Raw genomic sequence first — 111,202 nt, 5'->3', positions numbered from 1 at the left:
CGGTCGCCGTGGTGGGCATTGACCTCGCCGGGGGCGCGGACGGTCAGGGTGCCGATCCCCTCGACCGCGACCTTGAGGAAGCTGTCGGACCCGAGATGTTCGGACAGGCCGACCACCCCCTCCCAGGGACCGTCGCCCACCGCGATGTGCTCGGGGCGGACGCCGATGGTATGGGCGTCGTGCTTCGCAGCCTCCGCGCCCTCGATGAAGTTCATCTTCGGGCTGCCGATGAAACCCGCGACGAACAGGTTGCGGGGATAGTTGTAAAGCTCCAGCGGCGCGCCGACCTGCTCGATCCGGCCGGCGTTCAGGACGACGATCTTGTCGGCCATGGTCATCGCCTCGACCTGGTCGTGGGTGACGTAGATCATCGTGGTCTTGAGGCTTTGGTGCAGTTCGCTGATCTCCTGCCGCATGCCCACGCGCAGGGCGGCGTCGAGGTTCGACAGGGGTTCGTCGAACAGGAAGGCCGCCGGTTCGCGCACGATGGCGCGGCCGATGGCGACGCGCTGGCGCTGGCCGCCCGACAACTGGCCCGGACGGCGGTCGAGGTAGTTGGACAGGTTCAGCACCTTGGCCGCGCGTTCCACCCGGCGGTCCTGCTCGGCCTGGTCCATCCCGGCCATCTTCAGCGGGAAGGCGATGTTCTTCCGCACCGTCATGTGCGGATACAGCGCGTAGGACTGGAAGACCATCGCCAGGCCGCGTTTCGCCGGCGGCAGGTTGGTGGCGTCCTTGCCGTCGATCTCGATGGTGCCTGAGGTCGTATCCTCCAGCCCCGCGATCAGGCGCAGCAGCGTGGACTTCCCGCACCCGGACGGCCCGACGAAGACGACGAACTCGCCATCCTCGATGGTCAGGTCGATGCCGGGGATGACATCCACCTCGCCGAACGCCTTGCGGACCTTGGTCAGTTGGATCTTGCCCATGTTGTCCTCACTTCACCGCGCCAAAGGTCAGGCCGCGCACGAGTTGCTTCTGGCTGAACCAGCCAAGGATCAGGATCGGCAGGATCGCCATCGCGCTGGCTGCCGAGAGTTTCGCGTAGAACAGGCCCTGCGGCGCCGAGAAACTGGCGATGAAGGCCGAGAGCGGCGCCGCCCTGGTGGTGGTCAGGACGATGGTCCAGAACGCCTCGTTCCAGGCGAGGATGATGTTGAGAAGCATCGTCGAGGCGATCCCTGGCAGCGCCATGGGCGTCAGGACATGGGCGATCTCGTTCCAGAGATTGGCCCCGTCCATGCGGGCGGCTTCCAGGATCTCGCCGGGGATTTCCTTGAAGTAGGTGTAGAGCATCCAGACGATGATCGGCAGGTTCATCAGCATCAGGACAAGGACGAGGCCGATCCTGGTGTCCATCAGCCCCAGCCGCTGGAAGATCAGGTACAGCGGGATCATCACCGCGACGGCGGGCATCATCTTGGTGGAGAGCATCCACATCAGAAGGTCCTTGGTCTTCCTGCCCGGCACGAAGGCCATCGCCCAGGCAGCCGGAATGGCGATCACCAGGCCAAGCAGCGTCGAGCCGACCGCGATGACGACCGAGTTCCAGAAGAAACGGGGGTAATCCGACCGGGCCCAGACCTCGGCATAGTTCTCCAGCGTCCAGTCGGCCGACAGGAACTGCGGCGGCATGGCGACGGCCGAGGGCTCGGTCTTGAAGCTGGTCAGGATCATCCACAGGACCGGGAAGAAGATCAGCAGGGCGACGGCCCAGGCAGCGGCGGTGGTGATCCACATGCGGCGGTGGGAAAGCGCGCGGGCCATGTCAGTTCTCCAGGTTCCGGCCAAGGCCGCGCATCAGGAAATAGGCCACGATGTTCGCCAGGATCACCGCGATGATTCCGCCCGCCGCCGCCCGCCCGATGTCCTTGGCCGCAATGGCCTGCTTGAAGATCATGTAGGGGAGCGTCGTGGACGCCGATCCGGGACCGCCCTGCGTCGTGGTGAAGATCTCGCCGAAGATGCCCAGCAGGAAGATGGTCTGGATCAGGATGACCACGGTGATCGCCCGCGTCATGTGCGGCAGGATGATGTAGCGGAAGCGCGCGAAGGCCGAGGCCCCGTCCATCTCGGCGGCCTCGAGCTGTTCCGACGACAGCGATTGCAGCGCGGTCAGGAGGATCAGCGTGGCGAAGGGCAGCCATTCCCAGCTGACGATGCCGATGACCGACAGCATCGGATACTGCTCCAGGAACAGGATCGGCTGCGCGCCGAACCCCCGGGCGATGGCCGAGAACAGCCCGTTCTGCGGGTGCATGAACAGGTTTTCCCAGATCGAGGCGGCGACCGGGGGCATGACGAAGAAGGGCGCGATGACCAGGATCCGCAGGAAGCCCTGCCCCTTCACGGGCTGGTCGATCAGAAGCGCGATCAGGATGCCGAGGACCACGGTGATGACGAGGACCCCGCCCACCAGCGCCAGGGTGTTGAACAGCGCCAGCCAGAAGTCGGGCGAGTTGAAGAACCAGAGATAGTTGTTGAACCCGACCCATCCGGTCCGGTCCGGCGACAGAAGCCGGTAGAGCCGGAACGAATAGTAGAGCGTCATCGCCAGCGGCACGATCATCCAGATCAGCAGCAGGACGACCGATGGCGCAACCATCATCCGGGCGGCGAGGCGGCTGGAGTGGGTGGACATGGGGCTCTCTCCCGAAGCAGATGACGAAAGGGTGCGGCCACCACGGGGGCCACGCAACCGGCTCGTGCGCCTATCGAGGGGAAGGTCGGCTTGCGGACATCGCGGCCCGCAAGCCGAAGGTGATCCCGGGGGAAATGGGAGGCATTCCCCGGGGTCGGTGTTACTGGATGTAGCCTGCGGCCTTCATCTCTTCGGTGACGGCGGCCTGTGCCTCGGCCAGCGCCTCGTCAGCCGTCTTGGACCCGGCCAGCGCGGCCGAGAAGATCTCGCCCACCGTGGTGCCCAGGCCCTGGAACTCCGGGATGGCGACGAACTGGACGCCGACATAGGGCACCGGCTTGACCGTCGGGCTGTTCGGATCGGCCGAATTGATGCTGTCGATCGTCATCTTGGCGAAGGGCACCTTGGCGTATTCCGGGTTCTCGTACAGCGAGGTCCGCGTGCCAGGGGGAACGTTCGCCCAGCCTTCCTTCGACGCGACCAGCGCCAGATAGTCCTTGTTGGTCGCCCAGTTGATGAAGGTCTTGGCCGCGTCCTTGGCATCCGACGACGCCGGGATCGCAAGGCTCCAGGCCCAGAGCCAGTTGCCGCGCTTGCCAAGCCCGTTGTCCGGCGCCAGCGCAAAGCCGACCTTGTCGGCCACGGTCGAATCCTTGCCGGTCACGAACGAAGCCGCGACGGTGGCATCGATCCACATGCCGCACTTGCCCTGGTTGAACAGGGTCAGGTTCTCGTTGAACCCGTTGTTCGAGGCGCCAGCGGGCCCGTAGTTGTTCATCAGGTTCAGGTAGAAGTCGAGCGTCGCCTTCCACTCCGGCTGGTCGAACTGCGGCACCCAGTTCTCGTCGAACCAGCGCGCGCCGAACGAGTTCGACATGGCGGTCAGGAAGGCCATGTTCTCGCCCCAGCCGGCCTTGCCGCGCAGGCAGATGCCGTTGATGTCGGCGTCGCGGTTGGTCATCGCCTTGGCCGCGGCCTCGATGTCGGCCCAGGTCGGCGCCTCGGGCATGGTCAACCCGGCGGCTTCCATCAGGTCCTTGCGATACATCACCATCGAGCTTTCGCCATAGAAGGGCGAGGCATAGAGGGTGCCGTCAACGGTCAGGCCGCCGCGGATCGCGGGCAGCAGGTCGTCCACGTCATAATCTGCGGGCAGGTCGTTCAGGCTTTCGAGCCACCCCTGCTTGCCCCAGATCGGAACCTCGTAGGTGCCGATGGTGATGACGTCATACTGGCCGCCACCGGTGGCGATGTCGGTCGTGACGTTCTGGCGCAGGACGTTCTCTTCCAGCGTCACCCATTCGACCTTGATGTCGGGGTGCTTGGCATAGAAGTCGTCCATCAGGCCCTGCATGCGGACCATGTCGCCATTGTTCACGGTGGCAACGGTAATGGTGGTCTCGGCACTGGCCACAGCTGCAAGCGTGGCAAGGGCCGTTGCCCCCATGAGGGCGCGAAGGGTCTTGGTCATGATATCCTCCCTGGATCAGCGAATGAGCAAATCATCGCTTATTGGGTAAATGCTCACATGTGACCCAGAGTCGTCAAGCCCCTACTTCCGCTGCATCTGCGAAGATCAGGCGCGCGCCAGAAGCGCCCGAGCCGTTGGCTCGTCAGTTACCAGGCCATTGATAATGCGTGATTTCAATGCACCATGGATTGCCGGCACTTTTGATGCACCAGCAGCAATTCCGATTGATGGGCGCGACAGGCCCGGCGCCACGCGCACGCCGCCTGTCCTGCGGTTAGTGCCAAGGTCTAGGTAGCGCCCCTCCGAATCGAAGACCCAACCCGCGACCTCGCCCGCCGCACCCGCAGCCTGCATCTCGTACAGTTCGTCTCGGCTCACGAAGCCATCGGCCAGCAGCGGCGCGTCATTCGACATCTGGCCGACGCCGACGAAGATGACGTCGGCCTTCTGCGCCAGTTCGACCACCTTCCGCACCGGACCAAGCTGGTGGAAGGCTGCGTTCTCTTCGGGTGTCGGGCTGATCACCGGCACAGGCATAGGGTAATGCGGCGCCCGGACCTTGTCGGCGATCCGCATCACCACGTCGAAGAAGCTGGCCGAGCCGTCGGGCGCGATGTTGCCGATCAGTGAAACCAGACGATGCTGCGGTGCCTCCATCTCGACCATCGCGTCCACCATGCCCCGCATGGCCCGGCCCGTCCCCAGTGCGATCACCAGCGGCTGCGGCATCCGCAGGAACCGCTCCAATTCAGCCGCAGCCGCCGGGGCAAGCGCACGCACGGGGTCGGCGCCATTGCCGAGGCCAGGGGCGACGCGCACCCGGTCCAGCCCGAAGCGGTCGCGCAGGGCGGCCTCGAGATCTAGACAGGCACCGATGCGGTGATTCAGGCGCACATGGATCAGCCCCTCTGCCATCGCCCGGCTGACCAGACGCTGCGCCCGCTGCCGGCTGATTCCCAGCTCGAAGGCGATCTGGTCCTGGGTCATCCCTGCAACGTAGTAAAGCCAGCCGGCGCGGGCCGCTTCGTCCTGAAGGGAGGGTTCGCTGCTCATGCGGCCCTCCTGAGCAAACCGGGCGCAATCTGGAAGAACCCGGCGAAGCTGGCAAACCTGCGGTGGGGCCGGGCATCCTCCGGCTCTTCCGGCGCCTCGGGGCCAAGGTGACTGCCGCCGACGAAACGCCAGACGGTCATTCCAGCCGCGAGGCCCGCGCGGATGCCGGTAAGGCTGTCCTCGATCACCAGCGTACGGGCCGGTTCGGCCCCCATCCTTTCCGCCGCATGCAGGAAAAGGTCCGGCGCGGGCTTGCCCCGGGGAACCAGGGAAGAGGTGAACACCCGGTCGCCCACCAGTGTGCTCAGGCCCGCCAGCTTCAGCGACATTTCCACCCTCCGGGGCGATGACGAGGTGGCGACGCAGAATGGCACGCCGATGGCCGACAGCACGTCGTGGACATGCGGAACAACCTTCAATTCGGTCTGGAAGGCAGCCAGAAGCGCTTCCCGGTACTGCGCCTCGAAGTCGGGCGGAAGGTCCAGACCGAACTCGCGGCGGATCGTCTCCATCACCACGGGGTAGCTGCGGCCGAGGAAATGGCGCTCGACGTAAGGCAGGTCTATGGTCAGGCCCAGCCGCGACAACTCGGCCACAAGCATCCGTGCGCTGATGATCTCGCTGTCGATCAGCACGCCGTCGCAGTCGAAGATGACAAGGTCGAACTCGGTCATGTGCTCATGCCTAGCGCAAGGCACAAGCTAAAGGTAGCCCTGCGAGCGGAAGCTCAGTTCGCGGCTCTTGCCGATGATCAGGTGATCGTGCAGCACAAGACCGAGGGCATCGCAGGCGTCCTTGACCTGGTGGGTCATCGTGAGGTCGGCATCCGAGGGCGTCGGGTCGCCTGACGGGTGGTTGTGGACCAGGATCAGGGCCGAGGCGTTCAGTTCCAGCGCCCGCTTGACGATTTCGCGCGGGTAGACGGGGACGTGGTCGACCGTGCCCTTCGCCTGCTCCTCGTCGGCAATCAGCACGTTCTTGCGGTCGAGGTACAGGACGCGGAACTGTTCTGTTTCCCGGTGCGACATGGTGGTGTGGCAGTAGTCCAGAAGCGCATCCCAGCTGGACAGAAGCGGCTTCTGGATCACCCGCGCCCGCATCATGCGCTGGGCGGCGGCCTCGATCAGCTTGAGCTCGAGCACTACGGCGGGGCCGGCGCCCTTGACCATCTGGAGACGCGCCGGAGATGCGCTGACGACCCGATTGAAATCGCCGAATGTGTCGAGCAGAAGCCGGGCCAGGGGTTTCACGTCCTGCCGCGGGATGGCGCGGAAAAGGACGAGCTCCAGCAGTTCGTAGTCCGGCAGCGCCGCGCCGCCCGCCTGCATGAACCGATCCCGCAACCGCTGCCGGTGGTCGGCAATGTAAGAGGGCAGCCGCCCGGTCAGCGCCTGCGGTTCCGCCTCATCGGCATCCCCCGCAGGCGCGACCAACGGCAGAAGGGGCTCGTTGAAGGACCTGACCATGTCGGCAGGAATCGCACGGCATGGTTGAGGAAGCGTTAATGCCCGCCTCCCCGCACGCCTCCCCGCGCGACTTCGTCGTCTCGTCGGGGGCCCCCGAGCGAGGAGTGCATGAAATGCTCGACGAGCGGCCCGGTCAGCCCTTCATGCCGTCCCAGAAGCCCTTTACCTTGGAAAAGAAGCTGGAGCTTTCAGGATTGTTTTCCTCGCTCAGCTTCTCGAACTCGCGCAGGAGTTCGCGTTGCCGCGCCGTCAGGTTCACCGGCGTTTCCACAGCAAGCTCGATCACCATGTCTCCCGTGTTCGACGACCGCAGCGCCGGCATGCCCTTGCCGCGCAGCCGCATCTGCTTGCCCGACTGCGCCCCGGCCGGAATCTTTACCCGTGCCTTGCCGCCGTCGATCGTGGGCACCTCGATCTCGCCGCCCAGGGCCGCTGTCGGCATCGAGACCGGCACCCGGCAGAACAGATGGATACCGTCGCGCTGGAAGAGCGCGTGCTCCTTCACCTCGATGAAGATATAGAGGTCGCCATTCGGCCCGCCGCGCAGCCCCGCTTCGCCCTCGCCGGCCAGCCGGATGCGCGTGCCGGTTTCCACCCCTTGCGGAATGTTCACCGACAGCTGGCGTTCGCGATGGACCCGGCCCTGGCCACCGCAGGTCCGGCAGGGGTTCTTGATGATCTGGCCCATGCCGTTGCACTGGTGGCAGGTGCGTTCGATAGTGAAGAAGCCCTGTTGCGCCCTGACCTTGCCCATACCGTTGCAGGTCGGGCAGGTGACGGGCTCGGCCCCGCCTTCAGCGCCGGTCCCGTGGCAGGTGTCGCAGGTCACCGAGGTGGGCACCTGGATGGTCTTCTGGATCCCCGAATAGGCCTCCTCCAGCGAAACCCGCAGGTTGTAACGCAGGTCCGACCCGCGCTGAGCCCGGCTGCGACCGCCACCGCCGCCGCCACCACGACCCATGAAATCGCCGAACAGGTCCTCGAACACGTCCGAGAAGGCGGATGCGAAGTCGCCCTGCTGGCCATAGCCGCCGGGACGCGGGCCGCCGCCCATGCCGCCTTCGAAGGCCGCATGGCCGAAACGGTCATAGGCCGCCTTCTTCTGTTCGTCCTTCAGGACATCGTAGGCCTCGTTCACTTCCTTGAACTGGGCCTCGGCCTGCGGATTGTCGGCGTTGCGGTCGGGGTGCAGTTCTTTCGCCTTCTGGCGATAGGCCTTCTTCAGCTCTTCGGCCGAAGCGCCCTTCCTGACCCCGAGCACTTCGTAATAGTCGCGCTTTGCCACGGCAAAATCCCCATCTGGAACCGAGGAGGGGCGGCCCGTTGCCAGACCGCCCCCTTCCCGTGTTCCCGCGGCTTACTTCCGCTTGTTGTTGCCCAGGTCCTCGAAGTCGGCGTCGACGATATCGTCGTCGTCCACCGGACGCGGCTCGTCGTCACCCGAACCGCCTTCGGCCTGGCTGGCCTTGTAGATCGCCTCGCCCAGCTTCATCGCGGCCTCGGTCAGGTTCTGGATCGCCGACTTGATCTTGCCGGCATCCTCGCCCTTAAGCGCCTCTTCCAGCGGGCTCATCGCCAGCTCGATCGCCTCGACGGTGGACGGGTCGACCTTGTCGGAATGTTCCGCCAGGGACTTCCGGGTCGAGTGCAGCAGGCTTTCGCCCTGGTTCCTCGTCTCGACCAGTTCCTTGCGGGCCTTGTCGGCTTCGGCATTCGCCTCGGCGTCCTTGATCATCTTCTCGATGTCAGCCTCCGACAGACCGCCAGACGCCTGGATCGTGATCTGCTGCGCCTTGCCGGTGGCCTTGTCCTTGGCCGAGACCGAGACGATGCCGTTCGCGTCGATGTCGAAGGTCACCTCGATCTGCGGCACACCGCGCGGGGCGGGCGGGATGCCTTCCAGATTGAACTGGCCGAGCAGCTTGTTGTCGGCCGCCATTTCCCGCTCGCCCTGGAACACGCGGATCGTCACCGCGTTCTGGTTGTCCTCGGCGGTCGAGAAGACCTGGCTCTTCTTGGTCGGGATTGTCGTGTTGCGGTCGATCAGGCGGGTGAACACGCCGCCCAGCGTCTCGATGCCCAGCGACAGCGGGGTCACGTCCAGCAGCACCACGTCCTTGACGTCGCCTTGCAGGACGCCCGCCTGGATCGCCGCGCCCAGCGCCACGACCTCATCGGGGTTCACGCCCTTGTGGGGTTCCTTGCCGAAGAACTTGGTCACTTCCTCCACGACGCGCGGCATGCGGGTCATGCCGCCGACCAGCACCACCTCGTCGATGTCCTCCTTGCTGACGCCGGCATCTTTCAGCGCGGCCTGGCAGGGTTTCAGCGACTTCTTGATCAGATCCTCGACCAGGCTTTCCAGCTTGGCGCGGGTCAGCTTCATCACCAGGTGCAGCGGCTGCCCGGTATTGCGGTCCATGCTGATGAAGGGCTGGTTGATCTCGGTCTGCTGGCTGGAGCTGAGCTCGATCTTGGCCTTCTCGGCGGCTTCCTTCAGCCGCTGCAGCGCCATCTTGTCCAGCGTCAGGTCAACGCCATGCTCTTTCTTGAACTCCTCGGCGAGGTAGTTCACGATCCGCATGTCGAAGTCCTCGCCACCCAGGAAGGTGTCACCGTTGGTGGACTTCACCTCGAACAGGCCGTCGTCGATTTCCAGGATGGTGATGTCGAAAGTGCCGCCGCCAAGGTCATAGACGGCGATCGTCTTGGATTCCTTCTTGTCCAGGCCATAGGCCAGCGCGGCCGCAGTCGGTTCGTTGATGATGCGCAGGACTTCCAGACCCGCGATCTTGCCCGCGTCCTTGGTCGCCTGGCGCTGGGCATCGTTGAAGTAGGCCGGAACCGTGATGACGGCCTGGGTGACGGGTTCGCCCAAATACGACTCGGCGGTTTCCTTCATCTTCTGCAGGATGAAGGCCGAGACCTGGCTGGGGCTGTATTTCTCACCGCGCACCTCGACCCAGGCGTCGCCGTTGCCGCCGTCCACGATCTTGTAGGGGACAAGCTTCTTGTCCTTCTCGACTTCCGGGTCACCCAGGCGGCGGCCGATCAGCCGCTTGACGGCGAAGATGGTGTTTGCGGGGTTGGTCACGGCCTGGCGCTTGGCAGGCTGGCCGACCAGGCGTTCGCTTTCCGTGAAGCCGACGATGGAGGGCGTCGTGCGCGCGCCTTCCGAATTCTCGATGACGCGGGGCTGCGAACCATCCATGATGGCAACGCAGGAGTTCGTCGTCCCGAGGTCAATACCGATGACTTTGGCCATGTGTGTATCCCTTTGGTTCAGGCGATGTTCCGGCAAGGACCCTGGATCAGAAGGCATCCCCACCTTGAGAGAAGACGTCAGGTCTGGCGGCCCGGCGCCCGTGTGAGGCGTATATAGGCAGGCGTTTTCCGCCCTGCAACGGTTGCATGACGGGCATTGCGGCAAATCTTCCGCATCGGTGCGGACCTGTGGCGGAATTGGCTGGGGCGCCCGCATGCGATGATGCTCTGCATCTGGTGCAGGGGGCCTTGCGCGCTCTCCGGCTGGGCCCTGGGCAGAAACCGGCATCGACCGTCCCGACGGCCGCGTCCGGCTGGGTCGCGCAAGGCACAGGGAAGAAATTTGTTGCATATAGTAATACTTTTGATAACGTCGCCTGAGCCACCCGAGGAGAGTGGCCAAGTTTTCCATTGGGAGGAAATCATGAACGTTTTCAAGGCTCTCGCGCTTTGCGCGGGACTGGGTGGCCTTTTGCTTTCAGCCGCCTATGCGGAAGGTCTTCAGGGCAAGGTCATCGGCTTTTCGCAGATCGGGTCCGAGTCGGGCTGGCGCGCGGCGGAGACCTCGGTGACCAAGCAGGTGGCGGCCGAACTGGGCATCGACCTGAAGTTCGCGGACGCGCAACAGAAGCAGGAAAACCAGATCAAGGCGATCCGCGGCTTCATCGCGCAGGGCGTCGATGCGATCCTGGTCGCTCCGGTCGTGGCCACCGGCTGGGAGGAAGTGCTGACCGAGGCAAAGGAAGCGGGCATCCCCGTCGTCCTTCTGGACCGCGGCATCGAGGGACCGGAAGACCTCTACCTGACCTCGGTCGCCTCCGACCAGGTGAAGGAAGGCCGCGTGGCCGGCGAATGGCTGGTCGGCGCCGTCGGCGACAAGCAGTGCAATGTCGTCGAACTGCAGGGCACCGTGGGCTCTTCGCCCGCGATCAACCGCAAGCAGGGCTTCGAGGAAGCCATCGCGGGCAAGGCCAACCTGACCATCATCCGCAGCCAGACCGGCGACTTCACCCGGTCCAAGGGCAAGGAAGTCATGGAAGGCTTCATCAAGGCCGAGGACGGGGGCAAGAACATCTGCGCCGTCTATGCCCACAACGACGACATGGCGGTGGGCGCGATCCAGGCGATCAAGGATGCGGGCCTGAAGCCGGGCTCGGACATCCTGGTCGTGTCGATCGACGCGGTCCCGGACATCTTCGCTGCGATGGTCGCCGGTGAAGCCAACGCCACGGTCGAGCTGACCCCGAACATGGCCGGCCCCGCCTTCGAGGCGCTGGATGCCTATCTGAACAACGGCACCGTGCCACCGAAGTTCATCATCACCGAGTCGAAGCTCTACACCCCGGCTGACGACCCGCAGGGCGAATACGAGCGGCGCAAAGGCCTCGGATACTAGGTTTCCTCTCCGAGGCGCCGCCGGGCGGGGCGAGGGGCCCTGCCCGGCGGAATTGCTTTATCCGCGGGATAAGCGGACAGTTGGCGGACGGAACGGGAGGCAGTGATGACCGATGCAGCCGCAAGGCCGGTGCTCGAGGCGCGGGGGATCGTCAAGGTCTTCGGCCAGCACCGCGCGCTGGACAATGTGGATTTCGCGGCCAATGCCGGCGAGGTGCACGCGCTTCTGGGCGAGAACGGCGCCGGCAAGTCCACGCTGATCAAGATCCTGACCGGCGCCTACCACCCCGACGCGGGAGAGCTGCTGCTCGACGGCCAGCCGATCCACCTGCGCGATCCGCTGCACGGGCAGGGCTACGGGATCGGCACGGTATATCAGGAGGTCAACCTGCTGCCGAACCGTTCCGTCTCTGAAAACCTCTTTCTCGGCCGCCAGCCCACCCGCTTTGGCCTTGTAGATCGCCGGCGGATCGATGCCCAGGCGCGCGACCTTCTGTCCCGCTACGGGCTTGATATCGACGTGCGGGCCGAGCTTTCCGAATATTCCGTGGCGGTGCAACAGATCGTCGCCATCGCCCGCGCGGTCGAACTGTCGGGAAAGGTGCTGGTGCTGGACGAACCGACCGCCAGCCTTGACCGCAACGAGGTGCAGCGCCTGTTCGAGGTGGTGCGCGGGCTGAAGGCCAAGGGCCTGGCCATCATCTTCATCACCCATTTCCTGGACCAGGTCTTCGACCTGGCCGACCGCGTGACGATCCTGCGCAATGGCCGCAAGGTCGCGACCCAGCGGCTCGACACGCTGAACACCACCGATGTCGTGCGCATGATGCTGGGCAAGGACGTGGCCTTCGAACACCACCCGACCGCGCTGACCGGATCGACGCGCGGCCAGGTCCGCGTCGCCTTCAAGGGGCTGAACCGCAAGGGCCTGGCCCCCTTCGACCTCGCGGTCCACGAAGGCGAGGTCGTCGGGGTGGCGGGGCTTCTCGGCTCGGGCCGGACCGAGGTGGCGCGGCTGATGTTCGGCGTCGACGGCGCCGAGGGCGGCGAGATCCTGGTGGACGGCCGGCCCGTCACCATCCGCAACCCCGCGCAGGCGGTGGCGGCGGGCTTCGGCTTCTGCCCCGAGGACCGCAAGCTGGACGGCATCTTCGGCGACCTCTCGGTGCGGGAAAACATCATCATCGCGCTGCAGGCCAAGCTGGGCTGGTTCCGCGCCCTGAACCGCGAGGACCAGGTCGAACTCGCCGGCCGCTATGCCGAGGCGCTGGACATCCGCGCGGCCAACCATGACATGCCGGTCAAGCTTCTGTCCGGGGGCAACCAGCAGAAGGTGATCCTCGCCCGCTGGCTGGCCATCGACCCGACCTTCCTGATCCTCGACGAGCCCACCCGCGGCATCGACGTCGGCGCCCATGCCGAGATCGTCCGCACCATCAACCGCCTGCGCGAGGAGGGGCTGGCGCTCTTCGTCATCTCGTCGGAGCTGGACGAGGTGGTGGCCTATTCCAACCGCATCGTCGTCATGCGCGACCGCGAGATGGTGGCGGAACTCGCCGGCCCCGACATCGCCTCGGACGCCATCGTCCAGGCCATCGCCGGAACCCCGCAAGAGGTGCGCCCGTGACCCGTCAGACCGTCGATCTTCGCCCCTCGACCGAGCCTCCCCTGCCGCGCCCGCGCCCGCTGGCGAGCCTTGTCACCAGGCCGCAGGTCATCGCCCTTGCCGCCGTCCTCTTCGTCAACTGGCTTCTGTTCCCCGGCTTCTTCACCGTCACCTGGCAGGATGGCCGCCTGTTCGGCAGTCTGATCGACGTGCTGAACCGGGGCGCGCCGGTCGCGATCCTGGCCATCGGGATGACCATGGTCATCGCCACCAAGGGCGTGGACCTGTCGGTCGGCGCGGTCATGGCGATCAGCGGGGCCGTCGCGGCGGTCATGGTCACCTCGGGCTATCCCGCCTGGCTTGCAGTGCTGGCCGCCCTTGGCGCGGGGCTGGTCTGCGGGCTGTGGAACGGGATCCTCGTCACCCTGCTGGAAATCCAGCCGATCATCGCGACCCTGGTCCTGATGGTCGCGGGCCGCGGGCTCGCCCAGCTGATCACGGAAGGCTACATCGTCACCTTCTCGGACCCCGTGCTGATCTTCATCGGCACCGGGTCGTTCCTGGGCTTTCCGATGCCCGTGGTCATCGCCTTCACGCTGATGCTTCTGGCCACGCTGATCGTCCGTCGCACCGCGCTTGGCCTTCTGATCGAGGCGGTGGGCATCAACCGCTCGGCCGCGCGCTTTGCCGGTCTGTCCTCGGGTGCGCTGCTTCTGATCGTCTATACCTTCGCGGGCTTCTGCGCCGCGGTGTCCGGCCTGATCGTCGCCGGGGACATCCGCGGCGCGGACGCCAACAACGCCGGCCTCTGGCTGGAGCTGGACGCGATCCTTGCCGTGGTCATCGGCGGCACCTCGCTGATGGGCGGGCGCTTCTCGATCCCGATGGCGGTCCTGGGCGCGATGATCATCCAGGCGATGAACACCGGCATCCTGATCTCGGGCTTCTCGCCCGAGTTCAACCTGGTCGTGAAGTCCGCCGTCATCATCGTGATCCTCGTCCTGCAATCCCCCCTGTCGGCGCGCCTGTTCCGCCGCCTGCCCGGAAAATCGCAATGACCCGCAGCCTGCGCCCGCTTCTGGCCACCACGCTCATCTTCCTGTTCGCCTACCTTCTGGCGGTGACGCAGCATCCGGCGATGTTCTCGACCCGGGTCCTGGGCAACTTCCTGACCGACAACGCCTTCCTCGGGATTGCCGCCGTCGGCATGACCTTCGTGATCCTGTCGGGCGGGATCGACCTGTCGGTGGGCGCTGTGATCGGCTTCACCACCGTTCTGATTGCCGTCCTCATCATGTGGCTGAGCCTGCACCCGCTGGTGGCCTTCGCCATCGCCCTGACCGTCGCCGCCTGTTTCGGAGCGGTCATGGGCGCGGCGATCCATTACCTGAAGGTGCCAAGCTTCATCGTGACCCTCGCCGGCATGTTCCTCGCGCGCGGTGGCGCCTCGGTCCTGTCGCCGGATTCCATCGGCATCCAGCACGCCTTCTATTCAGGGGTGTCGAAAAGCTACATCCTGATGCCGGGCGGAGGCCGCCTGACCGTGGTCGGGATCATCATGCTGGCGGTCTTTGCAGTGGCAATCCTCTTGGCGCACCGCACGCGGTTCGGGTCCAACGTCTATGCGCTGGGCGGATCCGAAACCTCGGCCGCGCTGATGGGTGTGCCGGTCGCCCGCACCACCATCGCGATCTATGCGCTGTCCTCGTTCCTCGCCGGCCTCGCCGGGGTGGTCTTCTCGCTTTACACCTCGGCCGGCTACAGCCTGAACGCGCTGGGGGTGGAACTGGACGCCATCGCCGCCGTGGTGATCGGCGGCACGCTCTTGACCGGCGGCTACGGCTTTGTCGCCGGCACCTTCATCGGGGTCATGCTGCAGGGCCTGGTGCAGACCTACATCGTCTTCGACGGCACGCTCAGCAGCTGGTGGACCAAGATTGTCGTCGGCGTGCTTTTGTTTATGTTCATCGTGCTGCAACGCCTGGTGTTCCGGGCCGGGCCGCGCCGAACGTAACCTCTTGGACCAAGTGAGATGAGCGAACCCGGGAGCCTGATCCGAACGCTCTCCGGGCGGCCGACGGCGCGGAACTTCCATTCCTACGTCATAAACGAGGTCGGCCGCGCCATCGTGTCCGGCGAGATGCCCGTGGGCTCAAGCCTGCCGGGCGATGCCGAGATGATGGACCGTTTCGGCGTCTCGCGCACCGTGCTGCGCGAGGCGCTGAAGACGCTGGAGGCCAAGGGCCTGGTCGAGGCGCGCGCCAAGGTCGGTACCCGCGTGCTGCCGCAGTCGCGCTGGAACCTCTTCGACCGCCAGATCCTGACCTGGAAGCTGGAAAGCGGCCCCTCGCCCGCCTTCCTGGCCGATTTCCGGCTGGTGCGTCGCGGGCTGGAGCTTCAGGCCGCCCGCCAGGCTGCGGCAAGCCGCGAGGCGGAACATGTGCGGCTGCTCTACTACTGGCTGAACCAGCGCAGCGTCATGACCCATCAGCCGGAACCCTTCGCCCTCGCCGAGTTCGAGGTCCATCGCGTGATCGCCGAGGCCTCGGGCAATCCCTTCCTGCGCGCCGCGACCGCGCTTCTGGAGTTCGGCATCGCGCATGCGGTGCAAGGTCGCCTGACCTCGGATCTCCTCGCCCCACCCGAAGGACTGGCAGCCGCGCGGACCCCGCACTACGAAGCCCTTGTCGCCGCCATCGAGAAGGGTGACCCGGACCATGCCGCCGCCGCCATGGACCGGCTGCTGGAGGACTGAGCTTCGAGGGCAAGCCCCACGACCTGCCCCGGTCAGTGCCGCTTGTTCCAGCTTGCCGAGGCGTGCTGGCGCGTGAAGAACTCGGCCATCAGGCCGATCAGGATGCAGGCCAGCGCGAACCAGATGGCATAGTCATAGCTGGTGTATCGCGGCGTGTAGTTCAGGAACACGAAGCCGCGCGCCTGGTCGATGGTGTGGAACAGCGGGTTCCAGTCGAACCAGTCCCTGCGATTTGGCGGCAGGTTGTTGGCCAGCACCATCTTGCCCGAGGCAAGGACATTGATCCGCTGATAGAGCGTCTTGATGATGCTGACGGCCTCGGGCTGCCAGGGCATGGCCGACAGGAAGATCATGCCGATGCCGATCCCGCTGAACCACGACAACAGGAACATGCCCATCATGCCGACCGGGTCATCGATCGTCACCGGGGTAATGGCGGCGTGATAGACGAACAGGATGACCGCAGCGGCCAGGGTCTGCTGGTAGAGCGACCCCAGCGCTGCCCCCATGATCGAGATGATCGGATTCATCGGCGCATGCATCATCATGCTCGAGGTCGGCCCGTCGGCCGAGGCGACCGCGCCGATCGCCTTGATATGGGTCATGAACATGAAGACGCCCGACATGACATACAGCATGAAGTCGCCGCGCACCGCGATCCTGCGCATGCCGAACAGGCTCATCATGAAATACATCACCAGCAGCATCAGCAGCGACTGGATGATCGCCATCACAAGGCCGAGGACCGCATTGTGATGGGTCTTGCGCATGTTGCGCACCGCGACATGGTAGATCAGTTCCAGGGTCTCGAACCCCAGACTGAACCACGATCGGTCGTATTGCCGGTGCCGGAACATGCCGCAAACCCTGTCTCGTCCGGCATGTTTCCACGGGAAACCTTGCCGTTCCGTTGACGAGGCAGGATAAGGGCGCGCGTCAGGTTCTTCAATCGCCACGGGAGCGGTCATGGATCTTCAGCAACTCGTGCCGCTTTTCCGCCGACTGGCGTTGCAGGCCGGCGACCGGATCATGCAGGTCTATGCGGGCCCCGATTTCGAGGTCCGCGCCAAGGGCGATGCCTCGCCCGTGACCGAGGCGGACATGGCAGCCGATGCGGTGATCTCGGCCGGTCTGCGCGCGGCCTTTCCCGATGTGCCGCTCATCACCGAGGAACAGGCCGCAAGCCACGCCCTGACCGCGCGAACCTTCTTCATCGTGGATCCGCTGGACGGCACCAAGGAATTCGTCCAGCGCCGCGGCGATTTCACCGTGAACATCGCCTATGTCGAGGACGGCGTGCCGGTCTGCGGCATCGTCTATGCGCCCGCGAAGGGACGGCTGTTCTACACCCGGCCCGACGGCACGGCGGTCGAGGAGACCGGCCCCTTCGGCCCCGAACCCGGACCGGTGCGGCAACTGCACGTCTCCACCCCCGACAACGCCGCGCTGATGGTGGTGGCCTCGAAATCGCACCGCGACCAGGCCACCGACGACTACATCGGCCGCTACGCCGTGCGCGACATGACCAGCGCAGGCTCCAGCCTGAAGTTCTGCCTGGTGGCAAGCGGCGAGGCCGACCTCTACCCCCGCCTCGGCCGGACGATGGAATGGGACACGGCGGCGGGCGACGCCGTCCTGCGCGCCGCGGGCGGGCGGGTCGTGCGCTTCGACGACCATGCTGCGCTGGGCTATGGCAAGCCTGGCTGGGACAACCCGTTCTTCATCGCCTTCGCCCCGGGAGTCGTGCTGAAATGAAGACCCTGATCGCCATTCCCGCCCGCTATGCCTCGACCCGCTATCCCGGCAAGCCGCTGGTCGCGCTGCGCGGCCCGGACGGCGAAAAGACCCTGATCCGCCGCAGCTGGGAAGCGGCAATGGCGGTGAAGGGCATCGACCGGGTGGTGGTGGCCACCGACGACGACCGCATCGCCGACCATGCAAGCGGCTTCGGGGCCGAGGTGGTGATGACCTCATCCGCCGCAAGAAACGGCACCGAACGTTGTGCCGAGGTAGCCGCGAAGCTGCCGGGTTTCGACGTGGTGGTGAACCTCCAGGGCGATGCGCCGCTGACGCCGGCCTGGTTCGTCGAGGATCTGGTGGCCGGGCTTGCCAGGGATCCGCAGGCCGACATCGCGACCCCCGTCCTGCGCTGTGACGGCCGGGCGGTCGCGGGCTTTCTGGCCGACCGCCGCGCCGGCCGGGTGGGCGGAACGACCGCCGTCTTCGGCGCCGGGGGCCGCGCGCTCTACTTCTCGAAGGAGGTCATCCCCTATACCGGGTCCGACTATGCCCCGGACGAACCCACTCCGGTCTATCACCATGTCGGGGTCTATGCCTACCGCCCCGCCGCGCTGGCTGCCTATCCGACCTGGCCCATGGGCCCGCTGGAACAGCTGGAAGGGCTGGAACAGCTGCGCTTCCTTGAACAGGGCCGCCCGGTGTTGTGTGTCGAGGTGCAATCGCGCGGCCGCCAGTTCTGGGAGTTGAACAACCCGTCCGACGTGCCGGTCATCGAGACGATGCTTGCCGAAAATTCCCCGTGATTCCGCCGACGGCGGTATGGATTGTCGTCCTGCTGTCTTTTTTTGATGCGAAGGCCGGGGGACTGATGCAGGTTACGAATATTGCCGCGGCGCTGCCCGTTTAAGGTCAGATTCGGCTGCGATCACCATTGAGCCAGAAACATTGCGCAAGACCGGATGAAGTTGGGACGAGTCAGATGAAACCGAGAAAGATCACCAAGGCGGTATTCCCGGTGGCGGGGCTTGGCACGCGATTCCTCCCCGCGACCAAGTCGATCCCGAAAGAGATCATGACGCTCGTGGATCGTCCGCTGATCCAGTACGCCATCGACGAGGCGCGCGCCGCCGGGATCAAGGAATTCATCTTCGTCACCTCGCGCGGAAAGTCCGCGCTGGAGGACTATTTCGACCACGCGCCGGAACTTGAGGCCGAGCTGCGGCGCAAGAACAAGACCGACCTGCTGGAGATCCTCAAGGACACCAACATGGATTCCGGCGCCATCGCCTATGTCCGGCAGAACCGGCCGATGGGCCTTGGCCATGCCGTCTGGTGCGCCCGTCGCCTGATCGGGAACGAACCCTTCGCCGTGCTTCTGCCCGACGACGTGATCGCGGCCGAGAAGCCCTGCCTGCAACAGATGGTCGAGGCCCATGCCGAAACCGGCGGCTGCATGGTCGCGGCAATGGAAGTCGCGCCGAAGAAGACCTCCAGCTATGGGGTTCTCGACATCGACAGGGACGATGGCGAGATCGTCAGCGTCAAGGGCATGGTGGAAAAGCCGCGCCCCGAGGATGCGCCCTCGAACCTGGCGGTGATCGGACGCTACATCCTGACGCCGAAGGTGCTGACCAATCTGAACAAGATCAAGCAGGGCGCCGGCGGCGAGATCCAGTTGACCGACGCCATCGCGCAGGAAGCGAAGAAGCCCAACTCGGTCTTCGGCCTGCGCTTCCGCGGCCAGCGCTATGACTGCGGCTCGAAGATCGGGTTCCTGCAGGCCACCGTCGCCTTCGGCCTGGCCCGGCCCGAGTTCGGGCAGGAATTCGCCAGCTTCCTCAACGACCTGACCGCGATGCAGAAGGCGGCGCAATAGGCTTGGGATCGGCACTCTCGCCCCTTCGGCGGCTGCCACATGCCTGCCCGATCGGCACCCTGGACGACCCTCCACGCGGGCTGACAGGCGCGCTGCTTGCGCTCAGGCTGCGCCGGAACCGGCAGCGTCTGTTGCTGCGGGCCTTTCGTCGCAGAGGACAGCTGTCTGCTCTGGCCGACCGGACGGCGCAGATCGCCGCCGGCGATATCCTCGGCTTTTCCTGCGTCCGCAACGAGGCCCACCGACTGCCGCATTTCCTGCGTCACCACCGCGCGCTGGGGGTGCGGCATTTCCTTTTCGTGGACAATGCCAGCACGGATGGCACGGCCGGGCTGCTGGCCGATCAGCCCGATGTCTCGCTCTGGCACACGCAGGGCAGCTACAAGGCCTCGCGCTTCGGGATGGACTGGCTGACCTGGCTCCTGATGCGCCATGGCCACGGCCACTGGTGCCTGACGCTGGATGCCGACGAACTGCTGATCTACCCCTACTGGCAGACCCGCCCCCTGCCTGCCCTGACCGACTGGCTGGAGCAGCAGGGCCGGACGAGCTTTGGCGCGCTGATCGTGGACATGTATCCCGAAGGCCCGGTCTCGCAGGGCCAGGTCGCGCCGGAGGACGACCCCTTGGCGCACCTCGGCTGGTTCGACGCCGGCAACTACCAGGTCCAGGTCCAGCCGCGGATGCGCAACCTCTGGATCCAGGGCGGCGCCCGGGCGCGGGCCTTCTTCGCGGCGGAACCCCGCAAGGCACCCACGCTGAACAAGATCCCGCTGGTCCGCTGGCACTGGCGGCAGGCCTATGTCAACTCGACCCACGCCCTTCTGCCCGCACGGCTGAACGAGGTCTATGCCACCGATGGTGGAGAGCTGACCTCGGGTGTCCTTCTGCACACCAAGTTCCTGCCCGGCATCACCGAACGGTCGGCCGAGGAGAAGGCCCGCGGCGAACATTTCGGCGATGCCGCCCAGTATGCCGCCTACTACGACCGGCTGACCGCCGACCCGGTCTTGCACTGTGGCGCGTCCACCCGCTACACCGGCTGGCGGCAGATGGAGGCTCTGGGTCTGATGTCGCGGGGCGGCTGGATATGACGGGGCGGGGCGCGGAGGCAGGGGGCGGTCCATGGGCCTGAGGACGCTGATCCGGCTGCGCACACATCGTCGCTATCTCCTCGCCCGCGCCTGGCGCCGGGGCCGCCAGCTGAGGTCGGTCGCCGACCGCACCGCCGGCCTGCCGGCCCAGCCGATCCTGCTGTTCTCGACCATGCGCAACGAACGCATCCGGCTGCCCTATTTCCTGACCTATTACCGCAGGCTCGGGATCGACCATTTCCTGATCGTGGACAACGGGTCCGACGACGGCACGCGCGAATACCTGGCCGATCAGCCCGATGTCTCGCTCTGGTCCACCACGCACAGCTACAGGCAGTCGCGCTTCGGCATGGACTGGCTGATGCACCTTCTGCGCCGGCACGGTCACGGGCGCTGGTGCCTGACCGTCGATGTGGACGAATTCCTGGTCTATCCCTTCTGCGAGACCCGCCCGCTGCGTGCGCTGACCGACTGGCTCGACAGCGCCGAGACGCCCAGCTTCTCGGCCATGATGCTGGACATGTATCCCAAGGGCGCGATGCACGAACAACCCTACCGCGAGGGGCAGAACCCCTTCGAGATCGCGCAGTATTTCGACAGCGGCAACTACGTCATCAGCCGCAACCCCCTGTATCGCAACCTCTGGATCCAGGGCGGCCCCCGGGCGCGTCTGTTCTTCACCGACCGGCCGAAACATGCCCCGGCGATGAACAAGACGCCGCTGGTGAAATGGCACCGCAGCTATGCCTATGTCTCCTCGACCCACATGCTGCTGCCGCGCGCGCTGAACCTGACCTACGACGACCAGGGCGGAGAGCGGCCCTCGGGCGTTCTCCTGCATGCCAAATTCCTCGACACCTTCGCCGCCAGGGCGGCCGAGGAGCTGGCCCGTGGCCAGCATTACGCCGAAAGCCAGGAATACCGCGCCTACCGCGAGGGGATCGCCCGCGAACGCGATCTCTGGTGCAATTGGAGCGAGAAATATGTCAACTGGCGTCAGCTGGAGGTTCTGGGCCTGATGTCGAAGGGAAACTGGGCGTGACCGGGGACAGCACGCTGGGCATCGTCATGCTGTGTCACGCGGACCTCGACCGCGCGGCGCAGCTGGCGCGGCACTGGGCCCTGCATGACTGCCCGGTGGTGATCCATGTCGATGCCCGCACGCCGCAAGATCAGGCCGACGGCCTGTCCGCTGCGCTGGCCGATCTGCCCGACATCCGGTTTTCCCGCCGGTCCCCCTGCGAATGGGGCACCTTCGGCATCGTTCAGGCCACCCTCGACGCCGCGACCCTGATGCTGGCCGAGTTTCCGGCGGTCTCCCATGTGATGCTCGCTTCGGGCTCCTGCCTGCCGATCCGGCCCGTTCACGCGCTGAAGGCGCATCTTGCTGCGCATCCGCACACCGATTTCATCGAAAGCGTGACCACCGCCGATGTCGGCTGGACGGTCGGCGGGCTGAACGAGGAACGCTTCACCCTGCGCTTTCCCTTCGCCTGGAAACGGCAGCGCCGGCTGTTCGACGGCTATGTCGCCCTGCAACGCGCCCTGCGCTTTCGCCGCCGCTTGCCCCCGGGCCTCGTCCCGCATCTGGGCAGCCAATGGTGGTGCCTGACCCGGCCCACGCTCCAGGCCGTTCTCTCCTATCCCGACCGTCCCGCGATCGACCGATACTTCCGCAGGGTCTGGATCCCGGATGAAAGCTATTTTCAAAGCCTGGTCCGGCAGGTCTCTAACCGCATCGAAAGCCGGTCGCTGACCCTGTCCAAGTTCGACTACCAGGGCCGCCCGCATGTGTTCTACGACGATCACCTGCACCTTCTTCGCCAGGCCGATGCCTTCCTCGCCCGCAAGATCTGGCCACGGGCCGATCTGCTCTACCGCACCTTCCTCGGCCCCGACGGCGACCGGGCGCTGGCGCCGGAACCCAACCCCGGCAAGATCAACCGCCTGTTCGCCAAGGCGGTCGAGCGGCGGCTGAAGGGTCGCCCCGGCCTCTACATGCAAAGCCGCTTTCCGACCCGCGCCCACGGCAGCACAAGGTCGGCCGCGCCCTATGGCGTCTTTTCCGGATTCGCCGAGCTGTTCGACGATTTCCAGCCCTGGCTTGCCCGCGCGCTGGATGCCCGCGTGCATGGCCATCTCTTCGACTTCGACCGGGTCCAGTTCGCGGGCGGCGAAAGCGTGTTCAAGGGCGGCCTGTCGGACAGCCCCACGCTTCGCGACTACAACCCGCGCAGCTTCCTGACCAACCTGATCTGGAACACCCGGGGCGAGACCCAGTGCTTCCAGTTCGGCCCCGCCGACGAACAGGCCATCGCCCCGTTCCTGGCAAGCGATCCGAACGCCACGATCTTTGCCATCACCGGGGCCTTCGCCATCCCGCTCTGGCGCTCGGGTCGCAGCGCCGCCGAGGTGCGGGCCGAGGCGGCGCGCCTGCAAAAGGTGGAAAGCGAGTTCATTGCCCAGCTGAATGGTCCGGAAGCGCGCGCCTCCATCCGGATCTGGTCGCTGGCCGAGTTCGTCGAGAACCCGGCCGAGCCGCTGGAGCAACTGGTCGACGCCCTCAATCCGCGCGCCGCGCACCGCGTCAGCGACCTGCCGTCGCTGATCCCTCTGCAAGGGTTCGGGGCCTTCCTCCAGGACCTGCGCAACCAGGGCATGGCACCCGTCCTGATGGGAGACTTCCCTGCCGACGCCGAGCTTGCCCAGCCCCACCAGAGCCTTCCGCGCCCCCGGATCGTCCGCTGATGCCGCGCTTTCACTCCTTCGTGGTCTTTGCCGAGATGCGCACCGGGTCGAACCTGCTCGAGGCGAACCTGAACGCGCTGCCGGGCGTGGTCAGCCACGGCGAGGTGTTCAACCGCTACATCCTTGGCCGCAAGGACCGGACCGAGCTGTTCGGGATCACGATGGAAGAGCGCGACCGCGACCCCGGCCGCCTGCTGCGCAAGCTGCGCGAGGAAACCGATGGGCTGCCCGGGTTCCGCTTCTTCCACGACCACGACCTGCGCATCCTGGACGAGGTGCTGCCCGACCCCGGTTGCGCCAAGATCGTGCTGACCCGCAACCCGCTGGAAAGCTATGTCAGCTGGAAGATCGCCCAGGCGACCGACCAGTGGAAGCTGACCCATCCCAAGCGGCTCAAGACCGCGAAGGTCCGCTTCGACGTGCCGGAGTTCCTGGCCCATCTGCGCGACATCCAGGCCTTCCAGCTTCTGATCCTAAACGCGCTGCAGACCACCGGGCAGACCGCCTTCTACCTCGATTACGAGGATCTCGGCTCGCTCGATGTGCTGAACGGGCTCGCGGCCTTCCTGGGCGTCGAGGCGCGGCTGAAGACGCTGGACGACACGCTGAAGAAGCAGAACCCCGGGCCTATCGAGGACAAGCTGGAAAACCCCGAGGCGCTGGCCGAGGCGGCGGCTGCCGTCGATGTGTTCAACCTGGGCCGCACCCCCAGTTTCGAGCCGCGGCGGGCGGCGGGCGTGCCGACGGCGCTTGCCTCGGAGGCGGGCCTTCTGTTCCTGCCGATCCGCTCCGGCCCCGAAACCCCGATCCGCGACTGGTTCGCAAGCCTCGGTGCCGTGACCGAAGGCTTCGAGCAGAAATCCTTGCGCCAATGGAAGCGCCGGCATCCCGGCCACCGCAGCTTCACGGTGCTCCGCCACCCGCTCCTGCGCGCCCATGCCGCCTTTCGCCGCAAGATCGTGATGGGCGAGGCGCAGGACCTGCGCCGCATCCTGATCAACGGCTTCCTCGCCGAACTTCAGCCCCCGGGCGCGCCCTTCCCGACGCCGGAGGCCGAACGCGCGGCCTTCCTGATCTTCCTGAACTACTGCCGCCTCGCGGTTGCCGGCCAGACCGGGGCCCGCGTGGACCCCAGCCTGTGCAGCCAGACCGCGCTGGTCCAGGGCTTTGCCGGCTTCCACCCGCTCGACCACCTCCTGCGCGAGGATCGCCTGAGCGAGGGCCTTGCCCGCCTGGCCGCCGAAGTCGGGGTGGCCGCGCCCAGACTGGGTCCCGACCCTGCCGCGGCAGAGCTCGAGTCGATCTGGGACGAAAGCCTGGAAACCGCCGCCGCCGAGGCCTATGCGCGCGATTACATGGGATTCGGCTTCGCCCGCTGGCGCGGCTGAATGCTCCTCGTGCGGCTCCGCCGCCTCGTCGCAGCCTCGCGAGGAGGGACGAAGTCCACGACGAGCCCGTCTCTCAGGCGGCCTGCGGCGCCCGGGCTTCGGTCAGGATCGCATAGAGCTTGGCGGGATCGGAATTCGCGCGCAGCTTGGCCACCACGCCCTGATCCCGCATCGTCCGGCTGACCAGCGCCAGCGCCTTCAGATGATCGACGCCCGAATCCTTCGGTGCGAACAGACCGAAGATCAGATCGACCGGCTGACGGTCCACGCTGTCATAGTCCAGCGGCTTTTCCAGCCGGACGAAGACGCCGACGATCGACTTCAGGTCCTCCAGCCGGGCATGCGGCAGGGCGATCCCGTGCCCCACGCCCGTCGGCCCCAGCGTTTCCCGCTCTTGCAGACCCTCGATGGCCGCCGCCCCGTTCAGCCCGTAGGCCTGGGCGGCGATCTCGCCAAGTTCCTGGAACAGGCGCTTCTTCGACGTGAACTGTCCGACCACGCGGACGGCGCCCGGGACAAGCAGCTTGGAAAGTTCCATGGATCGGCGTTGTTCCTGCGTCACGGGGACGCTTCATTTGCTGTTGCGGGGATCGATCCAGCCGATGTTGCCATCGTCCCGACGGTACACGACATTCACGCCCCCATGGCCCTCGTTGCGGAACACCAGCATCTTCTGCCCGGCCAGCTCCATCTGCATCACGGCCTCGCCGACGGTGATCGAAGGAATCTTCGTCTCCATCTCGGCGATCACCACGGGCTGAAGGCTTTCGGGCTCGGCGTCTTCGGCGTCCTCGTTTGCGGCGAGGATATACGAGGCCGCCCCGGCGAATTCAACGGGGGCCGAGCGGTTCGAGTGGTGGTTGCGGATCCGCCGCTTGTAGCGACGCAGCTGCTTGTCCATCTTTTCGCGGCAGGACTCGAAGGCCGCGTAGATTTCCGACGCATGTCCCCGGGCCTGCGCCGTCAGGCCGGTGGACAGATGAATCGTCGCCTCGCAGACGAACTCATGCGCCATGCGCGAGAAGACCACCACGCACTCGGTCGGGCGTTGGGCATATTTTTCAACGACTTCACCCAATTCAGCCTTGACATGGGTCTGAAGAGCCTCACCGACGTCGATCTGTTTCCCACTGATCTGATAGCGCATGATCTCTCCTTTTCGCATGCTGACAGACCGGAACGGAGCGTCAGCCCCTTCCGGTCCGTCCGTCCGACAATGAACCGAAGAAACGTCGCGTCACGCCAGTTTCGCCGGGCGGAGACACCGCTGGATGCAGGCCGGAGACATGGGCATGTAACGCGCTCATTACAGGTATTTGGCGCCAGCCGAACCCGGCTTGTCAACCGAATCGATGGTCACATTCCGCAGGGTCGCCTAGACGATGCGGAAGTTCTCGCCCAGATAGACCCGGCGCACGGTCTCGTCGCGCACGACCTCGTCCGTGGTGCCCGACATCAGCACCTTTCCATCATGCAGGATGTAGGCCCGGTCCACGATTTCCAGCGTCTCGCGGACGTTGTGGTCGGTGATCAGCACCCCGATCCCGCGCGCCTTCAGGTCGTGGACCAGGTGGCGGATCTCCCCCACCGCGATCGGATCGACCCCGGCAAAGGGCTCGTCCAGAAGCAGGTATTTCGGATCCGCCGCCAGGCAGCGGGCGATTTCCACCCGCCGACGTTCGCCGCCCGAGAGCGCCAGCGCCGGCGTGCGCCGCAGATGGGTGATCGAGAACTCGGACAACAGCTCTTCCAGCCGCTCGCGCCGCTTGTGGCGGTCGGGCTGGACGATCTCCAGCACGGCCAGGATGTTGTCCTCGGCCGAAAGCCCGCGGAAGATCGAGACTTCCTGCGGCAGATAGCCGATCCCCAGCCGGGCGCGGCGATACATCGGCAGGGCCGTCACATCCTTGCCGTCGATCAGCACCTGTCCGCCCTCGGGCATCACCAGCCCGGCAATGGCATAGAAACAGGTCGTCTTGCCCGAGCCATTCGGGCCAAGAAGCGCCACCACCTCGCCGCGGCGCAGGTCCATGCTGACATCGCGGATCACCGGCCGTTTCCTGTAGCTTTTCCGCAAGCTGCGGATCTGCAAACCGGCCTGGCCGTCGGTCACCGTCAGATCCGGCCTCTGGCCCGGGGTCCCCGCCATCAGTTGTCCCCCGGCCGGAAGGTGGTGGTGACACGACCTTCCATCACACCCGTCCCGTCCTTCAGGTTGATCGTCAGCTTCTGCCCCGCCATCGCCGAGGGGCCTTGCGTCAGCAGCACATCGCCGGTCAGCACGATGACCCCGCTGTCTATGGTGTAGGTCGCCTCGCGCGCCTCGGCCGCATCGCCGAGATTGGTCACCGTCACCCCGCCCGAGGCGACAAGGCTTTCAATGCTCTTGCGGTCGGCGCCGTAGGTCACCCGCACCTCGGCCGCGGCCAGCTTCATCTCGCCCTGGGTGACGACCACGTTGCCGCTGAACACGGCGCTTCCGTCGGCGTTGTTCACCGTCAGCTGGTCGGCCTGCACCTCGACCGGCAGGGTCGTGTCCTGGTTCAGGTCACCGAAGGCGATCTTCTGCTGGGCTGCCGCCACCGAGGCGGCAAGGGACAGGCCCAGCGCCAGAAGGAACGTGCGAAACGGAAATGCCATGCGAAAACCTCTGCAGCGCCTCTAGCCGCCCGGCCGGTATACCAGCCGGACACCCCCGTTGAAAACCAGAACATAGGCACCCGGGGTCTGGATGTCCTGACGCAGCACCATGCGGTCGGCACGGATCTCGCCCGCCGGGCCGGTCGCTGTCACCGGGGTACGGCTTTCCAGCCCGGTCCGGTCCAGCCGGGCCAGGATCTCCTCTGTCTCCAGCCGGTAGCCGGACGATGTAGCGACGGTCACGCCGCCCGACAGGACAACCTGTTGCGCGCCCCTGTCCATCTGCGCCTTGGCTGCTGCAAGCTCGGTCCGCGCACCGTCGGGCGTGGCCAGCTCAAGCCGAAGTTCTATCGCCGCCGCTTCGGTCGCTTCGGCGGCAGGTCGGGCCTCGTCCGCATGCAGGGTCAGGGCAGCCCCGTCCGAAGTAGTGCCCGCATAGGTCGGCGCCGTCATCCGAGGCTCACGGGCCAGGTCGCGGACATCCACCTCGGCATAGGGCAGCGCGTCCTCGGGATCGATCCGCCGCGCGACAAGGAACAGAGTGGACAGGATCGCCAGCGCCGCCAGCGGCAGCACGACCTTGAGCCAGCTCACCACCCGGGTATGCGTGTCAGCCCGCGCCACCGTCAGGCGACCCCGGCGCGCAGGCAGTCATGCACATGCAGGATGCCGATTGCCCGGCGGCTGCCGGGTTCGGTCACCAGAAGGCAGGTGATCTTGCGGTCGTTCATCAGGGCCAGCGCCTCGCCGGCCAGGGCATCCGGGCCGATGGTCCGCGGATCACGGGTCATCACCTCGCCCGCGCGGTGCAGCATCAGCCCCTCCAGGTGCCGGCGCAGGTCGCCGTCGGTGATGATGCCGGCCAGATCGCCCGCCGCATCCGTGACCCCCACGACCCCGAAGCCGCGGCGCGTGATCTCGACCAGAACCTCGCCCATCGCCAGGGTCTCGGGCACCAGCGGCGGGTCGGCGTGCATCAGGTCGCGCACCTTCAACAGCCGCGCGCCCAGCTTGCCGCCGGGGTGGAACATGCGGAAATGTTCGGGCGTGAAGGCGCGATGCTCCATCAGCGCGATGGCCAGCGCGTCGCCCAGCGCCAGCGTCATCGTGGTCGAGGTGGTGGGCACGATGCCCTTCTCGCAGGCCTCGGGCACCTCGGGCAGAAGCAGGCCCACCGTGGCCTGCCGCATCACCGTCGATCCCGGACGCGACGAGATCGCGATCATCGGGATGGAAAAGCGCTTGGCATGGGCGAGGAGATCGGCCAGTTCCGGCGTCTCGCCCGAATTCGACAGGACCAGCAGCACGTCACCCTGCGCCACCATGCCCAGATCGCCGTGGCTTGCCTCGGCCGGATGGACGAAATGCGCCGGCGTGCCGGTCGAGGCGAAGGTGGCCGCGATCTTGCGCGCGACATGGCCCGACTTGCCCATGCCCGAGACGATGACCCGCCCCTCGGCCTGCATCAAGAGCGCGACGGCGCGGCCGAAACTGTCGTCCAGCGACCCGGCCAACCGCTCCAGCGCCTCCGCCTCGCGGCGGACGACCCGGCGGCCGGTGGCAAGGGGGTCAGTGGAGGAAGATGTCATTGGCGTCTTCCCAGCCCAGAAGGTCCAGCTCGGCCCGGGTCGGCAGGAAGGCGAACAGCCGCTCGGCCAGCTCCAGCCGGCCCTCACGGATCAGTCGCACCTCGAGCTCGGCCTTCAACTGGTGCAGGTAGAGCACGTCCGAGGCGGCATAGTCCTTCTGCGCCTCGGTCAGCACCTCGGCGCCCCAGTCGCTGGTCTGCTGCTGCTTCGAGACATCGACGCCGACCAGATCGGCCAGCAGGTATTTCAGCCCGTGCCGGTCGGTGAAGGTGCGCACCAGCTTCGAGGCGATCTTGGTGCACCAGACCGGCGCCGTGGTCACCCCGAAGGCGCGCTTCATCACCGCGATGTCGAACCGGCCGTAGTGGAAGAGCTTCAGCACCGCCGGATCGGTCAGAAGCCGTTCCAGGTTCGGCGCCCGGGTCTGGCCCCGGGCGATCTGCACCAGATGCGCATCGCCGTTGCCGTCCGACAGTTGCACCACGCAAAGCCGGTCGCGGCGCGGGTCAAGGCCCATGGTCTCGGTGTCGATGGCGACGACCGGGCCAAGGGCCAGCCCGTCGGGAAGGTCGTTCTGGTGCAGGTGAATGGCCAAGGGAATGCTCGTGTCTGGCTTTGCTCCGGGGTTGCCATCCCGCTTACGCCCGCTCCCCCGCAGGGTCAACTCCGGCCGTCCCGACGCGCGGCCCGGCGCCGGGAGGCTCGTCGATGCCTTTCAGGCACTCCTCGCTGACATCCAGGGTCAATGCCGGCGCTGACCGGAGATCCCCGCGGGATCAGCGGTCCCGCCGCTCGGTTCAAACGGATCAGTTCACCACGAACTCGGCATGCAGCGCGCCGGCGGCATTGATGCTCTTCAGGATGTCGATCATGTCGTGCGGCGCCACGCCCAGCGCGTTCAGCCCGGCCACGACCTCGGCCAGATCGGTTCCGCCACTGATCTCGGCAAGCCCGGTCCCGGTCTTGCCGATCGAGGCATTGGACCGCGGCACCACGACCGTTTCGCCCTCGGCAAAGGGATTGGGCTGGACGACCAGCGGGCTTTCCTCGACGCGCAGCGTCAGGTTGCCCTGCGCCACCGCGACGCGACTGATCCGCACGTCCGCCCCCATCACGATCGTCCCGGACCGCTGGTCCACCACCACGCGCGCCCGCGTCTCGGGCTCGACCGGGATCCGTTCGATCCGCGCCAACACATGCGCGGGCGACTCCATGCCGGTCGCGCCGATATCCACCGCCACCGTGCCCGAATCCTGCATCTGCGCGACGCGACGACCGAACTCGGCATTGACCGCACGTTCGATCCGTTCCGCCGTGGTGAAATCGGCCGCCTTCAACGCCAGCCGCAGCACCGACAGGCCGGTGAAGTCGAAGTCCACCTCCCGCTCCACCCGCGCGCCGGATGGGATCACCCCTGCGGTGGGCACCCCCTGGGTCACGCTGGCCGCCTGGCCCGTCGCCGACACGCCGCCCGCGATGATCGTGCCTTGCGCTACCGCGTAGATCTGCCCGTCCGCCCCGTTCAGCGGCGTCATCACCAGCGTCCCGCCCAAGAGGCTCTTCGCGTCGCCGATGGCCGAGACCGTCACGTCGATCCGCGATCCCGACCGGGCAAAGGGAGGCAGTTGCGCGGTCACGAAGACCGCGGCCACGTTCTTCGGCCGGAACTCCTCTCCCGTGACATTGGCGCCCAGCCGTTCCAGCAGGTTGGCCATGATCTCCTCGGTGAAGGGCGCGTTTCGAAGCCCGTCGCCGGTGCCGTTCAGGCCGACCACCAGGCCATAGCCCACCAGGTCGTTGCCGCGCACGCCGTCGAACTCGACCAGGTCCTTGATCCGTATCGGTTCGGCCAGGGCCGAGGTCGCCAGAAGGCATATGGCCAGGAAGAAGCGTATCATCTCAGATACTCCGTAAGGCTGAGGCGCGAGACGCGGGCGGTGACAAGGTAGAGCGACTCCAGCTGCGTCCGGATCGTCTCCAGCCGGGTCGCCGCCTCGTAGGGATCGACCGAGCCGGTCTCGGATCGCAGGATGCCAAGCGCGGTCTCCTCGGCCCCGTTGCGGGTGCGGGCGCTTTCGATCTGCGCCTCGACCGCGCCGATCCGGGCCTGAAGCGTGATCCGCGCGTCCTCGCCGCGCAGCAGCTCCTGGCCGGCGGTCGCGGCCAGCCGGGCACGTTCGCCTGGGTCTCCGGCCAGCACACCCCGGTCGAGAAGGGCCGCCATCGCAAGGCCGGAGAGGGTATCCCGGATCGCCGGATCCATGGCGGTGGTCGAGACCTCGGCCGTCTCGTCGGGCGCCACAGGCACGGGCGTCAGTGCCGGGCCGCCCTGGTAGAAGGCGCCGAAACCCAGCGGATTCGCGAACCAGGTCGTGACCGCAGCTGCGACCTGTCCCGCGGTCGTCGCACCGGCGGCCGCCGTCTCGAGCTCGGCCAGCAGGTCCTCGACCGGACCCAGCGGCGGGGTTCCGGTTGCCTGGCCGGAAAATACCGCGCGCCCCGATGCCTGGGCGTTCAACAACCCGACCGCCGAGGCGAGGCGTCCGCGCGCATCGGCTGCAAGCGTGTCGATCTGTGCCGGGGTCGCCACATCGCGCGCGCCCATCAGCGCGCTTGAGATTCCGCTGGCCAGTTGCGACAGGCCCTGGATCGACGCCTGTTGCGCCGCCACCTGAAAGGCCGCATCGGCCGCCGTGGACTTGAAGGCCGCAAGCCGCGCCAGGCTCGCATCGACGGCGAGGAGCGGCGAGAAATCCCCGCGCAGGGCCTGGCCTATGTCGGCATGCCGCCCGGTCGCCACCTCCTGCGCGGCGCGCTGGACCTGGGCGCGCAGCTCCGCCCCCTGGCGGGCCAGGATGTTCGTCAGGCTTGCGTCGCCAACCGAGACCCGCATCACGCCCCCAGCCTGATCAGGGTGTCGATCATCTCGGCCACCGCCTGGATGACCTTGGCGTTCGCGGCATAATTCTTCTCGATCACCAGAAGCTCCTGCATCTCGCGGTCGGTATCGATGCCGTTCTGGGCTTCGAGATCGGTCAGGGCGGTCAGCTTGGCCGCCGCGAAACTCTGCTCCGACTGCGCCGAAAGCCGGCCGGCAGAGATGTCGGACATAAGGTCTCCGGCCAGAGCAGCAAAGCTGCGCGACCCCGCCGTGAAACCCGAAGATGACAGCGGCTGCGCATCGGTGAGGGCAGCATGCAGCGCGGCAAGCAGCGTTCCGTTGCCGGGCGGCCCTTCGGCAACAGCGCCCAGACCGTCGCGCAACCGGTAAAGCGCGCCGCCCTGCGCGGGATCGGCCTGCCCGTTCAGCCGCAACCGGCCGGCCAGGCCGACCTCGTTCAAGGGGTTGAAGGCCAGGCCGGCGTCGGTGAAGAGGCCGGGATCGCCCGGGGCGCGTGTCGGATCCAGCCCGGCGGCGGCAAAGCGCTCGACAAGGTCGCGCGCCACGGCGTCGAGCTTGCCCTGCGCCTCCACGGCCAGAGTGTCCCGGACTGCGAACAGCGCCCCCAGCGTGCCCCCGAGGATCGGACTTGCCGAACCTTCGGTGTCATAGGGCCGACCGTTGATCGTGATGCCCGACAGCCCGCCCGCGGTCTGCGTCATCTCGGGCGTTATGGTGTGGGTCGGCGAAAAGCCGATGACCGCGGGCGACCCGTCCAGGAGGGGGGCTCCGCCGACGGTGAAGAGCGCGATCTGGTTCAGGTCGCGCGGAACCTCGCGCAAGGGAACGATCGCCGAAACCTGGTCGATCAGCCGCTGCCTCTCGTCCAGAAGCGCCGACACATCGCGCCCCGCGCCGGTGAAGGACCGCAGGTTGACGTTGATCTCGTGCAACTGGGTGAGGGCATGGTTGAGCTTGCCGACCTCCTCGCCGATCTGGCGGTCGGCGGTCGCGCGGGCCGCCTGGATGTCGCGCGTGGCCGATGCCAGGCCGTCGGCCAGAGACCTTGCCGTGGTCGCGATCGCGCCAAGCCGCGTCTGCGACTCCGGGCGTCCGGCGGCCTCGATCAGGGCCTGATCGAAGGCCGCCAGCCTGGCCGCCAGCGAGCCCGCGCTGTCCGGCGTGCCGACCGCCTTTTCCAGCCGCGAGAAGAAGGCAGCCCGGATGTCCCGATCGCCGCCACCGGCCTGGGCAAGCCGCCGTTCGCCCAGCAGATGCCGGTCGACATCGCGGATCACGCCCGTCACCTGCACGCCCTGCCCGGTCCCGGCCAGCACCGCCGCCGACAGGCCGACCTGGCGGCGGGCATAGCCGGGCGTGGTGGCATTGGCCACGTTGGACGACAGGATCTCGGCCTGGCGCGAGGTGGCCGAGAGGCCCGACAGGGCTCCGGCAAGGGCGGAGGTGACGCTCATCGCCTATCACCGCTTGATGTTGGTGGTTTCCTGCAGCATCTCGTCCACCGTCTGGATCACCTTGGCGTTCGAGGAATAGGCGCGCTGGGTCTGGATCAGACTGGTCAGTTCCGCCGCCACATCGGTTTTCGACCCCTCGCGCGAATAGCCCTGGATCGACCCGGTCGGCCCGGAGCCCGCGTCCCACAGGAAGAACGACCCCGACTCGGGCGAGACCTGGTAGGTCTGGTTCGACAGCGACAGAAGCCCGTTGGGGTTCGGCACGTCGACCAGCGGGATCTGGTAGAGCCTGCGGGTGAAGCCGGTGTCGTAGGTGGCATTGACATAGCCCTTCTCGTCCACCTCGACCGTGGTCAGGTTGCCGACCGGCGAGCCGTTCTTGGTGATCGAGACCGGAGCGAAGTTGTCCGACAGCTGGGTCAACCCGTTCGGGTCGCCCAGGCGGCCGATGCCCACGGTCATCGGCCCGCCCGCCACGGTCAACGCAAGCGTGCCGTCGGCCGGGTTGTAGGCCCCGCCCGACACCACCGTCACCGAGGCCAGCGTGCCGCCTGCCCCCCGCGAATCGTCGAAGGTCAGGTTGTACTCTCCGATCAGGTTGCCGCCGCCCGCACTGTCGCGGATCTGCATCGTCCACTGGTTCGAGGATCCGGTGGCCGGAACGATCGGGACAAAGGTGATTTCCAGCGCCTCGGAGGTGCCGAGGTTGCCGAAATATTCCACCGAAAGGGGCGGCGGCACCGCGGTCGAGCCAGCGACGGTATAGGTCGCCGGCAAGTTCACCCCGAGGTTCATCGTCGTGGTCGGATCGCCAGCCGTCTGGTTGGTATTGATCACGATCGGCACCAGGCCTGAAATGGTGTCGCGCGGGTTGGACGGGATGGTGCCATCGGCATTGGCCGGCCAGCCCAGCAGCACCAGGCCGGAATCGGTCTTCAACACGCCGTCCGCATCGGTTCGGAAGCTGCCGGTGCGGGTCATCAGGAGCGGAGTGTCCGACAGCGCGTTGCCCAGCGACACCTCGTTGATGACCGGCAACATGCCCCGCCCGGCGATGGCAAGATCAAGCGGGTTGCCGGTTCCGACAAGATCGCCGCGTTCGTCGATCAGCCGCACCGTCGAGGCCCGGACACCGCCCGCGGAATAGGTGCCCGCGCCCCGTGACGAGGTGATCACCATGCTGGTGAAATCGGTCGAGGCGCGCTTGTAGCCGTAGGTGCCCGAGTTCGCGATGTTGTCCGAGATCGACGCCAGCCGCGTCGCGTTCGCGTTGAGCCCGGCCACGCCCGCGCTGAGCGAAGAGGAAATCGTCATGGAAAGCGCCTTTCTGCTGCTTCGACTCCTGTGCCGGTCAAGGCTGCATCCAGGCGGCTTAACATCGGCCTAACGGTTAAAATTCGACGGATTATCGGTCGCGGCGCAGCAGGATGACCTCCACCCGGTTGTTGCGGACTGCAGTCGGGTCCGACACCGCCGGCTTGCGGTCGGCATGGCCCGAGACGCGCTGCATCCGTTCCGGGTCAAGCCCCGCCGTCTCCAGCATCCGCCGCGTCTCCTGGGCCCGCAAGGCCGACAGGGTCCAGACCGGATTGTCGATCAGGGTGACCGGATGCGCGCGCAGGTGCCCGCTGACCGCAATCTCGTTGGTGGTCAGGTTCAGGACATCGGCCAAAAGCTCGGCCAGAGCCCTGGCCACCGGGGAGGGTTCAGCCGTTTCGCCCACGAAAAGCGGCGCGTCAGGCAGATCGTAGAGTTCGATCACCAGGCCCTCATCGGTGATGCGCGTCACCACATGGCGCAAGAGCCGCTCCATCGTGTTGCTTTCGCCACCGCGGGCAAGCAGGGCCTGTTCCACATCCTGCAACTCGGACATGGCGCGGCCATCGCCGGCTGCGCCTTTTCCGGTATCCTCGCCGGCCTCGGTCGCAGAGGCCGCAGCGCTCTTGCGGTCCACTGCGCCCGTGCCGGTATGGGCCATCGTCTCTTCGGCGAAGACGCTGTTGCCACCGAAGGCTCCGTCTCCGCCACCCGAAATCCGGTTCACCGGGATCGTCGGATTGAAGTAGTCCGAGATTCCCTTGCGTTGCTTTTCCGTTGTCGCGTTCAGCAGCCACATCAAGAGAAAGAATGCCATCATGGCAGTCACGAAGTCGGCGTAGGCCACTTTCCAGGCCCCGCCGTGGTGGCCCCCGCCACCCGCAACCTTCTTCCGCTTGATGATGACCGGCGCCGCATTGCCTTGCGCTGCCATCCCACATCACCCAAGTCGTTCACCCGGGACCGGTGATAGCATGGCCAAGCCTTACACGACCTTAACCGGTTGGCTTTTAGGGAATTTCCACAATCCCGCCGCAGCGGCGGCTCAGGCCATGAGGCTGCGCCAGGCCGTCAGCACCGTCTGCGTGCCGTCCCCCGCGACCACGCCCAGCAGCAGGCTGTCCTCCAGCCGGGCACACAGGATGCCGTGACCGTCGATCAGGGTCACCCCCAGCATCAGGCAGGCCGGGTCACCCGGAGCGGCAGACACCAGATCCAGCTGCCGCACAACCGCTTCGCTTTCGTCTTCCAGGAAGGCTTGCAGATGCGAGACCATGTCCTCGGGCCCGTCGCTCGTGGCCTCTCCGTCGCTGCGGCGGACCAGCCAGGCGATCAGCGGCGAGCCGATCGCAGCGGCGAAGTCCTCGATCCCGGCGCCGGACAGACGCACCGCAGGCGTCTCCTTGGGCTCGAAGTACTCTTCCGCCTCTTCCGGCACGTTGTCCGGCCCGGTCACGTTCAGGTCGATCAGCATGAGATCCGCCAGCAACGCGACCGGCAGGCCGACGCTGACCTCGGACCCCTCCCGGCTGACCGGCCCCGTGACGACACGAAGCTCCTGCCTTGGGGCCGCAACGGCCTGCAGCAGCTTGATCAGGTCATCCTTGTGCTCGTCCTCGAGGACCTCGACGCCGAGGCAGGCTTCCGCCCCCGGCAGGCCATGGCAGGCGGTCAGGCGCAAAACCCGGCGACCGGCCACGTCCAGCGTCAACGAGGGACCGGCAGAGGAACGGAACTCCAGCGACCGGGCCAGCATCGTCTCGTTCGCCTCGCGCAGCAGATGTGCGACCGGGTTGCGATCGCCGGCCTCGGCGATCACGCGCGCGCCGCCCGACATCACGCGAACCGGCGCCTGCAGGCTGTGCAGACGTGCGATGATCGGAACTGTGCCCTTGTTCAAGGTTATCCGCGGCCCCAGTCACCCGCCCGGTCACCCGTCATGGGTGATGCTTTCAAGCGTTTCGCGAATTTTCGTCACAAAAGCGGCAAGGTCAATGCCGGGATCGCAGATGCAGCACAGGGCGTCGGCCGGCTCCACCTCGGATCGCAGGAACAGACGCAGGTTTGCCGGCCCCAGCAGCATCGCGGCGTTGGGTTCCCCGAAAGCCCCGACGCACAGCGAGAACATCGGGTCGTCAAAGCTGCTGCGGGCCTGGTCGCACAGCCGATCCAGGTGCTCCTGCGTCATCATCATCGGGCCGGCGCTGGTCAGGATCATGCGCGCGGACAGGTCGGCGAAGGCCACAAGCTTGGCCTGCGGAAAGGCTTTCACCACCGCCCCGAGACTTTCCGCAACGCTCACCCGGTCAGCCCCTTCCTATCATGAACTCTTGGCGCGCCCCACCGGCAGGTCTTCTGTGCCGACGATGTGGTCAGCAAAGGTGACCAGGGTCGGGCCATGTTCCGGCGCGGGACGTTCGGTGCGCAAGAGACGCTCCTCGTCCTTGACGGCGACGCGGCGCGGCATGACGCGCACCACCGGTGTGTTGCGGATCGCTGTCAGCCGTTCGAAGGTCTGCGCGATCAGGCTCTGGCCCACTTCGTCCTCGTCCGCGGGATCCGCCTTGATCGCCGGCTTGCCTTCGTCGCCCGGTTCGGGATGACCCTCGTCGATGATGCGGTGGACGATCTCGAACAGCGCCTTGGTGAAGGCGTCGGCGCCGCTCTCGATCCACAGGCCCTCGTCCTCACCCGCCCGCATCGCCTGCAACAGCGACACCGGGAAGACGTCGGCGAACAGGCCCTCGGTTTCCTGGCGGACCCGCTTGATGACCTTGGCGCGGTCCTTGTCGCCGAGGATCTTGTCGAAGCGCGTCACCAGAAGCAGGCTGTTGGCGCGCATTTCCTTCGGGAAGGTGGACCAGACGCCGGATTCCGACTGCCGCCAGGCCTGGGTTGCATGGGTGCACCACAAGACGCCATCGGCCAGATGCGCCATCCGCTCCCACACTTCCGACGACATCGACGGGTCCGAGATCCCGGGCATGTCGATCAGGTCGCAATAGCGCAGGATATCGCTCTTCATGAAGATGCGGACATGCTCGGTCGTCTCGAGGCTGACATCTTCCAGCTCGGCCAGGTCCAGGTCGTAGGCGTGGCCATCCAGACCCATCGTGTAGGCATCGTCGGGACCGTAGGACAGCCAGACCGGCGGCAGTTGCGTCGCCGTCACCTTTTCCAAGAGCGGCCTTGCCCCCATCAGCACGTTGCAGAGCGTGCTCTTGCCCGAACTGAACTCGCCCATGATGGCGATGCGGGGTTTGCGGGTCAGCGGCATTGCTCAGGTCCTTTCGTACCCTTTACGCGACTCAGTCAGCGTAGATCGCCAGTTCGTCCATGATCGAGGCCAGACATTCCTGCCGGTCTTCCCAGGCGTTCACCCCGAACAGCTCCTTCATCTCTTCCATCGAGATTTCCGAACTGGCCAGCGCGCTCATCAGAAGCTCGCGCTGCTCCTGCAGGAAGTCACGCAGGGTGGACTGCGTGCGTTCGCGGAACAGGCCGATCTGGATGGTCTTGAGGTCGTTGATGATCGGGTCGGTCTCGGCCCGGATCAGCTTGTTGAAATCCTGCGCAAAGGCCTTGTAGCCGCGGCGGCGCTGCCACCAGCCCTTCCACCAGCTGACCTGCAGGTCCAGCGCGATCGTCTGGCCCAGGTTGATCGGCGGCGGGATGTAGGACACCACCGGTGTCTCGATCTTGAAGCCCTCGACCACGATCGAGAAGGTCTTGCCGTAAAGATCGGCGATCTGCGCTGCGGTCTCGTTGTTCACCTCGGCCGCGATGGCGTGCATCTTCTTCAGCACAACCTGGTAGCTGGAGGACAGAAGCATCCGCAGCCCCAGCGGGCTGTAATGCCAGGTCGCATCCTCGCCATGGGTCTGCAGATGCTCGATCAGGCTGTTCGTCGCCCGGTCGAGGAAGCGTTCATAGCTCTGGTCGATGCGGTTGGTGAAATCCTTGCAGACGTTGTTCGTCAGATGCGTCAGCTTCTCCACCGCCGCCTGCTCGATCTTGCGCAGTTCCGCATCCAGCTGCTGCGGCGTCATCGTCCGGTTCAGCTGGCCCTCCGACTCGAGGATCCGCACCTGATCGACGACATCCAGGCTCTGCGCCAGGTTCAGCGCCTGACGCGCCGATTTCTGCAGCGCCTCGCGCACCGGGCCTTCGTACATCCGCTGCCCCAGCGCATCCAGAAGCGCCGGCACGCCCGAGGCATGCCAGACCAGCTGCTCGGCTGTCCATTCCGACATCTTGTCGGCAAAGGCGGCGCGGGTCCAGTTGATCGCCGACTCGGTCGAGTCGTCGGTCATCTCGTCGATCTTGCCTTCCAGCACCGCGTTGGCCCAATGCGCCGACCCGTAGATGATGTCGATGTCCGGCGGCGCATTGTTCTTTTCCAGCGTCTCGAGGATCGAGCGGTGGATCTCGGGCACCTGGTTGGCCGGATCGGGCAGTTCGTCGATCCGGTTGACGAAGATGATGATCTCGCGGCTCTGCCGATGGGCGATCAGGCGGATCAGCGCCATGTCCATCGTGGTCAGCGCCTGGTGCGCCGACAGCACCACGATACAGGACCGGCTGTCGCGGACCGCGTTGATCGTGATCTGCTCGCGCATCATGAACGTGTCGTTCACGCCGGGCGTGTCGCGCACGCACATCTGGATCGGGAAATCCTCGCGCTCGATATACAGGTCGGCCGACTTGGTGATGTCGGTGAACCGGCCGGCCTCGGGCCCGCCCGTTTCCTCGTCGCCCACGCAGACATAGCGGCGCAAGAGCGCGTCATCCACCGTGCCGTAACGGTGCTCGGTGCCCAGCAGCATCTCGAACTTGCGGCCCAGGCGCGCCTGCGCCTTCTCGCGCATCTGCACGACCTGAAGGCGCAGCTTCTCCAGCTCGTCGTCCGCGCCCGCCCGTGCCGCCAGCTGGCCGATCCGGCCGCCGTTCGACACCAGCTTTTCCCATTCGGCGTTGTCGAAGAACTTGAACTTCGCCTTCACGTTCAGCTCGGGGCTGGGCGTGTTGATGTGCAGCGAGGTGACGACCGAGGTCCAGGGGTTCACATCCGTGGGCAGAAGCCCCGGCGCGCCGATCATCGCGTTCAGAAGCGAGGTCTTGCCAGCCTTGATCTGGCCGATAACGGTGACCGAGGGCTCGACCTCGCGCACCTGGCTCATGATCCGGGTGACCTTCTTGGCCGTGTCCGGGTCGGCCATGGTCACGAAATCGCGCAGCACGTCCTCGAACTGCCTGATGGAGTCGGCGATGCGCGTCAGTCCCGGGAAATTGCGTTTCAGCGCAACCTCGGGCTCCTGGACGGCGATGCCGTCAAGTTCGTCCGCGTTCTCTGCAACCGCACCCAGTGCCATGATCACCTCATACCTGCGGGCCTGAATCACCTAGTTCGAGCACCATTCGACACAAGTCCCCGCAATCATGTCATAAGTTTGGAAAGTGGTCCCAATTGGGCACATTCTTGACGATTCTACGCTCACAATGCCGTCACACGGCGCGCAATGTTTCCAGTTCGCGTCTAAGTTGCAAGAGGAGGGTCAGCGCATCGTCGGCAGGTGCGTGACCTTTCTCCAACTGCATCAACATGATGAGGTCAAGCACCTCGCCGATCTCGGCGTTGATTCGACGCATCGCCCCGGACCGCCCCTGCGACACCAGGGTCATCAACTGCTCGCTCGTCTCGCGGGTGTGGTCGAGAATCAGATCCACCGGCACCTTGGCCTCGGGATCGACCTCCTGCGCAAGCTCTGCGGTGCGCGACACGATCAGGGCAACGGCCTGATCCGCTAGCGCCGCATCGGCGCCCGTGTCCGGCGCCGGGGCGGAGGGCGCCGCGCCGACCGGGACGGCCAGAGGGGCGATCCGCGGGCGCTCGCGGCGCGGGGGGGGCTGTTCGGCCCCGGACGGCCGGTCGCGCATCATGATCGCCCGCGGAGTCAGCAGCGCCGCGTCGCCCGGCTCGGGCGGGGCAGGCTGCGGTGTGGCAGCCGCCGGGCGGGCCCGGGCCGAAGCGGGCAGGCGCGTGACCGGAGCCGTGCGCGGGGACGGCGGCACGGGGGCGGGCGGCACGGGGGCGGATGGCGGCCCCGGATCGGAGGGGCGCGGGCGCGCCTCCCGTCCGAACAGCCGCGGCCGCTCGACCGCCCGGGCCGGGGCGGGTTCCGGTTCCGGCGACGGAGACGCCGCGACCTCTGGAACATCCACTTCGGCCGACGGGGCAACGTCCTCGTCGTGTTCGCGTTCCGGCATCTCCGGTGCGGCCTCGTCCGCTTCGGGATCGAGTGCCTCTTCGCCCTCCGGCTCATCGGCTTCGGCCAGTTCTTCCGGTCGCGCCCGCAGCGAGGACAGGTCAGGCAGCGGGGCGCCGCGGACCAGGCCTTCCACCTTGCGACCCATGCCAAAGCCCTTGATGCGCGCTCCGGCCGGGCTCTCGGAATTGGCACCTTCCACGTCCGCCTCCGGTCGCGGCGTCAGCGCCTGGGGTCGCCCTCGCTGCGGACGCTCGCGCGGAACGACGCTGCGCTCGGGCTCGGGCGGCACGCCGGAGGCGATCTCCGCTTCCGGCACAACGGGTGGCACCGGGCTGCCGGGCTGCGCATCGCCACTGCCCGCCTCGGCCGGAGTGGCCACACCGGCCCGCGGCCTGCGTGACGGCGGCTGCGACTTCTCCGTTGGCCCGAGGTCAGGCGCAGCCGCAGCCTGGGCCTCGAGTTCGGCCTTCGATTTCCAGGTCGAACGCAACGGAACCTTTGCCGAAGGGGCCGGTTCGCCGGCGGTAGCCACGCGCTTTATCCGGTCGGCAAACCGCTTGCGCGGCGTGGCCGAGCCGTCTTCGGGTTCGTCCACCGCGGCGGCTTGCGATCCCGACGGTTCCGGTTCGGGCGTCGGTTCGGGCTCGGGCCTGGATTCGGGTTCGGGTTCAGGCTCGGGCACATGACCGGCCTCCGGTTCTGCTGCATCGGCCGGCCCTTCGCTGGACACGATCTCCGGCTCCTCTACCGGCGCCTCCTCGTCGGACCTGGCCTCGACCACCGGCTCGTGCCGGGCGGGTTCAGGCTCGGGCTCGGGCGGCGGGACCCACGCGCCCTTGGCCTCTGCCTCGCCGCCAGGCTCGGCAAAGCGGCGCGCGACCAGTTCGCTTGCCTCCACATGGCGGGCCAGCAGGAGTTCGGCGGTGTCCATGTCGGCGCGACGCCCCGACTGGACGCGGGTCTTGATGGCCGCAATCACCGCAGCAGCACCGCTTTCGCGGAACAGCTCGCGGTTGACCGGGCCACCGGGCGGCACGGCGGCGCGGGCCTCCTTCGCCGACACCGACAGGATCTGCCGGAATTCCTCGCCCGCCCGCAATTCGACCCGGTCATGCATCGCTGCGGCCGACTGCTTGCTGCCAAGCAGATCGATCTTGGTCAGGAACATGAAACTGTTGTCCTTGACCGCGTCGGGCAGGCTTTCCCAGACTGCCTGCTCCTTCGGCAGATAGGACGTCGTGCACCAGATCACGATGTCCGAGCGCTTGGCGGCCCAGTTCGCGGCCCGCTTCTGCTCGGCCTCCATCGGCCCGGCCGAGACCTCCAGCAGGCTGATGACCTTCAGCGCCGCAAGGTCCAGTTCCACCGTCACCAGGGCAGGGGCCAGCGGCAGGACATCTGCCAGATTGCTGCCGGGCAGGGTCTTCGAGCTGCCGTCGGTCAGGGTGCAGACCATCCGGGCCGTGGTGCCGTGCTGGACGATGATCGTCGGCAGGCGGAGCGTCTCGGGGATCACGGGCGCCCCGACGAGAAGGTTGAGGATCGAGGACTTGCCCGACCCGGGAAGACCGAGAAGCGCGAGGCGGGCGGGACGTTCCAGGCGCTCGATCAGGCGCTCGGCAGCCTCGGCCGGACCGCCCGCGGGCAAGAGGCCGCGGTCAAGTGCGCGGCCAAGCCGCTGGGCGACTGTCAGGTCCTCATCCGGGTTTGCCATGTCTTACTTTATGACGGTGACTCGCCTTGGCCGCAACCGGACAGGCGACAAATCCTCAACCGACGGGTCGGGGTGGCTTTCCTGCACCGCCGCGATGACCTTGCGCGCCGGCTTCGGCTCGGGCAGGGGCAGTGGGGTGGCTGCCTTTGGCCTCGCCGTGGGGGCCACACCAGCTGCAGGGGAAAGGCCTGGAGACACCATCGGCATCGGCACGGCGACCGGGTCGATCGCGGCCGTTGTCGGACGCCGTGGGCGCGCCACGGCTGCAGAGGGCCGGTGCGGACGTTCCTGCCTGGGCCGGACCGAGGCGTCGTTCACCTTGATCACGGTGAAACTGATGTTGTCCTGGTCGGGATCGTCGAGCCGCTCAAGCTCCTCAAGCAGATGCTCCGCGATTTCGGTCGAGCGCGCCTTGCGGTAACGGTTCAGCACCTTCTCGATCTGGGCATCGGTCAGGAACTGCACCCCGTCCGACGCGCACAGGACGATGTCGCCTGCCTGCAGCTCCAGGGGCCGGGTCGGGCAGTCGATCTTGGGGATCCGCGTGCCCATCAGCACCGAGATCAGGCAGTTCCGGTCGGGATGGTTTGCCCCGACGACCGGATCCATCAGACCCGACTTCACCATGAAGTCGATCTGCGGCGCCATCGAATGGTCCTCGTTCAACTGGGTCAGCTTGCCGCCCCGGAACAGGAATAGCGGCGAATCGCCGATCGAGATCCACCACAGCCGGTTCTCGATCAGCGCCGGCACCACCAGCGTCGAGCCCATGCCCTCGGTCTCGGGGTGGGTGCGGGTATGCTGGCGCAGGGTCTCGTTCGCCAGGTCGGCAACGCTGCGCAGGATTTCCGGGGCCCGCGCCTCGAAGGCCCCCACATCCGCGAAATGGAACTTAAGCTCGCTGAAGACCTCGGTCAGGACAATCTTGGACGCCACGTCGCCGGCCGCATGGCCGCCCATGCCGTCGGCCAGCACGACAAACCCTGCCTCGGCCCCGACCGGGAAATCGGCGGTTATCGCATCTTCCTGATAGTCCCGCGCGCCCTGGCTGATCCCCGACGCAACGTCATAGCGCGGTTCACGCGATCGCCATATCATCCGCGTCCCCTTCGGAGTCGACCGCCGACCAATTGAAGTCGGCTGTACACAACACTTTCAGCACCAAGGTCGTCTCGCCGATCTGGATCTCGTCACCGTCGCCGACGACGGCCGTCGAGAGCAGGGGCTTGCCGTTCAGCCGCACGAGGTTCGACTTGCCCCCGTGGCCTAGATGGAACTGGTGCGTCATCGGGTCATAGGCGATGGCCGCATGATGCTGGCGCGAGATCGCCATGTCGCCGAAATCGAGCGCGATCGTCTGATCCGACCCGCGGCCGATCTGCGACACGCCCCGCATCACCGGGAAAGCCGCACCGCGCCCGGGACCGGCCTTGATCACCAGCCAGCCGGTCGGATACATCACCACGCCCGACTTGTCGCCAGGCTCGATGGTGTTGTCCATCCGGCCCTCGTCGAACAGCGGCACCACCGAGGCGGGCTGCGGCTCGAAGCCCAGGACGCGGGTTTTCGTCCGGGTCGCCCGCCGACGGGCACCGGCATCCGAGGCGATCTCGCGCGCAGGGGTGGGCGTCGGCGCGGGCGCGGGCGCCTCTTCTTCCTCGATCTCCCAGATATTGACCGCCGGGGCCGGGCCTTCCTTGGCCACCACGGCGCTGTTCTGGGTCTGGGTCAGGACTTCGGTGACACCGCCGGCCAGCTTGGGGAACCGGCCTGCCGCCGGCCCGCTGCCCGCGGCGACCGCGTCGATCGCGGCCTTCGTGGCCTGGATCTGCTCGGCCTCGCTGCCAGGGAACCGGGCCCCGCGCGATTCCCTGGATTTCCGACGAAACAGCCAGTCGAAGAACTTCATGTCCCGCACTCCACCCCCGGAAGCTAACCGGATTCATCCATCTTTCTTTGCACTGCATCGGTTAGCAAGACCTCAACCGGCATCCGGCGACCCGGTCGCGACCATGAAAACCAAGCCTCACCCCGCACGCACGCCGACGCAGGCTGTCGCCCCGCCAAGCTTCCTGGATAGGCAAAGACTTTGTCCAAAAGATGATCCGAATCCGGTCATTTCGCGGATCAGACTCTACATCCTGTCTCAGGATAGGCGACGAACCACGAAATCTGCAAGCTCTGACAGAGTGTCGCGCAGCGCGTGCACGGGAAGGTTGACAAGCGCCGCCTTGGCCCGGGCGGACCACGCCAGAGCCGCGTCGCGGCTGGCCGCAATCGAATCGTGACGGCGCAGAATCGCCAGCGCCCGCGCCAGATCTCCGTCCCGCTGGTCGCCCTTCTCGATCACGCGCTCCCAGAAGGCGCGCTCCTCGGCATCCGCCTTCGCCACGGCCTTGATGACCGGCAGGGTCAGCTTGCGTTCGCGGAAATCGTCGCCGGTGTTCTTGCCGATCACCGCGTCCGACCCGCCATAGTCCAGGATGTCGTCCGCGATCTGGAAGGCGATGCCCAGCGCGTCGCCATAGTCGCGCAGCGCCCTGACCACTGCCTCCGGCGCCCCGGCGATGATCCCGCCAACTTCGGTCGCCGCCGCGAACAGGGCCGCCGTCTTGCCGCGCACCACCTTCAGATAGATGCCCTCGTCTGTGCGCAGATCCTGCGCGGCGGTCAGTTGCAGCACCTCGCCCTCGGCGATGGTGGCCGAAGCATTGGCGAGGATATCCAGCACCCGCAGGTTGCCGGTTTCCACCATCAGCTGGAAACTGCGGGAAAAGAGGTAGTCGCCCACCAGCACGCTGGACTTGTTGTCCCACAAGAGGTTCGCCGTGGGCCGCCCGCGGCGGCGCTGGCTTTCGTCCACCACATCGTCGTGCAAGAGCGTGGCGGTATGGATGAACTCCACCGTCGCGGCCAGCTTGACGTGATCGCCGCCCGCATAGCCCAGCATCCGCGCCGCGGCCAGCGTCAGCAGGGGCCGCAGCCGCTTGCCGCCGGCCTCGACCAGATGTGCCGTCACCTCGGGGATGCGCGGCGCATGCTCGCTGGCCATCCGCTCGCGGATCAGCGCGTTCACTGCCGCCATGTCCTCGGCCAGCAGGGCGCCCAGCCTGTCCTGCGGAGTCACCTTTGCTTGCACCGCGCTGTCGCCCGCCCCGTCCATGCCTTGCCGCCCTTGCCCCGCCCGACCGGCGAGAGTAACCCGATCCCATGAAGGAACTTCTGCGCACGACCGACCCTACGGTGATCGCCTTTGCCACGGTCCTTCTTGAAGGCGAGGGTATAGCGGCCTTTCCCCTGGACGTCCACATGAGCGTCCTGGACGGCAGCCTTGGCATATTGCCGCGCCGGCTTATGGTGGCTGACCAGGACCATTTCCGCGCCAGGGCGATCCTGTGCGACAACGGCATCGTGGCCGAGCCCTGATGTTCGCCGACGAGGATCTCTCCGACGACAAGTTCCTCTGCGGCCGCCTGCGGCTTCTGCAACCGCGGAAGGGTTACCGCGCCGCGACAGACCCCGTGCTTCTCGCCGCCGCATGTCCGGCCGAACCGGGGCAAAGCGTGCTCGACCTCGGCTGCGGGGCGGGGGCGGCGGCGCTCTGCCTCGGCCTGCGCGTGCCGGGACTTTCGCTTGCGGGGCTGGAGCTGCAACCGGCCTATGCCGATCTCGCCCGGCGCAACGCCGCCCGCAACGGCATCGCGCTTGAAGTCCACGAGGGCGACCTGACCCGGATACCCGCCCCGGTGCGGCGCGATTTTGATCACGTCATCGCCAACCCGCCCTACTACCCCGCTGGCGGCAGCCCTTCGCCCGTCGCCGCCCGGGCCCGGGCGATGCAGGTCGAAACCCCGCTTGCGGCCTGGGTGGCCGCCGCGACCCGCCGCCTGCGGCCCGGCGGGTGGCTGACGCTGATCTGTGGCACCGACGGCCTGCCCGAGGTGCTGACGGCGCTTGCGCCGAAACTCGGCTCGGCCGCCGTCCTGCCGCTGGCCGCGCGGGAGGGCCGGGCGGCGCTGCGCGTGATCGTCCAGGCCCGCAAGGGGGGGCGCGCGCCTTTCCGGCTGCTTGCGCCCTTCATCATTCACGCGGGGCCTGCACACGACGGCGACCGCGAAAGCTATACCCCCGCCGCCAATGCCGTTCTGCGCGATGGCGCCGGGCTGTGCGCCGCCTTCCGCTGAATTTTCCGTATCAAACTGTCACATCCCCGTAACAAGGGATGACACGACTCGACAATCATGGTCCACTTCAAGGGTGATCAGCTTTGACAGGAGGACGACCATGACGATCGCATCGCATCTGGTGGAACTGCGCAAGAAGCACGAAACTCTGTCCGAGATGGTCGAACAGGCCCAGCGCAGCCCCGGAACGGATGCCCTGAAGATCGCGGATCTGAAAAAGCAGAAGCTTCGCCTCAAAGAGGAAATCGAGCGGCTGAGCCATTAGCCCTTTCCGGCGCTGGCCCGGGCGGCCAGCGCCGCGCCCCCGGCAATCAGGACTGCCGCAAGCGCGATGGTCCATGTCGGCCGGGCAATGCCGGCAAGGATCAGCGCGAGGGTTGACAGCAGCGGCGCCGCATAGCTTGCCACGCCCAGTAACTGTATGTCGCCCCGCTTCATCCCGATGTCCCAGGTGAAGAAGGCAGCGCCCACCGGGCCGATGCCCAGGGCCAGCACCGCCGCCCAGCCCATCGTGCCCGTCGGCCAGACCGTCTGCTCCAGCGCCAGATGGGCCAGCAGGGACAAGGCGGCCGTGGCCAGGCAGAACACGGTCACGCTTTCCGTCGGCACGGCACCCAGCCGGCGCGACAAGACCGAATAGCCCGCCCAGGTCAGCGCGCAGCCGAAGGCCAGCACCAGACCCAGCGTCGAGCCGTCCGCCTCTCCCCCGCGCCCCAGCACGATCAGCGCCGCACCGGCAAAGGCGATCAGCGCACCGATCACATGCAGCGGCCGCAGCTTCTCGCCCGGCAAGAGGCCCGAGAACAGCACGATGAACAGAGGCCACAGATAGGCGATCAGCCCGGTCTCCGCCGTGGGCGACAGACGGAAGGCGGTGAAATACAGCAGGTGATAGCCGAACAGGCCCGCCGTGCCGAAGGCATAGACCTTCCAGCCGACGCCCCTCAGCACGCCAAGGCCCGACCGCGCCGTCCAGGCCAGCCCGATCAGCCCGCCGATGCCAAAGCAGATGGCATTCAGCATCAGGGGCGGCACCGGCGCGCTGCCGATGGTGAACAGCGCCAGCAGCGCCCACATCAGGACGGCGGAAAAGCCGATCAGCGTTGCCCGGGTCCTGCCCACCTTCGCCTCCGATTGCAGGCTCCCTGCTTAGCGGCCCGGACCGGCAAGGAAAAGGGCCACCCCGCGGGATGGCCCCAGGCAGGATGTCAGGCCATGCCAGGTGGCATCAGACGAAGAACTGCCCGCCGTTCGCGCTGACGGTCGATCCGGTGATGAAACCGGCATCGTCGCTGGCCAGGAAGACCACGATCCGGGCGATCTCTTCCGGTTCGCCCAGGCGGCTGACCGGGATCTGCGGGATGATTCGTTCGTTCAGCACCTTCTCGTCGATCGCCTTGACCATTTCCGTTGCGATATAGCCCGGGCAGATCGCGTTGACCGTGATCCCGGCCCGCGCGCCTTCCTGTGCCAGCGCCTTGGTAAAGCCGAGGTCGCCCGCTTTCGCCGCCGAATAGTTGGCCTGGCCCGCCTGCCCCTTCTGACCGTTGATCGAGCTGATGTTGATCACCCGCCCGAACTTGCGGTCGCGCATGCCCGACCACAAAGGATGGGTCATGTTGAACAAGCCCGTCAGATTGGTGTCGATCACCTCTTTCCACTGCTGCGGCGTCATCTTGTGGAACATGGCGTCGCGGGTGATGCCGGCATTGTTGACCAGCACGTCCACCGGGCCCAGGTCGGCCTCGACCTTCGCGATCCCCGACGCGCAGGCGCCGTAATCGGCGACCGACCACTTGTAGGTCGGGATACCGGTCTCCCTGGTGAAGGCAGCTGCGGCCTCGTCGTTGCCGGCGTAGTTCGCCGCCACCTTGTAGCCCGCCGCCTTCAGCGCGACCGAAATCGCCGCGCCGATGCCGCGCGATCCGCCCGTGACCAGTGCAACCCGTGCCATTTTGCCTCCTCCCGGCATACTGTGGTATTCCTTGAAATCCTGTTACCGAAACGAAATCGGGCGCGCAAGATTATTGCGCGCCCGATTCCAACTTGCGATTGAAAAGGCTCAGGCGCGTTCCAGGCACATGGCGACACCCATGCCGCCACCGATACAAAGCGTCGCCAGACCCTTGTTCGCGCCACGCCGGCTCATCTCGAACAGAAGCGTGTTCAGGATGCGTGCCCCGGAGGCGCCGATCGGGTGGCCGATGGCGATCGCGCCGCCGTTCACGTTCACGATCGCCGGATCCCAGCCCATGTCCTTGTTCACCGCGCAGGCCTGGGCGGCGAAGGCCTCGTTCGCCTCGACCAAGTCCAGGTCGCCGACCTTCCAGCCCGCCTTGGCAAGCGCCTTGCGGCTGGCATGGATAGGACCAACGCCCATGATCGAGGGGTCAAGCCCGGCCGTGGCATAGGAGGCGATCCGCGCGAGCGGCTTCAGACCGCGTTTCGCGGCCTCTTCCTCGCTCATCAGCACCACGGCCGCGGCACCGTCGTTGATGCCGCTCGCATTGCCGGCGGTCACCGAGCCATCCTTGGTGAATGCTGGCTTCAGCTTCTGCATCGCGTCGAGAGTGGCACCGTGGCGGATGTATTCGTCCTGGTCCACCACGATGTCGCCCTTGCGGGTCTTCACCGTGAACGGGATGATCTCGTCCTTGAACTTGCCGGCCTTCTGCGCGGCCTCGGCCTTGTTCTGGCTGGCCAGCGCGAATTCGTCCTGCATGTCGCGGCTGATCTGCCACTGGTTGGCAACGTTCTCGGCGGTCTGGCCCATGTGATAGCCGTTGAATGCGTCCCAGAGCCCGTCCTTGATCATGCTGTCGATGAAGTTCAGGTCGCCCATCTTCTGACCGGCGCGCAGATGCGCGACGTGGGGGGCAAGCGACATGCTCTCCTGCCCGCCGGCGACCACGATCCTCGCATCGCCCAGCTGGACATGCTGCGCGCCCAGCGCCACCGCCCGCAGACCCGAGCCGCAGACCTGGTTCAGCGACCAGGCGCTCGACTCCTTCGGCAGGCCGGCCTTGATATGTGCCTGGCGGGCCGGGTTCTGACCCTGCCCTGCGGTCAGCACCTGTCCGAGGATCGTCTCTTCCACCTCGGCCCTGTCGATACCCGCCCGGGCGACGACGGCCTCGATCACGGCGGCCCCAAGCTCATGCGCCGGCGTGTTGGCGAAAGATCCGTTGAAGCTGCCCACGGCGGTGCGGGCCGCCGACACGATTACGACATTGGTCATCAGGTGGTTCCTCTCCCAAAAGCGCCTGCGCCTGCGCGGCGGCACGAGGGACGCGCGCCGCTTCCCTTCCTGCCCTAAGGGCATATTGCTGCCGTTGCAAGAAAGACCGGCGCCCGGGGCAGGATACCGCAGGCAAGGGTCCATCATCGGCCGTCTGGAGCCCCTCTGGCGGACTGGCAAGGCGGAAAATGCGGCATAGCGGCGAATCGGTCGGGACGCCGCCGGCCCCGTGCCGGACGACCGGTCCCGTCGCGGCGGGTCTCGCCCGGATCACGCCGGGCAACCCGGCGTTCGCGGCTGCCTGACGGCCGGCGGGTCCGCCCGTCTCCAATCCGCCCGTCCCGAACCCGTCCGGCGGGGTCAGGCGCCGAGGTTGGGCCGCCCGTGCCGGAAAGCGCGGAAATCCGGCGTCACCGTGGGGGCCCCGAAGAGATAGCCCTGCAGACAGCCCACGCCCGCGTCGCGCAGCCAGGTCGCCTCGGCCTCGGTCTCGACCGCCTCGGCGACGACATACATCCCGAGCTCTTGCGCCATCGCTATGGCCGCCCGCACCGCCGACTTGCCGCCTCCGGTCCGGTCCACGTTCTTCACCATGCTGCCGTCGATCTTGGCGATCTCGAAATCCATCTCTTCCAGCAGGCGCAGCGAGGTCATCCCGGCCCCGAAATCGTCCAGCGCGAAGACGATGCCCCTTTCGCGCATTTCGGCCATGAAGGGTTTCAGCACATCCGGAACCTGCATGGCCGAGGCTTCGTTGATCTCGAGGATCAGGCTCGACCCCAGGCGCGGCGTGTCTTGGAGTGCGCGATACAGGATGTCGAGCCAGGGACGATAGCCCACGGACCGTGCCGACATGTTGATCGACACCCGGATGTGCGGATTGCGCTGCATCGCCATCAGCCCCAGTTGCAGCGCGGCACAGTCGATCTCGCGGCCGAGCTGCCGCATTTCGGCCATGGGCATGAAATCGCGCGCCGGGATCACCTGGTCGCGCAGGTTCAGAAGCCGGATGAACCCCTCGAAGAAGCCGATCAGCTTGGGGTCGGCCGCATAGACCACGGGCTGGAAGGCCAGCCGCATGCGGCGGTCTTCCAGCGCCGAGGCGACCATTGCCAGCGTCTCGCGCTCTTGCGCCGATACGGCCACGTCCAGCGGACTGGCGGTCGAAGGATCACGATCGTATTTCGACTTCCTCGGTTCCTTCATAAAGCTCATTCAGTGCCCCCGCCCGGTCCGAATCCTGTCGACAGGCTAGGGTCGAACGGGTAAACGAACCCTCAATATTCGTATTTTGTTCCAATTTTCCGATTCCGGTCTGCGCAGGTCCGCCCATGGGAAATGCCGTCAATTCGACACGTTGCCCCTGGTGCGGGTCGGATCCGCTCTACCAGGCCTATCATGACCACGAATGGGGTCGGCCCGAACGCGACGCGGTGCGGCTTTTCGAACTCCTGCTTCTGGAAAGCTTTCAGGCCGGCCTGTCCTGGATCACCATCCTGCGCAAGCGCGAGGCCTTCCGCGCGGCCTTCGCAGGCTTCGCTCCCGCCACCCTCGCCGCCTGGGGCGAGGCTGACGTAGCGCGCCTTCTTCAGAACCCCGGCATCGTCCGACACCGCGGCAAGATCGAGGGCGCGATCCGCGGCGCGCAGGCCTTCCTGCGGATCGAGGCGCGCGAGGGATTCTCGCCCTTCCTGTGGTCCTTCGCCCCGCCGCCCGGCCCAAGACCGGCAAGCATGGCCGAGGTCCCGGCGCAGACCCTTCAGTCGCAGGCCATGTCGAAGGCGCTGAAGGCCGAGGGGTTCGTCTTCGTCGGCCCGACGATCACCTACGCCTTCATGCAGGCCTCCGGCATGGTCAACGACCATATTGCCACCTGCGATTGGGGCTGACCCCTTGGCCTTTCCGGCCCCAGGGGCCATATAGGCACAAACATCCTTCCGGAGGTCCGAATGCTGGGTCTGGGCGAAAAACCGAAAGCCGACGCGAAGCTGATCAAGGACTCGACCGAGGCCACCTTCATGGCCGATGTGATCGAGGCCAGCCGCGAAGTTCCGATCATCGTCGATTTCTGGGCCAACTGGTGCGGCCCCTGCCGGACGCTCGGGCCGATGCTCGAAGCCGCCGTCACCGCGGCCAGGGGCAAGGTGCGCATGGTCAAGGTCGATGTGGACCAGAACCAGCGCATCGCCGCGCAGCTGCGGATCCAGTCGATCCCCACCGTCTATGCCTTCTGGCAGGGCCAGCCCGTCGACGGCTTCCAGGGCGCGGTTCCGGCCTCGGAACTGAAGGCCTTCATCGACCGCGTCTCGGCCCTCGCCGGCGACGGTGGCCTCGCCGATGCGATCAAGGCGGCCGAGGAGATGCTGGCCGAGGGCGCCGCCGTCGATGCCGCCGAAACCTTCGCCGCGATCCTGGGCGAAGACCCCGAGAACGCCACCGCCTACGCGGGTCTCGTCCGCGCACACATCGCGCTCGGCAACCTCGACCAGGCCGAAGCCTTCATCGCCTCTGCCCCCGGCCCGGTCGGCAGGTCCAAGGAACTGGATGCCGTCCGCGCGCAGCTGGAACTGGCGAAACAGGCCGCCAACGCCGGCCCCGAGGCCGACCTGCGCGCCGCCGTCGAGGCGGATCCGAACAACCACCAGGCCCGCTACGACCTCGCCGCCGCCCTTCTGGCCGCCGGGAACCCCAAGGAAGCCGTCGACCAGCTTCTGGAACTGTTCCGCCGCGACCGCGAGTGGAACGACGGCGCCGCCAAGACCCAGCTCCTCACCATCTTCGAGGCGCTGAAGCCGCAGGACCCGATCGTCCTCGCCGGCCGCCGCAAGCTGTCGTCGATGATATTTGCCTGATCCCTGACCCGGGCTACCTGATGCCCATGATCACCGCAGCCGACCTGCCGGACACCATTCCGGTCTTTCCGCTGCCCGGGGCGCTCATGCTCCCCCGGGCGCGGCTTCCCCTGCACATCTTCGAGCCGCGCTACCTGGCGATGATCGAGGATTGCATGAAGACCAAGCACCGGCTGATCGGCATGATCCAGCCGCGCGAAACCCCGGGCGGCGAGAAACGGCTCCAGGCCATCGGCTGCGCCGGCCGCCTAACCGGCTTTTCCGAAACCGAGGACGGGCGCTACATGATCACCCTCTCGGGCATCTCGCGCTACCGCGTCCGCGAAGAGGTCCAGGGCTTCACCCCCTACCGCCGCTGCCTGGTGGACTGGGCCCCCTTCGCCCGCGACCTCGGCCCCGCCGAGGACGACCCCGGCTTCCGGCGCGAGGATTTCATGGGCCTCCTCGGCCGCTACTTCACCAAGCTGAACCTCTCGACCGACTGGAACAGCCTCAAGGAAGCCGAGACCGAGCTTCTCATCAACTCGCTCTCCATGCTCTGCCCCTTCTCGCCCGAGGACAAGCAGGCCCTCCTCGAAGCCCCGACCCTGATGACCCGGCGCGAGACCATCGTGACCCTGATCGAATTCGCCCTGCGCGGCAGCGGCGAAGAGGAGATCCTGCAATGAGCGAGCCCGCCGACCGCCGCATGCTCGAGGCACTCGTCTGCCCCGTGACCAACGCCGTCCTGACCTACGACGCCGAGAAGCAGGAACTGATCTCAAAGGCCGCCCACCTCGCCTTCCCGATCCGCGACGGCATCCCGATCATGCTGGTCAGCGAGGCGCGGCAACTCGATTAGCCCCGCGCCTTGGCTTTACCCTGAAACCCGTCTATAGCGCGGGCAACGAACATGGAGCCGGGTGCAACTCCCGGCTGGCTCTTCCGGCCGCCGATCCGCCGGACAACCGTCACACAGACCCACGCAACCGACCAGCCGCCCCTTACGCGGCTGGCCCCGAACGGAATTCGCATGTTTTCACTCGACGCCTACCGCAGCCAATGGCTCGGCAACATCCGGCCCGACCTCCTGTCGGGCCTTGTCGTGGCCCTGGCCCTGATACCAGAGGCCATCGCCTTTTCGATCATCGCCGGGGTGGACCCCAAGGTCGGCCTCTACGCCAGTTTCTCCATCGCCGTCATCACCGCCATAGCGGGCGGCAGGCCCGGCATGATCTCGGCCGCCACGGCCGCGACCGCCGTCCTCATGGTCACGCTGGTCCGCGACCATGGGCTGCAATACCTGCTGGCGGCCACCGTCCTTGCGGGCCTTCTCCAGATCGCCATGGGGCTGGCCCGGCTCGGCTTCGTCATGCGCTACGTCTCGAAATCGGTGATGACCGGCTTCGTCAATGCGCTGGCCATCCTCATCTTCCTGGCGCAGCTGCCCGAGCTTGACCCGACCCGGGTCACCTGGCTGACCTACGCGCTGGTCGCGGCCGGCCTCGCCATCATCTACCTCTTCCCCTACCTGACCAAGGCGATCCCCTCGCCGCTCGTCACCATCGTCGTCCTCACCGCGCTGACCATGACCTTCGGCTGGGACGTGCGCACCGTGGGCGACATGGGCGCGCTGCCGGACACGCTGCCGGTCTTCCTGCTGCCCGACGTGCCGCTGACCTTTCAGACGCTCCAGATCATCTTCCCCTATGCGCTGGCCGTCGCCGTGGTGGGCCTTCTGGAAAGCCTGATGACGCAGACGCTGGTCGATGACCTGACCGACACGAAATCCGACCGCAACCAGGAATGCATCGGCCAGGGCCTCGCCAACACCGCAACCGGCTTCATCGGCGGGATGGCGGGCTGCGCGATGATCGGGCAAAGCATGATCAACGTGAAATCGGGGGGCCGCGGGCGGCTGTCCTCCTTCGCTGCCGGCGTGTTCCTCCTGATCATGGTCGTGGGCCTCGGCGACTGGGTCAGCCGGATCCCGATGCCCGCGCTGGTGGCGATCATGATCATGGTGTCGATCGGCACCTTCTCCTGGTCCTCGATCCGGAACCTCGCCACCCACCCCCGCTCCTCCTCGGTGGTGATGCTGGCGACCGTGGCCGCCGTGGTCTACACCCACAACCTCGCCATCGGCGTCCTGCTTGGCGTCCTCCTCTCCGGCATCTTCTTCGCCGGCAAGATCGCGCAGCTCTTCCGCGTCACCAGCACAGCCAGCGCCGACGGCCGCACCCGTACCTACCGGGTCGAGGGGCAGCTCTTCTATGCCTCGGTCGAGGATTTCATGGCCGCCTTCGACTTCAAGGAGGCGCTGGACCGCGTCGTCATCGACGTGACCGATGCGCATATCTGGGACATCTCCTCGGTGCAGGCGCTCGACCTTGCCGTGCTGAAGTTCCGCCGCGACGGGGCCGAGGTCGAGATCGTCGGCATGAACACCGCCTCCGAAACCATCGTTGACAAGCTGGCGCTGCACGACAAGCCCGGCGCGATGGACAAGCTTCTGGCCCACTGAAGGGAATTCCGACATGACACAGAAGATCATCGCCCTCGTGGACGGCTCGATCTATTCCGCCAGCGTCTGCGACCATGCCGCCTGGGTCGCGGGCCGCACCGGGGCGCCGGTGGAACTCCTGCACGTCCTCGGCCGGCGCGAGGGGGCGCAGACCAGGGACCTGTCCGGCGCGATCCGGCTTGGCGCCCGCACCGCGCTGATGGAGGAACTCGCCGCGCTGGACGCGCAACGCGCCAAGCTGGTCGCGCATCGCGGCCGGGCGATCCTGGAAGATGCCCATGCCATCCTGATCCGCGACGGCGTGGCCGAGATCACCACCCGCCTTCGCCATGGCGACCTCGTGGAAACCGTGGCCGAGCTGGGCGCCGATGCCGCGATGATCCTGATCGGCAAGCGCGGCGAGGCGGCGGATTTCGCAAAGGGGCATCTCGGCTCGAACCTCGAACGCATCGTCCGCGCCAGCCACCTTCCGGTCTTCGTCGCCTCGCGGGCGTTCCGGCCGATCCAGAAGGTGCTGGTCGCCTATGACGGCGGGGTCTCGGCGATCAAGGCTGTCGATCACGTCGCGCGCGATCCGCTCTTCGCCGGTCTCACGGTGCAGGTCGTGACCGTCGGCACGGCGACGCCCGAGGTGAGGAAGGGGCTGGAGGACGCCGCCGCCCGTCTGCGCGCCGCAGGCCTTGCCGTCGAGACCGCCGTGGTCGAGGGCCAGCCGGAAACCGCGCTCGGCCGGATGGTGGACAGCGACGGCTTCGACATGCTGGTGATGGGGGCCTATGGCCATTCGCGCATCCGCAGCCTGATCATCGGCTCCACGACGACCGAGATGATCCGCAGTTGCAAGGTGCCGGTGGTGCTGATCCGCTAGCCGGACGGCCGGCGGAAGGGCGGGTTAACAAACCCCTAACGTCCGCGGACAACCCTCTGGAATCGCTAGGCTATCCGGAAATGTCCACCGTGGACACTCACGCCGCCAGGTCGTCGGACCCCACCGCATAGAGCCCCGCCGCCCCTTCCCGGGCCTCGGCCAGCAGGGCGGCGTGTTCGGGCAGGATCCGCCGGATCATCACCCGGGCCAGCGCCTCGCGGTCGTCCTCGGCCAGCGCGGCCTTCAGATGCGCCCCGGCCCCCAGCACCCGGGCGAAGGCGCGCAGATAGGGCACTGCCCCCGCAAAGCGGTCGTTCAGGGGCAGGGCCACCATCGCCTCGGTCCCCTCGCGCAGCGCCTCGGCCGCGGCCCAGACCTCGCCCGCGAGATCGGGCAGCCGGGCACGGGCCGCCTCGGCCCCGCGCTGGACCTCGTCGATCAGCCGGAACGCGGCCTCGCCGCCATCGGCCATCTTGCGGCCGACCAGGTCCATCGCCTGAACCCCGTTCGTCCCCTCGTAGATCGGCAGGATGCGGGCGTCGCGCAGGAACTGCGCCGCCCCCGTCTCCTCGATGAAGCCCATGCCGCCATGCACCTGCACGCCCTGATGGGCCACCTGGCAGGCGATGTCGGTGCAGTGGGCCTTGGCGATCGGGGTCAGCAGCGCCGCCCGCGCCTGCCACTCCGCCGCCCCGGTCGCCGTCGCCATGTCGATCGCCTTGGCGCAGGACAGCGCGATGGCCCGCGCCGCGAAGACCTCGGCCCGCATCGTCGCCAGCATCCGGCGGACATCGGCGTGGTCGAGGATCGTTCCGTCCGCCGACAGCGGCGTCGCCCCCTGCCGCCGATCCCGGGCATAGGCCAGCGCCTTCTGCAGTGCTGCCTCGGCCAGACCGACGCCCTGCGCCGCGACCGACAGCCGGGCGTTGTTCATCATCGTGAACATCGCCGCCATGCCCTTGTGGGGCTCTCCCACCAGCCAGCCGGTCGCGCCCTCGAACTGCATCACGCAGGTCGGGCTGCCATGGATGCCCAGCTTGTGCTCCAGGCTCACCACCCGCAGGCTGTTGCGCGCGCCGGGCCGCCCCTCAGCGTCGGGCAGGAACTTCGGCACCATGAACAGGCTGATCCCCTTCGTTCCCGGTCCACCGTCCGGCAGCCGCGCCAGCACCAGGTGGCAGACATTGGCCGTCAGATCGCTGTCGCCCCAGGTGATGAAGATCTTCTGTCCCGTCACCGCATAGGTTCCGTCCCCGTTCGGCACCGCCTTCGTCCGCAGCGCGCCGACATCGGTGCCGGCCTGCGGCTCGGTCAGGTTCATCGTCCCCGACCATTCGCCCGAAGTCAGCTTCGGCAGATACAGCGCCCGGATCTCGGGTCCGGCGTGATGCTCCAGCGCCTCGATCTGACCCTTGCTCAGCAGCGGCTTCAGATGTAGCGCCAGGCAGGCGCCCGACATCATCTCGTCCACCGACAGGGCAAGCGAGATCGGCAGCCCCATCCCGCCATGTTCGGGCCGTGCCGCCATGCCGACCCAGCCACCCTCGGCGATGGCCCGATAGCCCTCGGCAAAGCCGGGCGGCGACACGACCACCCCGTTCTCCAGCCGGGCCGGGGTCACGTCGCCCACCCGGTTCATGGGGGCCAGCACGTCGGAACAAAGCCGCCCCGCCTCGTCCAGGATCGCCTCGGCCAGGTCGGGCGTCGCGTGCTGGAAGCGCGGGGTCGCGGCGACCTCGGCAAAGCCCACGACGTGGTCGAGGATGAAACGGATGTCCCGGACCGGAGCGCGATAGGCCATGGCCACCTCCCTTGGCAAATACCGGACCCTGCCGTAAGCAGGGCCGCACCGAACGCTATCCCTTTCGGATCGCCCTTCAAGCCGGACGCTGCGTCATAGCCATGACCCTGATGCTTTCCCCGGACGACGCCGGCATCGCCCGGGCCGCCGAGCTTCTGCGGGCCGGAGAGCTGGTCGCCTTCCCGACCGAGACGGTCTATGGCCTGGGTGGCGACGCGCGATCGGACCGTGCGGTCGCAGGGATCTACGCCGCCAAGGGGCGGCCCAGCTTCAACCCGCTGATCGTGCATCTGCCCGACCTTACCGCGGCCGAGGACTTCGCCGAGGTCGGACCGAAGGCGCGGCGCCTGGCCCGCACCTTCTGGCCCGGCCCGCTGACGCTGGTCCTGCCGCTGCGACCCGATTCCGGGATTTCGCCCCTGGTCACGGCCGGGCTCGAGACGGTTGCCATCCGCATCCCGGCGCATCCCCTGGCCCAGCGGCTGCTCCGCGCCTTCGGCGGGCCGCTCGCGGCACCCTCGGCCAATCCCTCGGGGCGGGTCTCGCCCACCACGGCGGGGCATGTGATCGAGGGCCTGTCGGGCCGGATCGCGGCGGTGCTGGACGGAGGTCCCTGCGCGGTCGGGCTGGAATCGACCATCGTCCTGCCTGATCCTTCACCCGTGCTGCTTCGCCCCGGCGGTGTGCCGGCCGAGGCGCTGGAAGCCGCGCTTGGCGAACCCCTGTCCCCGGGCGGGGATGCAGGCAAGCCGACCTCGCCCGGCCAGCTCGCCTCGCACTATGCGCCAGAGGCGGCGCTGCGGCTCGACGCGACCGAGACGCGGGAAGGCGAGATCCTGGTGGGCTTCGGCCCGGTGCGCGGGGCGCTGACCCTGTCCGAGAACGGCGACCTGGTCGAGGCGGCGGCACGGCTTTTCGCCACCCTGCGCGAGGCCGACCGGCTGGCCGGCCCCGGCGGTCGCATCGCCTTTGCCCCGGTGCCGGACACCGGCCTTGGCCGGGCGATCAACGACCGCCTGCGCCGGGCCGCCGCCCCGCGCAGCAACTGAGCCGCTACGGCAACAATCTCACCACAGATTTCCAGAATGTGCGCGAAGTCGCAGAAATTCCCCGCGAGCATTTGAAAAACCTGTGCGATATTCGCTGGGGGCCAGAGCGCCCGCACAACCGACCAATCCGCCAGTCAAGGCGGGGCTGACAAGGGAACCGTGGAATGTTTAACGAATTCAAGACCTTCATCGCGCGCGGCAATGTGCTTGACCTGGCCGTCGGCGTTGTCATCGGCGCGGCCTTCACCGCCATCGTCACCTCGCTGGTGGACGACCTGATCAACCCGCTGATCGGCCTGATCGTGGGCGGGATCGACTTTTCCGGCTGGGGCTTTGCCATCGGCGATGCGAAGTTCGCCATCGGCAGCTTCATCAACGCGGTCATCAAGTTCCTGATCGTGGCCTGGGTGGTGTTCCTGATCGTGAAGGCCGTGAACCGGCTGATGCCGAAGAAGGAAGAGGCCCCTGCCGCGCCGGCCGGCCCGTCGGACAACGATCTGCTGAAGGAAATCGTCGCCGAACTGAAGGCGCGCCCGCGCATCTGAGGCGGCAGGCTTTGCAGCACGGTCCGCGGGGGCGATCCCGCGGACCGTTTTCGCATCAGGCGGGCTGCGGCGAACTTGGTCGCAGGTACCAGTACCACAGGCGATAGGCCCAGAGACCGATCAGCGGCCCGAAGTGGATGGCCGCGGGCGGCCAGCTGCCCCAGTTGTGCAGGGCGGCCCAGTGGATCAGCACCAGGACGGCGGCCGGATAGGCCAGGCGTTGCAGGGTCTTCCAGCCGGCATGCAGCCAGCGTTGCGCGGCGTTGTTCGAGGTCACGGCCAGCGGCACGAACAGGATCATCGCCAGCCAGCCCGTCCAGATCTCGGTATGGGGCAAGGCCTCGACGATCCGGGCCAGCGTGCCGCGGTCGATGACATAGACCAGCGTGTGCAGCGCGGCATAGACGAAGGCCGCGACCTCGATGTCGCGGCGGTGATGCACCAGCCAGCGTGGCCAATGGCGTCCCTTGAACAGCAGCATCAGGCCCGAGGCCATCATGCCGATGATCATGAAACGCGCCGCCCATTCCCCGGTCGGGTGCAGAAGGCGGTGGAAGGCCTGGGCGTCGCCCGCGAACAGGGGGCCGATCAGGGGAAGGGCGGGAAGGGCAAGCACGACCCACAGGACAAGAGTCGAGGGTTTCTGGCCGAGGAATGTCATGGGGCACCTTTCATCCGGTGCCCCATATACGCGCGCCGACGGCGGTTCCGCCGTGACCCAGATCAGATTTTCAGCGCCTCGGCGGCAGAAATCACCGGCAGGTTCAGCGCAAGGCCGACGGCTTCATAGGTCAGCTTGCCGGCATGGACGTTCAGGCCGTTGAGGAGGTGCCGGTCATCGGCGCAGGCCTGCTTCCAGCCCTTGTCGGCCAGCGCCAGCATGAAGGGCATGGTCGCATTGCCCAGCGCCTGGGTCGAGGTGCGCGCGACGGCGCCCGGCATGTTCGCCACGCAGTAGTGCATGATCCCGTCCACCTCGTAGATCGGGTCCTGGTGGGTGGTGGCGCGGCTGGTCTCGAAACAGCCGCCCTGGTCGATGGCCACGTCCACCAGCGCCGCGCCGGGCTTCAGCTCCTTCAGCTGCGCCTTCGAGATCAGCTTGGGCGCGGCGGCGCCGGGGATCAGGACGGCGCCGATGATGAGGTCGGCCTCGCGCGCCAGCGCGATGGTGTTGCCGGCGCTGGCATAGGCGTTCTTGAAATCGCGCCCGAAAACGTCGTCCAGATAGCGCAGGCGGTTGATCGAGCGGTCCAGGACCGTGACATCCGCCCCCATCCCTGCGGCGACCTTCGCGGCATGGGTGCCGACCACCCCGCCCCCGATCACCAGCACCTTCGCGGGAGACACGCCCGGCACCCCGCCCAGCAGCACGCCACGCCCGCCATTCGCCTTCTGCAACGTCCAGGCCCCGACCTGCGGCGCGAGCCGCCCCGCCACCTCGGACATCGGCGCCAGAAGCGGCAACCCGCCCCGGTCGTCGGTCACGGTTTCATAGGCGATGCAGGTCGCACCGCTGGCGAGCAGGTCCTTCGTCTGCTCCGGGTCGGGGGCGAGGTGGAGATAGGTGAACAGAACCTGCCCCTCGCGCAGGCGCTTGCGTTCCACCGCCTGCGGCTCCTTGACCTTGACGATCATGTCGGCCGCGGCAAAGACCTCTTCCGCCGTGTCCAGCATCCTGGCGCCGGCCGCCACATAGTCGGCATCGGCAAAGCCGGCCCCGAGGCCCGCACCCTTTTCCACCACGACCTGATGGCCGTGGTTAACTGCCTCACGCACGGCATCCGGGGTCATGCCCACGCGGAATTCCTGCGGCTTGATCTCTTTCGGACATCCGATCTTCATCTGTTCCTCCCAAGCGGGACCTGGTCCCTGTGGGGACAATCCTGATCCGATTTCCAGACGATGCTTTGAATTCTGATTGGCATGAGACCGGCTTCTGCGTAGCTTCTTGCCTGATCTGATCCAAACGCCGAAGAATCTTGCATGGCCCTTGATCTTGACGCCACCGACCGCCGCATCCTCACCGTGTTGCAGAAGAACGGCCGCATCACCAATGCCGAACTGTCCGAGGCGGTGAACCTGTCGCCCTCGGCCTGTCACCGCCGCGTGCAGCGGCTGGAGGAAGAGGGCTACATCGCGGGCTACGTCGCGCTGCTGGATGCCCGGCGCATGGGGCGGATGACCACGGTCTTCGTCGAGATCACCCTGCAAAGCCAGGCCGAGGACCTGCTGGACGCCTTCGAGCGCGAGGTGGCCAAGGTTCCGGACCTTCTGGAATGTCACCTGATGGCGGGGACGGCAGACTATCTCTTGAAGCTGATGGCCGAGGACACCGAGGATTTCGCCCGCATCCACCGGCAGTTCCTGTCGCGCCTGCCAGGCGTGCGGCAGATGCAGTCCAGCTTCGCGCTGCGGACGGTGGTCAAGACGACGGCGCTGGCGGTCTAGGCGGCGGCGTGCAGATAGCCGAACACCGCGCGTCGGGTGCGGTCGGCCAGCGCGCTGCGGTCTGCCTCTTGCGCCTCGCTGGCAGCGTCGATCATCCCGCGCAGGATGGCCAGGATGTCCTGGGCCGTGGTTTCCGGGCGCGAGATCTTCAACTCGTCCAGCCGCGCCGCAATCAGCACGGTGACGCGGGCCGAGAACTCGGCAGCCTCCGGGTCGGGCGGCAGTTGGCTGCGGGCAAGGTTCAGCGTGCGCGACAGGCTCGGACGCGCCAGGTAATGCGACACGGTCGCCTCGATCAGCTCATCGACCAGCTTGGTCAGGTCATTGGCCGCATCCGAGGAGACGATCCGTTCCACAGCCTCCAGAAGATTCGCCCGCTCGGCCCGGATCAAGGCGACCAGAAGCGCATGCTTGCCCGGGAAATACTGGTAGAGCGAGCCGATCGAGACACCCGCCCTGGCAGCTACGGCGTTCGTCGTTAGCCCTTCCAGCCCCCTTCCCGAGCAGAGATCGGCGGCGGCTGCGAGGATCCCGTGCACCTTGGCGCGGGACCGGTCCTGGCGGGGGTGTTTGCGAAGCTCGATCATGCTTGAAGGGTAAGGCGGCGAATTGCGGCGGAATACTGTTAAATGTGGCGTAAACTGGAAACGGACTGTTGATGCCCGCCAAAGTTGCAACACGCCGCCGCCATGATTTCGCCACACAATCTCTGGTTAGCGCCGGCCTGCGGGTCGGGGCCGAGGCGGCAGCACCCGACCCCATTCGGCAAATGAAAAACCCCCGGCCAGGGGCGCGGGGGTTGATCGGGCGGGAATCGCTTCCCCAGGGTCGCGGTGTCTTACAGACCGCCTTCGCGCTGAAGCTTCTTCCGGGCAAGTTTCCTTGCGCGGCGGACCGCCTCGGCCTGTTCGCGTGCCTTCTTGACGGAGGGCTTCTCGAAATGCTGCTTGAGCTTCATTTCCCGAAACACCCCTTCGCGCTGAAGTTTCTTCTTCAGGGCACGGAGAGCCTGTTCGACGTTGTTGTCGCGGACGCTGACCTGCATGTGGTTGTCACCACCTTCCTAAGCTAGAGTTGCACTGACTTGTGCAGGCCCGCGGCCTATAACAAAGCTCGGCTGGCTTGTCCACCATGCCGGCAGGAGGGATGACGATGACGGAAGACCCGATAAAGGCACAGCTGCTGGACGCGGCGCTGCCGCATGTGCCCTTCGACGGCTGGTCCGACCGGACGCTGACGGCCGCCGCCGCCGATGCCGGGATCGCGCCGGGTCTGGCGCGGTCTCTCTTCCCGCGCGGAGGGGTCGATCTGGCGCTGGCCTATCACGCCCGGGGCGATTCCGAGATGCGGGCGCGGCTGGCCGCGACCGACCTGTCGGCGCTGCGCTTCCGCGACCGGATCGCGCGGGCCGTCCGCATCCGTCTGGAACTGGCCGACCGCGAACTGGTGCGCCGCGGCACGACTCTGTTCTCGCTGCCCCACCATGCCGCCGACGGAGCGCGGGCGATCTGGGGGACGGCGGATGCGATCTGGACCGCGCTCGGCGACACGTCGGGCGACCTGAACTGGTACACCAAGCGCGCGACGCTCTCGGCCGTCTATGGCGCGACGGTGCTCTACTGGCTGGGCGATGATTCGACCGGGCATCAGGCGACCTGGGATTTCCTCGACCGCCGCATCGACCAGGTGATGCAGGTCGAGAAGCTGAAGGCGAGCTTCCGGGAAAATCCGCTGGGCAAGGCGATGATGGCCGGACCCGGAAAGATTTTCGCAAGCATTCGTGCGCCATCAAGGCGTGACGACCTTCCGGGCCACCATCAGGGCTGAGACCACAGTATGACCCTTTCGCACAGCATGCTCGCCATCGAGATTTCCACCCCCGGCGGGCCGGATGTCCTGACGCCCGCCTCGGTGCCGGTGCCGGTGCCGGGTCACGGGCAGATCGTGATCCGCGTGGCCTGGGCCGGAGTGAACCGGCCCGACGCGCTGCAACGCGCCGGGGCCTATGCGCCGCCGCCCTCGGCCTCGCCTCTGCCGGGGCTGGAATGCTCCGGCACTGTGGTCGAGCTTGGGCCGGGCGTCACCCGCTGGCGGATCGGCGATCAGGTCTGCGCGCTTCTGCCCGGGGGCGGCTACGCCGAATATGCCGTCACGCACGAAGCCCACGCCCTGCCGATCCCCAAGGGCCTGTCGCTGAAGGAAGCCGCCTGCCTGCCGGAGACCTGCTTCACCGTCTGGTCGAACGTGGTGATGCGGGGGGGCCTGCGGGGGGGCGAGCGGTTTCTGGTCCACGGCGGCACGAGCGGCATCGGCACGACCGCGATCCAGATCGCCCGTGCGCTTGGCGCCCGGGTCTTCGCCACCGCCGGGACCGAGGAGAAATGCGAGGTCTGCCGCGCGCTCGGCGCCGAGCTGGCGATCAACCACCGGACCGGCGATTACGTCGCCGAGATGAAGGCCGTGGGCGGGGCGAACCTGATCCTCGACATGGTGGGCGGCCCCTATATCGAGCGGAACCTGAAGGCGCTGGCCGATGGCGGGCGGCTGGTGCAGATCGCCTTCCTGCAAGGCGCCAAGGTGACGCTGAACCTGGCCGAGCTGATGACCCGGCGCCTGACGCTGACCGGCTCGACCCTGCGCCCGCAGTCCGACCTGGCCAAGGCCCGCATCGCGCGCGAGGTGGAAACCCATGTCTGGCCGATGATCGAACGCGGGGCGGTCCGCGTGGTCATGGACAGCGACTATCCCCTGGATCAGGCCCCGGCCGCCCACTGGCGGCTGGAATCGGGCGCGCATGTCGGCAAGATCGCCCTGCGGGTCGAGACGTAGGGAATTCCCGACCCGCGGGACTCCGGCGGCGGATTGACGGTTTCTTCACGCGCAAGCGCGGTTGACGTTTGGTAAACCGGTTTCAGGCGGGATCGGATGTTCGATCCACCAATCAGCCCGAAGGCGCTTTCCCCAGACGCCCAGGGCACCGACGATTTGAGAAAGCAGTTTTCCCCAGACTTCCCCTCGACCGTTGCTTTTCAGATTGCCGATCCCGCCACCCAACCACCCTATCGCACCGGCTCCAGCAAGGCGTCCTTCAGGCGGCAGTCGCGGATCACATCCGTCCCGCAGCGACGGAACTCCAGGTCGCGGGTCAGGCAGATGCGCGCTTCCTGGATCAGACCGTCCTTGCAGGTGATGGTGACCTGGTCGCGGGAAAGACCGGGGTTGGCCTCAAGGAACGCCTCCTCGACCACGCTTGCCGGCAGGGTCAGCGGGCGCGAGACGCCCTTGAACAGGTCGGGAATCGCCACGCGGCCGAAGGCATCGCGCGCAGTCCGGTAGTATTCGGAAGGCGACAGGCCCGAACAGCGCCCGTGCTTCTTCCACTGGTAGAACGCCGCCCCCGCCCCGCCCATGACATCGGCCATGGCCGCCGTCTCGGCCCGCGTCGGATCGCGCTGCCCGGTGCGGCAGTAGGAGGGCCAGCCGGTCTCGTATTGTGGCCAGAGCCCGTGCAGCACGAAGGTCAGCCCCCGCCCCGCATCGCATTGCGGATCGCGCCGCGCGTCGCCCTCCAGCGCGCACCAGGCGGCCGACCACGAGAGCGACATCACGTAATAGTCGAACTCCTCCGCCCGCTCGCCCTCGGCCCGTGCCGCGCCGGCCCAGCAAAAGACCGCGAGAAGCAAGGCAAGCAGGCGCATTTTCGCTTTCCCTTTCTGCAATCCGGGCCTATATGGGCGGCTGAATTCCCCGAAATCGTGGAACTCGCGGGCCAGGCCCGCAGCCGTTTTCCCGGCACGGGACAGGTTTGTAAAGGAGAGATCCGATGTCGAAACCGCTCATGGCCAAGGCGACCGCCGTCTGGCTGGTGGACAACACGACGCTCAGCTTCGCCCAGATCGCGGATTTCTGCGGCCTGCACGAGCTTGAGGTGCAGGGCATCGCCGATGGCGACGTGGCCGCAGGCGTCAAGGGCTTCGACCCGATCGCCAACAACCAGCTCGACCCGATCGAGATCGAGCGCGCCCAGGCCGATCCGCTGTACCGGATGAAGCTGAAGTTCAACCCCGCCGCCCAGGGCGAGGAAAAGCGCCGCGGTCCGCGTTACACCCCCTTGTCCAAGCGCCAGGACCGCCCCGCCGCGATCCTCTGGCTGGTGAAGTTCCACCCGGAACTGTCGGATGGCGCCATCGGCAAGCTCGTCGGCACCACCAAGCCCACGATCCAGTCGATCCGCGAGCGCACGCACTGGAACATCGGCCAGATCCAGCCGATCGACCCGGTCGCGCTGGGCCTCTGCAAGCAGTCCGAGCTTGACGCCGCCGTCCAGGCCGCCGCCCGCAAGAAGGCCGCCGAAGGCACGGTGATGTCGGATGACGAACGGCGCAAGCTGGTCTCCACCGAACAGTCGCTGGGCATGGCGCCCGACGCGCGGATGCCGTCCGGCCTTTCGGGGCTGGAGGTCTTCGGCGACGAGGAAAAGGACGACAGCCCCGCCTCGGATTTCTCGGACGCGGACAGCTTCTTCAACCTGCCCGGCGGCGACCACGACGACGACGAGGACGAAGACCACCGCCGCTGAGGGCCGTCCCTGCACGGATCGCCAGCCCGGCCGCAGCCAGCGGCCGGGTTTTTCATTGCAGCCCGACGCACCACAGCGCCCGGAAAGCAGAAAGCCCGCAACCGGCGAGGGTTGCGGGCTTTTCTGAAATGGTGCCCAGAAGAGGACTCGAACCTCCACGCCTTGCGGCGCTGGTACCTGAAACCAGTGCGTCTACCAATTCCGCCATCTGGGCACTGATGGGCGATGTAACGGCGCCATCTGGCAGAGTCAACGGCCCCTCCGCGAAATTTCGCAAGGGCGCTTTGGCCTTGCCCGGACCGGATGCCGCCGCTATTGATCCGGCAGGATTCCGGCGCCTTTCCGGCGCCGTTGGAGGGTTGCGCGGATGAGCAGGCTGGTCACCATCTTCGGCGGTTCGGGCTTTGTCGGACGCTACATCGCCCGGCGCATGGCCAAGGAAGGCTGGCGCGTGCGCGTCGCCGTCCGCCGCCCGAACGAGGCGCTGTTCGTCAAGCCCTACGGCGTGCCCGGCCAGGTCGAACCGCTCGCCTGCAACATCCGCGATGACGCCTCCGTCCGCGCCATGATCCGCGGCGCGGACGCGGTGGTGAACTGCGTCGGCATCCTGAACAGCCTCGGCCGCAACACCTTCGACGCCGTGCAGGCCGAAGGCGCGGGCCGCGTGGCCCGCATTGCCGCAGAGGAAGGCGTGGGCGCACTCGTCCACATCTCGGCCATCGGCGCCGACGCCGGGTCGGACAGCGACTATGCCCGCACCAAGGCGGAAGGCGAGGCCGCCGTGCTTGCCGCCTTCCCGAACGCCGTGATCCTGCGCCCCTCGATCATCTTCGGCACCGAGGACCAGTTCTTCAACCGCTTCGCCGGGATGACGCGCCTTGGCCCGATCCTGCCCGTGGTAGGGGCCGCGACGAAGTTCCAGCCGGTCCATGTGGACGATGTCGCCAAGGCGGCGGTCGCGGGCGTTCTAGGCCAGGCTGCCCCCGGCATCTACGAACTCGGCGGACCCGAGGTCGAGACCTTCCGCGGCCTGATGCAGCGCATGCTGAAGGTCATCCAGCGTCGTCGGGCGGTGGTGGGGATTCCGTTCTTCGTGGCCCGGATCATGGCCTTCGGTTTCGACATGGTGCAGGCGCTGACGCTGGGCCTGATCGAGAACAAGGTGCTGACCCGCGATCAGGTGCGCAACCTTGCGCGCGACAACGTCGTCGCGCCGGGGGCGAAGGGTCTGGCCGATCTCGGCATCACGCCGACGGCGATGGAGGCGGTGCTGCCCGAATATCTCTGGCGCTATCGCCCGGCGGGCCAGTTTGCCGCCATCAAGGACTCGGCCAAGAACCTGCGGAAGGCCTGATGCGCGCGGCGGCCCTTGCGGCGGCCGTCATGGCCGGGCCGGGGGCGGCGCAGGACTTCGATGCGGTCGGCGCGCTGTTCGCCGAACGCTGCGTGATCTGCCATTCGGGCGAGGATGCGCCCCTGGGCCTGCGGCTCGACACGCTGGACGGCGTGCTGGCCGGGAGCGAGAACGGCCCCGTCGTCCGTGCCGGCGATGCGGCCAGCCCGCTCCTGCAACGGCTGCGCGGCGAGGCCGAACCGCAGATGCCGCTAGATGGCCCGCCCTTCCTTGACCCCGACCAGATCGCGCTGGTGGAAGGCTGGGTCATGGCGGGGATGCCGGCGGGCAGCCTCGCCCCGGCCCCGGCCGCCGAACGCCGCCGCCCCGCTCCGGGCGAGCCGGTGCTCTGGCCGGACGTGCAGCCGATCCTGCTCAAGGCCTGCATCAAGTGCCATTCCGACAACTCCAAACTCGGCGCCCCGCCCGAGGGGCTGCGGCTGGACAGCCTCGCGCATGTGCTGGCCGGCGGCGACCGTCTCGCCGTCCTGCCGGGCAACCCCGAGATGTCGGAACTCTGGCGCCGGATCACCGGCCTTGCCACGCCGCGCATGCCCTTCGACGGCCCGCCCTGGCTGCCGGAAGACGACATCCGCCTGATCCGCGACTGGATAGCCCAGGGCGCGCCGGACGACGAGGGCAGGCCCGCCCCGATCCCCGAAGGCGCCCGCATCCGCCTGCGCGGCGTGCTGACCGGCGCGGCCGAGATCGACGGTGCCGCCTTCGTGATCGATGGCGGAACGCGGGTGGACGACCGGCCCCGGATCGGCGATCAGGCAGAGATGCGGGGCGTGGTGCAGGCCGACGGCACCGTCCGCGCCGAACGGTTCCGCGACAGGTAGGACAGCATGGACACCACGATCACCGCCGCCCTTCTGGGGCTTCTGGAAGGGTTGACCGAGTTCCTGCCCGTCTCCTCGACCGGGCATCTTCTGCTCGCCGGCCATTTCCTCGGCTTCGAATCGAAGGGCCGCACCTTCGAGGTGGTGATCCAGCTGGGTGCGATCCTCGCCCTGTTCTCGGTCTATGCCACGCTGATCGCCCGGCTCCTCTTGCGCGCCCGGCACGAGGATGCGGCGCGGCGGGCGCTGGTGTCGCTGTTGCTGGCCTTCCTGCCGGCGGTGGTGGTCGGCGCGCTGGCGCATGACTTCATCAAGACGGTGCTGTTCGAGACGCCAGAGCTGATCGCGGTCATGCTGATCCTCGGCGGGGTGATCCTTCTGGTCATCGACCGGATCGCGCCGGCGCCGGTCCACCGGGATGCGCTGGCCCTGCCCTTCGGCAAGTCGCTGGCCATCGGCTTCTGCCAGTGCCTGGCCATGGTGCCCGGCGTGTCGCGGTCCGGGGCAACCATCGTCGGCGCCCTGGCTCTGGGCGTGGAAAAGCGCGCGGCGGCCGAGTTCTCGTTCCTCTTGTCGCTGCCCACCATGGGAGCGGCGGTGGCCTACGACCTGTTCAAGAACCGCGACGTGCTGGATTTCGGCGCGGTCTGGGAGATCGCGGTCGGCTTCGCCGTGGCCTTCGTGACCGCCGTGATCGTGGTGCGCTGGGTGCTCGACTACATCGGCCGCCACGGCTATGCGCTGTTCGGCTGGTGGCGCATCCTCGTCGGAAGCGCCGCGCTGGTGGCGTTGCTTCTGGGATTCTGAACCGCCGGGGCAGGCTTGCCGCCCCGGCGCAAGGTGTCTCAACCCTGGCTCTGTCCCATCCGCAGGAACCGGTCCGGGTTCGCAGACTTCAGTCGCATCGCCAGGAGATAGCCGACGATTCCCCCCAGCGGGATCAGCGACGGCAGGATCCAGCTCAAGGATCCGCCCGTGGTCCCGGTCAGGTCGCCGTAGTTCAGGAAGATGTAGACGAAGAGCGCCGCCATGATCAGGCCCGCGATCACGGGCAGGATCAGCGTGGACAGCGCCGAGCCGCCGCCCTGCTTGCGGAAGAAAGCGATCACCGACAGCGAGGTGATCGCCATCATCCCGATCACCCCCAGCGTGCCGATCTGGCTGATCCAGGTAAACATGTTCAGGATCGGGTCCAGCCCCAGCCCGGCAAAGATCGCCAGCACGATCAGCGCGCCCACGGTCTGCACCACCGACCCGACATGCGGGCTCTGGTGCGTGCCGTGGGTCGTGCCGAAGGCGGCCGGCAAGAGCCCGTCGCGTCCTGCCACATAGGAATAGCGCGCGATGTAGTTGTGGAAGGCCGACAGCGCGGCAAACAGGCTCGACACCAGCAGCAGGCCCGCCAGCATCGAGATCGTCGGGTTGGTGTAGGTCTCGGCGAGGATGAAGAAATGCGCGGTCGGGTCTTCCAGCCCGCCCAGCGTCTCGATCAGCTTGTCCGCCCCGGTGCCCGCGATCATCAGCCAGGTGGTGAAGACGAAGAACAGCCCGATCATCAGGATCGACAGGTAGGTCGCGCGCGGAATGGTGCGTTCGGGGTCGCGCGCCTCCTCGCCGTAGATCGTGGTCGCCTCGATCCCGATGAAGGATCCCAGACAGAACAGGATCGCCGCCGTCAGCGAGCCCGAAGTCAGTGCCGAGAAGTCGAGGATGTTGACCGCGAGTCCGCTGCCCTCGGCACCGCCCGCGCCCAGGATGGCGAAGTCCACGATCAGCACGATCAGGTATTCCAGCGCCACCAGCACGATCAGCACCTTGGCCGACAGGTCCACCTGCCGGTAGCCCAGGATGCCGACCAGGACGATGGCGATCAGGCTGTAGACCCACCATTCCAGCGTCAGCCCGAACTGCCCGAACACCCCGGCCGCGATGCCTCCCAGAAGGCCGATCAGCCCGAACTGCATCGTGTTGTAGGCCACCAGCGCGATGACCGAGACCGCGCCGCCCCAGCCGCCGCCCAGGCCGCGCGCGGCATAGGCATAGAAGGCCCCGGCGTTGATGACGTGGCGGCTCATCGCCACATAGCCCGCGGCGAAGGTCAGCATCACCAGCGTCAGCAGCAGGAAGGTCAGCGGCACCCCGGTGCCGTTGCCCAGAAGAAAGGCCAGCGGCATGGCCCCCGCCACCCCGGTCAGCGGTGCCGCCGCCGAGATCACCATGAAGGTGACGGCCAGAAGCCCCAGCGAATTGCGTCGCAGCCGGTTCGGCCCGATTTCGGTGAATTCAGTCATGGTCCCTCCGTGTTGAACAACCGCCCGGACTTCCGCCGGGTCGGGGTCGTGTTGGTCCTGCGGTCATTGACGCGCCGCAGTTACTTAACAGATTAACTTTCTTCCCCCAGATGTATAGCCCTGCGATAGGCCCGCTGGCCGTAAAGCAGCGCCGAAGCGTTGTCCGAAAGCTGCACCGAAGCCACCCGTCCGACGATGATGTGATGCGTCTCCCACAACAGCGCGGTCGCCAGTCGGCATTCGAAACTCGCCGTGGCCCCGGCCAGCAGCGGCTGGCCCAGCGCGCCCGCTTCCCAGGTCACCCGGTCGAAGCGTTCCGCCCGGTCGGTGGCGCTGCGCCCGGCGAAGAGGTTGGCCAGGTCCTGCTGCGTCTCGGCCAGAAGGTTGGCGCAGAAGGCACGGTTCTGCAGGATCGCCGCCGCCGCCGCCGACTGCCGGTTGATGCAGACCAGAAGCGACGGCATCTCGCCATCGGCCGAAACCGAGGTCAGCGAGGACACGGTCACCCCCGCCCGGCCGCCCTCGCCATCGGTGGTGGCGACGGCGACGAAGGTGGCCGCGCGGCTCATCCCTTCCAGGAAGGCGGCGCGCAGGTCGGCGGTATCCGGCATCGGGTCACCCAAGATCGAAGAAGCGTTGCAGTTCCACGTCCGGGACCTTCCGGCGGAACTCGTCATGTTGTGCCTCGCGCGTGGCGGTGAAGCCATCCACAAAACGGTCGCCCAGCCAGTCGCGCGCGAAGGCCGAGCCGCGCAGCCGTTCGATCGCCTCGGGCATCGAGCGGGCGAAGTCGCGCGACGGCGTCTGCGCATAGCCGGAACCGATGACCTCGGGGTCGGGCTCGATCTGGCCCAGGATCCCGGCCACCCCGGCGGCGAGCGTCGCGGCGGTGGTCAGATACGGGTTGGTGTCGGCGCCCGGCAGGCGGTTTTCCACGCGCAAGGACCCGGCATCGTGGCCCACGAGCCGGAAACAGGTGGTGCGGTTCTCGTAGCCCCAGGTCAGGCCCGGCGGCGCGAAGGTGCCGGGGGCAAAGCGGCGGTAGCTGTTCACCGTCGGCTGGAAGATCAGCGTCATGTCGCCGATATGCGCCTGAAGCCCGCACAGGAACCAGCGGAACAGCTGGCTGACCCCGTTCTTCTGGTCCGCGTCCCAGAAGAGCGGCCTGCCCGCCTTGTCCTTCAGGCTCATGTGCAGGTGGATCGACTGGCTGTCCGCCGCCTCGTTCCAGCGCGGCATGAAGGTGACGGACTTGCCCTGCCGCAGCGCCAGCGCGCGCAGGAAGTTCTTCAGCAGCACCAGCTGATCGGCCGGCTCGAGCCCTTCGCCCGCGCCGATGCAGGCCTCCATGAAGCCCGCGCCGATCTCCTCGTGCATCTTGGCCAGGTCGATGCGCAGCGGCTCGCAGATCGCGGCCAGCGCCTCGTACCATTCGGTCTGCACCGCCTGGTAGACGATCAGGTCGTGGCTGGCGTGCTGGGTCGCGGGCTTGAGGTTGCGGTAGCCCTTGGCCGCGGCGCTTTCCGGGGTCTCGTCGAACAGGGTGTATTCCAGCTCCATCCCGTATTTCGGGAAGAACCCGGCCTCGCCCGCCCGCGCCAGCACCTTCGACAGGATTGCGCGCGGGCACAGTTCGGCCGAGGTGCCCGAGAAATTCGACAGCACCAGAAGGTCATGCCCCGGCTTCGCCCAGGGCATCCGCCGGACGCTGGCAGGGTCCACGACCAGCGGGTCGTCGTGGAAATCGCCCTTATCGTCGTTCACGCCCGGCAGGTTCAGGTGCACGTCGGTCGGGTCCAGCGCCAGCTGCGCCGGCGCCATGCCCATCCCGGCCTTCGCGATGCCCTTCAGACTGCCGGCCGACACCATCTGCCCGCGCAAAAGGCCGTTGGTATCGGTCATCGCCACCGTGGCAAAGCGGCTGGCGGGATCGGCGAGGAAGTCGTCAAGCGTCATGGGTCACCTGTCGGGATGGGGCGTCTTCTAGCGCCTTCAGTTGTTTCAGGTCCACCTCGGGGGCGGTGGAATAGGCCTTCAGGAACACCCGCAAGCCGTTGTGGATGTAGCGCGCGAGCGTCTCCCGGTCGGGCAGCGCATCGGGCATGTAGAGCGCCTGGGTCCGCGGGGCCGACAGGATCAGGCCCCAGAGGTCCTGCGCCGCCAGTTCCGCATCCTCGAACGCCAGCCGCCCGGCCCGGCGCTGACCCTCGAGATAGCGCATGATCCCGCGCAGAAGGTGGTCGGGGCCCGAGGCCTGGTAGGCCCGGCCGATCTCGGGGAACCGCTGCACCTCGCCGATGATGAGACGGGCCAGCGACAGCATCTCGGGCCGCATCACCGTGTCGGCATAGGCCCAGGCGAAGACCAGAAGGTCGGCGACCATGCCCTGCGCGGAAGGGTGCTCGAACACGTCCAGCATCAGGTCGCGCTTGCCCAGCATCATCGCCTGGAACAGCGAGTCCTTCGAGGGGAAATAGGAATAGAGCGTGGGTTTCGTCACCCCCGCCTCGGCCGCGACCGCGTCCATCGAGGCGCCGGTATAGCCCTGGGCCGCGAAGACCTTCAGCGCCGCGTCGAGGATCGCGCGTTCGCGGTTCAGCCGGTTCTGCTGGCGGCGCGAGGCGGTCATGCCAGCCGCGCCAGCAGGTCGAGCAGAGGGCGGTTGTAGGCCGCGGGCTGTTCCAGGTTGCAGACATGGCCCGCGCCCGCGATCACCTCGAAGCGCACGTCCGGGCGAGGGGCCGCATCCCAGATCCGCCCGGCGACGCCGCGGATCTCGGCCGGGGGGGCCAGCCGGTCGTGCTCGCCCGTCATCATGAGGACCGGCATGGTCAGCCGGGAAAAGTCGAAGCGCTCCAGCGGGTTGGTGAAACAGGTCAGCGCGTCGCGGTAGGTGGTGGCCGGGATCGCCGCCATGCTGTCGAACAGGCGCTGCCGCACCGCGTCCGGGGCGTCGGGGCTGGCCAGCACCTTCACCACGGCAGGCGCGAAATCGGCCGGGGTCTGGCCGGCGTTCAGCGGTACCTCGCGGCTGACCCGGAAGGCCTCGCGCTCATCCGGCCCTGCCTCCGACATGCCGGTGCAGCCGCCCGACAGGACCAGGCCTGCCAGCATCCCGGGATGCCGCATTGCGAAGGAGGTGGCGATCCACGACCCGTAGGACAGGCCCACCAGCACCAGCCGCCGTGCCCCCAGCCGTTCGGCCACGCGCAGGATGTCGTCGCAATAGTCGTCCACAGTGGAGGGGCGCGGCCCGAGCGTGCTGTCCCCATACCCGCGCAGGTCCAGCGCCGCCGCCCGCACCAGCCCGCCCACGGCGGCCAGCTGTTCGGCCCAGTTCGTCCGCCCGCCACCGATCCCGTGCAGGAAGAGGCAGAGCGTGTCGTCCAGCCGCCCCCCACCCCCATCCCCTCCCCAGCCGGGGGAGGGGAGGTGCGAAGGCGCGGCCGCAGGGCCCGTGCCGGAAAGCCGGGAGCCTCCCTCCCCCCGCGTGGGGGAGGGAGGGGGTGGGGGGGTGACACTCAGCGCAAGGCGCGGCAGGTCGTCGAAGATCAGCGTCTCGACCGTGGCCAGAGGCGGAGGCGGCAGGTCCGGTGCAGCGGGCACCTTCGCCTCGGCCAGGGCCGCGATCCCGGCCTCGAACACCGCCTTCGTCCCCTCGGCAATCGCCGTCAGCCGCCCGGCCGGGGCGCGGATCGTCGCGGTCCAGCCGATATGGGCGCCGCCGTCCCCAGCCGGTGTCACCGTGACGCGCGCGTCATAGGCCTCGCAGTCCCGGATGCCCTCCAGGTGCGTGTAGCCCAGCACCCGGTCGCTGTCCGAGAAATAGGTCTGCTGTTCGCGATAGACCGTACCTTCGCCCGTCACGGTGAAGGACCGCACCCGCGCGCCCTGCGGCCCGCGCTCCTCGCGGATCGTCGCCACCCAGGGATGCCAGGCTCCGCAGAAGTCGCGCAGGATCCGCCAGACATCCTCCGGCGCCCGGGCCACATGGCCCTGGACCTGCACGACCTCGCGCCCCATCAGCGCAGGCCCTTCAGCGACCCGGCGTCGCCCCGCCAGAGCGAGTTGCGCGCGCCTCCCTCGTCGCCGGGGGCGCTGTCCAGCTCGTCCATCTCGTACAGCGCGAGGACCCCGATGTAATCCTCCATGATTTCCGAGGTATAGGGCAGCATCAGCGCGCCGCAGCGGCTGTCGCGATACATCCGCTCCAAGGGCAGCGAGCGCAGCATCGACTGCCCGCCGCAGGTGCGGATGGCGAGCGCCGTCAACTCCTGCGCCCCCTCCATCACGTTGTACTGGGCCGCATACATCCGCATCACCTCGGCCTTGGAGGGCATGCCCTTCGCCTCGGAAAACGCCTGCCACCACAGGGCGCGCATGTTGGCAAGTCGCGCATACATCTTCGACACCGCCACGCGCTTGGTCGCATACATCCGTCGGTCGATCGGCGGCTGGCCGGGAACCTGGCCCTTGAGGTAGGCGATGGTGAAGTCATAGGCACCCTGCGCGACCCCCATGTAGGTCGGCGACAGGGTGGCCATCATGTGCGGCCAGTTCGGCAGCGTCTTGCCGAAGATGCCGCGCGGCATGAGAAGGTCGTCCTTGGTGACGAAAACGTCTTTCAGGATCAGGTCGCGGCTGTTCGTCCCCCGCATCCCCAGGGGGTCCCAGTCGCCCTTCACCGTCAGGCCCGGCGTGTCCTTGTGCACGACGAACAGCATCGTGTCCTCGTGGCGCGGCTCCTGCCCATCGAACACCTCGGTGCAGACGATGGTGTAGTAGTCGCAATACCCCGCCAGCGAGGCGAACTTCTTGAACCCGTTGATTTTCCAGCCGCCCTCGACCGCGCGGCACTGGGTCTGGTTCGGCTTCGAGGTCCAGTTCTGCCCGCCTTCGGAAATCGGCTGGGAATAGATCGCCCGCTCCTGCATCGCCCGGCGAAACTGCCTTTCACGCAGCGGCGCGAACTCGGCCCGCTCGGCCTCGGTCAGGTTCGGCATGTCGTACATGAACCGCGACCAGGCCATCGAGGAATTGTGCATGTTGAAGGTCAGCGCGGTCGCCCCGCAATACTTGCCGATCTCGGCGCCGACCATGGCGTATTCGCCCATGGAAAAGCCCCAGCCGCCGTATTCCTGCGGGATCGACAGGCCCAGGAACCCCGCATCCGCAAGGTCCCGGTAGTTCGCCGTCGGGAAAGACGCCTCGTCATCCACCGCCTTGGCGCGCGCGGCGAAGACCGGCCCCATCTCGTTGATCTTGCGCATGGCGGCGGCGACCTCGGGGCGGACACGGGACATGTCGTAGTAATCCGCAGGGCTGCTCATCGGCATCGCGGCAACGGGGGTCTGAATGGTCATGGGGCAAGCTCTCCTTGCAGAACGCCGTCCTTCACGACGACGCGCCCGTCGAGGGCGATGGTGCAGTTGCGCATCGGCAGGTCGAAATGGCCGAGCGTATAGCGGCCGGCATACTGGTTGGCCCCGGTGGACCACAGGAAGGACCCCGCCAGCGCCCGGAACTCGACCGCCTGCATGTCGCGCTTGTCGTACATCGCCGCGCTGACCCAGCGCGCGCCAGGGTTCATGCCCCAGCCGACATGGGACATCCCGTAGGCGTTCCGGTCGCCCCAGGCCTCCATGTATTCGCGCAAGTGCAGCGCATCGATCCCGTCGCCCCTGATGGCGGTGACGAAGTCGTTCTCGATGGTGAAATCGATCTGGCTGGTGAGATACGTCTTGAAGGTCAGGTTCATGTCGCCCACCCCCATGACGATCCGCCCGTTCACCGCGTTCTTGCCGGGGAAGGCGAGGCACAGCCCGCCCGGCCAGTGCGCGACCGATCCCGGCGTGGTCCCGAACCCCGCCGTCCCGCCGCAGGGCGCGCCGCGCAGGTCCACCACCAGGTTGGTGCCGAGCGCCGAGGTGACCCGCATCTCGGACGCCTCGCGCAGCATGCGGATGCCAAGCTCAACCTTCGGCCCGTGTTCCGCCCTGGGCTCGGTCCGCTCCAGGATTTCCGGGTGTTCGTTGGTGATGACCAAGAGGCGCGTGCGGCCCGCTTCCTCGATCTCCGGCCATTCCGGGGCGTGGATCAGGCCTTCCACCGTGCAATCGACGATGACATCCACCCGCTTCAACGCCTCGATCACCGCGCGGTTGCCCTGGATCGCCCAGCTGGTGCCGGTGGACTTGACCGGAACGGGGGCGGTCTGCGGCGGGGTGGGCATCTGGATCATGCAGAACTCGGCGCCCAGGTCATAGGCCGCCAGTTCGCACAGATGGACGAGGACGGGCCGCGACTGGGTTTCCGACAGGATGGCGATGGGAGTGCCCTTGCCGATCCCGTTCAAGGCCAGCACCCGGCGGAAGGCGGCCAGCCATTTGCCCTCGATGCGTTCCTGAAGCATCCCGACGTCCCCGTTGACGATTCGCGGCGTTGCGAATTTCTTTACTTGTGAGTAAAGTCTGTCGGCGGGGCGTGGGCCTGTCAACAGGATTTTCGAAAATCCTCCGACTTTCGATAAAGGCCTGCCGGATCAGACCTTTCCCGCCGCCTGCAAGCCCGCCCAGGTCGGCCGCGCCAGTTCAAAGCGGTCGTGGGTGCGGATGTAGTCCGACCCGAAGCTGCGGGCGACGAGGTCCAGCGCGTCGGTGTCGATGTGGGCGCGCTCGGCGTTCCTCAGGTAGCGATCCTGAATATGCACGGCGAGGACGCGGCCGATCACCACCGTCTGGCACGGCCCGGTCACGACCGAGGACAGCGCGCGGCACTCGAAGGCGACGGGGCTTTCGGCGATCCGGGGCGGGGCGATGTGCTGGCTGGGCAGCGTCTCCAGCCCGGCGAGCGCGAGTTCGTCCACCCCGCGCGGGGCGTCGGCCGAGGTCAGGTTCATCGCCTGCACCAGCCGCTCGGGCACCAGGTTCACCACGAATTCGCCTGTCTCCAGGATGTTCAGCGCGGTGTCCTTGAAACCCCGGTCGGGCGCAGCCATCAGGCCCAGGGCGATGGTCGGCGGGGCCGAGCCCATGACGTTGAAAAAGGAATAGGGCGCGGCGTTCACGCCCTGCGCCCCCTTCGTCACCACCCAGGCGATGGGTCGCGGGATCACCGTCGCGGCCAGAAGCTTGTAGGCAATCGGCTCGGGAACCTGGTCGAGGTCGTAGCGCATCAGACCTCCCGCACCGCCGGCTTGGCCCGGGTATCCACCACCAGCTGGAACACGTCGGGCCGCGCGTAATGGCCGGTCGCGTCGAAATCGAACTTGGCGCGCATCACCTCGGCCGGGTCGATCTGGGCGTAAAGGATCGTCTCGCCGGTGAAATCCGGCCCGGCCAGCACCCGGCCGAGGGGAGAGACGATGGCCGACCCGCCGCGCATCATCACCTGGGCCGGATCGTCGCCCAGCGCGCTTTCGTGGTCCGGCCCGTAGGCCGCGCGGGTGATGTGCTGGCAGGCGGTGAGGACGAAGCAGCGCCCCTCCAGCGCGATGTGCTGCATCGAGGGCAGCCAGGTGTCGCGGTCGTCCGCCGTCGGCGCGCAGTAGAGCGTGACGCCCTGGTGATACATGTGCATGCGCAGCGCGGGCATGTAGTTCTCCCAGCAGATCACCGCGCCGATGGTGCCGAGATCGGTCTGGAAGACCGGCATGGTGGACCCGTCGCCAAAGCCCCAGATCAGCCGCTCGCCCGCCGTTGGCATCAGCTTGCGGTGCTTGCCGACCAGCCCCTTGTCGCCGTCGAGGTAGAGGACGGTGCAGTAAAGCGTCGCCCCGTCGCGTTCGATCACGCCCACCACGGCGAAGGCCCCGGTTGCGGCGCAGGCCTCGGCCAGGCAGGCGACCTCGGGCCCGTCGAGGTCGATGGCCGCGGCGTGATAGCGGGCGAAGGCCGCGCGCCCCTCGGGCTTGCGCAGGCCCACCGGCGCGCCGAAGCTTGCGCCCTTGGGATAGCCGCCGATCAGCGCCTCGGGGAAGACGACCAGCCGCGCGCCCTTTGCAGCCGCCTCGCGCAGGCGGGCGGCGGCCTGTTCGGCGGTGGCCATCGGGTCGGTCGGGACCGAGGCCATCTGCACGACGGCGGCGGTGAAGGGGGTGGACATGGGATGCCTCTGCTTGGGGTGGGAGGCCCCGGGGGCGCTTCGCCCCCCGGACCCCCAGAGGATATTTGCAGACAGATGAAAGCGGCGGGTCAAGCCTCGGGGGTGGAATTCACCACCGGGTTGCGCAAGGTGCCGATGCCCTGGACATGGCCCACGACCACGTCGCCCGGCTTCAGCCATTCCTGCGGGCTGCGCCCCGCGCCCACGCCTTCGGGCGTGCCGGTGGCGATGATGTCGCCGGGTTCGAGCGTGATCCCGGTCGAGATGTCGGCGATCAGCTCGTCAACCTTGAACAGCATGTGGCGGGTGTTCGAGCGCTGCTTTTCCACCCCGTTCACCGTCAGCCACAGGTCCAGCCCCTGCGGATCGGGGATCTCGTCCGCCGTGACGATGCAGGGGCCGAAGGGGGCATAGCTGTCCATGCCCTTGGAGAAGATCCACTGTCCCGCGCGACGGTTGTCGCGGGCGGACACGTCGATCAGCACCGAATAGCCGAAGACATGGGCCAGCGCCTCGGTCCGCGGGACGCGCCGGGCCGTGGTGCCGATGATGACCGCAAGCTCCACCTCCCAGTCGAGCTGTTTCGTCATGCTGGCGTCGTGCCCGATCGCGTCCCCCGGCCCGATCAATGTGGTCGGCGGCTTGGAGAAGACCACCGGCTGCTTCGGCAGGTCCTTCGACGTGTCGAGCGAGGCCGCGCTTTCCGCGACATGTTCGACATAGTTCAGCCCGATGCCGAAGATGTTCTTCCGTGGCCGCGGGATCGGCGCCAGGAGCCGCACGTTGACCAGCGGCAGGCGCGCGCACCAGGGGGCCGAGGGCAGCGCGGTCCGCAGCGCCTGCAACGCGGCCGGTCCGGCCTCGATCAGGCCCAGCATGCTGTCGGGCAGGCCAAGCCGGCCCGCGTCGATCACGCTGTCGCCCTCGATCACCCCAAGCCGGGCCGCGCCCTCGACCGAGGCGCGATAGGTCACAAGTTTCATGGTCTGTCCCTAAAGAAGCGGCTGCCTGCCGCCGTTGTCCCCGAAGGCCTCTTCGCGATAGAGCCCCAGCGCCCGCATCACCGGCAGGTCGTTCAAGCAGAAGAGGCAGGCGTCCTCGCGGTCCGAGCCGTTGACATGTTCGTGCCAGGCCCAGGAGGGCACGCAGAAGATGTCGCGCTCGGCCCAGTCGAAGCGCTTGCCGTTGATGATCGAATGGCCGCGCCCCTTGGCGACATGGTAAAGGTAGCTGCCCGTGTGTCGGTGCGCCTTCGTCGCCTCGCCGGGCCGCAGCATCTGCATGCTGGCCCCCAGCGTCTGCATCACCGGGCCGTTCGTCACCGGGTTCACATACTCCATCATCACCCCGTCGAACGGACTGCCATCCGTGCAGCCTGCGTATTTCGTCAGGGCCTCGTAGGTCGGCGCCCATTCGTACTTGAACATCGGGCTGTAGCCCTTGCGCCAGCTTTCGCCATAGGGCGTCAGCCCCGGATTGCCCCAGGTCTTCGTCATGTCATCGACGGCATACCCAACCGCCTGGTTCAGGTCCGGGTGGACCTCGTAGAAATTCGCCTCCATCGCGTTGACGAAGGGGATGTCCAGCCCGTCCTGCCACAGGCAGAGCGAGCCGTCCGCGCTGACCCCGTGTTCGTGCCAGGTCCCGTTCGGGGTCAGCACGAAGTCGTTCGCGCCGAGCGTCATCTTGTGGCCATCGACCACCGTGTAGGCCCCGCGCCCCTCCATGATGAAGCGGATCGCCGAGGCCGAATGGCGGTGCGCGCTGGCGACCTCGCCGGGGTTCATCACCTGAAGGCCGGCATAGATCCAGCCCACCGCCGCCGCCACGTCCTGCCGGCCGGGGTTCGACAGGTAGATCACCCGTCGCCCCGCCTTTTCCGGCGTCACCAGATCGACCGAGCGGATCACGTGGTCGCGCAGGTCCTTGTACCGCCAGACCACCGGCACCGACTGCGACTTCGGCTGCCAGGGCTCGATCTTGTTCGCCACGGTCCACAGGGCGCCGGCATGGAATCCCTCCAGCTGGTCGTAATAGGCCAGAAGCTCGGGCGTATCCTCGACATTGGCGCGGCCGATCACATCCTCACGGTGGTTCTCGCGCGTGGTGGCCATGCTCTCCCCTCCCCTTGGTGGCGCTTGCCCAACTATGCCGGAATCATTTTCGATGCCATGTCAGATTTTCGAAAATTATCGAATTGCACGTTTCGGGCGCGCTGGATAAGCTGCCCCCGGACAAGGATGCGATCATGACGCTGGCCGAAAAAGCCTATGTTTCCCTGCGCAAGGACATCGTCGAGGGCAGCTTCGCCCCCGAAAGCCCGCTGCGCCTGGCCGATCTGTCGGAACGCTACGGCATGGGCTTTTCCCCCCTGCGCGAGGCCCTGAACCGGCTGCAGGCCGAACGACTGGTCACCGCCGAGTCGCTGCGCGGCTTCCGCGTCTCGTCCCGCTCGCTGGCCGAGTTCGAGGATGCCCTCAACGCCCGCCTGCTGATCGAGACCGAGGCGCTGCGCCTGTCGATCGCCCGGGGCGACGATGCCTGGGAAGCCTCGGTCGTGGCCGCGCTTTACGCGCTGCGCCGGCAGGCCCGGCGCGAGGACGGCGACGTGGACGAGCTGAAGACCCGCCACCACGCCTTTCACCGCGCGCTTCTGGCCGCCTGCGGGTCGGACTGGCTGATGGATTTCTTCGAGCGCCTCTATGCCGCGACCGAACGCTACCGCATACCGGCGCTGACCGCCGCCGGCCCGCAGAAGCGCGACATCGACGCCGAACACGGGGCCATCGCCGACGCCGTCCTTTCCCGCGACGCGGCGCTGGCCGAACAGCTTCTGCGCGACCACTACCTGCGCACCGCCGCCACGATCCGCTCCGGCATGGCGGCGGCCTGACCACCCCCACCGTCGCCCCCCGCAGGTGGGTCTTCAGCCCGACGCTTCGGGCAGGTTCATCGCTCCGACTGGGCCAGCAAACCTTGCCGAAATCCTAATGACTACGGCCAAGCCCTTGAAACCAAAGGTCTGAGAATCCTGTCCTGCGTGGACAGGTCTCAGGCGTTCACATCCACCACAACCCGGCCCTGCACGCCCCCCTTCAGGATCGCCGCCCCCAATTCGGGCAGATCGGCCAGCCGGGCAGGGCGGATCATTCCTTCCAGCTTCTCCATCGGCAGATCCCGGACGATCCGCCCCCAGGCCCGCACCCTGCGGTCGTAGGGAACCGTCACCGAGTCGATCCCCAGCAGGTTCACGCCTCGCAGCAGGAACGGGATCACGCTGGCCGGCAGCGCCGCGCCTCCCGCCAGCCCCACGGCGGCGACCGAGGCACCATGCTTCATCTGCCCCAGCACCCGCGCCAGCATCGCGCCCCCCACGGCGTCGATGCAACCCGCCCAGGTCTCGCTTTCCAGGGGGCGCTTCACCGTCTCGGCCAGCTCTGCCCGCGGCACGATCCGCGCTGCGCCCAGGTCGCGGAGATAGCCCTCCGTCTCGGGCCGCCCGGTCACTGCGGCGACCTGATACCCCAGCCGCCCCAGGATCGCCACCGCCACCGAGCCCACGCCGCCCGCTGCCCCGGTGACCAGCACCTCGCCCTTCTCGGGCGTCAGGCCGTGCTCTTCCAGCGCCATCACCGCCAGCATGGCCGTGAACCCGGCCGTCCCCACCGCCATGGCCTGCTTTGTTGTCAGGCCCTTGGGCAGCGGCACCAGCCAATCCGCCTTGACCCGCGCTTTCTGGGCATAGCCGCCCCAATGGGTTTCACCGACCCGCCAGCCGGTCAGGATCACCTTGTCCCCGGGCTTGTAACGCGCATCCTCCGACGCCTCGACCGTCCCGGCAAAGTCGATCCCCGCCACATGCGGCCAGCTCCGCACGATCCCCCCGCCGTTCGGAGACAGCGCGAGTCCGTCCTTGTAGTTCAGCGTAGAATACTCGACCGCAACCGTCACCTCGCCCGCCGGCAGCGCGCTGTCCTCCAACTCGCGGACATGAGCAACCGCGACATCGCCTTCCTTCTCCAGCACCAGCGCACGGAACATGGCATCCTCCTCTTCTTGCGCCGCCAGTCCGCCCTGCCCGCCCGGGATTGTCAACCCGACCGCCCTGCCGCACTCTCCGCCGAAAGGAGACATGGCATGACCCAGGAACACATCGGCTTCATCGGCGCGGGCCTCATGGGCCACGGCATGGCGAAGAACATCGTCGAGAAGGGCTACCCCCTGACCGTCACCGCCCACCGCAACCGCGCGCCCGTCGATGACCTGATCGGCAGGGGCGCGACCGAGGCCACGATCGAAGACCTCGCCGCCCGGTCCACCATCATCTTCCTCACCCTCCCCGGCTCGCCCCAGGTGGCAGAGGCCGTGGCGCGGATGACCCCCCACCTGAAGCCCGGCGCGGTGATCGTCGATTGCTCCACCTCCGACCCCACGGTCACCGAACGCCTCGCCACCGACCTTGGACAGCGGGGTGTCCACTTCGCCGACGCCCCGCTGTCGCGCACGCCGAAAGAGGCCTGGGCGGGCACGCTCGATTGCATGGTCGGCGCGGACCCCGACATCTTCGCCCGGATCCAGCCCGTCATCGCCACCTGGGCCGGCAAGATCGTCCACATCGGCCGGGTGGGCGACGGCCACCGGATGAAGCTTCTGAACAACTTCCTCTCGCTCGGCTACGCGGCGATCTATGCCGAGGCGCTGGCGCTGGCTGCCAAGGTCGGCATCTCCACCGCCACCTTCGACTCTGTGATCCGCGGCGGCCGGATGGACTGCGGCTTCTACCAGACCTTCATGGGCTACGCGCTGGAAGGGAACCGCGAGGCCCACCGCTTCACCCTGTCGAACGCCTACAAGGACCTGCGCTACCTCGAGAGCATGGCCAACGCCGCGACCGTCGCCACCACGATGGCCAGCGCGGCGAAGAACAGCTTCGCCGCCGCGATGGCGCAGGGCGGATCGGGGCCAGAGGACTATGTGCCGCACTTGGTGGATTTTGTGGGAAGGGCGAATGGGGTCAAGCCTGACTGACCCAGGCCCTTTCTCCTGTCCACACCTGACTGACCCAGGCCCTTTCTCCTGTCCACAAATATCCTCTGGGGGTTCGGGGGGCGAAGCGCCCCCGACGCCCGAGCGTCCTTGCATCCTTCACGCAAGGACGCGAGACGAAAGGCGTGCGCCGAAAGGCGCTCATTTCAACAGACGCCCCTCACCCGCACTTCGAATGCCCGCAGGACCCGCAGGTCAGGCAGCCTTCCACCATCCGCAGGTCATAGCTCCCGCAGGACGGGCAGGCCTTCCCGCGTGGAGCTTCTCCGACCCGCAACAGTTCCGCCTTTGGGTCAGATTTCAGGCCCAGCCCCTCGCCCTCGATGAAGCCGATGTCGATCAGGTGGCGCTCGATCACGCCGCCGATGGCCGCGAGGATCGAGGGGATGTAGCGCCCGTCCATCCAGGCGCCGCCGCGGGGGTCGAAGACGGCTTTCAGTTCCTCGACCACGAAGGAGATATCCCCACCGCGCCGGAACACCGCCGAGATCATCCGGGTCAGGGCCACGGTCCAGGCGAAATGCTCCATGTTCTTGGAGTTGATGAACACCTCGAACGGGCGGCGGTGGCCTGCCGTCACGATGTCGTTGATCGTGATGTAGAGGGCGTGTTCCGTTCCCGGCCATTTCACCTTGTAGGTCTGGCCTTCCAGTGCTGCGGGTCGCTCCAGGGGCTCGGACAGATAGACCACCTCGCCCCCCGTCACCGGCTGCGCGGCAACTGGCGCGGTTTCCTTCTCGCTGACCGTCAGGACAGACCCGGTCACGTCGTTCGGCCGGTAGGTCGTGCAGCCCTTGCAGCCCTGATCCCAGGCGGCCATGTAGACCTCCTTGAAGGCGTCGAAGCTGATGTCCTCGGGGCAGTTGATGGTCTTGGAGATCGACGAATCCACCCATTTCTGTGCGGCTGCCTGCATGCGGACATGGTCCAGGGGCGGCAGGGTCTGGGCGTTGACGAAATGGTCGGGCAAGGGTTTGTCGCCGAACTTCTCGCGCCAGAGGCGAACGGCGTAATCGACCACCTCCTCCTCGGTCCGCGACCCGTCCTTCTGCAACACCTTGCGGGTGTAGGCATAGGCAAAGACCGGTTCGATCCCCGAACTGACGTTGCCCGCATAAAGCGAGATCGTCCCGGTCGGCGCGACCGAGGTCAAAAGTGCATTGCGGATGCCGTGCTTCGCAATGGCCTCGCGGACGTCGGCATCCATCTGCCGCATGTTGCCCGAGGCAAGGAAGCCCTCCGCGTCGAACAGCGGAAATGCCCCCTTTTCCTTCGCCAGGTCCACGCTGGCCAGATAGGCCGCCCGCGCGATGGCATGCATCCAGATTTCGGTCACGCGCGCCGCTTCCTCGGACCCATAGCGCAGGCCGACCATCAACAGCGCATCCGCAAGTCCCGTCACCCCCAGCCCGATGCGCCGCTTGGCCTTCGCCTCGGCCTGCTGTTCCGGCAGCGGGAAGCGCGACACATCCACGACATTGTCCATCGCCCGGACCGCGACACGGACCAGGCGCTCCAGCGCCGACATGTCCAGGCTTGAATGCGCCTCGAAGGCATCCTTAACCAGCGTCGGCAGGTTGATACTGCCCAGAAGGCAGGCGCCATAGGGCGGCAGGGGCTGTTCACCGCAGGGATTGGTCGCCGCGATCGTCTCGCAATAGCCCAGGTTGTTCATCGCGTTGATACGGTCGATGAAGATCACCCCCGGCTCGGCATAATCGAAGGTGGATCGCATGATGCGGTTCCACAGATCCCGCGCCTGAATGGTCCGGTAGACCCGGCCGCCAAAGACCAGCTCCCATGGGCCATCGGCCTTGACGGCGGCCATGAAGGCATCGGTCACCAGCACCGACAGGTTGAACATCCGCAGCCGCGCCGGATCGCGCTTGGCCTCGATGAAGGCCTCGATATCCGGGTGATCGCAGCGCATCGTCGCCATCATCGCCCCCCGGCGGCTTCCGGCGCTCATGATCGTCCGGCACATCGCGTCCCAGACATCCATGAACGACAAGGGCCCAGAGGCATCCGCCGCCACCCCCGCCACCGGCGCCCCGCGCGGCCGGATGGTCGAGAAATCATAGCCGATGCCGCCGCCCTGCTGCATTGTCAGCGCGGCCTCCTTCAGACTGTCGAAGATCCCGGCCATCGTGTCCGGGATCGTGCCCATGACAAAGCAGTTGAACAGGGTCACCGACCGCCCAGTCCCCGCCCCGGCGGTGATGCGGCCGGCCGGCAGGAAGCGGAAGTCCTCCAGCGCGGAGTAGAATTCGGCCTCCCATTTCGCGGGCTCGGCCTCCACTTCGGCCAGAGCGCGCGCAATCCGCCGCCAGGTGTCCTCGACCGTGCGGTCGATCGGCGTGCCATCCGCCTCCTTGAAGCGATACTTCATGTCCCAGATGGCTTCAGCGATGGGGGCATGGAATCGCGACATCGGGCGAATCTTCCTGTCTGTTGTGGATAAGTCCGGCGGAAGGCCCAAGATACGCCCCTGCCCACCGGGGGTCAACTTGAAGCGCCCGCCGCAGGCCCTATGATCGGGCGCATGATCAACCTCCTCAAACTCTGCGTCGGCGCCTCAACGGTCGAGGACCTGCTCGACTGGCAACGCAGCCAGCGCCCGCACTGGCCCGAAGGCCGGGCGATCCATGTCACCCGCATGTGGCCGAAACGCGAGGCCGAGGTGCTGGACGGCGGCTCGCTCTACTGGGTGATCAAGGGGGTGATCCTGTGCCGCCAGCGCATCCTCGACCTGCAGGAGGTGAACCTCGGCGACGGGATACCGCGCTGCGCCCTCGTCCTCGACCAGGAGGTCATCCGCACCGAATCCGCCCCGCGCCGCCCCTTCCAGGGCTGGCGCTACCTCGAACCGAAAGACAGCCCACGCGACCTGCCCAAAGGCCGCGCCAAGGATGACCCCTTGCCCCCGAAACTGGCGCAGGCCCTGGCCGAACTCGGCCTGCACTGACCTGCTGCTTGCCCTTTTCCAAATACTCCACGGGGAGCGCGAGGGGTGTGAAACCCCTCGCTGCGCCCGCAAGGCCAGGTGCCGCCCTCAGACGGAAACGCCCGGCACGCCCAGCATCTGCGACAGCCGCGCCAGGGCCGCACGGTCCTCTGCCGTCCACGCCGCAGCCCGGCTGGCCCAAAGCACCGCCTCGCTGGAATGGATCAGCCCGTCCGGCAGGATCCGCAGGTGGTTGGCCCGCAGCGTCTCGCCGGAACTGGTGATGTCGGCGATCGCCTCGGCGGTGCCGTTCTTCACCGTGCCCTCGGTCGCGCCCTGGCTGTCCACCAGCTGATAATCCGCCACGCCCTGCGCGGTCAGGAAATCGCGCACCAGACGGTGATACTTGGTCGCGATCCGCAGCCGGTGGCCGTGCACCTTGCGGAAAGCGGCGGCGGCGGCGTCCAGATCGTCCACCGTCTCGACATCGATCCAGACATTCGGCACCGCGATCACCAGATCGGCCCGGCCAAAGCCCAGGCGGGCGACCTCGGCCACCTCGTCCGCATCCAGTTGTTCGCGCACCAGATCGGATCCGGTGACGCCCAGGTGGATCCGCCCCGACGCCAACTCGCGCGGGATCTCCCCCGCCGACAAGAGCACCGGGGTCACGCCCTCAACCCCCTCGACCGCGCCGGCATATTCCCGGTCCGAACCCGTGCGGCGCAGCACCACCCCGCGCGCGGCGAACCAGTCGAAACAGTCCTGCATCAGCCGCCCCTTGGACGGAACGCCAAGCCGGATCATGCCAGCGCCCCCCGCAGCCGCGCCACCAGGCCGGGCTGGATCACGCCGCCCACCGCAGGGATGAAGGCGCCCGCCCCCAGCACCGCCGTCAGCGCGTCATAGCGCCCGCCGCTGGCGACCGGCGGCATCCCCTCGGCGACAAAGCTGAACACGAAGCCGTCGTAATATTCCAGCGCGGTCCGGCCGTGGCTTGCCTCGAAGGTCAGCGTCTCGACCGCCACGCCCTTCGCCGCCAGCGCCTCCAGCCGCGCGGCAAAGCGGTCCACCGCCGGGACGATGGCCGGCAGCATCGGTGCGATGCCGCGCAGATGGGCCAAAGCATGGGCGGCCGGGGCCTCCAGCGTCAGCAGGTCGTAAAGCAGCGCTGCCTCCGTCGCCCGGATCGGCGGGGTCTCGGCGTCGGCCAGCAGGGCCTCGGCGCGCTCGACGATCTCTTCGGCGCTGCGCAACCCGACGAAGGTCCCTGCCTCCTCGATCAGCGCCATGGGAGAGCCGGCCCGCAACCGCTCCAGAAGCCGCAGCCGCCCCACCGGCACCGGCGCGCGGCCCGAAAAGCGGTCGAGCAGCGCCTTGAACCGCGCCGGCCGCCAGATGTGGCGCAGCAGCGCCGCCTTGCGCCGCTCGGTCGTCTCCAGCCCGCAGACGGCCGCCATCAGGATGCCGATGTCGCCGGTCACCGGGCGCAGGCCAAGGCCCGCCAGCAGGTCGCGGAACAGGGCAAAGACCTCGGCATCCGCCGTCTCGGGCGCGGAACGGTCGAAGACCTCATAGCCGACCTGCAGATATTCGCAGGCCTCCTGCGCCCCGCGCGCCTGCTTGCGGAAGACCTCGCCCAGATAGGCATAGCGCGCGGGTTCCGCCCCGTGGGCCATGTGCGCCTGCACCACCGGCACGGTGAAATCCGGGCGCAGCATCATCTCGCCGCGTAGCGGGTCGTCCGTGACATAGGCCCGCGCCCGGATGTCCTCGCCATAGAGGTCCAGCAGAGTGCCCGCCGGTTGCAGGATGTCGGCCTCCATCGCCACGGCCCCGGCCTCCAGAAAGGCTGCCAGCAGCCGTTCGCCCTCGGCCCGGATCACAGCCTTGGAGGTCATGACACGCCCTCCACCCTTCTCCTGCGGCAGGTGCCGCGCGCCTCCCCTCCCCCTACGTGGGGAGGGGATGAGGGTGGGGGAGCGACCGTTGCCCGCGAGAGGGGATAGCTGCGGCTCATGCACCCAGCATCCGCTTGACGGCAGTCACCAACTCTCCCCGCGGCACCTCGAGTTGTGCGGGGCGATCCTTCCATTCCTCCAGCGTGGCGCTTGCGGCGATCTTCGCACCGAGGACCAGATCCTTCAGGACGACCGTCCCCCGCACCGCCTCGTCCCCACCCTGGATCACCGCCACCGGAGCGCCGCGCTTGTCGGCATATTTCAACTGGTTGCCGAAGTTCTTCGGATTGCCCAGGTAGGCCTCGGCTCGGATGCCCGCCTGGCGCAGCTCGCCCACCATGACCATGTAGTCGGCCATCCGGTCGCGATCCATCACGGTGACGACGACCGGCCCCTCCGAGGAGCCAGCGACGCGCCCCTTGGCGCGAAGCGCCGCGAGGAGGCGATCCACCCCGATCGAAACACCCGTCGCCGGCACGTCCTGCCCGGTGAACCGCCTTACCAGCCCGTCATACCTTCCCCCGCCTGCTACGGAGCCAAAGTTGCGTGGCCTGCCCTTCTCGTCGGTGATCTGGAACGTCAGTTCGGCCTCGAACACCGGGCCGGTGTAGTAGCCCAGCCCCCGCACCACGCCGGGATCGATCACGATCCGCTCGGGACCGTAACCCTGCGCTGCGAGGAGCGCAGCGATTGCCTCAAGCTCCGCCACACCCTCGGCCCCGACCGCCGAGCCACCGACCAGTTCCCGCAACCGGGCAAGCGTTTCCGGCCCCGTGTCGCGCCGGGCGGTGGTGAATCCCATCACCACCTCGGCCTGTTCGGCGGACAGGCTCGCGCCCTTCGTGAAGTCCCCGCTCTCGTCCTTCCGCCCCTCCCCCAGGAGCGCCCGCACGCCCTCTGGTCCCAGACGGTCAATCTTGTCGATGGCCCGCAACACGATGCCGCGTTCGGCGTGCTTGTCCTCGCCCGCCAGCCCCGCGACCTCCATCACGCCGTTCAGGACCTTCCGGTTGTTCACCTTCACCACATAGTCGCCGCGGGGGATGCCGACCGTCTCGAGCGCGTCGGCCAGCATGGCGCAGATCTCGGCATCCGCTGCCACCGAGGCCGAGCCCACCGTATCCGCGTCGCACTGGTAGAACTGACGGAAGCGGCCCGGGCCGGGTTTCTCGTTCCGCCAGACCGGGCCCATCGCGTAGCGGCGGTAGGGGCTGGGGAGGTCGTTCCTATACTGGGCGGCGACGCGGGCGAGGGGGGCGGTGAGGTCGTACCGCAGGGCCAGCCAGTCCTGATCCTCGTCTTGCCAGGCGAAGACGCCCTCGTTGGGGCGGTCCACGTCGGGGAGGAACTTGCCGAGGGCCTCGACCGTCTCCACGGCAGAGGTCTCCAGCGGGTCGAACCCGTACCGGTGGTAGACCCCGGCGATGGCGTCGAGCATGGCTTTCCGTTCGGTGACCTCGGCCCCGAAGTAGTCGCGGAATCCCTTCGGGGTCTCGGCGCGGGGGCGGCGGGGGGGCTTGTCGGCCATGGTCGGACCTTCGCTTTTGATCGGGGTCCGTGTATCGGATGGGGGGAGAGGCGGCAAGCGGGGGGCCCCATGAACTCGGTCGATCTGGAAGAGAAGGTGGCCCACCTGATCCGGGCGGTGGAGGACCTGTCGGACGTGGTGGCCCGGCAGGCGACCGAGATCGCTGGGCTGGAGCGGCGGGTTCGGCTCTTGATGGAGCGGGCCGCGGAGGAGGAGGCCCTGCGGGGGGAGGCCCCGGAAGCGAACGTCCGCCCGCCTCACTGGTGAGGGATGTCCACGGTGGACATTTCCGGATTCCGATTTGGATTCAAAAGGATGGTCGCGGACGTTAGGGGTTTGTTAAGGATGTTGAGATGCCGCCACACCACGTACTGAGACTTGTCCTACTGCTACTAAGAAAGCGATTGCGCAGACTAGCGTCCAATCCTCGCGACTAGTCTTCGCGCGAATTCAATTTAGCACGAGAAGGCCCGAACCTTCGACGTGGACTTGTCCGGGAGGCAGAATCTGAACGAGCTGAGTACGTTCGTCAAATTCAATTAGTTTCTTCGCGTGGAGAGGCTTAAGAACCTTTCTCTTGAAATCCGTTCCATTCTTGTACTCCACCCAAGTCTGTAACGTTGGAACTTCTACGGGCTTTCCCTCTGCGTATAGTAGAATCAGCACCTTTTGTCCGGCTGTCTTCGCCGGTTCGAGTACTCGCCTGACATTACCGCTTGACCAAACCATATGGAACGACCTTGCAGTAACAGCCTCCACGATGGCATGGGACTCATGAAGGGCCAATTGTGAGTAGTTTCTGACCATTTCTCCCATTACCCATTTTAATCCGCGCAAGAAAAGTTCTGCGTCCATGTGGTTTGCACTGATCTCCGCAGAAATATGTCCAATAGCTCTATTGTTTCGCAGCTCGTAGAGAGCCGCTAGGACCTTTGGAACTTGCATGCACAGCGACCGCCCACGCGTGGCGTTATACTGCTCCAGGTCTCGACATGCCTGAGGAAAGTTACCCGGCTTCGACGGCGAAGCTGGGTATTTCCCAGTAGCGTGACCGTGACAAATGCAAAAGGCAATTTCGCAGAACTTCCCTGCTTTGAGCCCCACCTTTTCCCAATCCGCCGCCCGGTACTCGTCCAGTGCCTGCTGGAACTCTTCAATCAAAGGGTCGCGCAAACCGACCGGTAAACTCTTCAAGCTTTCGTGGAGTGTTGGCAGCACTTACCATTACTCCCTGTCCCAGTAGTACTTCCAATTTCCGTTGCCTTCTTTTGTTCTTTGAATCATGCCCTTTTCAAAGAGCTTTGTTAGTGCCGCTCCAACTTGGTTCGTCTTGTGGGTCCAGCCCTTAACTTTCAAGCCTTCCACAATCTCAACTCCACCCCTATGCTGTTTGAAAAAACCATCAGCTTTAAGTACTAGAATCCGATCAGCACAGGACTGGCCTTTCGGTGGCGGCTTAAAACTCTTTCTTTTTGCCTTTGGTTTACCAGTTTGATCTTCGTCGTCGGCGAGTGCGGAGTTCGCACCTGCCTCTAATGGCACGCTCTGTGCCTATTCTTGTGTCTGCCTGGGAGGACGGCTGCCGAAACCAGCCTCTTCGATCAACGGAAAGAGCCTACCCAGAAGGCCTTCTACGAAGTCCTTCTCTCCTTCAATCTCAATCACTCCTGCGGGCGCGTCGATGTGGACACGGTTTGTCAATTGCACCTCCAAAAAATAATCGCGCAATGATTGCGTCAGGCAAGGCCCGGAATCAAGGGCGTAAGCCCGCCGGGCCGCGGCCTCCCCACTGCCCGGCCACGGGCCGGGCGTTCTTCGCGGAAATCCTCCACTGGAGGATTTCTGATCGCTCATCACCCCCCCGGGAGGGCGCTCTTGCGACGGTGCTCACCCGAACTGCGGTGGGAGGGGTTGAGAGATAAAGCGCCTAGATCGGCCGTTGTTGCGCCCGCCCGAGGGAGGGCGCGGCCCTTTCGTTGCGCTTTCGGTGGCCCGCCCCGGACTTGATCCGGGGTCTCTGGTGGGGATCGAGGCCCCGGCTCAGGGCCGGTGCGGTGGGGAGAGCCGGGCTGAAGCCCGACCTGCGGGGTGGGTGTGGTGGGGTGGAACCCCACCCTACGGGGTGGCGGTCAGTCTTTGTTGAACCACATCTCCACCTTGTCCAGCACATCATCAATCAGGCCGGACTTCGCCTGCGCTCCGGTGAAGCGGAGGGTGTAGCCGCCGGGGCAGGCCTCCCGCGTGATCGTCAGGCCCTGGCGGAGCTTCAGGAGCCTCCGGGGGCGGCGGGTGGTGGGGTTGGTGGGCTCGCGCAAGACATCCTGGAGGACGGGGCGGAGGGTGGACCATTGCGTCTCGCTCCCCTGGCCCATGACGGGGTGGAGGGTGGCGGTGAGGAGGTCCTCGTGCCCGGACTGGAGTGCTGCGGCGAGGGTGTCGAGTTGGCGGGTGGTGAGGGTGGTGGGGTCGGTGAGGAGGGGGGCGAGGGCTTCGACCACGCTCACATGGTTGCGGATGCGGGTGCGGGTGGTGCGGGGGAGAGCGGGGAAGAGGGCGGCGATGGCGGTGTCGGGGGTATCGAAGTGGCCCTCATGGATGGCGTTCAGGATGAGGGTGGCCTTCTCCCACGGGGTGACGGGTTCGCGGATCTCGTTCTCGGTCACCATCTGGGCGAGGGCCTGGGCGATGGTCTGGGGGGCGCGGAGGAAGGCGGGGATGGTGGGGTGGCCAAGCGCGCGGCAGGCGGTGAGGCGGCGGAGGCCGGAGATGAGGCCGTAGCGGTGGCCGTCCCCGTTTTCAGAGATTCTGGGGGTGGAGAGCTGCCAGACCTCGATGGGGGTGCGCAGGCCCTCGGTCGCGATGGAGTGCTGGAGGAGGGCGAGGGCGGCGGGGTCCAGCGCGGTGCGGTCGCGGAGGAGGGCGTGGGGGGCGATTTCGGCGATTGGGAGGTGCTGGAGGGGGGGCATGCGCGTGGGCTCCTTTGGGGGGAGGGAAGCGCATCGCGGTTAAGGGCGGGTGAGGGGCGCGGACGCCCCCCTATTCGGCGGGGACAGCCTGGCGGCGGGGCTTGAGGACGAGCTTCTCGGCCCAGGCGTAGAGGTGGGCGAAGATGATCGCGACGATGATCGACAGGATCAGGGCGAGCCAGGGGCGATGCTCGCCGAAGATTTTGTCGACCAGCGAGATCATCTGATAGTGCGTCAGGTACATGAACATCGAGGCGCCGGCGATTTCGGCGATGATGACCTTGACCGGGGCGGGGACGGTGAAGCTGCGGATGAAGAGGACCGCGATGCAGCCGCCGGCGACGTAGAAGGCGGCCGAGGTCAGATGCCAGTAGGCGAAGACGGTGACGAGCGACAGCGCGAGGGCGAAGAGGCGCGAGGGCAGGTCCTTGGCGGTGGCGAGGACCATGCCGAGGGCGAAGCACCAGCCGTAGTGCCAGGGCGTGCGGTCGTAGTTGTAGTCGCCGGTCCAGATCTGCTCGATGCCGTAGTCGAGCGCGGCGGTGGCGAGGAAGAAGAGGACGGCGCTGAGCATGGGGCGCGCGGCGAAGGCCCGGCGCACGGGGGCGAAGGAGAAGAAGAGGGCGGCCAGGATCAGGATCTGGATGTAGAACTCGACGAAGTAGAAGGTGTAGCCGCGGATCGTGTTCGGATCGACGTAGTTCGACACGAGGAGCAGCGAGGGCCATTCGAACTTGCGGGTGGCAAGCTCGAGGAAGACCCCCATCAGGATGGTCGGGATCGCGACGTAGCGGATCGTGCCCCAGATCGTCCGGGTGCTGCCGGAGCGGAGGATCTCGGGCAGCTGGAAGCGGGCGACGGAGTAGCCGGCCAGCATGACCAGGAAATAGGCCGCGCCCCAGTTCGAGGAATAGACAAAGGCCTCGGTATGCAGCGCGACGATGCAGATCATGAAGAAGGCGCGGGCCAGGGTCACCGTCTCGAGCCGCCGCCAGGAGGAGGTGTCGCGGGCATCGGCATGGGCCTGGAGCTGGGCGACGGTCAGCTTCTCCCAGTCGTCGGGCAGCTGGCCGAAGCGGGACTCGTAGGCCAGCGTGAACTGGATGTAGTGCAGGGAATCACCGCCGAGGCTTTCGAATGTGTCGTCGGGACCGACCGTCTCGCCAGCGAATTCGTGCTGGAAGAGCGAGCGGACATCTGTGATCTCGCCACGGGCGCGGGTCGGGGGAGCGGTGACCCTGCGCTGGGCGAACTGTTCGGCCAGGACACGGCGCTGGACCTTGCCGGTGCCGGTGACGGGCAGCGAGTCCAGCGCCATGACATGCAGCGCGCTGCCGGCGGAGATGCCCATCTCGGCCAGCGCGGCGGTCGCGGCCTGTTTGACGAGGGCGGTCTGGTCCTCGGGTCCGGCCAGCGCCACCAGCACGCCATCGCCGCGCTGGGGGTCGGGCACCTTGGCCACAGCGATCGCAAGGCCGGGTTTCAGCCGGGCGCGGATGCGGTCTTCCAGCTGGTCGGGCACGATCTTCTGGCCACCGCAGTTGATCAGGTCGTCGGCGCGGCCGTCGAAGAACAGGTAACCCTCGGTCAGATGCCCGAGGTCGTTGGTCTGAAGCCAGCCCTCGGCGTCGGTCAGCTCGTGCAGGCCCTCGGCGTCGATCCGGTAGCGGGCGACCTGGGGGCCGCGGATGCGGATGCGGCCGTCGGCGGAAAGCGCAACCTCGCCCTCGCCCACCGGACGCCCGACCGAGTCGAGCATCGCGTCGGGAGCCTCCGAGATCACGAGGAAGGTGCTGCGCGAGGCCTCGGTCAGGCCGTAGTGCTGGACGATCCGGGCACTGGGAAACATCGCGCGGACCTGGCGCTTTTCCTCGGCCGTCATGGCCTGCGAGCCGATTTCCAGCCAGCGCAGCGCCTTGCCGGCCTCGCCGATGATCGAGGGGTCCGACAGGAGAATACGCAAGAGCGTCGGCACGGCGGACAGTGCGTTGACCTCGCCCGAAGCCAGCATCCGCGCAAGTTCCGCCGGATCGAAGCCGCGCGGCGGGATGTAGGCCAGCCCGCCAACGGCGCTGACCGCGCGAAAGCGGGCCATGCCGAAGCTGAAGGTCGCGGGCACGCCGACATATTCCCGGACCTCGTCGGTCATCCGCATCACCTCGATGATGCGCTCGGTGGTGTAGCCGAGATTGCGGTAGGTCAGAAGGATGCCCTTCGGCAGACCCTCGGTGCCCGAGGTGTAGCTGACTTGCGCCGGCAGATCGTCGAGGATCACCGGATGCTGCGCGGCAAGCCAGCCCGATCCTTCGCCGGGATCGATGCAGCGGTCGACCTTCAATCCGGGCAACCGTGCGGCCTGGTCGGCATCAGACACCAGCACCACCGGCCGGCGGTCGGCGTAGAGCGAGAACAGCCGTTCGACAAAGGCGATGGAGTTTCGGCGGACCACGGCGGTGGCTTCAAGCGTCCTGGGTTCCATCTCTCGACCTGCAAATGGCTGAAGGAGACCGGGCGTCTCCACGGTATTGGTAGCGGGCATTGTTGACAAAACCTTGTTCCGAAAACGGCGGACTACAGCAATGTCCCACCACGAAAAACATTCGTTTCGCGAAGGGCTTATATGGCTAGGATCGAAAGCGCCGGCCTGTCAATGAGTCGCGCGAGGCTCGCACAGGCGTGATCTAGAACATCTGCAACAGGCGCTTGAGGTAATCCAGTTCCTCGAGCGGCCGGGCCAGTTCGCCCGAGCGGCGGCGGATTTCATCGAGCAGTTCCTGGGCGCGCTGGTCGGGGTCGTTCTGCACCATGTTCTCGTCCGAGCCGATGCGGGCGGTTTCGCCCTGGCGGCGGCCCAGCGGGTCGGTGCCGTTCGGATCGGCCGAACCGAATTCGCGGTCGCCGCCCTGGGCATCGCGGTTCTGGCGCTGTTCCTCGGCAAGGGCCTGCCCGAACTGCTGCATCCCGTCGCGCAGCGCCTCCATCGCCTCGGCCTGGCGGTCGAGAGCGCCGTCGAGGTCGCCGTCGCGGAGCGCCTCCTCGGCCTGTTCCATCGCGCGGCCGGCGCGGTCGAGGCTGCGGCGGCCCTCCTCGCCCTGTTCGGTGCCGTCGCCGGGCAACTGGCCCTGCTGGAGCTGGTTCAGCCGCTGGCGCAATTCGCGCTGGCGGTCGGACAGGCTGCGGTCGTCGGTGGCCCCGCCCTGGCCGCCCTGCTGGTCCTGCCCATCCTGGCCCTGGCCCTGTTCCTGACCGGGTTGCTGGCCCTGCCCCTGCTGGTCCTGGCCCTGCTGTTGCCCCTGGCCCTGCTGATCCTGGTTGCGCGGCACGCCCTGCAGGTCGCGGAAGGCATCGTCCGACAGGTCCTGCTGGTCGCGCAGCGTCTGGCCGAGGTCGTTCATCGGGCCGTTCTGCCCCTGGCCCTGCCCCTGCTGGCCCTGCACCACCTGCATGTTCTGCATCAGCTGGCGCAGCTGTTCCATCAGCTCGGCCGCCTCGGCGGTGCGGCCCTGCTCCATCAGCTCTTGCAGCTTGTCGAGCATCTCCTGCAGCTGGTCGCCCGACATCATCTGGCCCTGCATCATCTGCTGCTGCTGCTGGTCGCCGGGGTTGCGCTGCGCCTCTTGCGCCAGTTCGCGCATGTATTCGTTCAGCGCCTGCTGCATTTCCTTCATCAGCTGGTCGATTTCCTCGGGCGAGGCGCCGTTCCTGATCGCCTCGTCCAGCCGGTCCTGCGCACGTTGCAGGCGTTCGAAGGCGGATTGCAGATTCCCTTCCTCGACCATCAGCGCGATGGTCCAGAGCTTTTCGGCGATGGCGTCGCGGGCCTCGGTCGAGAGGCTGGCCTGCTGCGCCTCGAGGTCGCGCATCAGGACGCGCAGATGCAGGAAGGCGCGGTCGTGGCGGATGAAGCCCTCGGGGCGGTTGGTGACGGCCTTGAGGAGTTCCAGCGCGCGGGGAGCGTTGACGCGGTTCCACAGGATGTCGCGGCGCATCTCGATCAGCGCGGCGGCCAGCGGGTCGAAGAACCGCTTGCCGTGCAGCGTGACCTGGTAGGGGGCCGAGGAGCCCTCGTTCCCGCCGGCGTCGGCGACGGTGAAGGTCATGGTGACCGGCAGGTTGGCGAAGACATGTTTCGACAGGTCGTCGACCAGGGTCGAGGTCAGTTCGGTGCGGCTGCCCTTGCGCGGCATCGGCAGGTCGAGGGTGACGGGGTCCACGGGTTCGGGATCGACGGTCAGGCCGTGGCGGCGGTCGATCTTCGCGAGGTCGAGCGTGATGGTCACGCGGCCGGCGGTGACGCCGTAGTCGTCGCTGGCCTTGAACGACTGCTTGAAGCGGCCATCGGCCTCGCGCACCATGTCGCCGGTGACCTCGACGGTAGGGGCGCGGTCGGGGATGGCGGTGATCTGCCATTCGCGCCCGCCGGGGCCCTCGATGGCGAGGTCGCCGGAGCGGGTGACGGTCAGGTCGTGGACGCCCTGCATGGCGTTCGGGACGGCGGCGGCGGGGGTGACGCTGGCACCGCCGGGCGCGGGGTCGGGCGGGGGCGGGGCATCGGCGACGGTCTGGCGGACGGTGAGGTCGCCTTCCGGGCCGTAGAGCCGGATCTGGACCCGGGTGCCGGAGGGCAGGTCGAGCGCGGGGTCGGTCACCTCGTTCAGGTAGAGCGAGGGCTTGCCGGTATAGGCCGGGGGCTGGGCCCAGGCCTCCCAGCTGGGGCCGCCGGGCATGGCGACGGCGGCGCCGGGGGTGAGGCCGGCGACGGACCCCGCGCGCCAGAAGGATCCGAAGAGCGCGGCCATGACGAAGGCGGTCAGGGCGACGTAGCGCAGGGAATAGCGGTCGCGCGAGGACAGGCGCAGGTCGGGCTGGACGGGGCGGGCGCCGGCGGCGCGGGCGGCCATGCGCTCCTGGTGCGCGCGCCAGACGGCGAGCGAGGCGGGGTCATGCGCGCCGATGGCCTGGGTGTCGCGGAGCGCGGCGATGGGCCGGCCGGGCATGGTGGCGTCGATGCGGTCCAGCGCGTCCATCGCCGTCGGCCGGCGGAAGCGGCGGATGCCCCAGGCCAGGAGGATCAGCGCGGCGATGACGACGATGGCCCCGCCCGCCTGGGCATAGTGGAGGGGCCCGAGGTCCTGCACCCCGAAGGCCAGCGCCGAGAGCGTGACGAGCACCAGCGACCAGAGCGGCCAGAAGGCCCGCGCCAGCCGTTCCGCCCAAAGCCCCGCCAGTGTCAGGCGCATCGGCCAGACCAGCGATTTCAGCGGGGGTTGGGGTGTCTCTCCGGTCATCTCACCTGCCTGGGACCGGACCATGCGTCACAGCCATGGGGGGATGGTATCGCGATTGAGGATTTCGTCAAAGCTCGGTCGCGCGCGGATGACGGCGAAGTGATCCCCGTTCACCAGCACCTCGGGCACCAGCGGGCGGGTATTGTATTCGGACGCCATGACCGCGCCATAGGCGCCGGCCGAGCGGAAGGCGACGAGGTCGCCCTCGGCCAGGAGCGGCAGGTCGCGGCCCCTGGCGAAGGTGTCGCCGGTTTCGCAGACCGGGCCGACCACGTCGAATTCCCGCGTCGGCGCGGCGACGGGGGGTTCGGCGACGGGGACGATGTCGTGATGCGCGCCATACATCGAGGGGCGCACGAGGTCGTTCATCGCGGCGTCGAGGATCAGGAAATCCCGCCCCTCGCCGTTCTTCACATAGATCACGCTGGCCACCAGCAGCCCGGCATTGCCCGAGATCAGCCGGCCCGGCTCGATCTCCACCTCGCAGCCGAGATCGCCCACGGTGCGCTTGATCAGCGCGCCGTAGTCGGTGGGCAGGGGCGGCGCCTCGTTCGAGCGGGTATAGGGGATGCCGAGGCCGCCGCCGAGGTCGAGGCGGGTGATCGTGTGGCCCTCGGCGCGCAGGCGGCGGGTGAGGTCGGCGACCTTGAGATAGGCCTGCTCGAAAGGTTCCAGTTCGGTCAGCTGGCTGCCGATGTGGACGTCGATGCCGACAACCTTGATGCCCGGCAGGGCGGCGGCCTCGGCATAGACCTCGGAGGCGCGGGCGATGGGGATGCCGAACTTGTTTTCCTTCTTGCCGGTGGCGATCTTTTCATGCGTCCGCGCGTCCACGTCCGGGTTGACGCGGATGGTGATTGGCGCGGTCAGGCCCAGCGAGGTCGCCACCTCGGACAGGGCGCGCAGTTCGGGTTCGCTTTCGACGTTGAACTGGCGGATGCCGCCGGTGAGAGCGAGCCGCATCTCTTCGCGCGTTTTCCCCACACCCGAGAACACGATGCGCTCGCCCGGCACGCCGGCAGCCTTCGCGCGCAGATATTCCCCGCCCGAGACCACATCCATCCCCGCGCCGAGGTTGCCGAGCGTCCTGAGCACCGCGACGTTCGACAGCGACTTGATCGCGAAGCAGACGAGATGCGGCAGGGGGCTGAGCGCCTCGGTGAAGAGGTGGTAGTGCCGGGTCAGCGTGGCGGTGGAATAGACATAGAAGGGTGTGCCGACCGTGGCGGCGATGTCGGGGATCGCCACGCCTTCGGCATGCAGCGTGCCGTTGCGGTAGAGGAAATGGTCCATGGCTGCCCCCCGGGGTCCGTTCCGCGTCGTCATAGCCGGGCGCAAGGGCCCTGCAAAGGGCGCATTTCGTGCCCCTGACCCGCCGGTTTGCAGCGGCGGAGCGGCATGTATAGTGGCGGGGCAGGCGAACGGGAGCGGCGGGCGATGGCGGTGACGCTGAAAGAGGTGGCGGAACGGGCGGGCGTGTCGCGCTCGGCCGTGTCGCGCAGCTTTACGCCCGGGGCCTCGGTCTCGGCCCGGACCCGGGCCAAGGTGGAGAAGGCGGCGGCGGAACTGGGCTATGCGCCGAACGCGCTGGCGTCCAGCCTGACCACCGGACGGACCAAGATGATCGGGCTGGTGGTGAACAACTTCCACAACCCGCTGATGCTGGAGGTGTTCGATCTGTTCACCCGCGGCTTGCAGGATCGGGGGCTGCGGCCCCTGCTGGTGAACCTGACCGATGCGACCGATCCGGCGGCGACGGTCAGGATGCTGCGGCAATATTCGGTGGACGGGGTGATCGTCGCCTCGTCCACCCTGCCACCCAGCTTTGCCGAAGCGTTCCGAAAGGCCGGCCTGCCGGTGGTGCACGCCTTCGGCCGGGCAGGCGGGGCGCCGGATGTGGCCGTCGCCACCATCGACAACCTGGCCTGCGGGCGCATGGCGGCCGAGACGCTGCTGGCGCGGGGCTATCGCCGTCTGGGCTTTCTGGGGGGGCCGGTCGCGGCCAGTTCGACCGAGGACCGCCGCGCGGGGTTCCTCGCGGCGCTGGAAGGGGTGGCGGGGGTCGAGGTCGAGATCAGCCATGCCAGCGCCTATGCCTTCGAGGCGGGACGCGAGGAAATGGAACGTCTGCTGTCCGGGCCGACAGGCCGCAGGGTCGAGGCCTGGTTCTGTGGCGACGACCTTCTGGCCATCGGCGCCATGAGCGCGATCCGCGCGGCCGGGCTGACGGTGCCCGGGGACATCGGCCTGATCGGGCTGAACGACATGGAGATGGCGCGATGGCCGCTGATCGGGCTGACGACGATCCGCCAGCCGGTGGCCGACATCATCGCCGCGGCGATCGGGATGGTGGTGGCGCGGATCGAGGCGCCGGATCTGCCGCCCGAGGTGCGCATCTTCCCCTGCATCGTGGCGGAGCGGGGAACGCTGCGTCCGGTGGCTGGCGGACCGGCGCCGGGAGCGCGGGCCTAGCGGAACATCGGCGGCCGTGCGTCCACCCAGGCGCCGCCCGCCCTGGCCGAGGCGACGGCTGCGTGGACGGCGGCCATGGACCGCACCCCGTCCGGTGCGCGCGGCAGGCCGTCGCGCGTCTCGCCCCGGATCGCGTCGGCCAGTTCGCAGTAGATGTTGGCCACGGCCATCGGAAAGCCCTCGGGGTGGGCGATGGCCACGCGCGAGAGGCGGCGCGCCTCTTCGGAAAGACCCGCCTCGCCCTTCTCGATGATCTGGGTGCGCCCTCCGACCGGGGTGTAGATCAGCTGGTTCGGCTGTTCGGAGGCCCAGCGGAGGCCGCCGGTTTCGCCGAAGACCTGGATGTCGAAGCCGTGCTGCCGCCCGATGGCCACCGACGAGGTCCAGAGCCTGCCGACGGTGCCCTTGCCCATGCGGAAGTTGACCATGGCATCGTCCTCGAGCTGGCGCGAGGGGATGGTCGAGGCGAAGTCGGCCGAAAGCGTCTGCACCTGGTCGTCGCAGATGAAGCTGGCCATGTGGAGCGCATGGATGCCGCAGTCGGCGAACTGGCCCGAGACGCCGGCCATCGCCGGGTCATAGCGCCAGCGGACGCGGGGGTTGTCGGCATCCGTCGCGTCGCCGTGGTGACCGTGGCTGAAATTGGTAACGACAAGGCGCACCTTCCCGATCTCCCCCGCACGGACCATGGCGCGGGCCTGGCGGATCATCGGATAGGCGGAATAGCAGTAGTTCACCGCGCAGATCCGCCCCGTGCGCTGGGCGATGCGGACGATGTCCTCGCCTTCCTCGACGGTCATGGTCATCGGCTTTTCGCACAGCACATGGAAGCCGGCCTCGAGGAAGGCGCGGGTGATCTCGTAATGGGTGGAGTTCGGGGTGGCCACGGTGACGAGGTCGATGCGATCGGCGCGGCTGCGTTCGCCCTCCAGCATCTCGCGCCAGTCGCCGTAGGCGCGGTCAGGGGCGACGCCGAGGCGCATCGCGAACTCGCGCCCCTCGCGCGGGCGGTGGTCGAAGGCGCCCGCCACCAGGTTGAAATGCCCGTCGGCGAGCGCACCCAGCCGGTGCGCCGGTCCGATCTGGCTGCCCTCGCCGCCGCCGATCATGCCCCAGTTCAGTCTTGCCATGATGAGCCTCAGAAGCCGATGGAGGAAAGATAGTCGCGGTTCTTCCGCGCGTCGTCGATGGGGCTGACATCCAGCGTCGGGTCGCAGTCCTGTTCGACCGTGCACCAGCCCTGATACCCGGCGTCGAGCAGGATCTGCCGCACCGCCGGAAAGTCCACGTCGCCCTTGCCGAGGTTGCAGAAGATGCCCTGGCCGCAGGCGTCGTAGAAGCCGGTGCGGTGCGCGATGACATCGGCCTTCACGGCCGGGTCGATGTCCTTGAAGTGCATGTAGCTGACCCGGCCGATGTGGCGGCGCAGGAAGGCCACCGGGTCGAAGCCGGCATAGGAATGGTGGCCGGTGTCGAGGCAGATCTTCAGGATCTTCTCGTCCACCTCGTCGAGCAGCCGTTCCAGTTCGGGCTCGAAGTCGATGAAGCCTGCGGCATGGGCGTGGATCGAGACGGTGAGGCCGAATTCCTCGGTCCCGAGCCGCGCGACGCTGGCGATGCGGTCGCGGAAGGCGGCCCATTCGGCGGCGTCCATCTGCTCGGCGGCCTCGGCCCGGCCGGCGGTGGGGGCGCGGCGGGGCGAGATGGAATCGATCAGCACCAGGTGCTGCGCGCCATGCGCGGTCAGCGCCCGGCAGGTGCGCCAGGCGGCGTCGCGCACCTCGTCCCAGGCGGCGGGGTCGTGGAAGGGGCGGAACACGACGCCGCCGATGAGGTCGAGCCCGTTCTCTTCCAGCGCGTCGAAGAGGATCGCCGGGTCTTCGGGCATGTAGCCGATGGGGCCGAGCTCGATACCGGTGTAGCCCGCGTCGGCGCAGTCCTTCAGCACCTGGCGCCAGGGCGGGTTGCGCGGGTCGCCCGCGAATTCGACGCCCCAGGAGCAGGGCGCATTGCCGATGCGGATGGTCATGGGATCCTCATGTGGGGGGAACGGGCAGCCATTGCCGGCTGTCGGACGACTGGAAGGCGGTTTCGACCAGCTGCCAGACGGCGAGCCCGTCGCGGAAGCTGGGCCAGACGGGCTGGCCGGAATGGATCGCGGTCAGGAAATCGCGCGCCTCGATGATGATCTGGTCCTGGTAGCCGGTGCCATGGCCGGGGCCCTGGCAGAAGGCGAGGAAATCGGGATGCGCGGGGCCGGTCAGGATGCGGGTGAACCCGCGCGTCGCCTCGGGGCCCTCGGCGCGATAGAGCCAGACGGAGTTCTGATCCTCCTGGTCGAAGCGGATCGCGCCCTTCGTGCCGTGGATCTCATAGGCATAGCCCATCTTCCGCCCCGTGGCCGTGCGGCTGATGTAGAGATGGCCCATCGCACCGCCCGCGAAGCGCAGCATCATCTGGGCGTGGTCGTCGTTCGTCACCGCCTCGGGTCCCGTCGGGCCGGGGCGGGTTGTGTGGATGGTCTCGATCCGCGCCGAAAGCTCGGCCACCGGGCCCATCAGCGCCAGCATGCAGTTGATCGGATGCGGCGCGAGGTCGCCCATGCAGCCGTTCGCCCGGTCCCTGGTCCGCCAGGTGGACGGCAGGGCCGGGTCGGCCAGGAAATCCTCGGTATGTTCGCCGCGGAACCAGGTGATCTCGCCGATGGCGCCTTCGGCGAGAAGCCGGCGGACGAATTGCGTCGCGGGCGTGCGGACATAGTTGAAGCCGATCATGTTCGGCAGGCCGGAAGCTTCGGCGGCGGCGACCATGGCCTGCGCGTCCTCCAGCGAGGCGCCTAGCGGCTTTTCGCAGAACACGGGCTTGCCGGCGGCAAAGGCGGCCTCGGCAATCGCGCGGTGGGTGGACTGGGGCGAGGCGATGACCACCGCCTGCACCCTGGGATCCGCCACGAGATCGCGCCAGTCGGCGGTGCCACGGGCGAAGCCATAGGCCTTGCGGTAGCGTTCGGCGCTGTCGGGACTGGTCGCCGCGATAACCTCGAGCCGGGGGCGCAGCGGCGTGTCGAACACCGCGCCGACGGCAGACAGCGCCACCGCATGCGCCTTGCCCATGTAGCCGCCGCCGACCAGTCCGATCCCGATTTCGGTCATTGGCGGCCTCCCCCAACCGTCATTATTGCAACCGGTTGCAAAATCTGTATCCTCAGTCGGCAAGGCGCGCAAGTCCCGTGTGTGGCGTGCCGCGGGAGGGGGAGACGGCATGGCAGATCTGGCGCGGCTTCGGGGGCGGAGCTTTCTGGTCCTCGGCCGGGCAGGGATGGACCTGTACGCCGATCCCCCCGGCACGCGGATCGAGGAAGCGGCGCGGTTCGTCGCGCATCTGGGCGGGTCCTCGGCCAATATCGCGGTGGCGCTGGTGCGGCAGGGCTGCACGGCGGCGCTGGTGACGCGGGTGTCGGATGATGCGGTGGGGCGGTTCTGTCTGGCGCAGCTGGATGCCTATGGCGTGGACCGGACCCATGCGCGGACCGAGGGCGGCGAGGCGCGCAATTCGCTGGCCGTGGTCGAGACGCGGGCAGCGGACTGCCAGTCGGTGATCTACCGCAACGGGGCGGCGGATTTCGCGATGGGAATGGAGGATGTCGAGGCGGTGGACTACGCGCGCTTCTCGGCGCTGGTGACCACGGGCACGGTGCTTGCGGCGGAACCCTCGCGCTCGGCCACGTTCCGCGCCTTCGATCTGGCGCGCAAGGCGGGGCTGCCCCTGATCTTCGACGTGGACTACCGGCCCTATTCGTGGCCCTCGGCGGCGATGGCCTCGGCGGTCTATTCGCGGGCCGGGGCGATATGCGACGTGATCGTCGGCAATGACGTGGAGTTCGGCTTCATGGCGGGCGATCCGGCGAAGGGGCTGGACAAGGCGCGCAGCCTGATCGCCGAGGGCGCACAGGTCGTCGTCTACAAGATGGGCGAAAAGGGCGCGATCACCATCACCAGGGACGGCGAGTTCGCCACCGGCATCTATCCGACGCGGGCCCTGAAGCCGACCGGGGCCGGGGACAGTTTCCTTGGCGCCTTCGCAGCGGCGCTGGCCGAGGGGCGGGCGCTGCGCGAGGCCGTCCTGCGCGGATCGGCCGCGGCGGCGATGGTCGTGGCTCGCGTCGGCTGCGCCCCGGCGATGCCGACGCGGGCGGACCTGGACGCCTTTCTTGCCGAACACCCCGGACCCGAAGGGACAGAGGATGCACATTCCGCCGCATGACAACCGCAACCAGCCGATCGTGGACCGCGAGCATCCGTTGGTGCCGCTGGTCTATTTCAACATCGTCCGCCTGAAGCCGGGCGAGCATTTCGACTATCGGACTCCGGGCTACGAGACCTGCGTGGTTCCGGCGACGGGGACGGTGACGGTCGAGGTCGGAGGCGAGATCTTCGCCGATATCGGCAACCGGGGCGCCGATGTCTGGGACGGCGAGCCGGAGGGGGTCTATGTCCCCTCGGGCACCGACGCGCGGATCACGGCGCGGACGGAGACGGAGTGTTTCATCGCCGGGGCGAAGTTCGACGAGGCGCTGAGCCCCTTCGCGGTGCGGTCGGGCGATCTGGACGTGGTGCAATACGGGTCGGACGAGACCAAGACCCATCGCAAGATCAAGCACATCCTGGGCACGAAGTACCACGACCGGGTGGGCCGCCTTCTGGTCAGCGAGCTGTTCACCGTGGGCGCGGGCGGCTGGTCGGGGTTCCCGTCGCACAAGCACGACACCGACCGCCTGCCGGACGAGACGCGGCACGACGAATGCTACAACTTCCGCTTCCGTCCCGACTACGGGTCGGGGATGCAGATGCTGCAGCGGGTGGATAACGAACCCGGAGACGCCTATCACATCATGAACCGGTCAACGGTGCTGATCGACAAGGGCTATCACCCCTGCTGCGCGCTGCCGGGCTACGAGATGTATTACTTCACCATTCTCGGCGGCCAGTCGCAGCGCAGCCTGAAGCAGTATTTCCAGCCGACCCATGCGGCGCAGGTGCACACGATCCCGGGGATCATGGACATGGTGGCCAAGTTCAAATGACGCTCGCCACGCTGGCCGATGTGCTGGGTCCGGCGCTGTCGGGCGGCTATGCGGTGCCGGGGCTGGTCTGCCTGGGTTGGGAGGATGCGCGGGCCTATGTCCGCGCGGCCGAGGCGGAAAGCGCTCCGGTGATCCTGCATGCCGGGCCGGGGGCGCGGGCGCACATGCCGGTGGCGGTCTGGGGGGCGATGTTCCGGGAGCTGGCGGAAGGCGCCTCGGTCCCGGTGGTGTCGCATCTGGACCATGGGCAGACGGTCGCGGACTGTCGGGCGGCGATCGCGGCGGGGTTCACCTCGGTGATGATCGACGGCTCGGCGCTGGCGCTGGAAGAGAACATCGCGCTGACGGCCGAGGTCGTGGCGCTGGCCCATGCGGCGGGGGTGTCCTGCGAGGGCGAGCTGGGCGTCGTGGGCTATGCCGGGGGGAAGGAGTCGACCGGCACCGACCCGGAGGAGGCGGCGCGGTTCGTCCGCGAGACGGGGGTGGACGCGCTGGCGGTGTCGGTGGGGAACGTGCACCTGCAACAGGGCGCGGGTCGGGGGCTGGACCTCGGGTTGATCCGCCGGATCGAGGCGGCGACCCCGGTGCCCCTGGTGATCCATGGCGGGTCGGGGGTGCCGGTGGAGCAACGGGCGGCCCTGGCGGCGGGATCGCGGATCGCCAAGTTCAACATCGGGACGGAGCTGCGCATGGCCTTCGGCGCGGCCCTGCGCGAGGCGGTGGCGAAAGATCCGGGCCGGTTCGACCGGATCGCCATCCTGCGCGACACCGAGGAGCCGATGATGCAGGCCGCGCGGGCAGTGTTCCGGGGGATGGGGGCGTCTGGGCGCGGGTAGCCCTGAAACCGGCTAATCGCCGTTGCGGTGAGCGGGACAAGACGACGGCACTGCCGTCGGCCCCGCTCATGCGGGGCGGTCCGGCTGGCTCCTTGGCCACCGAGAGGTGACAGAGGGCAGCGCCCGACCTGGCGGGCGAGAAGCGCCCGCCGTGGGCGGGGCGGGCGCTGCCCGGGGGCTTTGGGCCCCCGGGCTCAACTGCGCGATCTGTTGCGCTGCGGCAGGGGCGATGGCCCCTGCCGGAACTGAGTGTCAGGTCATTTCCCCCAGATTGCGGCATAGGCCTCGCGGTAGCCGTTGTTCGGGTCGAAGGCGTTGCCCTCGGTGCCCTTGAGGCCCTCTTCGGTCACCAGCGCGGGGGCGGTGATGTAGCCCGAGCAGGGTTCGCCCTGGATGGCGCGGTTCAATTCGTCCACCAGTTGCCAGCCTTGCAGGTTCAGCGGTTCGGCCACCGTGACGGCCTGATACTGCCCGGTGCGGATGCGCTGGAAGGCGGCCTCGGACCCGTCGCCGGCCGAACCGGCCTTGGGCGCGCCCCGGCCGTCGATCCCGGCGGCGGCGAGCGAGGGGCCCATGAAGTCGAAGTAGAGGTCGTTGATCGCGAGCGAATGAGTCCACGACGCGCCGTACTTCTGCAGAAGCGTGGTGGTCAGCGGGCCCATCCGGGTCGAGGTTTCGGCGATGGGCGTATCGACGTATTCAAGGACGGTGCCGCCCGCGTCCTCGATGGCCTTCTTCATCCGGTCGGCCTTGTCGATGGCGATCTGGTAGGTGGAATCGGTGAAGATCACCACGCCCGGCTTGCCGCCGGCATCGTCGATGGCCCACTTGGCCGCCACGTCCGACACCTGCATCGCATCGGTCGAGACGTTGGCGAAGATGCCGCCCGGCGCGTCGCAGCCGATCTTCGGGCCCGAGTGCCAGGAGACCATCGGGATGCCCGCGGCGGTCACGCCCTCAAGCGCCGCGGCCTGTTCGGCGGCGTCGAAGCCGTTGATGACGATGCCGTCGGGGTTCAAGGCCAGCGCCTGCCCCACGGCGGCCGAGCGGCTTTGCACCGAACCCGCGCCGTCCAGCACTTTCACCGTCCAGCCGATCTTCGCCGCGGCTTCCTCGATCCCGTTGGTCACGCCCAGGATACCGCCGTTCTTCATGTCGGCGGCGAGGACGACGATGGTCTTGCCCTCGGCGGCCTTGGGGCCGGTGGTCGGGCCGTCGAAGGCGTCTTGCGCGAAGGCCGCGCCCGAAAGGGCAAGGGCCGTTCCCGCAAGGAGCGTTTGCAGCAGGGTCCGTTTCAGCATTGGTGGTTCCTCCCTAACATGCTGTAGTTATTTCGACTTCGCGCCTTTCTTGCGCTGGGCGTATCCGGCGATGCCGATTGCGATGAGAAGCGTGGTGCCGTTGAAGAGCGGCTCCACCCAGAACGAGCCGCCGAACTGCTGGATGCCCGAGATGCCGACGGCGAGGATCATCACGCCGACGATGGTGCCCCAGACGTTGACTCGGCCGGGCTTGATGGTGGTCGAGCCGAGGAAGGCCCCGACAAGGGCGGGGAGCAGGAATTCTAGACCGACGCTCGCCTGCCCGATCCGCAGTTTCGAGGCGAGTAGGACGCCCGCGAGCGCGGTCAGGGCGCCCGAGGTCACGAAGGCTCCGATCACGAACTTGCGGGTCGGGATGCCGTTCAGTTCCGCCGCGCGCTGGTTGGCGCCGATGGCATAGAGGTAGCGACCGATGGGGGTGTAGTCGAGGACGACCCAGAGGATCAGGGTGATGGCGAGAACGTAGAAGGCAGTGATCGGCAGGCCGAGGACGAAGGTGCCGTTGATCGCGTAGAAGGCATCGGGAAGCTGGCCGACCATCTGGCGGCCGCCGGTGTGCCAGAGCGCGATGGAGTAGAGGATCGTCCCGGTCCCCAGGGTGGCGATGAAGCTGTCGATGCGGGCGACCTCGACGAGGAGGCCGTTGAGGGCTCCGACCACGATCCCGAGCAACAGGACCACGGCGACGGCGATGGGCCATGGGAGGCCGAACATGGTCTGCAAGGAGAACGCCAGGATGTGCCAGAGCACGATGCCGTAGCCCACGGTCAGGTCGATGCGGCCCGCGACCATCGGGATCATCGCGGCAAGGGAGAGCAGCGCAATGATCGCCTTTTCCGACAGGATAGAGCGGAGGTTGAGGAGCGTCGGGAAGGTGTTGGGCAGGAGAATCGAGAAGAACAGGATCAGCGCCACCATCAGGATGACAAGGCCGTAGGTCGGCGCGAGGCGGGCGAGTTTCGCGCCCGAGGAAAGGCCGCGGAGTTCGTCCTTGGTGGGCTCGACGGCGTTGGATTCGATACCGGGCATCTTCGTCCTCAGGCGGCTTCACCGGCCGATGCGGCCTGGATCAGGGATTCGGTGGAAAGTTCGACGCCGGTCAGTTCCGCGACGGGGAGGCCCCGGCTGAACACGATGGCGCGGTGGCAGATGTTGGCGATCTCCTCGAAATCGGTGGAGACGACGAGCACCCCCATGCCGGAAGCGAGGGCCTGATAGAGGAGGTGGTAGATCTCGGCCTTGGCGCCGACATCCACGCCCGCGGTCGGGTCTTCGGTGACGAGGAGGCGGCGGCCGGAATCGAGCCAGCGGCCCACCACGACCTTCTGCTGGTTGCCGCCGGAAAGGGCCTCGATGGCCAGCGTCGGGTCGTTCGGGGACAGGCCGACGCGGGTGCCGATGGCTTTCGCAAGGCCTTCCTCGCGGCCGGCGGACATCAGGGACAGAAGGCCGCGCCCGGTGGCGGAGGGGTTGAGGAAGGCGTTCTCGCGGATCGCCATGCCGGGGGCGACGCTTTCGCCGACGCGGTCGCGGGCGACGAGGCCGATGCCGGAGCGCATGGCGGTTTGCGCGGTGCGCAGGTCGGGCTGCCTGCCGTCGAGGGTGATGCGTCCGGTGTGGGGGATGACGCCGAAGAGGGCGCGGCCGATGTCTTCGTGGCCCGCGCCGCGCAGGCCCGCGAGGCCGAGAAGCTCGCCGCGCTTGATCTGGAAGCTGACGGGGCCGACGGCGGGGGTCTTGAGGCCTTGCACTTCGAGGATGGCGGAGCCGTCCTGGACCGGGGGCCGGGCGATCTCGCGCGCCTTGCGGCCGACGATGAGCGAGACGAGTTCCTCGGGCGTGGTATGTTCCACCGGGCGCATGCCGACCATCTGGCCATCGCGGAGGACGGCGACGCGGTCGGCGATGCGGAAGATCTCGTCCAGGCGGTGGCTGACGTAGATCATGCCCACACCCTTTGCCTTCAGGGGGCGGAGGGCGGAAAAGAGAAGCTCCACCTCGTCGGCGGGCAGGCTGGCGGTGGGCTCGTCGAGGACCAGGAAGTCGCAGTCGGCGGCGAGCGCCCGGGCGATGGCGACCAGGGATTTCTGGGTGCGGGTCAGGCTGGAGACGCGGGCGGTTGCGGGGAATTCGGCCTTGACGAGCTTCAGCGCCTCGTCGGCGCGGGCCTCGGTCGCGGTCCAGTCGATGCGACCGGCGCGGCGGACGTAGCCAAGGGCGAGGGCGATGTTTTCCGCAACCGACATCCAGTCGATCAGGCCGAGGTCCTGGTGGATGAAGGCGACCTTCTGGCCCCCCGCCTTTCCGGCTTCGTGCGCGTAAGGGACGCCGTCGATCAGCACGCCGCCTTCGTCGGGGCGGTGGATGCCGCCGAGGGTCTTGATGAGGGTGGATTTCCCCGCGCCGTTTTCGCCCAAGAGCGCCACGATCTCGCCGCGCGCGACCTTCAGCGACACGCCTTTCAGCGCCTGGGTCCCGCCGAAGGACTTGATGATGCGGTCGAAGAACAGGCCGTCGGACGACGGTTGCATGGACGGCTTCCTCCCCTTTCCGGCAGTGCCCCGATCTTGCGTCAGGTTTACCGGTAACGTAGGTTAGGGTGAGCCTGAGGTGCTTCCGAGTCAAGCGAAAAGTTATCGATAACATGGATCGCGGATGAAGGCCAATCTGGAGGACAT

Annotated in this window: 108 protein-coding genes, 1 tRNA gene and 1 other annotated feature (2 of these 110 cut by a window edge); of the genes, 39 read left to right on the top strand and 70 right to left on the bottom strand. The window is 67.4% G+C overall.

The features are described from left to right. The 9 genes from FL625_RS05015 to dnaK all read right to left on the bottom strand — a co-directional run. Positions 1-929 carry the 5' portion of an ABC transporter ATP-binding protein gene (locus FL625_RS05015; RefSeq protein ID WP_149587521.1) on the bottom strand. 61 nt of this gene lie to the left of the window's left edge, so the window shows 929 of its 990 coding nt (coding positions 1-929); it begins with the start codon at positions 927-929; its stop codon lies off the left edge, out of view. A 7-nt stretch (positions 930-936) separates the two neighbouring features. Next, the gene (locus FL625_RS05010; protein WP_149587520.1) at positions 937-1,767 is read right to left on the bottom strand and encodes a carbohydrate ABC transporter permease; all 831 of its coding nucleotides are present in this window, start codon (positions 1,765-1,767) and stop codon (positions 937-939) included. Position 1,768: 1 nt separating this feature from the next. Beyond that, positions 1,769-2,641, bottom strand: a complete 873-nt coding sequence (locus tag FL625_RS05005; RefSeq protein WP_149587519.1) for a carbohydrate ABC transporter permease — start codon at positions 2,639-2,641, stop codon at positions 1,769-1,771. A 160-nt stretch (positions 2,642-2,801) separates the two neighbouring features. After that, on the bottom strand, positions 2,802-4,112 hold the full coding sequence (locus FL625_RS05000) for an ABC transporter substrate-binding protein (protein ID WP_149587518.1): 1,311 nt from the start codon (positions 4,110-4,112) through the stop codon (positions 2,802-2,804). Between the two features lie 105 nt (positions 4,113-4,217). Next, positions 4,218-5,165, bottom strand: a complete 948-nt coding sequence (locus FL625_RS04995) for a sugar-binding transcriptional regulator (protein ID WP_149587517.1) — start codon at positions 5,163-5,165, stop codon at positions 4,218-4,220. After that, a complete protein-coding gene (locus FL625_RS04990) occupies positions 5,162-5,839 on the bottom strand; it encodes an HAD family hydrolase (RefSeq protein WP_149587516.1) in 678 nt (225 codons plus the stop codon). The genes FL625_RS04995 and FL625_RS04990 overlap by 4 nt, the downstream gene beginning before the upstream one ends. A 27-nt stretch (positions 5,840-5,866) precedes the next feature. After that, on the bottom strand, positions 5,867-6,631 hold the full coding sequence (gene radC / locus FL625_RS04985; RefSeq protein WP_149587515.1) for a RadC family protein: 765 nt from the start codon (positions 6,629-6,631) through the stop codon (positions 5,867-5,869). A 133-nt stretch (positions 6,632-6,764) separates the two neighbouring features. After that, positions 6,765-7,916 (bottom strand): molecular chaperone DnaJ, encoded by a 1,152-nt coding sequence (gene dnaJ / locus FL625_RS04980; protein ID WP_149587514.1) that lies wholly within the window; start codon positions 7,914-7,916, stop codon positions 6,765-6,767. A 72-nt stretch (positions 7,917-7,988) separates the two neighbouring features. Then, complete coding sequence (dnaK, locus tag FL625_RS04975) at positions 7,989-9,896, bottom strand: molecular chaperone DnaK (protein ID WP_149587513.1); 1,908 nt, start codon at positions 9,894-9,896, stop codon at positions 7,989-7,991. A gap of 423 nt (positions 9,897-10,319) precedes the next feature. Between dnaK and ytfQ the strand changes: the two genes are divergently transcribed. The 5 genes from ytfQ (at position 10,320) to FL625_RS04950 (ending at position 15,651) form a co-directional block, all read left to right on the top strand. Then, on the top strand, positions 10,320-11,291 hold the full coding sequence (ytfQ, locus tag FL625_RS04970) for a galactofuranose ABC transporter, galactofuranose-binding protein YtfQ (protein ID WP_149587512.1): 972 nt from the start codon (positions 10,320-10,322) through the stop codon (positions 11,289-11,291). A 105-nt stretch (positions 11,292-11,396) separates the two neighbouring features. Then, complete coding sequence (locus FL625_RS04965; protein WP_149587511.1) at positions 11,397-12,917, top strand: sugar ABC transporter ATP-binding protein; 1,521 nt, start codon at positions 11,397-11,399, stop codon at positions 12,915-12,917. After that, on the top strand, positions 12,914-13,954 hold the full coding sequence (locus tag FL625_RS04960; RefSeq protein WP_235019319.1) for an ABC transporter permease: 1,041 nt from the start codon (positions 12,914-12,916) through the stop codon (positions 13,952-13,954). Before FL625_RS04965 ends, FL625_RS04960 begins: the two co-directional genes overlap by 4 nt. Next, complete coding sequence (gene yjfF, locus FL625_RS04955) at positions 13,951-14,910, top strand: galactofuranose ABC transporter, permease protein YjfF (RefSeq protein WP_149587510.1); 960 nt, start codon at positions 13,951-13,953, stop codon at positions 14,908-14,910. The genes FL625_RS04960 and yjfF overlap by 4 nt, the downstream gene beginning before the upstream one ends. 18 nt (positions 14,911-14,928) lie before the next feature. Beyond that, positions 14,929-15,651 carry a FadR/GntR family transcriptional regulator gene (locus FL625_RS04950; RefSeq protein ID WP_149587509.1) on the top strand — a complete coding sequence of 241 codons (723 nt, stop codon included), beginning with the start codon at positions 14,929-14,931 and terminating at the stop codon, positions 15,649-15,651. Positions 15,652-15,683: 32 nt separating this feature from the next. On the opposite strand, the gene FL625_RS04945 is transcribed toward FL625_RS04950, so the two are convergent. Continuing rightward, entirely contained in the window at positions 15,684-16,508 is an 825-nt protein-coding gene (locus FL625_RS04945; protein ID WP_149587508.1) for an ABC transporter permease, read from the bottom strand. Between the two features lie 109 nt (positions 16,509-16,617). Between FL625_RS04945 and cysQ the strand changes: the two genes are divergently transcribed. From cysQ to FL625_RS04910, 7 genes are all read left to right on the top strand, one after another. Beyond that, positions 16,618-17,406, top strand: coding sequence for a 3'(2'),5'-bisphosphate nucleotidase CysQ (cysQ, locus tag FL625_RS04940; protein ID WP_149587507.1), 789 nt, complete (start codon positions 16,618-16,620; stop codon positions 17,404-17,406). Further along, positions 17,403-18,194, top strand: coding sequence for a 3-deoxy-manno-octulosonate cytidylyltransferase (locus tag FL625_RS04935; protein WP_149587506.1), 792 nt, complete (start codon positions 17,403-17,405; stop codon positions 18,192-18,194). The genes cysQ and FL625_RS04935 overlap by 4 nt, the downstream gene beginning before the upstream one ends. Positions 18,195-18,370: 176 nt before the next feature. Further along, positions 18,371-19,267 carry a UTP--glucose-1-phosphate uridylyltransferase GalU gene (galU, locus tag FL625_RS04930; protein ID WP_149587505.1) on the top strand — a complete coding sequence of 299 codons (897 nt, stop codon included), beginning with the start codon at positions 18,371-18,373 and terminating at the stop codon, positions 19,265-19,267. 131 nt (positions 19,268-19,398) lie between these two features. Then, positions 19,399-20,361 carry a glycosyltransferase family 2 protein gene (locus tag FL625_RS04925; protein WP_235019318.1) on the top strand — a complete coding sequence of 321 codons (963 nt, stop codon included), beginning with the start codon at positions 19,399-19,401 and terminating at the stop codon, positions 20,359-20,361. Between the two features lie 31 nt (positions 20,362-20,392). After that, positions 20,393-21,403, top strand: coding sequence for a glycosyltransferase family 2 protein (locus FL625_RS04920; RefSeq protein ID WP_149587504.1), 1,011 nt, complete (start codon positions 20,393-20,395; stop codon positions 21,401-21,403). Between the two features lie 26 nt (positions 21,404-21,429). Further along, positions 21,430-23,109: a DUF5927 domain-containing protein gene (locus tag FL625_RS04915; protein WP_149587709.1), complete on the top strand. Its 1,680-nt coding sequence runs from the start codon at positions 21,430-21,432 to the stop codon at positions 23,107-23,109. Further along, a complete protein-coding gene (locus tag FL625_RS04910; protein WP_200833882.1) occupies positions 23,109-24,497 on the top strand; it encodes a nodulation protein NodH in 1,389 nt (462 codons plus the stop codon). Before FL625_RS04915 ends, FL625_RS04910 begins: the two co-directional genes overlap by 1 nt. Before the next feature lie 73 nt (positions 24,498-24,570). Here FL625_RS04910 and FL625_RS04905 read toward each other — a convergent pair whose 3' ends face one another. From FL625_RS04905 to FL625_RS04810, 20 genes are all read right to left on the bottom strand, one after another. Next, positions 24,571-25,035, bottom strand: coding sequence for a PTS sugar transporter subunit IIA (locus FL625_RS04905; RefSeq protein WP_149587503.1), 465 nt, complete (start codon positions 25,033-25,035; stop codon positions 24,571-24,573). Between the two features lie 33 nt (positions 25,036-25,068). Next, positions 25,069-25,644, bottom strand: a complete 576-nt coding sequence (gene hpf, locus FL625_RS04900) for a ribosome hibernation-promoting factor, HPF/YfiA family (RefSeq protein ID WP_149587502.1) — start codon at positions 25,642-25,644, stop codon at positions 25,069-25,071. A 228-nt stretch (positions 25,645-25,872) separates the two neighbouring features. Beyond that, positions 25,873-26,646: an LPS export ABC transporter ATP-binding protein gene (gene lptB, locus FL625_RS04895; RefSeq protein WP_149587501.1), complete on the bottom strand. Its 774-nt coding sequence runs from the start codon at positions 26,644-26,646 to the stop codon at positions 25,873-25,875. After that, entirely contained in the window at positions 26,646-27,137 is a 492-nt protein-coding gene (locus FL625_RS04890) for an LptA/OstA family protein (RefSeq protein ID WP_149587500.1), read from the bottom strand. The genes lptB and FL625_RS04890 overlap by 1 nt, the downstream gene beginning before the upstream one ends. Before the next feature lie 21 nt (positions 27,138-27,158). After that, the gene (gene lptC, locus FL625_RS04885) at positions 27,159-27,761 is read right to left on the bottom strand and encodes an LPS export ABC transporter periplasmic protein LptC (protein ID WP_235019317.1); all 603 of its coding nucleotides are present in this window, start codon (positions 27,759-27,761) and stop codon (positions 27,159-27,161) included. A 2-nt stretch (positions 27,762-27,763) separates the two neighbouring features. Continuing rightward, entirely contained in the window at positions 27,764-28,726 is a 963-nt protein-coding gene (locus FL625_RS04880) for a KpsF/GutQ family sugar-phosphate isomerase (protein ID WP_149587498.1), read from the bottom strand. After that, the gene (locus tag FL625_RS04875) at positions 28,707-29,321 is read right to left on the bottom strand and encodes a ribonuclease D (RefSeq protein WP_149587497.1); all 615 of its coding nucleotides are present in this window, start codon (positions 29,319-29,321) and stop codon (positions 28,707-28,709) included. The genes FL625_RS04880 and FL625_RS04875 overlap by 20 nt, the downstream gene beginning before the upstream one ends. A 211-nt stretch (positions 29,322-29,532) precedes the next feature. Next, positions 29,533-30,624: a flagellar basal body P-ring protein FlgI gene (locus FL625_RS04870; RefSeq protein WP_149587496.1), complete on the bottom strand. Its 1,092-nt coding sequence runs from the start codon at positions 30,622-30,624 to the stop codon at positions 29,533-29,535. Next, positions 30,621-31,619 (bottom strand): flagellin, encoded by a 999-nt coding sequence (locus tag FL625_RS04865; protein WP_149587495.1) that lies wholly within the window; start codon positions 31,617-31,619, stop codon positions 30,621-30,623. The genes FL625_RS04870 and FL625_RS04865 overlap by 4 nt, the downstream gene beginning before the upstream one ends. After that, the gene (gene flgK / locus FL625_RS04860) at positions 31,619-33,082 is read right to left on the bottom strand and encodes a flagellar hook-associated protein FlgK (RefSeq protein WP_149587494.1); all 1,464 of its coding nucleotides are present in this window, start codon (positions 33,080-33,082) and stop codon (positions 31,619-31,621) included. Before flgK ends, FL625_RS04865 begins: the two co-directional genes overlap by 1 nt. Before the next feature lie 6 nt (positions 33,083-33,088). Continuing rightward, positions 33,089-34,396, bottom strand: a complete 1,308-nt coding sequence (locus FL625_RS04855; protein ID WP_149587493.1) for a flagellar hook protein FlgE — start codon at positions 34,394-34,396, stop codon at positions 33,089-33,091. Between the two features lie 91 nt (positions 34,397-34,487). Next, positions 34,488-35,333, bottom strand: a complete 846-nt coding sequence (locus FL625_RS04850) for a flagellar motor protein MotB (RefSeq protein WP_149587492.1) — start codon at positions 35,331-35,333, stop codon at positions 34,488-34,490. 111 nt (positions 35,334-35,444) lie between these two features. Next, positions 35,445-36,299, bottom strand: a complete 855-nt coding sequence (locus tag FL625_RS04845) for a hypothetical protein (protein ID WP_149587491.1) — start codon at positions 36,297-36,299, stop codon at positions 35,445-35,447. A gap of 30 nt (positions 36,300-36,329) precedes the next feature. Next, entirely contained in the window at positions 36,330-36,701 is a 372-nt protein-coding gene (locus tag FL625_RS04840) for a hypothetical protein (protein WP_235019316.1), read from the bottom strand. A gap of 18 nt (positions 36,702-36,719) precedes the next feature. Beyond that, a complete protein-coding gene (locus FL625_RS04835) occupies positions 36,720-37,676 on the bottom strand; it encodes a dynamin family protein (protein ID WP_149587490.1) in 957 nt (318 codons plus the stop codon). A gap of 31 nt (positions 37,677-37,707) precedes the next feature. Beyond that, positions 37,708-39,771 (bottom strand): dynamin family protein, encoded by a 2,064-nt coding sequence (locus FL625_RS04830; RefSeq protein WP_149587489.1) that lies wholly within the window; start codon positions 39,769-39,771, stop codon positions 37,708-37,710. Positions 39,772-39,904: 133 nt separating this feature from the next. Beyond that, positions 39,905-42,382: a hypothetical protein gene (locus tag FL625_RS04825; RefSeq protein WP_149587488.1), complete on the bottom strand. Its 2,478-nt coding sequence runs from the start codon at positions 42,380-42,382 to the stop codon at positions 39,905-39,907. 3 nt (positions 42,383-42,385) lie between these two features. Continuing rightward, entirely contained in the window at positions 42,386-43,480 is a 1,095-nt protein-coding gene (locus tag FL625_RS04820; RefSeq protein ID WP_235019315.1) for a PP2C family protein-serine/threonine phosphatase, read from the bottom strand. Beyond that, positions 43,461-44,291: an FHA domain-containing protein gene (locus FL625_RS04815; protein WP_149587487.1), complete on the bottom strand. Its 831-nt coding sequence runs from the start codon at positions 44,289-44,291 to the stop codon at positions 43,461-43,463. Before FL625_RS04815 ends, FL625_RS04820 begins: the two co-directional genes overlap by 20 nt. Before the next feature lie 237 nt (positions 44,292-44,528). Next, entirely contained in the window at positions 44,529-45,545 is a 1,017-nt protein-coding gene (locus FL625_RS04810) for a polyprenyl synthetase family protein (protein ID WP_149587486.1), read from the bottom strand. 47 nt (positions 45,546-45,592) lie between these two features. Here FL625_RS04810 and FL625_RS04805 point away from each other — a divergent pair, with 47 nt between their 5' ends. From FL625_RS04805 to FL625_RS04795, 3 genes are all read left to right on the top strand, one after another. Continuing rightward, complete coding sequence (locus tag FL625_RS04805; protein WP_149587485.1) at positions 45,593-45,808, top strand: putative signal transducing protein; 216 nt, start codon at positions 45,593-45,595, stop codon at positions 45,806-45,808. Further along, entirely contained in the window at positions 45,808-46,566 is a 759-nt protein-coding gene (locus tag FL625_RS04800; protein ID WP_149587484.1) for a tRNA1(Val) (adenine(37)-N6)-methyltransferase, read from the top strand. Before FL625_RS04805 ends, FL625_RS04800 begins: the two co-directional genes overlap by 1 nt. Before the next feature lie 100 nt (positions 46,567-46,666). After that, a complete protein-coding gene (locus tag FL625_RS04795; RefSeq protein WP_149587483.1) occupies positions 46,667-46,831 on the top strand; it encodes a YdcH family protein in 165 nt (54 codons plus the stop codon). Here the strand turns inward: FL625_RS04795 and yddG are convergent. The 4 genes from yddG to FL625_RS04775 form a co-directional block, all read right to left on the bottom strand. Beyond that, positions 46,828-47,688, bottom strand: coding sequence for an aromatic amino acid exporter YddG (gene yddG, locus FL625_RS04790; RefSeq protein ID WP_149587482.1), 861 nt, complete (start codon positions 47,686-47,688; stop codon positions 46,828-46,830). The genes FL625_RS04795 and yddG overlap by 4 nt on opposite strands. 106 nt (positions 47,689-47,794) lie before the next feature. Then, the gene (locus tag FL625_RS04785; RefSeq protein WP_149587481.1) at positions 47,795-48,520 is read right to left on the bottom strand and encodes a beta-ketoacyl-ACP reductase; all 726 of its coding nucleotides are present in this window, start codon (positions 48,518-48,520) and stop codon (positions 47,795-47,797) included. Between the two features lie 108 nt (positions 48,521-48,628). Then, complete coding sequence (locus tag FL625_RS04780; RefSeq protein ID WP_149587480.1) at positions 48,629-49,804, bottom strand: acetyl-CoA C-acetyltransferase; 1,176 nt, start codon at positions 49,802-49,804, stop codon at positions 48,629-48,631. Positions 49,805-50,164: 360 nt separating this feature from the next. Further along, positions 50,165-51,019 carry an EAL domain-containing protein gene (locus tag FL625_RS04775; RefSeq protein WP_235019314.1) on the bottom strand — a complete coding sequence of 285 codons (855 nt, stop codon included), beginning with the start codon at positions 51,017-51,019 and terminating at the stop codon, positions 50,165-50,167. A 116-nt stretch (positions 51,020-51,135) separates the two neighbouring features. Between FL625_RS04775 and FL625_RS04770 the strand changes: the two genes are divergently transcribed. The 6 genes from FL625_RS04770 to FL625_RS04745 all read left to right on the top strand — a co-directional run bounded on the left by FL625_RS04770 (position 51,136) and on the right by FL625_RS04745 (position 56,027). After that, on the top strand, positions 51,136-51,693 hold the full coding sequence (locus tag FL625_RS04770; protein ID WP_149587479.1) for a DNA-3-methyladenine glycosylase I: 558 nt from the start codon (positions 51,136-51,138) through the stop codon (positions 51,691-51,693). 60 nt (positions 51,694-51,753) lie between these two features. Next, complete coding sequence (trxA, locus tag FL625_RS04765) at positions 51,754-52,656, top strand: thioredoxin (RefSeq protein WP_149587478.1); 903 nt, start codon at positions 51,754-51,756, stop codon at positions 52,654-52,656. Positions 52,657-52,682: 26 nt separating this feature from the next. Continuing rightward, positions 52,683-53,324 (top strand): LON peptidase substrate-binding domain-containing protein, encoded by a 642-nt coding sequence (locus tag FL625_RS04760; protein WP_149587704.1) that lies wholly within the window; start codon positions 52,683-52,685, stop codon positions 53,322-53,324. After that, complete coding sequence (locus tag FL625_RS04755) at positions 53,321-53,497, top strand: Trm112 family protein (RefSeq protein ID WP_149587477.1); 177 nt, start codon at positions 53,321-53,323, stop codon at positions 53,495-53,497. The genes FL625_RS04760 and FL625_RS04755 overlap by 4 nt, the downstream gene beginning before the upstream one ends. 50 nt (positions 53,498-53,547) lie before the next feature. After that, positions 53,548-53,605, top strand: a sequence feature (sul1 is cis-regulatory element that is thought to sense ions involved in sulfur or methionine metabolism; They are found in Alphaproteobacteria). A 63-nt stretch (positions 53,606-53,668) separates the two neighbouring features. Next, positions 53,669-55,159 (top strand): SulP family inorganic anion transporter, encoded by a 1,491-nt coding sequence (locus FL625_RS04750; protein WP_149587476.1) that lies wholly within the window; start codon positions 53,669-53,671, stop codon positions 55,157-55,159. A gap of 13 nt (positions 55,160-55,172) precedes the next feature. After that, on the top strand, positions 55,173-56,027 hold the full coding sequence (locus tag FL625_RS04745) for a universal stress protein (RefSeq protein ID WP_149587475.1): 855 nt from the start codon (positions 55,173-55,175) through the stop codon (positions 56,025-56,027). A 97-nt stretch (positions 56,028-56,124) separates the two neighbouring features. Here FL625_RS04745 and FL625_RS04740 read toward each other — a convergent pair whose 3' ends face one another. Continuing rightward, entirely contained in the window at positions 56,125-57,828 is a 1,704-nt protein-coding gene (locus FL625_RS04740) for an acyl-CoA dehydrogenase (protein WP_149587474.1), read from the bottom strand. A 95-nt stretch (positions 57,829-57,923) separates the two neighbouring features. Here FL625_RS04740 and FL625_RS04735 point away from each other — a divergent pair, with 95 nt between their 5' ends. Beyond that, complete coding sequence (locus FL625_RS04735) at positions 57,924-58,877, top strand: L-threonylcarbamoyladenylate synthase (RefSeq protein WP_435532696.1); 954 nt, start codon at positions 57,924-57,926, stop codon at positions 58,875-58,877. A 164-nt stretch (positions 58,878-59,041) separates the two neighbouring features. Beyond that, positions 59,042-59,422, top strand: coding sequence for a large-conductance mechanosensitive channel protein MscL (mscL, locus tag FL625_RS04730; protein WP_149587472.1), 381 nt, complete (start codon positions 59,042-59,044; stop codon positions 59,420-59,422). A gap of 55 nt (positions 59,423-59,477) precedes the next feature. Here mscL and FL625_RS04725 read toward each other — a convergent pair whose 3' ends face one another. Together FL625_RS04725 and ald are read right to left on the bottom strand one after the other, a co-directional pair. Further along, on the bottom strand, positions 59,478-60,083 hold the full coding sequence (locus FL625_RS04725) for a protein-methionine-sulfoxide reductase heme-binding subunit MsrQ (protein ID WP_149587471.1): 606 nt from the start codon (positions 60,081-60,083) through the stop codon (positions 59,478-59,480). 62 nt (positions 60,084-60,145) lie between these two features. Then, positions 60,146-61,264 carry an alanine dehydrogenase gene (gene ald, locus FL625_RS04720; RefSeq protein WP_149587470.1) on the bottom strand — a complete coding sequence of 373 codons (1,119 nt, stop codon included), beginning with the start codon at positions 61,262-61,264 and terminating at the stop codon, positions 60,146-60,148. A 141-nt stretch (positions 61,265-61,405) separates the two neighbouring features. Here ald and FL625_RS04715 point away from each other — a divergent pair, with 141 nt between their 5' ends. Beyond that, on the top strand, positions 61,406-61,870 hold the full coding sequence (locus FL625_RS04715; RefSeq protein WP_149587469.1) for an Lrp/AsnC family transcriptional regulator: 465 nt from the start codon (positions 61,406-61,408) through the stop codon (positions 61,868-61,870). On the opposite strand, the gene FL625_RS04710 is transcribed toward FL625_RS04715, so the two are convergent. After that, the gene (locus FL625_RS04710) at positions 61,867-62,457 is read right to left on the bottom strand and encodes a TetR/AcrR family transcriptional regulator (RefSeq protein WP_149587468.1); all 591 of its coding nucleotides are present in this window, start codon (positions 62,455-62,457) and stop codon (positions 61,867-61,869) included. The two genes, FL625_RS04715 and FL625_RS04710, sit on opposite strands and share 4 nt — an antisense overlap. A 251-nt stretch (positions 62,458-62,708) precedes the next feature. Beyond that, the gene (gene rpsU, locus FL625_RS04705) at positions 62,709-62,915 is read right to left on the bottom strand and encodes a 30S ribosomal protein S21 (RefSeq protein WP_008027119.1); all 207 of its coding nucleotides are present in this window, start codon (positions 62,913-62,915) and stop codon (positions 62,709-62,711) included. A 107-nt stretch (positions 62,916-63,022) separates the two neighbouring features. Between rpsU and FL625_RS04700 the strand changes: the two genes are divergently transcribed. Both FL625_RS04700 and FL625_RS04695 read left to right on the top strand, forming a co-directional pair. Next, positions 63,023-63,697: a COQ9 family protein gene (locus FL625_RS04700; protein WP_149587467.1), complete on the top strand. Its 675-nt coding sequence runs from the start codon at positions 63,023-63,025 to the stop codon at positions 63,695-63,697. 9 nt (positions 63,698-63,706) lie between these two features. Further along, the gene (locus FL625_RS04695) at positions 63,707-64,699 is read left to right on the top strand and encodes an NAD(P)H-quinone oxidoreductase (protein WP_149587466.1); all 993 of its coding nucleotides are present in this window, start codon (positions 63,707-63,709) and stop codon (positions 64,697-64,699) included. A 230-nt stretch (positions 64,700-64,929) separates the two neighbouring features. On the opposite strand, the gene FL625_RS04690 is transcribed toward FL625_RS04695, so the two are convergent. Continuing rightward, a complete protein-coding gene (locus FL625_RS04690; RefSeq protein WP_149587465.1) occupies positions 64,930-65,568 on the bottom strand; it encodes a ribonuclease T2 family protein in 639 nt (212 codons plus the stop codon). A gap of 125 nt (positions 65,569-65,693) precedes the next feature. Here FL625_RS04690 and FL625_RS04685 point away from each other — a divergent pair, with 125 nt between their 5' ends. After that, a complete protein-coding gene (locus tag FL625_RS04685; RefSeq protein ID WP_149587464.1) occupies positions 65,694-66,449 on the top strand; it encodes a DUF1013 domain-containing protein in 756 nt (251 codons plus the stop codon). A 129-nt stretch (positions 66,450-66,578) separates the two neighbouring features. On the opposite strand, the gene FL625_RS04680 is transcribed toward FL625_RS04685, so the two are convergent. Continuing rightward, a tRNA-Leu gene (locus FL625_RS04680) sits at positions 66,579-66,663 on the bottom strand. 153 nt (positions 66,664-66,816) lie between these two features. On the opposite strand from FL625_RS04680, the gene FL625_RS04675 reads away from it, so the two are divergent. The 3 genes from FL625_RS04675 to FL625_RS04665 are packed head-to-tail and all read left to right on the top strand — an operon-like array spanning position 66,817 to position 69,491. After that, positions 66,817-67,803 carry a complex I NDUFA9 subunit family protein gene (locus FL625_RS04675; protein ID WP_149587463.1) on the top strand — a complete coding sequence of 329 codons (987 nt, stop codon included), beginning with the start codon at positions 66,817-66,819 and terminating at the stop codon, positions 67,801-67,803. Next, complete coding sequence (locus FL625_RS04670) at positions 67,803-68,684, top strand: c-type cytochrome domain-containing protein (RefSeq protein WP_149587462.1); 882 nt, start codon at positions 67,803-67,805, stop codon at positions 68,682-68,684. Before FL625_RS04675 ends, FL625_RS04670 begins: the two co-directional genes overlap by 1 nt. A gap of 6 nt (positions 68,685-68,690) precedes the next feature. Continuing rightward, complete coding sequence (locus tag FL625_RS04665) at positions 68,691-69,491, top strand: undecaprenyl-diphosphate phosphatase (RefSeq protein WP_149587461.1); 801 nt, start codon at positions 68,691-68,693, stop codon at positions 69,489-69,491. Between the two features lie 38 nt (positions 69,492-69,529). Here the strand turns inward: FL625_RS04665 and FL625_RS04660 are convergent, their stop codons facing one another. The 11 genes from FL625_RS04660 to FL625_RS04610 all read right to left on the bottom strand — a co-directional run bounded on the left by FL625_RS04660 (position 69,530) and on the right by FL625_RS04610 (position 81,192). Continuing rightward, on the bottom strand, positions 69,530-70,975 hold the full coding sequence (locus FL625_RS04660; protein WP_149587460.1) for an APC family permease: 1,446 nt from the start codon (positions 70,973-70,975) through the stop codon (positions 69,530-69,532). A 92-nt stretch (positions 70,976-71,067) separates the two neighbouring features. Further along, the gene (locus FL625_RS04655) at positions 71,068-71,586 is read right to left on the bottom strand and encodes a flavin reductase family protein (protein WP_160147731.1); all 519 of its coding nucleotides are present in this window, start codon (positions 71,584-71,586) and stop codon (positions 71,068-71,070) included. A 4-nt stretch (positions 71,587-71,590) separates the two neighbouring features. Continuing rightward, positions 71,591-72,931 (bottom strand): glutamine synthetase family protein, encoded by a 1,341-nt coding sequence (locus FL625_RS04650; RefSeq protein ID WP_149587458.1) that lies wholly within the window; start codon positions 72,929-72,931, stop codon positions 71,591-71,593. Beyond that, positions 72,921-73,604: a TetR/AcrR family transcriptional regulator gene (locus FL625_RS04645; RefSeq protein WP_149587457.1), complete on the bottom strand. Its 684-nt coding sequence runs from the start codon at positions 73,602-73,604 to the stop codon at positions 72,921-72,923. Before FL625_RS04645 ends, FL625_RS04650 begins: the two co-directional genes overlap by 11 nt. Beyond that, positions 73,601-74,998 carry an alpha/beta fold hydrolase gene (locus FL625_RS04640; protein WP_149587456.1) on the bottom strand — a complete coding sequence of 466 codons (1,398 nt, stop codon included), beginning with the start codon at positions 74,996-74,998 and terminating at the stop codon, positions 73,601-73,603. The genes FL625_RS04645 and FL625_RS04640 overlap by 4 nt, the downstream gene beginning before the upstream one ends. After that, the gene (locus FL625_RS04635) at positions 74,998-76,338 is read right to left on the bottom strand and encodes an acyl-CoA dehydrogenase family protein (RefSeq protein WP_235019313.1); all 1,341 of its coding nucleotides are present in this window, start codon (positions 76,336-76,338) and stop codon (positions 74,998-75,000) included. The genes FL625_RS04640 and FL625_RS04635 overlap by 1 nt, the downstream gene beginning before the upstream one ends. Continuing rightward, the gene (locus tag FL625_RS04630) at positions 76,335-77,387 is read right to left on the bottom strand and encodes a 2,5-dihydroxypyridine 5,6-dioxygenase NicX family protein (protein ID WP_149587455.1); all 1,053 of its coding nucleotides are present in this window, start codon (positions 77,385-77,387) and stop codon (positions 76,335-76,337) included. Before FL625_RS04630 ends, FL625_RS04635 begins: the two co-directional genes overlap by 4 nt. Before the next feature lie 129 nt (positions 77,388-77,516). Beyond that, positions 77,517-78,149 carry a flavin reductase family protein gene (locus tag FL625_RS04625; RefSeq protein WP_149587454.1) on the bottom strand — a complete coding sequence of 211 codons (633 nt, stop codon included), beginning with the start codon at positions 78,147-78,149 and terminating at the stop codon, positions 77,517-77,519. After that, positions 78,149-79,078, bottom strand: coding sequence for a carbon-nitrogen hydrolase family protein (locus tag FL625_RS04620; protein WP_149587453.1), 930 nt, complete (start codon positions 79,076-79,078; stop codon positions 78,149-78,151). The genes FL625_RS04625 and FL625_RS04620 overlap by 1 nt, the downstream gene beginning before the upstream one ends. Positions 79,079-79,167: 89 nt before the next feature. Beyond that, positions 79,168-80,061 (bottom strand): fumarylacetoacetate hydrolase family protein, encoded by an 894-nt coding sequence (locus FL625_RS04615; RefSeq protein ID WP_149587452.1) that lies wholly within the window; start codon positions 80,059-80,061, stop codon positions 79,168-79,170. Positions 80,062-80,070: 9 nt separating this feature from the next. After that, positions 80,071-81,192, bottom strand: a complete 1,122-nt coding sequence (locus tag FL625_RS04610) for a cupin domain-containing protein (protein ID WP_149587451.1) — start codon at positions 81,190-81,192, stop codon at positions 80,071-80,073. Between the two features lie 134 nt (positions 81,193-81,326). Between FL625_RS04610 and FL625_RS04605 the strand changes: the two genes are divergently transcribed. Then, positions 81,327-81,971 (top strand): FCD domain-containing protein, encoded by a 645-nt coding sequence (locus FL625_RS04605; RefSeq protein ID WP_149587450.1) that lies wholly within the window; start codon positions 81,327-81,329, stop codon positions 81,969-81,971. A 158-nt stretch (positions 81,972-82,129) separates the two neighbouring features. Here FL625_RS04605 and FL625_RS04600 read toward each other — a convergent pair whose 3' ends face one another. After that, positions 82,130-83,119: an MDR family oxidoreductase gene (locus FL625_RS04600; RefSeq protein ID WP_149587449.1), complete on the bottom strand. Its 990-nt coding sequence runs from the start codon at positions 83,117-83,119 to the stop codon at positions 82,130-82,132. Between FL625_RS04600 and FL625_RS04595 the strand changes: the two genes are divergently transcribed. Beyond that, entirely contained in the window at positions 83,069-84,106 is a 1,038-nt protein-coding gene (locus FL625_RS04595) for an NAD(P)-dependent oxidoreductase (RefSeq protein WP_149587448.1), read from the top strand. The two genes, FL625_RS04600 and FL625_RS04595, sit on opposite strands and share 51 nt — an antisense overlap. 178 nt (positions 84,107-84,284) lie before the next feature. Here the strand turns inward: FL625_RS04595 and FL625_RS04590 are convergent, their stop codons facing one another. Further along, positions 84,285-86,555 (bottom strand): adenosylcobalamin-dependent ribonucleoside-diphosphate reductase, encoded by a 2,271-nt coding sequence (locus tag FL625_RS04590; protein WP_149587447.1) that lies wholly within the window; start codon positions 86,553-86,555, stop codon positions 84,285-84,287. Between the two features lie 111 nt (positions 86,556-86,666). Here FL625_RS04590 and FL625_RS04585 point away from each other — a divergent pair, with 111 nt between their 5' ends. Next, on the top strand, positions 86,667-87,089 hold the full coding sequence (locus tag FL625_RS04585) for a DUF1489 family protein (protein ID WP_435532694.1): 423 nt from the start codon (positions 86,667-86,669) through the stop codon (positions 87,087-87,089). Between the two features lie 87 nt (positions 87,090-87,176). Here the strand turns inward: FL625_RS04585 and hisG are convergent, their stop codons facing one another. The 3 genes from hisG to hisS form a co-directional block, all read right to left on the bottom strand. Then, positions 87,177-87,875: an ATP phosphoribosyltransferase gene (gene hisG / locus FL625_RS04580; protein WP_149587446.1), complete on the bottom strand. Its 699-nt coding sequence runs from the start codon at positions 87,873-87,875 to the stop codon at positions 87,177-87,179. Continuing rightward, entirely contained in the window at positions 87,872-88,969 is a 1,098-nt protein-coding gene (locus FL625_RS04575; RefSeq protein WP_149587445.1) for an ATP phosphoribosyltransferase regulatory subunit, read from the bottom strand. Before FL625_RS04575 ends, hisG begins: the two co-directional genes overlap by 4 nt. 115 nt (positions 88,970-89,084) lie before the next feature. After that, positions 89,085-90,557: a histidine--tRNA ligase gene (gene hisS / locus FL625_RS04570; protein WP_149587444.1), complete on the bottom strand. Its 1,473-nt coding sequence runs from the start codon at positions 90,555-90,557 to the stop codon at positions 89,085-89,087. A gap of 69 nt (positions 90,558-90,626) precedes the next feature. Between hisS and FL625_RS04565 the strand changes: the two genes are divergently transcribed. Continuing rightward, a complete protein-coding gene (locus tag FL625_RS04565; protein WP_149587443.1) occupies positions 90,627-90,824 on the top strand; it encodes a SlyX family protein in 198 nt (65 codons plus the stop codon). Between the two features lie 183 nt (positions 90,825-91,007). On the opposite strand, the gene FL625_RS04560 is transcribed toward FL625_RS04565, so the two are convergent. The 7 genes from FL625_RS04560 to lysA form a co-directional block, all read right to left on the bottom strand. Next, complete coding sequence (locus tag FL625_RS04560; RefSeq protein ID WP_149587442.1) at positions 91,008-91,775, bottom strand: hypothetical protein; 768 nt, start codon at positions 91,773-91,775, stop codon at positions 91,008-91,010. 6 nt (positions 91,776-91,781) lie between these two features. Continuing rightward, a complete protein-coding gene (locus FL625_RS04555; protein ID WP_149587441.1) occupies positions 91,782-92,099 on the bottom strand; it encodes a hypothetical protein in 318 nt (105 codons plus the stop codon). Between the two features lie 9 nt (positions 92,100-92,108). Next, entirely contained in the window at positions 92,109-92,411 is a 303-nt protein-coding gene (locus tag FL625_RS04550; protein ID WP_149587440.1) for a hypothetical protein, read from the bottom strand. Between the two features lie 275 nt (positions 92,412-92,686). Then, positions 92,687-93,523: a ParB/RepB/Spo0J family partition protein gene (locus FL625_RS04545; protein WP_149587439.1), complete on the bottom strand. Its 837-nt coding sequence runs from the start codon at positions 93,521-93,523 to the stop codon at positions 92,687-92,689. 70 nt (positions 93,524-93,593) lie between these two features. After that, positions 93,594-96,002 (bottom strand): AMP-binding protein, encoded by a 2,409-nt coding sequence (locus FL625_RS04540; protein WP_160147730.1) that lies wholly within the window; start codon positions 96,000-96,002, stop codon positions 93,594-93,596. A gap of 202 nt (positions 96,003-96,204) precedes the next feature. Beyond that, positions 96,205-98,811 carry a TIGR02302 family protein gene (locus FL625_RS04535; protein WP_235019311.1) on the bottom strand — a complete coding sequence of 869 codons (2,607 nt, stop codon included), beginning with the start codon at positions 98,809-98,811 and terminating at the stop codon, positions 96,205-96,207. Positions 98,812-98,838: 27 nt separating this feature from the next. After that, positions 98,839-100,104 (bottom strand): diaminopimelate decarboxylase, encoded by a 1,266-nt coding sequence (gene lysA, locus FL625_RS04530; protein ID WP_149587436.1) that lies wholly within the window; start codon positions 100,102-100,104, stop codon positions 98,839-98,841. Positions 100,105-100,248: 144 nt separating this feature from the next. Between lysA and FL625_RS04525 the strand changes: the two genes are divergently transcribed. Then, positions 100,249-101,283: a LacI family DNA-binding transcriptional regulator gene (locus FL625_RS04525; RefSeq protein WP_149587701.1), complete on the top strand. Its 1,035-nt coding sequence runs from the start codon at positions 100,249-100,251 to the stop codon at positions 101,281-101,283. On the opposite strand, the gene FL625_RS04520 is transcribed toward FL625_RS04525, so the two are convergent. Genes FL625_RS04520 through FL625_RS04510 form a run of 3 tightly spaced genes read right to left on the bottom strand, consistent with a single transcriptional unit; the run spans position 101,280 to position 104,435 of the window. Then, entirely contained in the window at positions 101,280-102,413 is a 1,134-nt protein-coding gene (locus FL625_RS04520) for a Gfo/Idh/MocA family protein (protein ID WP_149587435.1), read from the bottom strand. The genes FL625_RS04525 and FL625_RS04520 overlap by 4 nt on opposite strands. An 8-nt stretch (positions 102,414-102,421) precedes the next feature. Beyond that, complete coding sequence (locus FL625_RS04515) at positions 102,422-103,312, bottom strand: TIM barrel protein (protein ID WP_149587434.1); 891 nt, start codon at positions 103,310-103,312, stop codon at positions 102,422-102,424. 7 nt (positions 103,313-103,319) lie between these two features. After that, positions 103,320-104,435, bottom strand: a complete 1,116-nt coding sequence (locus tag FL625_RS04510) for a Gfo/Idh/MocA family protein (protein WP_200833881.1) — start codon at positions 104,433-104,435, stop codon at positions 103,320-103,322. Positions 104,436-104,544: 109 nt separating this feature from the next. On the opposite strand from FL625_RS04510, the gene iolC reads away from it, so the two are divergent. Genes iolC through FL625_RS04495 form a run of 3 tightly spaced genes read left to right on the top strand, consistent with a single transcriptional unit; the run spans position 104,545 to position 107,202 of the window. Next, entirely contained in the window at positions 104,545-105,546 is a 1,002-nt protein-coding gene (gene iolC / locus FL625_RS04505) for a 5-dehydro-2-deoxygluconokinase (protein WP_149587432.1), read from the top strand. Continuing rightward, positions 105,527-106,366 (top strand): 5-deoxy-glucuronate isomerase, encoded by an 840-nt coding sequence (locus FL625_RS04500; protein WP_149587431.1) that lies wholly within the window; start codon positions 105,527-105,529, stop codon positions 106,364-106,366. The genes iolC and FL625_RS04500 overlap by 20 nt, the downstream gene beginning before the upstream one ends. Further along, the gene (locus FL625_RS04495) at positions 106,363-107,202 is read left to right on the top strand and encodes a class II fructose-bisphosphate aldolase (protein WP_149587430.1); all 840 of its coding nucleotides are present in this window, start codon (positions 106,363-106,365) and stop codon (positions 107,200-107,202) included. Before FL625_RS04500 ends, FL625_RS04495 begins: the two co-directional genes overlap by 4 nt. A gap of 257 nt (positions 107,203-107,459) precedes the next feature. On the opposite strand, the gene FL625_RS04490 is transcribed toward FL625_RS04495, so the two are convergent. The 3 genes from FL625_RS04490 to FL625_RS04480 are packed head-to-tail and all read right to left on the bottom strand — an operon-like array spanning position 107,460 to position 111,055. Further along, a complete protein-coding gene (locus tag FL625_RS04490) occupies positions 107,460-108,503 on the bottom strand; it encodes a substrate-binding domain-containing protein (protein WP_149587429.1) in 1,044 nt (347 codons plus the stop codon). Positions 108,504-108,530: 27 nt separating this feature from the next. Then, positions 108,531-109,553, bottom strand: coding sequence for an ABC transporter permease (locus FL625_RS04485; protein ID WP_149587428.1), 1,023 nt, complete (start codon positions 109,551-109,553; stop codon positions 108,531-108,533). Positions 109,554-109,561: 8 nt separating this feature from the next. Next, entirely contained in the window at positions 109,562-111,055 is a 1,494-nt protein-coding gene (locus FL625_RS04480; RefSeq protein WP_149587427.1) for a sugar ABC transporter ATP-binding protein, read from the bottom strand. Between the two features lie 124 nt (positions 111,056-111,179). On the opposite strand from FL625_RS04480, the gene FL625_RS04475 reads away from it, so the two are divergent. Beyond that, positions 111,180-111,202 carry the 5' end (the start) of a LacI family DNA-binding transcriptional regulator gene (locus tag FL625_RS04475; RefSeq protein WP_149587426.1) on the top strand. Its footprint extends 973 nt past the window's final position, so only the first 23 of its 996 coding nucleotides appear in the window; its start codon is at positions 111,180-111,182; its stop codon lies off the right edge, out of view.

Source organism: Tabrizicola flagellatus, from assembly GCF_008271465.1.
Classification (GTDB): Bacteria; Pseudomonadota; Alphaproteobacteria; order Rhodobacterales; family Rhodobacteraceae; genus Tabrizicola; species Tabrizicola flagellata.
This window is presented reverse-complemented; position numbering and strand designations above follow the sequence as displayed.

What these genes read in the sequence shown, in the direction of transcription:
- FL625_RS04585 (WP_435532694.1), top strand. Translation starts at nt 86,667, where the DNA reads ATGATCAACCTCCTCAAACTCTGCGTCGGCGCCTCAACGGTCGAGGAC.
- radC (WP_149587515.1), bottom strand. Translation starts at nt 6,631, where the DNA reads ATGGTCAGGTCCTTCAACGAGCCCCTTCTGCCGTTGGTCGCGCCTGCG.
- mscL (WP_149587472.1), top strand. Translation starts at nt 59,042, where the DNA reads ATGTTTAACGAATTCAAGACCTTCATCGCGCGCGGCAATGTGCTTGAC.
- FL625_RS04550 (WP_149587440.1), bottom strand. Translation starts at nt 92,411, where the DNA reads ATGAGCGATCAGAAATCCTCCAGTGGAGGATTTCCGCGAAGAACGCCC.
- FL625_RS04575 (WP_149587445.1), bottom strand. Translation starts at nt 88,969, where the DNA reads ATGACCTCCAAGGCTGTGATCCGGGCCGAGGGCGAACGGCTGCTGGCA.
- FL625_RS04880 (WP_149587498.1), bottom strand. Translation starts at nt 28,726, where the DNA reads ATGACATCTTCCTCCACTGACCCCCTTGCCACCGGCCGCCGGGTCGTC.
- FL625_RS04485 (WP_149587428.1), bottom strand. Translation starts at nt 109,553, where the DNA reads ATGCCCGGTATCGAATCCAACGCCGTCGAGCCCACCAAGGACGAACTC.
- FL625_RS04870 (WP_149587496.1), bottom strand. Translation starts at nt 30,624, where the DNA reads ATGATACGCTTCTTCCTGGCCATATGCCTTCTGGCGACCTCGGCCCTG.
- FL625_RS04920 (WP_149587504.1), top strand. Translation starts at nt 20,393, where the DNA reads ATGGGCCTGAGGACGCTGATCCGGCTGCGCACACATCGTCGCTATCTC.
- FL625_RS04515 (WP_149587434.1), bottom strand. Translation starts at nt 103,312, where the DNA reads ATGACCATCCGCATCGGCAATGCGCCCTGCTCCTGGGGCGTCGAATTC.
- FL625_RS04715 (WP_149587469.1), top strand. Translation starts at nt 61,406, where the DNA reads ATGGCCCTTGATCTTGACGCCACCGACCGCCGCATCCTCACCGTGTTG.
- FL625_RS04800 (WP_149587484.1), top strand. Translation starts at nt 45,808, where the DNA reads ATGTTCGCCGACGAGGATCTCTCCGACGACAAGTTCCTCTGCGGCCGC.
- FL625_RS04815 (WP_149587487.1), bottom strand. Translation starts at nt 44,291, where the DNA reads ATGAAGTTCTTCGACTGGCTGTTTCGTCGGAAATCCAGGGAATCGCGC.
- FL625_RS04820 (WP_235019315.1), bottom strand. Translation starts at nt 43,480, where the DNA reads ATGATATGGCGATCGCGTGAACCGCGCTATGACGTTGCGTCGGGGATC.
- FL625_RS04725 (WP_149587471.1), bottom strand. Translation starts at nt 60,083, where the DNA reads ATGACATTCCTCGGCCAGAAACCCTCGACTCTTGTCCTGTGGGTCGTG.
- FL625_RS04830 (WP_149587489.1), bottom strand. Translation starts at nt 39,771, where the DNA reads ATGGCACTGGGTGCGGTTGCAGAGAACGCGGACGAACTTGACGGCATC.
- FL625_RS04540 (WP_160147730.1), bottom strand. Translation starts at nt 96,002, where the DNA reads ATGGAACCCAGGACGCTTGAAGCCACCGCCGTGGTCCGCCGAAACTCC.
- FL625_RS04500 (WP_149587431.1), top strand. Translation starts at nt 105,527, where the DNA reads ATGCACATTCCGCCGCATGACAACCGCAACCAGCCGATCGTGGACCGC.
- galU (WP_149587505.1), top strand. Translation starts at nt 18,371, where the DNA reads ATGAAACCGAGAAAGATCACCAAGGCGGTATTCCCGGTGGCGGGGCTT.
- FL625_RS04670 (WP_149587462.1), top strand. Translation starts at nt 67,803, where the DNA reads ATGCGCGCGGCGGCCCTTGCGGCGGCCGTCATGGCCGGGCCGGGGGCG.
- lysA (WP_149587436.1), bottom strand. Translation starts at nt 100,104, where the DNA reads ATGGACCATTTCCTCTACCGCAACGGCACGCTGCATGCCGAAGGCGTG.
- flgK (WP_149587494.1), bottom strand. Translation starts at nt 33,082, where the DNA reads ATGAGCGTCACCTCCGCCCTTGCCGGAGCCCTGTCGGGCCTCTCGGCC.
- FL625_RS04650 (WP_149587458.1), bottom strand. Translation starts at nt 72,931, where the DNA reads ATGACGCTTGACGACTTCCTCGCCGATCCCGCCAGCCGCTTTGCCACG.
- FL625_RS04510 (WP_200833881.1), bottom strand. Translation starts at nt 104,435, where the DNA reads ATGACCGAAATCGGGATCGGACTGGTCGGCGGCGGCTACATGGGCAAG.
- FL625_RS04915 (WP_149587709.1), top strand. Translation starts at nt 21,430, where the DNA reads ATGCTGTGTCACGCGGACCTCGACCGCGCGGCGCAGCTGGCGCGGCAC.
- FL625_RS04775 (WP_235019314.1), bottom strand. Translation starts at nt 51,019, where the DNA reads ATGAGCTTTATGAAGGAACCGAGGAAGTCGAAATACGATCGTGATCCT.
- FL625_RS04935 (WP_149587506.1), top strand. Translation starts at nt 17,403, where the DNA reads ATGAAGACCCTGATCGCCATTCCCGCCCGCTATGCCTCGACCCGCTAT.
- FL625_RS04890 (WP_149587500.1), bottom strand. Translation starts at nt 27,137, where the DNA reads ATGGCATTTCCGTTTCGCACGTTCCTTCTGGCGCTGGGCCTGTCCCTT.
- FL625_RS04645 (WP_149587457.1), bottom strand. Translation starts at nt 73,604, where the DNA reads ATGACCGCCTCGCGCCGCCAGCAGAACCGGCTGAACCGCGAACGCGCG.
- FL625_RS04665 (WP_149587461.1), top strand. Translation starts at nt 68,691, where the DNA reads ATGGACACCACGATCACCGCCGCCCTTCTGGGGCTTCTGGAAGGGTTG.
- FL625_RS04675 (WP_149587463.1), top strand. Translation starts at nt 66,817, where the DNA reads ATGAGCAGGCTGGTCACCATCTTCGGCGGTTCGGGCTTTGTCGGACGC.
- FL625_RS04855 (WP_149587493.1), bottom strand. Translation starts at nt 34,396, where the DNA reads ATGACGATTTCCTCTTCGCTCAGCGCGGGCGTGGCCGGGCTCAACGCG.
- FL625_RS04995 (WP_149587517.1), bottom strand. Translation starts at nt 5,165, where the DNA reads ATGAGCAGCGAACCCTCCCTTCAGGACGAAGCGGCCCGCGCCGGCTGG.
- rpsU (WP_008027119.1), bottom strand. Translation starts at nt 62,915, where the DNA reads ATGCAGGTCAGCGTCCGCGACAACAACGTCGAACAGGCTCTCCGTGCC.
- FL625_RS04745 (WP_149587475.1), top strand. Translation starts at nt 55,173, where the DNA reads ATGACACAGAAGATCATCGCCCTCGTGGACGGCTCGATCTATTCCGCC.
- FL625_RS05005 (WP_149587519.1), bottom strand. Translation starts at nt 2,641, where the DNA reads ATGTCCACCCACTCCAGCCGCCTCGCCGCCCGGATGATGGTTGCGCCA.
- FL625_RS04810 (WP_149587486.1), bottom strand. Translation starts at nt 45,545, where the DNA reads ATGGACGGGGCGGGCGACAGCGCGGTGCAAGCAAAGGTGACTCCGCAG.
- FL625_RS04945 (WP_149587508.1), bottom strand. Translation starts at nt 16,508, where the DNA reads ATGTTCCGGCACCGGCAATACGACCGATCGTGGTTCAGTCTGGGGTTC.
- FL625_RS04565 (WP_149587443.1), top strand. Translation starts at nt 90,627, where the DNA reads ATGAACTCGGTCGATCTGGAAGAGAAGGTGGCCCACCTGATCCGGGCG.
- FL625_RS04770 (WP_149587479.1), top strand. Translation starts at nt 51,136, where the DNA reads ATGGGAAATGCCGTCAATTCGACACGTTGCCCCTGGTGCGGGTCGGAT.
- FL625_RS04685 (WP_149587464.1), top strand. Translation starts at nt 65,694, where the DNA reads ATGTCGAAACCGCTCATGGCCAAGGCGACCGCCGTCTGGCTGGTGGAC.
- FL625_RS04905 (WP_149587503.1), bottom strand. Translation starts at nt 25,035, where the DNA reads ATGGAACTTTCCAAGCTGCTTGTCCCGGGCGCCGTCCGCGTGGTCGGA.
- hisG (WP_149587446.1), bottom strand. Translation starts at nt 87,875, where the DNA reads ATGATCCGGCTTGGCGTTCCGTCCAAGGGGCGGCTGATGCAGGACTGT.
- FL625_RS04825 (WP_149587488.1), bottom strand. Translation starts at nt 42,382, where the DNA reads ATGGCAAACCCGGATGAGGACCTGACAGTCGCCCAGCGGCTTGGCCGC.
- FL625_RS04615 (WP_149587452.1), bottom strand. Translation starts at nt 80,061, where the DNA reads ATGAAACTTGTGACCTATCGCGCCTCGGTCGAGGGCGCGGCCCGGCTT.
- FL625_RS04635 (WP_235019313.1), bottom strand. Translation starts at nt 76,338, where the DNA reads ATGACCATTCAGACCCCCGTTGCCGCGATGCCGATGAGCAGCCCTGCG.
- FL625_RS04965 (WP_149587511.1), top strand. Translation starts at nt 11,397, where the DNA reads ATGACCGATGCAGCCGCAAGGCCGGTGCTCGAGGCGCGGGGGATCGTC.
- FL625_RS04950 (WP_149587509.1), top strand. Translation starts at nt 14,929, where the DNA reads ATGAGCGAACCCGGGAGCCTGATCCGAACGCTCTCCGGGCGGCCGACG.
- FL625_RS04590 (WP_149587447.1), bottom strand. Translation starts at nt 86,555, where the DNA reads ATGTCGCGATTCCATGCCCCCATCGCTGAAGCCATCTGGGACATGAAG.
- FL625_RS04850 (WP_149587492.1), bottom strand. Translation starts at nt 35,333, where the DNA reads ATGGCAGCGCAAGGCAATGCGGCGCCGGTCATCATCAAGCGGAAGAAG.
- FL625_RS05010 (WP_149587520.1), bottom strand. Translation starts at nt 1,767, where the DNA reads ATGGCCCGCGCGCTTTCCCACCGCCGCATGTGGATCACCACCGCCGCT.
- FL625_RS04490 (WP_149587429.1), bottom strand. Translation starts at nt 108,503, where the DNA reads ATGCTGAAACGGACCCTGCTGCAAACGCTCCTTGCGGGAACGGCCCTT.
- FL625_RS04520 (WP_149587435.1), bottom strand. Translation starts at nt 102,413, where the DNA reads ATGGCAAGACTGAACTGGGGCATGATCGGCGGCGGCGAGGGCAGCCAG.
- FL625_RS04595 (WP_149587448.1), top strand. Translation starts at nt 83,069, where the DNA reads ATGAGCAACCGCGACATCGCCTTCCTTCTCCAGCACCAGCGCACGGAA.
- dnaK (WP_149587513.1), bottom strand. Translation starts at nt 9,896, where the DNA reads ATGGCCAAAGTCATCGGTATTGACCTCGGGACGACGAACTCCTGCGTT.
- FL625_RS04780 (WP_149587480.1), bottom strand. Translation starts at nt 49,804, where the DNA reads ATGACCAATGTCGTAATCGTGTCGGCGGCCCGCACCGCCGTGGGCAGC.
- cysQ (WP_149587507.1), top strand. Translation starts at nt 16,618, where the DNA reads ATGGATCTTCAGCAACTCGTGCCGCTTTTCCGCCGACTGGCGTTGCAG.
- FL625_RS04605 (WP_149587450.1), top strand. Translation starts at nt 81,327, where the DNA reads ATGACGCTGGCCGAAAAAGCCTATGTTTCCCTGCGCAAGGACATCGTC.
- hpf (WP_149587502.1), bottom strand. Translation starts at nt 25,644, where the DNA reads ATGCGCTATCAGATCAGTGGGAAACAGATCGACGTCGGTGAGGCTCTT.
- FL625_RS04495 (WP_149587430.1), top strand. Translation starts at nt 106,363, where the DNA reads ATGACGCTCGCCACGCTGGCCGATGTGCTGGGTCCGGCGCTGTCGGGC.
- FL625_RS04700 (WP_149587467.1), top strand. Translation starts at nt 63,023, where the DNA reads ATGACGGAAGACCCGATAAAGGCACAGCTGCTGGACGCGGCGCTGCCG.
- FL625_RS04785 (WP_149587481.1), bottom strand. Translation starts at nt 48,520, where the DNA reads ATGGCACGGGTTGCACTGGTCACGGGCGGATCGCGCGGCATCGGCGCG.
- FL625_RS04865 (WP_149587495.1), bottom strand. Translation starts at nt 31,619, where the DNA reads ATGCGGGTCTCGGTTGGCGACGCAAGCCTGACGAACATCCTGGCCCGC.
- FL625_RS05000 (WP_149587518.1), bottom strand. Translation starts at nt 4,112, where the DNA reads ATGACCAAGACCCTTCGCGCCCTCATGGGGGCAACGGCCCTTGCCACG.
- FL625_RS04625 (WP_149587454.1), bottom strand. Translation starts at nt 78,149, where the DNA reads ATGCGCTACGACCTCGACCAGGTTCCCGAGCCGATTGCCTACAAGCTT.
- FL625_RS04795 (WP_149587483.1), top strand. Translation starts at nt 46,667, where the DNA reads ATGACGATCGCATCGCATCTGGTGGAACTGCGCAAGAAGCACGAAACT.
- FL625_RS04630 (WP_149587455.1), bottom strand. Translation starts at nt 77,387, where the DNA reads ATGCTTCAGGAACGCATCGAGGGCAAATGGCTGGCCGCCTTCCGCCGG.
- iolC (WP_149587432.1), top strand. Translation starts at nt 104,545, where the DNA reads ATGGCAGATCTGGCGCGGCTTCGGGGGCGGAGCTTTCTGGTCCTCGGC.
- FL625_RS04755 (WP_149587477.1), top strand. Translation starts at nt 53,321, where the DNA reads ATGAGCGAGCCCGCCGACCGCCGCATGCTCGAGGCACTCGTCTGCCCC.
- trxA (WP_149587478.1), top strand. Translation starts at nt 51,754, where the DNA reads ATGCTGGGTCTGGGCGAAAAACCGAAAGCCGACGCGAAGCTGATCAAG.
- FL625_RS04545 (WP_149587439.1), bottom strand. Translation starts at nt 93,523, where the DNA reads ATGCCCCCCCTCCAGCACCTCCCAATCGCCGAAATCGCCCCCCACGCC.
- FL625_RS04525 (WP_149587701.1), top strand. Translation starts at nt 100,249, where the DNA reads ATGGCGGTGACGCTGAAAGAGGTGGCGGAACGGGCGGGCGTGTCGCGC.
- FL625_RS04535 (WP_235019311.1), bottom strand. Translation starts at nt 98,811, where the DNA reads ATGACCGGAGAGACACCCCAACCCCCGCTGAAATCGCTGGTCTGGCCG.
- FL625_RS04695 (WP_149587466.1), top strand. Translation starts at nt 63,707, where the DNA reads ATGACCCTTTCGCACAGCATGCTCGCCATCGAGATTTCCACCCCCGGC.
- FL625_RS04690 (WP_149587465.1), bottom strand. Translation starts at nt 65,568, where the DNA reads ATGCGCCTGCTTGCCTTGCTTCTCGCGGTCTTTTGCTGGGCCGGCGCG.
- FL625_RS04710 (WP_149587468.1), bottom strand. Translation starts at nt 62,457, where the DNA reads ATGATCGAGCTTCGCAAACACCCCCGCCAGGACCGGTCCCGCGCCAAG.
- FL625_RS04610 (WP_149587451.1), bottom strand. Translation starts at nt 81,192, where the DNA reads ATGGCCACCACGCGCGAGAACCACCGTGAGGATGTGATCGGCCGCGCC.
- FL625_RS04835 (WP_149587490.1), bottom strand. Translation starts at nt 37,676, where the DNA reads ATGCCGCTGACCCGCAAACCCCGCATCGCCATCATGGGCGAGTTCAGT.
- ald (WP_149587470.1), bottom strand. Translation starts at nt 61,264, where the DNA reads ATGAAGATCGGATGTCCGAAAGAGATCAAGCCGCAGGAATTCCGCGTG.
- ytfQ (WP_149587512.1), top strand. Translation starts at nt 10,320, where the DNA reads ATGAACGTTTTCAAGGCTCTCGCGCTTTGCGCGGGACTGGGTGGCCTT.
- FL625_RS04910 (WP_200833882.1), top strand. Translation starts at nt 23,109, where the DNA reads ATGCCGCGCTTTCACTCCTTCGTGGTCTTTGCCGAGATGCGCACCGGG.
- lptB (WP_149587501.1), bottom strand. Translation starts at nt 26,646, where the DNA reads ATGGCGGGGACCCCGGGCCAGAGGCCGGATCTGACGGTGACCGACGGC.
- yjfF (WP_149587510.1), top strand. Translation starts at nt 13,951, where the DNA reads ATGACCCGCAGCCTGCGCCCGCTTCTGGCCACCACGCTCATCTTCCTG.
- FL625_RS04750 (WP_149587476.1), top strand. Translation starts at nt 53,669, where the DNA reads ATGTTTTCACTCGACGCCTACCGCAGCCAATGGCTCGGCAACATCCGG.
- FL625_RS04620 (WP_149587453.1), bottom strand. Translation starts at nt 79,078, where the DNA reads ATGTCCACCCCCTTCACCGCCGCCGTCGTGCAGATGGCCTCGGTCCCG.
- FL625_RS04990 (WP_149587516.1), bottom strand. Translation starts at nt 5,839, where the DNA reads ATGACCGAGTTCGACCTTGTCATCTTCGACTGCGACGGCGTGCTGATC.
- FL625_RS04805 (WP_149587485.1), top strand. Translation starts at nt 45,593, where the DNA reads ATGAAGGAACTTCTGCGCACGACCGACCCTACGGTGATCGCCTTTGCC.
- FL625_RS04600 (WP_149587449.1), bottom strand. Translation starts at nt 83,119, where the DNA reads ATGTTCCGTGCGCTGGTGCTGGAGAAGGAAGGCGATGTCGCGGTTGCT.
- FL625_RS04655 (WP_160147731.1), bottom strand. Translation starts at nt 71,586, where the DNA reads ATGCCGGATACCGCCGACCTGCGCGCCGCCTTCCTGGAAGGGATGAGC.
- hisS (WP_149587444.1), bottom strand. Translation starts at nt 90,557, where the DNA reads ATGGCCGACAAGCCCCCCCGCCGCCCCCGCGCCGAGACCCCGAAGGGA.
- FL625_RS04640 (WP_149587456.1), bottom strand. Translation starts at nt 74,998, where the DNA reads ATGGGGCGCGAGGTCGTGCAGGTCCAGGGCCATGTGGCCCGGGCGCCG.
- FL625_RS04760 (WP_149587704.1), top strand. Translation starts at nt 52,683, where the DNA reads ATGATCACCGCAGCCGACCTGCCGGACACCATTCCGGTCTTTCCGCTG.
- FL625_RS04660 (WP_149587460.1), bottom strand. Translation starts at nt 70,975, where the DNA reads ATGACTGAATTCACCGAAATCGGGCCGAACCGGCTGCGACGCAATTCG.
- FL625_RS04480 (WP_149587427.1), bottom strand. Translation starts at nt 111,055, where the DNA reads ATGCAACCGTCGTCCGACGGCCTGTTCTTCGACCGCATCATCAAGTCC.
- FL625_RS04740 (WP_149587474.1), bottom strand. Translation starts at nt 57,828, where the DNA reads ATGGCCTATCGCGCTCCGGTCCGGGACATCCGTTTCATCCTCGACCAC.